Origin of the sequence: Micromonospora sp. NPDC047465 (assembly GCF_040643125.1) — a bacterium.
Taxonomy (GTDB): Bacteria; Actinomycetota; Actinomycetes; order Mycobacteriales; family Micromonosporaceae; genus Micromonospora.
The window spans coordinates 1-112,841 of record NZ_JBEYTP010000019.1 but is presented as its reverse complement, the minus strand read 5'-3'; the positions used below and the strand labels follow the sequence as shown (position 1 = coordinate 112,841).

The following is a 112,841-nucleotide window of genomic DNA, read 5'->3' as shown; positions in this document are numbered from 1 at the left end:
GAAGATCGAGGTGATGCCGACGATGTCGTGGTCCTTCACCACCTCGAGGATCCGCTCGTCGCTGACGCCGGTGCGGAGGAAACCGCTGGGCAGCGGCGTGGGGTTGGCGAAGATCTCGTCGAGCGGGTCGGCGCCCTCGCCGACGCAGGCGTCGAAGACGCGGACGTGCACGCCGTGCTCCCGCAGGGCTCCGCCCAGGTTCGGGTACGCGAGCGATCCGTTCGGCTTGCACACCGTGCCGGGGGCGGTCTGGTTCGGCGGGTACAGCAGCAGCACGCTGACGTCACGAAGACCCATGGCGAAATACTACCTAGTTTTGAAGTGGAAACAAGGACCATGGCGGCACAGACCGAATTCAGAATCGATATGTCAAGTGGATGGTCAGGGCGCGACCCGCTCCAGGTACGCCTCGACCTCGTCCGCCGCCCGGGCCGGTCCACCGGCCGAGAGGATGTCGCGCTGCATCTCGCGGACGCGCTCCCGGACGGCGGAGTCGGCCGCGAGCCGTTCCACGGCCTCGCGGATGCTGGCCGGCTCGAGCTGGTCCGGTCGCAGCACGGAGCCCAGGCCCAACTCGATGACGCGATCCGCGGACGGGGCGGCCTCGGTCGCGAAGTGCGGCACGAGCACCAGGGGGACGCCCGCGGCGAAGGCCTCCAGCACGGCTCCGGTGGTGCCGTGCGTCAGGCACGCCGTCGCGTGCGCGAGCACGGAGTGGAACGGGATCCACTGGTGCGCCTCGACGTTGGGCGGCAGGGGGCCCAGCACCGCCGGGTCGAGGAAGCCGCCGATCGCCATGACCACGTGCCAGGGGGTGCCGGCGAAGGCCTGCGCGCAGGCGCGGAAGAACTCCGGGTGCTCGTTGAACTGGTTGCCGAGCGAGACGAGCAGCACCGGCGCGTCCGGCCGCGGCGGCTGCCAGCCGGGCTGGCCGTCACGGCCGGTGAGGGTGGGCCCGACGAACGCGAACCGCTCGTCGAAGGTCTCGGCGAAGGGCTGGAACAACTTCGGCAGGAAGACGATGGTGAGGCCCTCGATCTCGTCCCAGTACTCCCTGACCGGGGTGTCGACGCCGTACTGCCCGAGCAGGTCGACCAGCACCGAGTGGACGGCCTCCACGTCGGCCGGGTGGCGTTGGCCGTTGCTCTTCCACAGCTCCTTGAACAGCGAGTAGTGCTCGTTCGCGGCGAAGCCGCCGGTGAGGCGTACGGCCGGCCGGTTCCACCGGGTGGCCAGGAGCCGCCCGGCGATGAACGGGAACACGTCGTAGACGACTAGGTCGGGCGGGTTGTCCCCCAGCGCCTCCTCGGCGGCCCGCAGGATGGCCACGTTCTCCCGGACGTACACCAGGTGCAGTTGCGTCTCGGCGTCCTCCTGCTTGACGACCTCGGGCACGTGGAAGGTGTCGAACTCGGACTTGTACAGCGCGACCTCGGCGCCGGCGGCCTTGACCTCGTCGGCGAACAGCGGGGTCGTCACGTACGTGATGCGGTGCCCCCGCCGGGCCAGCTCGCTGACGAGGCCGAGCGACGGGTAGACGTGACCGTGACCCTGGACGTTGGCGAAGAGGATGTGACGCTGGCGCATGGGCTCACTCCCGGCTGGTCGTCTCGGCGTTGGCAACGCGGCGCGTGCGCGCGGAGCGGTGGCTCCACTGGGGCCCGGCCGCGCCCGCCGACAAGGGCGACGACGGCACGACGAGGGGCCAAGGCTTTAAACATATATAGCACAATTGATCGAGGCATCGCTATGCCGGAAGATCCGGCGACGGCCGCGGCGGCGTGTCGTCGGCCCGTCTCTCGCTGCCGGGAAGGGCGCCGCCGGGTGGAGCGCCGGGGCGTCGGAGGTCGTCACGGCGGGCGGTGGAGCGCCGGGGCGTCGGAGGTGGGCAGGGCGGGCGGTGGAGCGCCGGATCCCGTCGGCGGTGGGCCGGCCGCCGTGGCGGCCGGCCCGGTGTTTCAGCCGAGGGCGGGCGCCCCGGACGGCTCCGGGAGCACGGCGAGCAGCTCCGCGACGGCGGCGGTCATGGCCTCCCGGCCGGCGCTCAGGTAGCGCCGGGGGTCGACCGAGCTGTCCGTCGCGAGCGCGGCCCGGACCGCGCCGGTGAACGCCACGTTGAGGGCGGTCCCGACGTTGACCTTGACGATGCCGTTGCCGACCCCGGCCCGCAGCTCCCCGAAGGGCACGCCGGACGACCCGTGCAGGACCAGCGGCACCGGCACGGCCTCGCGCAGCGCCACGATCAGCTCCTGGTCCAGCGTCGCCGTCCGGGTGGTCATCGTGTGCGAGCTGCCGACGGCGACGGCGAGCGCGTCGACGCCCGTCTCCGCCACGTAGCGGGCCGCTTCCTCCGGGTCGGTCCGGACTCCGGCGAGGTGGGCGCTGGCCGGCGCTCCCGGCTTGCCGCCGACGTGGCCCAGCTCCGCCTCCAGCCACAGGCCCTGCTCGCGGGCCCAGTCCGCCGCGGCGCGGGTGGCCGCGACGTTGTGGTCGTACGGCAGCGCGCCGGCGTCGAACATCACCGAGCTGAATCCGGCGTCCACCGCCTGGCGCAGCAGCGTGACGTCCTCCACGTGGTCGAGGTGCAGGCCGAGCGGGACCGGACAGAGGCGCGCGACCTCGGCCGCCGCGGCGGCGATCGGCAGCACGCCGGCGTGGTAGCGCACCGCGTTCTGGCTGATCTGGAGGATCGCCGGGCGGTCGGCGGCGGCGGCGCCGGCGGCGATCGCCTGGGCGTGTTCGAGCGTGATGACGTTGAAGGCCAGCACGGCGGTGCCGGCGGCGCGGGCGGCGGCGACCAGTTCAGCGGTGGCGGCGAGCGGCATCGGTGACCTCCTCGACGGTGACGTGGGTGAGCAGCCGGTTCGCCGTGGGGGCGTCGAAGTCCCCGGCGTACGGCGAGACGACGGCCGCGGCCGAGATCGCGGCGGCCCGGGCGAGGGTCCGCGGCCACGGCCGCCCGGTGGCGAGCCCCTGGGCGAGGACGGCGGCCAGGGCGTCACCCGCGCCGGTGGGGTTGCCGAGCACGGTCTCCGGCGCACGCACCTCGTACGCCGTTCCGCCGGCAACGGCGACGAAGCCCTGGGCGCCGCGGGAGACCACCGAGGCCCCGGCCCCCAGGTCGCCCAGCCGGTACGCGGCGGAGACCGCCTCCGCCCGGGTGCGGGGCGCGGCCCCGACGATGTCGGCGATCTCGTCCGCGTTGGGCTTGACCACGTCGGGGCGTGCGGTGAGCGCGTGGTGCAGCGTGGCCCCCGCCGCGTCGACCAGCACGACCGCCCCCGCCGAGTGGGCCGCGACGGTGAGGTCGCGGTACGCGGTGACCGGCACGCCGGGCGGGCAGCTGCCCGAGAGCACCACCACCGCCGCGGACGCGACGGCGTCGTCGAAGCGTTCGGTGAAGGCGCCCCACTCGGCCGCCGTGACGACGGGCCCCGGTTCGTTCAGGACGGTCGCCGCTTTCGGGGACACCACGGTGACGGTGCGCCGGGACTCGCCGCCGACGGTGGTGAGGTCGGCCGGGATGCCGGCGTCGCGCAGCTCCTCCCGGATGGTCTCGCCGGTCGTGCCGCCGGCCAGGCCCAGCAGTCGGGTCCGGGCGCCGAGCAGGGACAGCACGCGCGCCACGTTCACCCCCTTGCCCCCGGCCCGGTACCGCGTCGTGGTGACCCGGTGCGAGGTGCCGGGAACGAGATCGGGCACCGTGTAGGTGACGTCGATCGCCGGGTTGGGACAGACCGCGAGGATCACGGTCGGCTCGCGGTCGCCGGCAGCACGACGGACCGGGTGAGGTGGCGCGGCCGGTCCGGGTCGAGGCCCTTGCGGTCGGCGACCGCGACGGCGAGCCGCTGCGCGGCGACCAGCTGCGCCATCGGGTCCGCCGGGGACTGGACCACCATGGCGCCGGTGGCAGCCACGTCCTCCCGCAGGCCGTCCGGCGCCGGCCCGAGGATCCACACCGCCGACTGCGCGTCGGCGACGCTGATGGGGCCGTGCCGGTACTCCATCGCGGGGTACGACTCCGCCCACGCCTGCGCGGCCTCGCGCAGCTTCAGGGCCGCCTCGTGCGCCAGCCCGACCGACCAGCCGGTGCCGAGGAAGGTGAACTGCCGGCGGTCGAGCAGCGCCGGGTCGACGGGGGCGGCCAGGACCGCGCGGGCGTCGTCGACGGCGGTGCCCAGTCCGGCGCCGACGGCGCAGCGCCACAGCGCGAGCGCCGTCGTGGCGAACCGGGTCTGCACGACCGACCGCTCGTCGGCGAAGTCCAGCACCACGGACTGGTCGGCCAGCCGCGTGGCCGCCTCGTCGGGGACGGCGGTGACGACGGTGGACCGCTGGCCGGCGGGGAGGTCGGCGAGCAGGCGGAGCACCTCGGTGGTGGTCCCGGACCGGGTCAGGGCGACGACCCGGTCGTAGCGGCGGTGATGCGGGAACTGCGAAGCCGCGAAGGCGTCGGTCTCGCCGCCGGCGGACTCCCGCAGCGCGGCGAAGCACTGTGCCATGAACAGCGACGTGCCGCACCCGACGACGGCGACCCGCTCACCGGGTGCGGGCAGCGCCGCCGTCACGGCCGACGACCGGGCCAGGCTCTCGGCTCGCGACCACGACTCCGGCTGCGACGTGATCTCCTCGGTGATGTACGCCATCGACTGCCACCTCATGCAATAAACGTGCCGAAAATTTGCAACTTATTGCAGGACGCTACGGCGACGGGCGGCACCGGTCAAGGTGGGTCGGGCAGGGCGGGCGAGCCGATAGGGTTACCCGCCGGATGCGTCCAGGGACCGGAGTGCGCGACGATGAACCGCTACGAACGGTGGAACAAGCTGCTCGAGATGCTGGCCGAGCAGGGCCAGCTGGACATCGAGACGACCGCCGCAGCGCTGCGGGTCAGCGGCGCGACGGTGCGCCGCGACCTCGACGAGCTCGCCGCCCAGCGGCTGGTCACGCGGACCAGGGGCGGCGCCGCCGCGAGCAACGTCACCTACGACCTGCCGCTGCGCTACAAGGCGGGCCGGCACGCACCGGAGAAGCAGCGCATCGGCGAGGCCGCCGCGGCCATGATCGCCCCGCACTCCACCGTCGGCATCAACGGCGGCACCACCGCGACCGAGGTCGCCCGCGCCCTGGCGCTGCGCGCCGACCTGGCCGCCGACGGCCGCACAGCGGCGCTGACGGTGGTCACCAACGCACTCAACATCGCCAACGAGCTCATCGTCCGCCCGCACATCCGGGTGGTCCTCACGGGAGGGACGGCCCGGCCCCACTCGTACGAGCTGGTCGGTCCCATCGCCGCGACGATGCTCGACGGGGTGGCGTTGGACGTCGCGGTGATCGGGGTGGACGCGATCGACCACCGGCACGGGGCGAGCGCGCACCACGACGGCGAGGCGGCCGTCAACCACACCATGCTGGCCACCGCGGCCCGCGCGATCGTGGTGGCGGACGGCTCGAAGCTGGGCCGTCGCGCGTTCGCGCGCATCTGCACCGTCGGCGAGATCGACACGCTGGTCACCGACACCGGCGCGGACGACGAGCAGGCGGCGCTCCTGACCGAGGCCGGGGTGACCGTGGTGCGGGCCTGACCGGCCGCATCACCGGGGTCGGCCGACACCACGGCGCCCTCCGGCGGCCCGGCCGCGGTCTGTCGCCTCCCGGCGCGCACCCGGGGCTGGTGGCGCGGCCGAGGTGTCGCCGCACGGGCAGGGACGACGGCCGGGGCAGCCAGGTGCGCCGGCCCTGTTCACCCCCGCCCCGCGAGCGCCTCACCCAGCGGGGTGCGCCGGTAGAGCACCGTGCGGCCGGTGCGGGCACGGGCAACCAGCCCGGCGTCGCGCAGCACCGCCAGATGGCCGCCCACCCCGCCCAGGCTGGCCCCGAGCTGGGCGGCGAGCTGGCTGGTGGTAGCGGGCGCGGCCAGCGCCCGCAGCACCGCCGCCCGCCCCTGTCCGACCAGCCGGTCCAGCGCGTCCTCCGGCCGGGCCGGGTCGGGCGGCCCCAGCAGTTCCGCCACCCCCGAGGCTCGGTAGACGACGGCGAACGGCCACGGCGGGTCGACGTAGGTGATCATGGTGCCGAAGACCGTGGGGACGAAGAGCAGCCCCCGGCCGTCGAGTCGGCGGACGCCCGGGTCGCCGTCGGCGACCTCGATCGCCCCGACGGCCCCGCCGGGCGCCCACCGCAGCCGGGGGTCCAGGTCGGCGACGGCCGCCCCCCAGCCGTACGCGAGGAGCCGGCCGGCCCGGTGCAGCAGGTCCCGTTCGAGGACCGCGCGCAGGCGGGGCCAGTCCGGCTCGACCAGGGTCGCCCAGGCGGCCTCGATCGCGTCGGCGAGCAGGTCCACCACATGGGGCGAGTCGTAGATCCGGCGAGCGTACGCCGGTGGGGTGCCGCGTGGACCGGCGAGGTTGCGGGCCAGTTCGCCGCGGGCCTGCGCGAGCGGGGTCGCCCGCACCACGGCCAGTTCGTCGGCGAAGTCCCGCCCGGTGCCGTCCGGTGGCGGCTGGATGAAGTCCGCGTTGTAGCCGCCGCGGCGCAGCAACGCCAGCAGCGCGCCCACCGCCGGCAACTCCCGCCGCAGCCGCTGGTACCCCGGTCGCGCCCGGGCCACCCACGGCGCCAGCACGGAGGCCGGGTTCTGCCCGGCGCAGAGCCGCAGCGCCGCCACCGCCTCGCCCAGCGGGGAGATGGCGTAGCGGCTCGCCGCCACGTCGGCCAGGGTCACCTCGATCCGCACACCGCACCTTTCGTCCGACAACGAAAGGATAGGCCGGCCACCGGAACGGCCCGCACGATGCCCGGGTGACCACCACCTCCACCAGAACCGGTGCCGGGCGACCCGCCGCCTACCGCGACGCCTTCGCCGTCGCCGAGTTCCGGGTGCTCCTCGGCAGCTTCGGCGTGTTCATGATCGGCGAGACGGTGAAGATGCTCGCCCTGTCCGTGCTCGTCTACGAGCGCACCGGCTCGGGGCTGCTCGCCGCCCTGGCGTACGTGACCGGGTTCCTGCCCCACGCGCTGGGTGGGCTGTTCATGCTCGCGCTCGCCGACCGGTGGCCTCCGCGCGCGGCGATCGTCGGGTACGACCTGCTCCGGCTCGCCCTGGTGGTGGTCCTCGCCCTCGGCGCGCTCTCCCCGGCAGGCATGCTGGTCCTGGCCGCGGCCGTCGGCCTGCTGGCCCCGGTCGGCAGCGCCGCGCGCTCGGCGCTGCTGCCGGAGGTGCTGCCGGGCGACACGTACGTGCTCGGGCGGTCCCTGCTCACCGTCGCGGCGGGCGGCACCCAGGTGGCCGGGTTCGCCCTCGGCGGGCTCCTGCTCGGCTGGATCGGCCCGTACGGCGCGCTGTGGGTGGCCGCCGCGACGTGTGCCGTCTCGGCCCTGCTCGTCCGCGCCGGGCTCGCGGCGCGACCGCCCCGGGCGGGACGGGACGGTTCCGGGGCGGTCCGGGAGACCTGGCGGGTCAACCGGGCGCTGCTCGCCGACCGGCGGATCCGCGGGCTGCTGCTGGCGCAGTGGCTGCCCGGCTCGCTGCTGGTCGGGGCGGAGGGCGTCGCCGTGCCGTACGCCGCCGGTCTCGGGCCGGACGCCAGCGCGGGCGTGCTGTTGATGGCCGCCGCGTCCGGGATGCTCGTCGGGAACCTGCTGGTCGGGCGGTTCGTCGCCCCCGCCCGCCGGGAGGCGTGGACACCCTGGCTCTCGCTGCTGCTCGGCGTACCCATGCTGGTCTTCGTGGCCCGGCCGGGCCTGTGGCCGGCGGCGGCCCTCTTCGCGGTGGCCACCGCGGGCTTCGCCTACCAGCTCGGTCTGGCCCAGCGGTTCCTCGACGCCGTTCCGGAGGCCCGTCGCGGTCAGGCCTTCGGGCTGCTCGGCGCCGGCCTGATGGCGGCCCAGGGCCTGGCCGCCGCGGCCGGCGGCGCCCTGAGCGACGTGCTGCTTCCCGGCGCGGTGATGGCGCTGGCCGGTGGCGCGTCGCTCGCGGCGACGCTGGCGCTGTGGCGTGTCCTCTCGCCGCCACGGTGAAGGTCGATCATCGAGATTGGTCTCTGGCTATACCCGCCCGCGACTGGTAGAAATTTTGCAAGGCCGTTCACCTGCCGGCAAAATTCTTCCTCACAGTGAGGCTTCGATGACGATAAGAAGGATCATGGCGAGCCTCACGGTCGCCGTCGTCGGTTCGGTGGGGGCGGTGACCCCGACCTGGGCGGCCCCCACCGAGGACCGGACCGTCAGCTACCGCGGCTACCAGGTGGCGGTACCCGCCGGCTGGCAGGTCGTCGACCTGGCCGAGGACCCCCATGCCTGCGTCCGGTTCGACCGGCCCACCGTCTACCTGGGCCACCCCGGCGACGAGCCCTGGTGCCCCTCCGGTCTGGTCGGGCGCACGGCGGGACTCGTCATCGAACCGATCGACGCCGTCACCGCCGACCGCCTCACGGCGGACACCGCCGTCACGACGAGCGGCCGGGCGAGCGTGGACGCCCCGCTGTCGCGCGACGGCACCATCCAGGTCGCGGTACGCGACGCCGGCGTCCTCGTCACGGCCGCCCACACGCCGGACACCGAGGCGACGGTCCGCCGCATCCTCGCCTCCGCCAGCCTCGGTCGGGGCGCCACGCCGGCGCCCCTGGACCCCGCGCGCACGGCCGCCGGGCCGACCTCGGTGGCGCCGCTGGCGGCGGCCGGTCCCCAGCCGGGCACCTACACCGGCAAGGGCTTCGACACGTGCACCGCCCCGGCCCAGTCGACCATGGACGCGTGGCGCAACAGCTCGCCGTACCGTGCGGTCGGCATCTACATCAGCGGCGCCAGCCGGTCCTGCACCCAGGCCAACCTGACGGCGACCTGGGTGACCAACCAGACCAACAAGGGCTGGCACCTGATCCCCATCGAGCTGGACTACCAGGCCCCGTGCGGCACCCGCACTCCGAAGATGTCGTACGACCCGGCCACGGCCCGGTCGCAGGGCGCCACCCGGGCGGCCAGCGCGGTGAACGCGGCCAGCGCGCTGGGCATCCCCGCCGGAAGCGTGATCTACAACGACATCGAGCACTACCCGTCGAGCGAGTCGTGCAAGGCGGCGGTGCTCTCGTACCTGTCCGGCTGGACCGAACGGCTCCACGCGCTCGGCTACCTCTCGGGCATGTACTCCAGCGGCTCCTCCGGCGTCCGAGACCTCTGCGCCGCCTACGACGACCCCCGGTACACCCGCGTCGACCACCTCTTCTTCGCCTGGTGGAACGGCGTGGCGGACACCGACGCCGGCAGCTACTGCCCGGACGGGCACTACGCCAACCATCAGCGGATCCACCAGTACACCGGGGACAGCTACGAGACCTGGGGCGGGGTGCGGATCTACATCGACCGCGACTACCTCGACGTCTCGGCCGGAACCACGCCGCCGCAGGAGTTCAGCGTCACGGTCGACAACACCACCGCGGGTCGGTTCACGGCGAGCGCGAACTGGGGGACCTCGACCTATTCCAGCCAGCGGATCGGTCCCGACTACCGGTTCGCCGACCCGGTCTCCGCCAGTGACGTGGCCTGGTACAAGGCGAACCTCCCCGAGACCGGCGCGTACGAGGTCTCGGTCTGGTACCCCGCCTCCTCCGGCTACAACGACTCGACCCCGTACATCGTGGCGACCACCGGCGGCAACCAGTCGGTACGGGTCAACCAGCGCCTCAACGGCGGCCGGTGGGTGTCGCTCGGCGTGTTCACGCTGGCCGCCGGCGACGGCGACAAGGTCGGCGTGAGCCGGTGGACCAGCGGCACGGGCTACGTCGTCGCCGACGCGGTCCGCATCACCCGCGCCTGAGGCAGGCTCCCGGCGACCCGCCGGTCCACCGGCGCCGTGCGCTCGCGCGGGATCACAGTGAACGCCGCCGCTTCGGGGTTCGTGGACACTGATGCCAACGCCGGCTGGCTGCGCGGAAACCCTGAGGCCGAGGCGTACGCGGCCGGCCGGGCGGCGCTGGGGCGAGTCGGTCAGCCGGCGGGCATCGCCGACGTGGTCGCCTTCCTCGCTTCCGACGGTTTCCCGCTGGATCACCGGTCAGCTGGTGGACGCCACGGGCGTGGCCGACCTCTGACCGACCGTTCGCTGGTCAGCGGCCGGGGCGGGTGGCGACCATGGCGTCGTGCAGCTCCTCGGAAGTGGGGACGGGGGGCAGTGCGGATGCGAAGCCCTCCGGATGGCAGGCGTCGAGCAGTAGCGCCACCAGGCGCCGCCACGCCCCCGGCGCCGACTGCCGGGTGGAGCGCAGCACGCCGGCGTTGGCCATCAGGAACAGCATGACGTCGGCGCCCGTCACGTCGGAGCGCAGCTGGCCCTCCTGCTGGGCGCGCCGGATCAGGGCATCCAGTGCGCCCAGCGCCCGGGTCCGGGGTTCCTCCATGCCGGGCGAGTTGGGGAAACAGGCGGTGAAGCCTTCAGTCACCGCTCGGTCGGCGGCCTGCATCGCACACACCCGCTCGACGAAGTCGCGGAAGGCGGCCCCGGGGTCGGGTGCCCGAACGGCCTGCTCGGCGAGGTCGGCCAGCTCGTTCAGCCGATCGGTCAGTACCGCCTCGATCAGTGACTCCCGCTTCGGGAAGTGCCGGTAGAGGGTGGCGATGTTGACCTCGGCCCGCCGGGCCACGTCCTCGAGCGGTGCCTCCAGCCCGCGCTCGCCGAACACGGCACGGGCTGCCGCCACGACGCGTCCCCGGTTGAGTTCGGCGTCCCTCCGCAGCCCCTTACCAGATCTCATGACCCAATCCTACGAAGTGAAGGGTGCCCTGCGCTTCTGGTACGGTTGGCGCACCGCTTAACCGCAGGGTTCCCTTCGTTTTGTGGAGAGTTACGTTGAAGATCGTTCTCTGGGTCGCCCAGGGCCTCCTCGCCGTCCTGTTCGCCGGGGCGGGCGGCATGAAGGTCGTCATGGCCAAAGACTCGCTCGTCCCGTTGATGCCGTGGGTGGTCGACTTCTCTTCCGGAATGGTGAAGGTGATCGGCGTCCTGGAGGTGCTCGGCGCGGTCGGGCTGGTCCTTCCCGCCCTCACCTTGATCGCGCCTGTGCTCACTCCGATCGCCGCCACCGGTCTCGCCGTTGTCATGCTCGGCGGCGGGATCGTGCACATCGGCCGGGGAGAATACCCCCACAGCATCGGCAACCTGGTGGTGCTCGCGTTGGCGGTGTTGGTCGCCTGGGGCAGGTTCGGCCCCTACGCCCTCGCTGCCCGGAACTGGGGGTAGCCACCGGCCGGTAGGCGAGGCCCGGCCGCCGACACCCCACCTGGTGCCGGCCGGCAGGTCGGGCAGGTCGGACCGGGGCCAGGGCCGACAGCGCCGGTCACGGAGACCGGTACGCCACCCATCCTGGCCTAGTTGCTGCGATTGCTGGCGTCGAGGGCAGCCTGCTCCACTCGCTGGCGGTAGTCCAGCCACCATGACTCGTCGGCGGGGGGCAGGTTGTCGTTCCTGGGCAGCAGCCCGGCCGCGCCATCGATGAGTTCGCGCACGATGTCAGCGTGGCCGGCGTGCCGTTGTGTTTCCGCGATGACGTGGACCAGGACGCGGTGCAACGTGACCGCTGCATCGCCCCACCACGGCACGCGGCCTACCTCATCCAGCGCAACGGCTGCAATGGTGGTGTCGGCGTGGGCGATCGCGCGACGGTACAGTCCGACGATCTCCTCGCGGGTCTCATCCGCGGTCGCCCACATGTCGGCATTGGTCTCCGTTCCGTCGCCGACGTACGGCAGCTCCTGCTCGAACGGTCGGCCGAACACGACGCCGAAGTAGAGGATCTCCATGGCCGCCGAGTGCTTCACCAGACCGAGCAAGTTGGTGGCGGTCCGGGTCAACGGGCGGCGAATGTCGTATTCGCTGAGCCCGTCGAGCTTCCACAGCAGCGCGTCGCGGCCGCCCTTCAAGTAACTGTGCAGGTCTGCCTTCATCGCGGCACTATGGCATCCGGTTGGGTGTCGGCGCTGCCCGGACGATCCACGGAGCGCATGATCGGCAGGACACGCCCTAGCCCTCCGCAGCGCCGTTGAGTGGCTTGCGCCAGACCGACACGTGGCTCTCGCTGTCGGACGTGAAGGGAGCGCCGTTCCAGTCCGCCACCCGCTGCTCCAGCGTCAAGCCGGCCAGCCGCGCCATGAGGTCGCACTCGGCAGGCCAGATGTAGCGGAAGTTGCTGTAGCCGTAGCGCGTGCTCCCGTCGTCCAGCCGCCAGTAGTGGTGAGAGGTCCCCTGCTGCGTGACCATGTCGTAGGTGTCGAAGCCGACGTGCCGGTCGGTCACCTCGAACGGCACCGCCGCCTGCCCTGGCGGGAACCGCCGGATGCCTGGCACCCACAGTTCGACGACGAAGCGACCACCCGGCGACAGGTGCCGGGCTGCGTTGCGGAAGCACTGCACCTGCTCGTCCTGAGTGCGCAGGTTGCCGATGCTGTTCCACACCACGTACACGAGCGAGAACTGGCCGGGGACGGTCGTCGTGGCCATGTCACCGACGACGACCGGCAATTCCTCCGCGGGCACCTTGCGCCGCAGCTGGTCGGCCATCGGCTGCGACAGCTCGATCCCGGTCACCGGGATGCCTCGGGCGGCGAGCGGGATCGCCACCCGACCCGTACCGATCGCGAACTCGAGCGCGGGGCCGGAGCCCGCCAGCCGGGCGAGGAAATCCACGGCGGGGTCGAGCACCTGGGGGGCGAACATCTCGGCCGAGCTGTCGTCGTACCGCTCCGCGGTGTCCTCGTCCCACAGATCGCTGCTCGTCACGGGCGCGAGCCTGCCCGCTTTCCCGTGGTCTTGCCACCCATTTTCGAAGAGGCCACGACCACGACCGCCTCCCGGCGGCTGAAGCCGGCCACCACACCTCATCCCCGACCGACCCCCGCCGCCGCATCACCCACTGTGGACTGCCTCGTGTCCCGACGGTCGTCACACACCGCTTCCCGTGCAGATGCTGTTCGGATTCGCTGACCCGGTCCTCGCGATCGCGCGGTTTCTGCACAACGAATGAGGGCGGTGGGAGCGCCCGCGCCGACGGCCCGGTTGACGTCCGGCGCGGGCCCAGGCCCTGACGAAAGTCAGGGGTGGTTGCTGTCGATCGGATCCTGTGATGGCAGGGCGCGGATTCGTAGCGTGGCCGATGTCAATCGAGATGATCGGAGCACGCCGTGCGGGCGGATAGTTTCTGCTGGTGGCGGGGGATCGTTCTGGCGGCGGCCACGGGCTTGGCGGTTTCTGCGGGTTCCGGTCCCGCGCAGGCCGCCGATGCGGGCGACGACGCCGTGGATGCCGGGGCGGTGGAGCGGGTCGTGGAGGACTTCGCAAGCAGGGCCGGCTACCCGGGGATCGCCGTGGCGATCACCAGGGGAGATCAGGTGCTGCACGTCGGCGGTCATGGTCACGACGCGTCCGGCGCGGCGGTAACCGCGACGACGCCGATGCCGGTCGCGTCCGTCAGCAAGTCGTTCACGGCCCTGGCGGTGATGCAGCTGGTGGAGGCGGGGAAGGTGGAGCTGGACGCGCCCGTTCGCCGGTATCTACCGGACTTCCAGATCGACGACGCCCGCGGGGCACGAGTCACGGTGCGGGAGTTGCTGAATCAGACCTCCGGGATCACCGACCGCACGCTGCGGGAGAAGAGCCTGCGGCAGCCGGACTCGCTCGCGGCCGCGCAGCAGCGGGCGCGCGCGGCCACCTTGGCGGCCGATCCCGGCACCAGGTACGCGTACACGAACACGAACTATCACCTCGCGGCGCGGCTGGTCGAGGTGGTCTCCGGGGAGCCGTTCGCGGACTACCTGCGTGATCGGGTGTTCGAGCCGGTGGGAATGCGGTCCACCATCAGCATTGATCAGACCCCGGGCGATCTGCCGGAGCAGGTGCGTGAGGGTTACGTGTATGCGTTCGGGGCGACGGTCCCGGCGACCGAGCCGAAGCGGTTCGTGGCGGGCTCTGACGGGGTGATCGCCACCGCGGCGGACATGGCTCAGTGGCTGATCATGCAGAACAGCGGCGGCGTTGCGGCCAGCGGTGCGCGCGTGGTTTCCGCATCGAGCATCACCGCCATGCACACGCCGTCCGGCTCGGGTTCGACCTACGGCCTGGGCTGGGATCGCGACGACAACGGCTGGGTCCGCCACAACGGCGTGTGGTTCACCTTCACCGCCAGCCAGCTGCTGTTGCCGTCTGGCTATGGCATCGCGGTGCTGGGCAACAGCGGTATCGGCCTGGGCAACGAGGGCACCGATCAGCTGGCGGACGCCATCGCGGAGCTGGTGGCCGGCGGCAGCCCGCAGGCGCCTGCGGCCCTGCGGCTGATCATCGACCTCGTGCTGGCCGGCTTCACGTTGCTCAGCTTGGCGTTAGGCGTACGCAACCTTCGCCGCAGCGGCGAGTGGGCACGCCGGTTCGCCGTCAGGCCGTTCTGGCAGCCGGTCATGCGGCTGGTGCCACGGCTGGTGCCGTTGGCGTTGCTGGTGATGCTGCCCGACCTGCTCGGTCAGGTCGTGGGCGGCGGACGAGACGTCACATTCGTGCAGTTGGCGTACTACACGCTGCCGCTGGTCGTCTGGACGGCGGTCACTGCGATCACCAATGCGAGCGTCATGATGACTCGGGTCTGGGCTCTGGTTCGGGCCCCCCGTGCTGCGAGCGGGCATGCCGCGTCCGTTGGGGTCGTCCCGGCCGAGATGCTCGCCGGGTAACGCCGATGCTCGTGACGAGCACGGCGGGCGGGGAGCACCGTCACAGCCTCACTCTCCCGCGAGGCGGCAAGCGGCCTGAGTCGTCGCGCTCTGTCGGCGGCTCTGTCTACTGGTGGCACGGCCCCGTTCTGCTCGTGCAGTGCGGCATGATGGGCGCTCATGGGCACCGCCGATCCGTATGTGACCGTCACGGAGCCGACGTTCGTGGCACGGTTCTTACTCGATCTCGGCACGGAGACCGAGGAGTCGGTAGCCAACGTGGATGCCTTCGTCGATCTTCCTGACGGTTCCAGTTGGGCGCTGACGATCTTCACCGTCGACGAGGTCCGCCGCCTGCTCGAGAAATGGAAGAAGACCGGTGAAGCCGCGAACGGCAGTTACTTCTGGGCCGTTGACCAGCTGATCGTGCCCGAACCGGGAGTGCCGGCCATGACCACGGCTATCCGAGAACTCGTTCGCAGCGGGGAGATACAAACCGTCGGCGTGCGATGCGAGTATCCGGACTGAAGCCGCCGGTGTGTCCACGAGGGGTGACGGCTCCGACGGGCGCCGTGCACGGGTGGCGGAAATAGGATGACCAGGTCGGGCAGGCAGGCACGCCACCGCATCAACTGCTCCGACCGCGGCAACCGCGCTTTCAGCCGGGCCCGCCGCACGTCATCCCAGGGTCCCTGGGAGGTGTCGCACCACCCGGGTGCTGCCCTTGCAGTCGGCTGGACAGTTCTCGTGGTAGTTCGCGGACTGCTTGGCGCCGGCGAGGAGATACGACAGCCCTACCAGGTTGTCGTCCTTGAGCAGCAGTGCCTCGGCCTCGATTTCCTCGAAGCGCCGCTGCTCGGTCAACAGCCAGCCAAGCTGCCGGTACGAAGAGTTGTGGCCCGGCTCGGCCAGCGTGTCCCGGACGAGCTGAGTCGCCTCCTCCAGGCGGCCCTGTGCCGCCAGCAGCCGCACGCGAACGTGCCCCTCGCCCGCGTCAACGGCAGCCTGGTAGGCGGCTACCGCCTCGTCGGTGCGGCCCAGCTTCTCCAACAGCGCACCCAGCGGCCATCGACGAACACCCTCCCCGCCGATCGCTGACCGATAGGCACGGACCGCCTCGTCCAGCTGGCCCGCCCGGGCATACACCTTGGCCAGCCGGGCGCCCGCCGCCGCGTCACCAGCCGCGATTGCCATCTGGTACTCGCCGATGGCCTCGTCGATCCGGCCGGTCTTGGCGAGCAACGCGGCGAGACGGGTCCGGGCTTCCGGCTCACCCGCCTCCACCGCCGCCCGCCACCCGGCGATTGCCTCGTCGGTCCGGCCCGCATCCGCCAGCACGCTCGCGAGGCCGCCGTACGCCCGAGGCAGACCCGCCTCGATGGCCGCCCGCCAATGCGCCTCCGCCTCCTCGACTCGGCCGTCCTCCATCAGCAGGTCGGTCAGGCGTTCCACATCCAGCCGGCCCCCGCCGCTGGCCCGGGCTTCGAGAATCGAAATCGCCTCGTCCACCCGCCCCTGCTCGACCAGCCACTCGGGGCGATCGTCCGGGTCAATCGGCTCGTCGAACATGCCGGCACGATACGACAGTGGTGCTCTGCGAATCAGTCGATTTCCTCGGCGTCGCTCAGGTCTTCGAGCCGTATCGGCCGGTGCTGAGCAAATATCACCGCCAAGCCGTAAGGGTCGCAGACGGCAAAGCGTCCCTCCTGGAAGTGCAGGACCCATTCGCTGTCGGTGTAGAAGTTGAGCTGTGGGTTGTCCAGCGAAAGCTCCTCGGCAAGGACCTCCCGGTAGGGATCGAACTCCTCCTCGGCCAAGCCGAACCAGGCCGGATCGGTCAGCATCGTGGCGTGCACGAAGCGAAGCCCTGCCATCAGGTAGTGATCGACGTCGTCGAGCACGTGGGCGATCATTGGCAGATCGACGCGGTCGAGGTCGTCGACGCCGTTGAGCAGGATGTTGACCGCGATCGGAAGGCGGTAGGCCGAGCTCGTAGCCGGCTGTTGGAGGCTCCATATGGAGAGATCGCCGGGCCCGCGTTCGAGAGTCAGTAGGCCGATGCCAGGACGAGACACGGTCGTGGTCATGTCGACATCCTCCACCCGAGCCAGCCGTCGAACTGTGGGCTCGGCTGAGCGCTGGCGTGAAAACTGCAAAGGCAAGGAGGAGAACTCCTTGCCACTATTAACATATACCGCACCCCCGGGCTTGCGGCAAGACCCCGGTCGTGGCGCACAATCGTCGGCCGAGCGCAAGAATCGGCACATTATGGGGGAACGCATGTTTGATGTGATCATCGCCGGCGGCGGCCCGACCGGCATGATGCTGGCGAGCGAATTGCGTCTGCACGGCGTCAACGTGCTCGTGCTGGAGAAGGAGGCCGAGCTGCCGCCGTTCGTGAGGTCGCTCGGGCTGCACGTGCGCAGTATCGAGGTGATGGATCAGCGAGGGCTGTTGGAGCGGTTCCTCGAAGCCGGCAAGCAGTACCCGATCCGTCCCGGCGAGATCCGGGGATTCTTCGCGGGCATCGAAAAGCCCGCTCCCAGCGGGCTGGACACCGCGCACGGATACGTACTCGGTATTCCGCAGACGCTCACCGACCGGCTGCTCGCCGAGCACGCGGCCGAAGTCGGAGTTGAGATCCGGCGCGGCTGTGCAGTGGTCGGGCTGGAGCAGGACGACGACGGCGTGACCGTCCACCTGGGAAATGGAACTGCGACGCCGTTGCGGGCGCGGTTTGTCGTCGGCTGCGACGGTGGGCGCAGCACGGTTCGGAAACTGCTCGGGGTCGGATTCCCCGGCGAGCCGTCGAAAATCGACACGCTGCTGGGCGAGATGGAGGTGACGGCGTCCCCGGACGACATCACCGCAGTGATGACCGAGGTACGCAAGACCGAGAAGCGGTTCGGGATCGGGCCGTCGGGCAAACCGGGGGTGTTCCGGGCGGTCGTGCCGGCGGAGGGCGTGGTCGAAGACCGGTCGGTGCCGCCGACGCTCGCGGAGTTCAAGCAACAACTGCGCAGGTACGCCGGCACCGACTTCGGCGTCCACTCCCCCCGCTGGCTGTCGCGCTTCGGCGACGCGACCCGCCAGGCCGAGCGCTACCGGGTCGGACGGGTGTTTCTGGCCGGGGACGCCGCACACGTCCACCCGCCGATGGGTGGGCAGGGGCTCAATCTCGGGATCCAGGACTCGTTCAACCTGGGCTGGAAGCTGGCGGCGGCCATCAACGGCTGGGCGCCGGACGACCTGCTGGACAGCTACGAGTCCGAGCGGCATCCGGTGGCCGCCGACGTGCTGAACAACACCCGTGCACAGATGCACCTGACGACCAACGAGCCCGGACCGCAGGCCGTTCGGCAGTTGTTGACGCAGCTGATGGACTTCAACGACGTCAACCGGTTCCTGATCGAGAAGATCACGGCGATCAGCATCCGGTACGACTTCGGTGAGGGCCATGCCCTGCTCGGGCGGCGGCTGCGTGACGTCCAGCTGAAGCATGGGCGCCTGTTCGAGCTGTTGCGCACCGGCAGGGGGCTGCTGCTCGACCAGACGGGGCGGCTTTCGGTGGACGGCTGGGCCGACCGGGTCGACCACGTCGCCGACATCAGCGAGGAGTTGGACGTACCGGCGGTACTGCTCCGGCCGGACGGGCACGTCGCGTGGGTCGGCGAGGATCAGCAGACGCTCGAGGTCACGCTGGCCAAGTGGTTCGGCGCCGCAGGAACTCCTACGGCCGGTTGAGGGACGCTCTCGAGGATCGCGGCGCCAGATCCGCCTACAGCGTTCCTCGGCGATGGGGTCAGCATCGTGCGGCGGGGCCGTCCGGGTGGACGCAGCAGGCTGGGCATGCGCGGCCTGGGCGGTGGCAATCCCGACCGTGTCGATCAGCCGGCGCCGTTATCGGCTGGTGAGACTCGGTTGGCGCACGGTAGCTTGCCGCCCGTGACCGACTGGATCAAGATCTTCGACGACGACTGCCGCGTTCCACCAGGGCGTGAGCTGAACGAACTGACCGCGGAACTGGCGCAGTGCCTACGCGATCCGGACCCGGGCATTCGGGACGGCCATCCGTACGTCGTGCTGCGCACCTGGATCGAACGCGACGTCATCGCCGGTGACCGCCGTGAGCAACTCGGCGACGAGATGGCCGATCGGTTCACCGACCCGCGCACCGAGGCCCGTACCTTCGCGCCCCTGGTCCTGGACATGATCGTCAGTCGGGGAGACTTCCGTCCGCGCTGGCTCGACGCCTTCAGCCGCTGGTATCCGGCAGAGACGGACCTGCGGGGATACCACCCGCGGCTGGGCTGGCTGCACGCGGTGGCGCACGGCGCCGACCTGCTCGGCACCTTCGGCCGCCACCGTGACGTCGATCCCGCCGCCATGCTCGACCTGGCGGGCGCCCGGCTGCTCGCCCGCACCGACCACCTCTGGGCCGAGCGTGAGGACGACCGCCTCGCCCGCGCCGTCGCCCTGGCTCTGACCCGCCCGGAGCTCACCGCCGCAGCGTCAACGAGCTGGCTCGACCCGATCACCGCCGACTTCCGTGCCGTGTCCGCCTCGACCACACCCACGTACGTTTCCAACGCGCTGCGCACACTGCGGGCGCTCTACGTCTTCGTCGATTGCGGCATACGGGTCCGACCAGACGGTCCCCGGCAGCAGATCACCCACCGCCACGAGGTCAAGCAGCGGCTGGTCGACGTTCTGGAAAGCGACGCCAAGGCCATCGGCTGAACGCGTGGCGGACCAGGCGCACGTGACGGACTACGGGCTGCGAGGTCGTGGTCCTCGGCACCAGTCAACCGCGAGGTCCGCTCGTCCCTGAGGACCCGCTGGTGAGCTCCTCAGCTCAGGCTGATGACGGGCCGGGTCAGGATCTCGTGGGCGTACCGGTCGTCGGAGGCGAGCCACTGGCCGAAATCCTTGTCGCGGTAGGCAGTCGCGAGCGTGAGCCAGCCCAGGAAGAAGCCGCTGCCGCCACACGTGGCGCCGCCGCCGTCGCCTCCGCACACGATGGTCCGCTCGGTGGTCGCCTCATGCTTGTAGGGATCCTGCCCGATCGCCAACCCCCACAGGTTCGCCTCGCGGTGCGCGCCGGTCTTGTGGTCGTACGGGTAGCCGTCGTTGGGGCAGTCATCGCCCCAACGGAACAGGGTTGTCGCGCCGGCTCCACACGCCCACTCCCACTCATCCGCAGTGGTCGTCCGCAAGCCGATGTTCGCGAGCCCGGCCATGGCCTCGTCGTGGGAGACCTCCCGGGTCGCTCGGGCCCGCGCTACCTGCCCGGTCTGGTCGAACTCGACCGTCAGCCCGCCACCAGATCGGAATATCTTCACCCCGCCGCGCCGACTCCCGGTCGACGCGACGAGTTCGAGTACCCGAGGGTCGTCCGGCGCCAGCGGAATCTCGCACGGGTCGAACGCTTCCACCGCAATCAGCATCGCCGGCATCTCGGCGCTGCGTACCGGCGAGGTCATCGCGTCGACGTACTCGGCCAGCGGTGGAAGACCGTACTCGCCGGCGCTGTCGGCGTAGCTGGCAGCCTGCTCCGGAGCGGGCCGGAATCGGGCCGCGTCGTAGCCGAGAGTGGGCCGGCCGCCGGGTACGAGAGCGAATCGCATCCCGTCACGGTCGAACAGCGCCATCCGGTGCGACCGCCCCGCGTACGCCGTGTCCTTCAGGCCGACGACGGTCAGGTCGTGTCGGTCGGCGATGTCCTGGGCCATCCGACGGGCAGCGCCGTCAGACAGGTCGTTCCACTGCGCGAAACCGAGGTCGGCGTACGGCACCGCGCAAGAATAGAGCCGCAGGCGCCGATCGCACAGTGAGCCGGCCTCCACACCTGACCACCAGGCGCACGAGGCGGGGGCACCTGGAGGATCGGGCGGGCTCAGGCAACATGCGTGAGGTAGCCGGCGAGGGCCTCGTCGAGCACCTCCCGGCCGGGCCGTGCCCACACCTCCTCGGCAAAGACCTCCACCTCCACCGGTCCGTCGTACCCGGCCGCGTCCACGGCCTCCCGAAACCGGCGCAGCTCGACGCAGCCCGTGCCGGGCAGCCCCCGGCCGAGCAGCACCCCCGCCGGCAGCGGCGTCACCCAGTCGGCGATCTGGAAGCAGGCGATGCGTCCCTCCCGGCCGGCCCGCGCGATCTGCGCCCACACCTGGTCGTCCCACCAGAGGTGGTACGTGTCGACGACGACGCCCACCGCTTCCGCCGGATACGGCGCGACAAGGTCCAGGGCCTGACCGAGACTGGCGACCACGCACCGGTCCGAGCAGAACATCGGGTGCAGCGGCTCCACGGCGAGCCGGACCCCTGCGGCCCGGGCGTACGGCACCAACTCGCCGATCGCGTCGCGCACGTGCGCCCGGGCACCGTCGACGTCCCGGCTGCCGTCGGGCAGGCCGCCGGAGACCAGCACCAGCACCGGCGCGCCCACCGCCGCCGCCTCGTCGACGGCACGCCGGTTCTCGTCGAGCCAGCCGGGAGTGCTGAAGAACCCACCGCGGCACAGCGACGTGACGGTCAGGCCCGCGTCCCGCACCAGCGCCGCGGCCGGCTCGACCCCGTACGCGGCCAGATCCTCCCGCCACAGCCCCACCCCGGACACCCCGGCGTCGACGCACCCGGCGACGAGATCCGGCAGCGGCCACCGCTTCGTCGTCGCCGAGTTGAGCGCGAACCGCTTCACTGCGCCACCCCCGCCGTGGTCATGAACGCCCGCGCGCGGTACGCGGCCAGCTCGGCGTCGGGCAGCAGCCCGGCCGCGTCGGCCAGCCGCAGCAGCCGGCCCAGATGCACCGGCGACCGTCCCGACTGGAGACCACCGACCATCGTGAAGTGCTCCTGGTGACCGGCGAGCCAGGCCAGGAACACGATGCCGGTCTTGTAGTAGAAGGTCGGGGCGCCGAACAGGTGCCGGGCGAGCGGCAGCGTCGACGCCAGGATCCGGTCGTACGTCGCCAGGTCACCGGTGTCCAGCACGCGCAGCGCGGCGGCGGCCGGGGGCGCGATCGCGGCGAGGACGCCGAGCAGGGCGTCGGAGTGACCCTCGCCGTCGCCCCGGATCAGGGCCGGGTAGTTGAAGTCGTCGCCGGTGTAGAGCCGTACCCCCGCGGGCAGGCGCCGGCGCAGCGCGACCTCGAAGTCCTCGTCGAGCAGCGACAGCTTGACGCCGTCGACCTTGCCGGTGTGCGCGCCGATCAGCGCGAGCACGGTGTCCGCGGCCCGCGCGGGATCGGCGTCGCCCCAGTAGCCGGCGAGGGCCGGGTCGAACGCCGGGCCGAGCCAGTGCAGCACCACCGGGCCGTCGGCGTCGGCCAGCAGCCGGCCGTAGACGTCGAGGTAGTCGTCGGCGGACCGGGCCGCGGCGGCCAGGTGGCGGCTGCACATGAGTACCGGCCGGGCGCCGGCGTCCTGCACGTCGGCGAGCTGCTCGGCGTACGCCTTGCGGATCTCGTCGAGCGTGGCCGGGCCGGCCGGCAGCTGGTCGGTGGCGACGCCCGCGCAGATCGCGCCGCCCTCGGCCCGGGCTGCCGCCGCCGAGCGCCGCACCAGCTCGCGCGCGGCCGGATAGTCCATGCCCATGCCACGCTGGGCGGTGTCCATCGCCTCGGCGACGCCGAACCCGTACGACCACAGGTGCCGGCGGAACGCCAGGGTCGCGTCCCAGTCGACGGCGGCGGGCGTGCCCGGCACGTTCTCCGCGCGGGGGTCGGCGACGACGTGCGCGGCGGCGTACGCGACCCGGCTGGTGAAGCGGGCGCCGGGCGTGACGTGCTCGCGCCCGGCGCCGGAGAGGGTGAGCGGCCCGTCGGGCAGGTTGACGGTCCGGGTCACGGCCGCAGCTCCGTGACCTCGACGCGCCGGCCCTCCCGCGCCGACTGCAGGCCCAGCTCGGCCAGCTGCACACCCCGCGCGCCGGCCCACAGATCCCAGGTGTACGGGGCGTCCTCGGCGACGTGCCGCAGGAACATCTCCCACTGCGCCTTGAATCCGTTGTCGAACACCTCGTTGTCCGGCACCTCCTGCCACTGCGCGCGGAAGTCGTCGGTGGACGGCAGGTCCGGGTTCCAGACCGGCTTCGGGGTGGCGGCCCGGTGCTGGACGCGACAGCGACGCAGGCCGGCGACCGCGCTGCCCTCGGTGCCGTCGACCTGGAACTCGACCAGCTCGTCCCGGTTCACCCGGACGGCCCAGGAGGAGTTGACCTGCGCGACGATGCCGCCGTCCAACTCGAAGATCGCGTACGCGGCGTCGTCGGCGGTCGCGTCGTAGGGCTGACCGTCCTCGGCCCACCGGCGCGGGATGTGGGTGGTGACGTGCGCGGTGACCGCCCGGACCGGCGCGAAGATCTGCTCCAGGACGTAGTGCCAGTGCGGGAACATGTCGACGACGATGCCGCCGCCGTCGGCGGCCCGGTAGTTCCAGCTCGGCCGCTGGGCCTCCTGCCAGTCGCCCTCGAAGACCCAGTAGCCGAACTCGCCGCGCACCGACAGGATCCGGCCGAAGAACCCGCCCTTCACGAGCCGGTCGAGCTTGCGCAGGCCGGGCAGGAAGAGCTTGTCCTGCACGACGCCGTGCCGTACGCCGGCCGCGTCGGCGACGCGCGCCAGCTCGACCGCGCCGTGCAGGGTGGTGGCGACGGGCTTCTCCGTGTAGATGTGCTTGCCCGCCGCGACGGCGAGCCCGATCGCCTTCTCCCGTTCGCTGGTGACCTGCGCGTCGAAGTAGATCGAGACGTCCGGTCGCGCCAGCGCGGCGTCCAGGTCGGTCGTCCAGTCGGTCAACCCGTGCCGGGCCGCGACGTCGCGTAGTTTGGCCTCGTTCCGCCCGACCAGGACGGGTTCCGGCCAGAGCCGGCTCCCGTCACGCAGCGGTACGCCGCCCTGCTCTCGGATCGCCAGCAGTGACCGGACCAGGTGCTGCCGGTAGCCCATCCGCCCGGTCACGCCGTTCATCACGATGCCGATCGGGACACGTGCCGTCATCGTCCCACCTTCCTCAGGGGTCATCTCCGGCACCCGGGCCGGCCGGGTGCCGCACACTGCCCGTCCCCGGCGGGAACGACGGCCCTGCCGTCGTCCCCGCCGGACCGGTTCAGGCCGGGGTTCCGGTCACCGTCAGGTGACGCAGCCGGCCGATGTTGTCGAACGAGCCGAAGCCGACCCGTCCGGAGCCGAACGTGGTGTCCTTCGCGGTCATCAGCGGGTCCTTCCTCCCGTCCACGTAGACCGCGATCTCGCCGGTGGCCGGCAGGTGCACGACGCGCACCTTGTGCCAGTCGGCGTCGACGATCGCCGGGTTCGCGCCGCGCGACCGACCGTTCCACTGGTGGTCGATGCGCTGCCGGTCGGCGTTGTTGACCTTGAAGATGCCGTTGTGCGGCAGGATCGTGTTGTCCGTCGACAGGTGGGCGTAGTAGAACTCGGTGTCCGAGCGCCAGCCGAAGACGATGATCACGTCCCGGTTGCTCACCTCGACCGGCGTGTCGAGCCGGACGTCGGCCTCGATCTCCACGGACGACCACTGCGGCCCGTCGGTCACCACCGCGTACTCGAACGGACGGCGCGGGCCGGGCCGGCTCACGCCCGCCTCGGCGAGGATCACCTCGTCACGGTCGAACTGCCACTTCGACGGGGTCACCGGCGCCCAACTGTCCGGGCCCGAGGGCTTGTGCAGCTTGGTGCCGCCGACGTCGCCGCCCGCGAACTCCCGGGTTCCGGTCACCTTCCAGATCTTCCCGTTGGCCTTGGCGAGGAGGTAGAGCCCGCCGGCGGCGTCGGTGCCGAAGCGCAGGTCGACCCGCTCCGGGTTGCCCGGGGCGCCGGGGCCGGAGAGGTCCTGCATCCGCACCGGGTCGCCGGCGGCGTTGAAGAGCGCGAGGCGGTGGATCGTGGCCATCTCGTGGCCCTGCCGCATCTCGTTCGCCTCGGTGTAGAGGACCTGCCCGTCGACCAGGTCGCCGAAGACGTACTTGCCCTTCAGCGCGGGCAGTTCGTTGCCGCGGTAGACGAACCCGCCGGCCACCGCGACACCGACGTCGGAGGTGCAGTTCCAGCCGGGCGCCGGGTTGTGGTCGTACGCCGCGACCGGGTACGTGTAGCCGAAGTCGGCGTCGTCCGGCGGCAGCGGCAGGAGCTTGTCGCAGGCACTCCCCGCCTTGTTGAAGACGAACGCGCCCTCCCGCTCGCTCCAGCCGAAGTTGTCACCGGCGCGCACCTCGTAGATCGCCTCGATGGCGTGCTCGCCGATGTGGCCGAGGAACATCCGGCCGGTGGCCGGGTCCCAGCTGAACCGGTGCGGGTCGCGGAACCCGACCGCGTAGATCTCACCCAGGGCGTCGGTCCGGCCGACGAACGGGTTGTCCGCCGGGATGCCGTACTGCCCGTTGGCCGAGTCGGTGCCCTGCGGGTCGATGCGCAGCAGCTTGCCGTGCGCCATGCCCAGGTTCTGCGGCTCGGTGTTGCGTACGCCGGTGCCGCCGTCGCCGACGGCCAGGTACAGCAGCCCGTAGTCGCGCTGGCCGGGCCGCGCCGTGGGGTTGAAGTTGATCTCCTGGATGCCGTGGACCTGGCCGGCGAAGCCGATCCGCAGCATCTCGCGGCGGCTGCCGGCGAACGTGTCGGCAGCCGGGTCGGTCGCCGTCCACTCGGTGATCACGCCGTGGAAGATGCTGTTGGCCTGGGCGTGGTCCGGCGCCTTGGTGGCCAGCGACGCCTGTTCGGTGTGGATGGTGTAGAAGCGGCCGTTGGTGCCGAACTCGGGGTGGAACGCGACGTAGCCGAAGCCCTGGCCGAGCCCGCGGCCGGAGAAGAACTGCGGCGCGAACGTGTCGGCGACGTCCAGATAGACGTGCGGCACGCCGTCCCTGAGCAGGTAGAGATGGCCGTTGAGGTCCGGCACGGCACGCCGGCCGGAGCCGTCGGGCAGCTCCATGATGGTGTTGATGCGGGCGGTACGCATCAGCCGCTGGTCGGTCGGCGCCGGGATGGGGAACGACTGCGGGAAGCTGGCGTACTCGGTCAGGACCAGTCCGAGCCGGGACTGGCTGGGCATCTCGACGACCGGGTCGTAGACAGGGTCGGCGGCCCGGGCGGGGCCGACTACCAGGGTGGACAGGACGAGGGTGGCGGCGGTCAGCCCGGCCGTCAGCGCGGATCTGCGGGTCTTGCGGACACTGCGCACGCGGGTCTCCTTCCCGGTGAGGCGGTGCGGAGGGTGGTCAGCGGGCCATGTAGCGGTACTGCTTCTCGACGTCGGACGCCGAGACGACGGTGTCGAGGAACATCAGGGCGTCCATGCGGCAGTCGCACGGGTTCCGCTCCAGCGTGTCCTGCGGGAAGCTCCCACCGATCTTGATGCCTCGCGGGTCCGAGGCGGTGGTGACGTGCGGGCCGGGGCCGGACACGAGCCACGGGTCGTCGGTGCGGGTGTGGAAGCCGTCCACCGGCTGGCCGTTGCAGTAGAGCGCCAGCGCGCCGGTGTTGAAGTCGAAGGTGGCCGCGAGGTGGACCCACTCCCCCTTCGGCAGCAGCGTCCGCCAGTCCTCCCTCGCCGCGAAGGTCTGCGAGTTGCCCCCGTCGAGGCGCCGGCCGAGCGCGACCAGCCGCAGCTCGCCGTTGACGTCGATGAGCTCCAGCAGCGCCCGGACGCCGTGGCCGTCCGAGTCGCCGGTCAGCACACCGGCCAGTCCGATCGCGTTGAACCGGTCGGCCGGGTTGGCGGTGGTGGAGTTGGGCGCCGGGGCGTCCATCTCCATCTTGAACCAGCCCATCACGGTGGTGCCCTGGGTGCCGGCGAAGGGGCGCAGGGTGCGTACGCCGCTGGCCGACCAGATGCCCGCCTTCCAGTCGTCGTTGCCGGCCTGGGCGGGGTTCACCTGCCGGGTCTGCAACGCGTTGCCGCTGCCCGGGTAGGCGTGCTCGGCCACGCGCATGTCGGCGCCGCCGTTGACGAGTTCGATCTCGGTGCCGGAGCGGCCCAGGTCCCGCTCGAGCGCCGCGTCACCCTCCGCCGGGTGGTCGAAGTCGTAGAAGGCGACCAGGCTCGATCGCAGGTGGGGATGGACGTCGCGCGGGTTGCTCCGGTCCGCCTGGGCCGGTGGCGCCCCGGCGCCCGCCAGCACGCCGGTCGCCAGTACGGCGGCGGTGGCGACGGCGAGCCGTCTCGTTCTGGTCACCGCGATACACCTCGTTTCAGCTCCGGCGGAGCACGCAACCGCTTTCGGAAGCGCTTCCGTGCTCACGCTCCAACTCTGTGTGCCGCTCTCACGTCGGGGTCTGTTACCGCTTCGGCGGGGCCGTCGGCTCGGCGGGCCGTCCGCCGAGGTACAGCTCGCCGAGCTGCGGGTCGGCCAACAGTTGCGGCGCCGGCCCGGAGATGTGCACGCGCCCGAGATCGAGCACGCAGCCGAGGTCGGCCGTCTCCAGCGCCCGCCGGGCGTTCTGCTCCACGAGCAGCACCGCCGTACCGGCGTCGCGCATTCGCACGACCTGTTCGAACACGGTGGTCGTCGCCTTCGGGTCCAGACCCATGGACGGCTCGTCGAGGAGCACGACCTTGGGGTTGACCATGAGCGACCGGGCGAACTCCACCTGCTTCTGCTGCCCGCCGGAGAGCAGTCCGGCCAGCGAGTTCCAGCGCTGCGCGACGACCGGGAAGACCTCCTTGACGAAGGCCGTCCGTTCGGCGATCAACGCCTTGTCCTTCAACGTGTAGCCGCCCAGCAGGACGTTCTCCGCCACGGTCATCTCGCGGAAGACGCTGTGCCCCTGCAGGACGTGCGCGACGCCCGAGGCGAGCATTCGCTGCGGTCCCTGGCCGGTCACGTCCACGCCGCCGACGAGGATCCTCCCGGAGCGGGGCCTGAGCAGCCCGCTGGCGACCTTCAGGACGGTGGACTTGCCGGCGCCGTTGGGGCCGACCAAACAGACGATCTGGCCCGCGGGCACCGAGACGGTCAGGCCGCGCAGCACCGGCGCGGCGCGCCCGTAGCCGGCCTGGATGTCGACGAGTTCGATTTCAGACGCCAAGGTAGGCCCCCAGGACGCGTTCGTCGGAGCGGATGAGCGACGGCGGACCCTCGGCGATCGGGCGGCCGCGGTCGAACACCACGATGTGGTCGCTGACGCTCATCACGAGGTCCATGTTGTGCTCGACGATCACGAACGTGCGCCCCTCGGCGTTGAGTTCGCGGACCAGGGTGCCGATCCGGTCCAGCAGGGCCGGGTTGACGCCACCGGCCGGCTCGTCGAGCAGGACGGTTTCCGGGTCGCTCATCAGCACACCGGCGAGTTCCAGCAGCTTCTGCTGGCCCCAGGACATGCTGCGCGCCTCCACGTCGGCCAGGTGCTCGATGCCGAGGCGGGTGAGCCAGCCCCGGGCACGGTCGACCTCCGCGTGGCCGCGGGCGCCACGCAGCAGGCCGGTCAGGCCGGTCGGGCGTACGGCCGCGAGGACGTTGTCCAGCGCCGTCATCCGGGGAAAGACGCGGCACAGCTGGAACGTACGGCCGACGCCGGCGTGGACGATGCGGTGCGGGGCCGCGCCGGTGATATCCCGCCCGCGGTAGGTGACCTGCCCGCCGTCCGGCCTGATCATCCCGGTGACGCAGTTGAAGAAGGTCGTCTTGCCCGACCCGTTCGGCCCGATCAGCGCGTTGACCTTGCCGTGCTGGAACTCGACGGTCGCGCCGTCGAGCGCCACCACGCCACCGAACGCCTTGGTGAGCCCGGCGGTGGCCAACCCTCGTATCTCGCTCATGCCGGCACTCCGCTCCGCTCCGTGCCGTCATGAGGCACCACCGCCCTGAGCCCGATGATTCGCTCACTTCGCTCGCTCATGCCCGCTCCTCCGTCGACTGGGCCCGCGCACCGGCGGCGCCGGCGGCGGCGTCCACCGGCTCCCGGGCGGCCGGCGCGGCGGCGGCCTCGGCGCGCTGCTGGCGCAGCTGCGCGGCCGTGATCTCGCGGATCGAGTTCTGCGCCGGCCGCATCCGGCCGAGCAGGGAACCGATCGCCGGCAGCACGCCGTCGGGCATGAAGAGCACGACCAGCGCGAGCAGCAGGCCCGTCGCGACCAGGTGCAGCTGGGTGTCGCCGAACTCCACCTTGAAGTACTCCAGCCCGATGCCGACCACCAGCGCGCCGATCAGCGGGCCGAACAGGTTCCGGACGCCGCCGAGCAGCGCCATCAGCACCAGGTACGAGCCGGTGAGGATGGAGAACTGAAACACCGGGTCGAGGTCGCCGAACCAGAGCGCGTAGAGCCCGCCGCCCAGGGCGGTGAATCCCGCCGAGACCACGAACACCACCAGCTTGTACGCGAAGGTGGGGGTGCCCAGCGCCTCCGCCTTGTCCTCGTCCTCCCGGATGGCCTTCAGCCCGAGGCCGAACCGGGAGCGGTCGATGACCCACCAGGCCAGCAGGGCCAACGCGAGCAGGCCGGTGAACAGGTAGTAGAACGCCCGGTGGTGCTCCGGACGGAGCAGGCCCGGGAACGGGCGCGGCACGACCAGACCGCGTGACCCGCCGGTCAGCGACGCCCAGCTCTGGAAGACCAGCAGCAGGATCAGCACCAGCGCGATCGAGACGATGACGAACGACGCGCCGCGGACCCGCAGCGCGGCGAAGCCGATCGGCACGGCGAGGGCGGCCACCAGCAGGGCCGCCACCACGAGGGCCACGAAGCTCGGCAGGCCGGCCTTCGTGACCAGCAGGGCGGTCCCGTAGCCGCCGAGCCCGGCGAGGGCGCCGTGGCCGAGGGAGATGTACCCGGTGAACCCGCCGACGAAGTTCCACGACGTCGAGAGCACCGCGTAGTTGAGCACCACGACGCCCGCCGAGAGGATGTACGGGTTGGGTGCCAGGGACGGGAAGGCCAGCACCGCCGCGGCGAGCAGCACGATCGCCGCCACCTGGAGGACCCGGTCGAGGCCGCGCCGCGCGGTCACCGCCCCGGCCGGCGGGACGGCCATGGTCGTCGGGTCAGAAGCGCTGGGCAAGGCGACCTCCGAAGAAACCTTCTGGGCGGAACGCCAGCGTCGCGAACAGCGCCAGGTAGAAGATGGTCTGCGCCCAGGTCGTGCCGAGCGGGATCTGCAGCAGGCTCTGCAGCATGCCGAGCACCATCGCGGCCATCGCGGCACCGGGTACGCTGCCCAGCCCGCCCACCACGATGATGGCCATCAGCGGGCCGATCCAGTGCCAGTGCAGCGACGGATAGATGGTGGTGTCGAGGGCCAGGGCCGTGCCGCCGACGGCCGCGGTGGCGAGGCCGAGGCCGAAGCCGTACCCGGCCACCCGCTCGGTCTCGATGCCCACCAGCCGCGCCGCGTCGCGGTGCTGGATGGTCGCCCGCAGGGCCCAGCCGAAGGTGGTCTTCTTCATCAGCAGGTAGAGGGTGGCCAGGGCGACGGCGGCGAGACCGAACGCGATCAGCTTGACCACCGCGACCCGGGCGCCGAAGATCCCGAAGCTCGCCGAGCCGTAGCCGAGCTGGACCCGCCGCTGGGTGCCGTCGAACACGTAGCCGAGCAGACCCTCGATGACGACCGCGATCGCGAAGGTCAGCAGCACCGACATCATGGTCAGCGTGGCCGGGCGCAGCCGGGCCAGGAGCAGCCGCTGCAGCAGGACGCCACAGGCGAAGAAGAGCGGCACCGTGGCGATCATCGACAGCAGCGGATCGACGCCCAGCCGGGTGTGGGACCACCAGGCGAGGTACGCGGCGAGGATGAGGAACGCCGAGTGGGCGATCATCACGACCCGCATGATTCCGAAGTAGAGGGTGAGTCCCGCTGCCAGGAGGGCGTAGAGCCCTCCCAGCAGCAGACCCAGGATGACGCTCTGGAAGAGCAGGGCACCGGAGGGCATGTCGTCCTACCAGGCCGGCTTCGGGTAGACGAGGTCGGTCTCCCTGGCGTCGGCCGGCAGCACGATCTGGATCTTGCCGCCCACCCACTGCTGGATCATGTGGGCGCCCTTGGGCTTGCCCGTCTCGTCCCAGGAGAGCGGGCCGACCACCGTCTCCACGGTGTTGCCGCGGACCCACTCGACCAACTTCTTCTGGCACTCACCCTGCTCGGCGCAGCCCACGGCGGTGACCGCCGCCGCGACGACCTGCCCGGTCGTGTACGCGTTGGCCTCGTCCTCCTCCGGCGGCGAGCCGAACTGCGCGGTGTACTTCTCGACGAACTCCTTGTTGCTCGGGTACGGCGCGTCCTGCGTGTACCCGGTCGGCGAGACGATCCCCTCGGTCTTGTTGCCGATCGCCGCGGCGAACTCGGGGTTCGTCGGGGCGGTGGAGAAGGCGGCCAGCTTCGGCTGGTACCTGAGCTGCTGGAGGGCGACGATCAGGTTCACGCCGTCCTGGTACTGGGAGCCGCCCACCACGATGTCGGCCCTGGCCGACGCGATCTTCGCGGCGATGCTGCCGAAGTCGGTGGTGTTCGGCGGGTAGACCTCGTCGACGACGGTGCGGACGCCGCCCGCTTCGAGCTTTTCCTTCAGCCCGTACGCCGTGCCCTGCGCGAACGGGTCGTCCATGGCCGCGTACGCCGCGGTCTTCGGCCGCTGGTCGGGCGGCAGTGCCAGGATGTACTCGGCCAGGTGGTTGTAGTGGTCGTTCGCCACCGCCGGGGCGGCGTAGAACAGGTTCTTGAAGCCCTGCTCGAAGACCTCCTTCGCCGCGCCCGCCGGCTCGACGAAGAGCATGCCGTACTCCTCTGCGACCCGGGCCGCGGGCACGACGAGACGGGTCGAGAACGGCCCCACCACGAGGTCCACGTTGTCCTTGCCGATGAGCTGCTCGTAGTCGGCGACCACACGGTCCGCGTTGGACTGGTCGTCGAGGATCTTCAGCTCGACCTTGCGGCCCAGGAGACCGCCCTTGTCATTGGTGATCTTGGCCCATGCCTCGTAGCCGCGCTGGACACCCTTGCCCGGTTCGGAGAAGTCCCCGGTCAGGGGAAGGGAGATCCCCACGACGATCGGATCGTCGGCGTCGGAGGAGCCCCCGCCACCGCCGCCACCACAGGCCGCGAGCGCGAGGGTGAGGCTCGCGCCGAGTGCTGTCATCCACTGGATTCGCTTCACACGGGTTGTCATCCCGAGACGCTCCTTTGCCGGGACGGAAGCGCTTGCGAAAGCGCTTGCGTAGACTAGGCTGTGGTTTGCGTCACTGGCAATAGTCAGATGACATCGATGTTTCCAGGGAGTTGCCCATGCCCAGGCCGGGCCCGAGACTGCGGCTGATCGACGTGGCGGAACGCGCAGGTGTCTCTCTGGCGACCGCGTCCCGCGCCCTCGCCGGACGGGAGGGGGTCAGCGAGGAGGTCGCGGGGCGCGTCCGGCAGGTCGCCCAGGAGCTGGGGTACGTCGCCAACCCGTACGCCCGCACCCTCGCCGGCGGCGCGAGCTCGACGGTCGGGCTGGTCGTGCACCAGGTCGACGACCCCTACTTCTCGGAGATCGCCGGCGGGGTCATCCAGGTGGCCGCCGAGGAGGGGCTGCTGGTGCAGATCTGCCACTCCGGCCGGGACCCGGACGCGGAGCTACGGCAGCTGCGCCACCTCATCGCGCAGCGGGTCGGGATCATCCTGGTCGCCGGATCGGGCTACGACGACGCCCGGATCGAGGCCGAGGCCCGCGCGGAGCTCGCGGAGTTCCAGAGCCAGGGCGGCCGGGTCGCCGTCATCGGCCGGCACGCCCTCGGCGTCGACGCGGTCCTGCCCGACAACGAGGCCGGCGGCCGCGCCCTCGCCGAGCACCTGCTGGACCTCGGGCACCGCCACATCGCCGTCGCCGCCGGCACGGCCGGGCTCACCACCGTCGCCGACCGGCTCGCCGGCGTGGCGACCGCCCTGCGGCAGCGCGGGCTCTCCCTCGACGACCTTCCCGTCGTGCACTCGGACTTCACCCGCGACGGCGGCCGGGTCGCCGCCGAACGGATCCTGCGCGACCACCCCCGGGCCACCGCGATCATCGCGCTCAACGACGCGATGGCCATCGGCGTGCTGTCGACGCTACGGGCGCACCGCATTCCCGTGCCCGAGCGGATGTCGGTCGTCGGGTTCGACGACGTCTCCGTCGCCGCCGACCTCGCCCCCAGCCTCACCACCATCCGGCTGCCGATGACCGACATGGGGCGGATGGCGCTGTCGCTCGCGCTCAAGCCCCGGTCGACCCGTCCCCGCCGCCGGTCGACCGGCCACCACCTGGTGGTCCGCGACTCGACCGGACCCGCCCCCACGGTGCTGACGGCGAGCCGCGCCGACGGCGACCGCACCGGGGCCGGCGACCTGAGTGGAGCCGTCGGGCCGGTCGGCTGAGCGAATGTTGTCCGACGTCCCCGTCTCGTACGCCGGCTCCGGCAGCCGGTCCGCGATCCCGAGGTCGCCGGCCGTGCAGCGGTGACAGGATCGGGGCATGCCGTTGATCGAGGTCGTACTGGGTGACATCACGGACGAGGACGTCGACGCGATCGTCACCGCGGCGAACGAGTCGCTGCTCGGTGGCGGCGGCGTCGACGGGGCGATCCACCGCGCGGCCGGGCCACGGCTCGCCCAGGCGGGCGCCGCGCTGGCGCCGTGCGAGCCGGGCGACGCGGTGGCCACTCCGGCGTTCGACCTGGACCCACCGGTACGACACGTCATCCACACGGTCGGCCCGGTGTGGGAGGGCGGCGACCACGGGGAGACCGACGTCCTGGCGTCGTGCTACCGGCGCTGTCTCGAGGTTGCCGACGTCATCGGCGCGCGCCGCGTCGCGTTCCCGGCCATCGCCACCGGCGTCTACGGGTTCCCGGCCGACCGGGCGGCGGCGATCGCCGTGACCACGATCCAGGCCACGCCCACCGAGGTCGAGCAGGTACGCCTCGTCGCTTTCGACGAGGCCACGTACGCCCTGCTGACCGCGGTGCTGCACGCCTGACCGCCTCGTACGTGCCAATCCCGTGCCGCCTCGGCGGGACCCGGACCGAGGCCGGCCCGACGAGCGCCGCGATTTCCGGGTCGGGTCTGTCACGATGGGCGCTCGCCCGGACATGGAACAGACGTGGGTTCGGGGACTGAGCACGAGGACCGCTTCCGACGCGTCTACGCGGCGAACTTCGAGCCGCTGCTGGCGTACGCCATGCGGCGCGTCGAGCAGCCCGAGGACGCGGCGGACGTGGTCGCCGAGACGTTCCTCGTCGCCTGGCGGCGCAGCCGTGACATGCCGCCGGAGGCTGAGGTTCGGCTGTGGCTGTACGGCGTGGCCCGTCGGGTGCTGGCCAACCACCACCGCGGCGGAGTGCGCCGGGAACGGCTCGGTGAACGGTTGCGGCAACGACTCCGGGTCGCCGCCGCCGTCGACCCGGGCAGCGAGGTGCCGGCGCGGCTCACGGTCCAGGCCGCGCTGGCCCGTCTGGGTGAGTTGGATCGCGAGGTGTTGATGCTGACCTTCTGGGAGGGCCTGGAGCCGCGCGAGGCCGCTGCGGTCCTTCACGTGAGCCCGGCTGCGGTCCGTACCCGGCTGTCACGTGCCCGGGCCCGACTGCGAGATCTCGTCGGTGACGACCTCGGCCCGCCCGGACATGTACTCGACGTCATGGCAGCACGCGCCTCGGAGGAGGGCAGATGACCGACGAGCACCTCGGCCGGATGGTCCGAGACGCCGACCCGTACCGGCCCGATGTCATCAGGCACCTCGACGGGGCCGCGCAGAACCTGTTGGAGGAGATCATGTCCGTGCCGACCCTCGGACCCGTCGCCGAGCCGCCCGGCAAGCGCCCCCGGGCGCGCCGCGGCATGATGAGCGGGCTCGCCGGCGCAAGCGTCGCGGCCACCCTGCTCGCCGGCGTCCTGGCCGTCTCGATCCTGAAAGTCGATCAGCCGGAGGGGCGCCCGGCGACCCCGCCGATCACCCCCGAAGCGACGGGCCCGGCCGCGTATTCGGCGATGGTGCTCAAGGCGGCCGAGGAGAACCCGCGGCTGCTGATCGACCAGCCTGGCTGGAAGGCGACCACCGTCTACGGGTTCGCCGAGAAGGAGGGCACCATCGCGTTCAGCAACGGCGGACGGCAACTGGAGATGAACTGGTACCCGGCCGCCCAGTACGACGGCTACCACAAGGATCGACTCCGGGTCAGCGAGCCGGAACCGGTGAAGGTCGACGGCTGGCCGGCCGACCTGTTCCGGTACAGCGCGAGCGACTTCGCCGTCATGCTCCGTCCCCGCGACGGTTCCTTCGTCGAACTGCGTACCGGCGGCGCCTGGACGCGGAGCGAGTTCGATCGCGTTGTCGCCGACGTGGTCCGCGTCGACGCCCGCACCTGGCTGGCCGCGCTTCCGGCCGAGATCGTCACACCCGAGCGGGTGAACGAGCAGGCGGCCAAGGTGCTCGCCGACGTGCCGCTCCCTCCAGGCTTCGACACCGCCGCGCTGAACGGCCTCGGCACCAACGACGCCTACCAGTTCGGTGCCAAGGTGACCAGCCGGATCGGCTGCGGATGGATCGCCGAATGGCTGCGGGCGAAAGAGGCCGGCGACGCCGCCGCCCTCCGGCGGGCCGCGGACGCGCTGCGCAGTAGCCACAAGTGGAAGGTGCTACACCAGATGAACGACGAGGGTGACTGGCCGGAGGTGTTCTGGGAGACCGCCGACAAGGTGGCCGCCGGAGGCCCGCCCGTCGGGTACAAGGATGCCCTGGGCTGCGAGTAGCCGTCCCGGACCACCGAGCAGTTCTCGGGCTGGGCGCTGAGGATCAGCGGATCCTCAGCGCCCAGCGTCTGCTCCGCGTCTCATCGCGCCCTGGGGCGGCGCGCCGAATATGGTCTTGACGGCTGTGCGGCCCTGGAAGTCCTGCTCGCCCTCGCCCTACTCGGACTGGCTGGAAGGTCGGCCTCGTCGCCGGCACCGCAGGTGGTCACCGACGCGGTGCCCCTGGCCAACCGGGCCAAGACCCAGGGCATGATGGACGTGTCCATCGCTGTCGCCGACGCCACGGGCGGCCTGGCCTCCGGCCTGGTCGTCCCCGCCGCCGGCTGTCCGGTCCTGGCGCTCGTCGGCGGCCTCGTGTCCCTCGCCCTCCTGCCCGTCATCACCGCCACCACGAGGAGCCGATGAGCCCGCCCACCGACCCTGCCGTCCGCACCGTCGACGGCAGCGGCCTTCTCTGCGTCACTCTCCTGATCCGCCTGCGAGAGGAAATCGACGGTGTCCCGCCGGGCACCGTCGTGCACGTCGTCGCCACCGACCCCGCCGCGCCCATCGACCTGCCCGCCTGGTGCCACCTGACCGGCCACACCTGGCTCGGCCGCCAACCGTCCGGGTCCGGCACGGTCTACGCGATCCGCGTCACCGCAGCAGCCACGCCGGTCGACCGGCGGCGGCCCTGGATCACCTGCCGCTGACCGGCCTGCGGGGCGTTCACCCCCCACTTCACTGCGCCTAGCGTGAGCCGCTCCGATTCGGCGATCTCCGGCCCGGTCGGGGTCAGCATCGGCGGGGACGGCGGGTCATCTGCTCCCCCGGATGGCCCGTACGACGCTGTCGTCGGTTGCCGCGACGGCTAGTGGATCGAGTGCTGCGCTCTCCACCGGTCGATCAGGGCGGGCAGCTCCCGCCAGAGATAGTCGTAGAAGTCGCGCATTTCGACTAGGCGACGATGCGCCGCGCTGTCCTCACCCGTGACCGCGATGCCCTGCTCGGCAGCCTCGCGCATCACCTTCACCATCTGGTTCTGATCCGACATCAGGATGGCCCAGGCACCTTCACGGAAGCGGAAGTGCTCCCGACGACTGCCAGGGGCGGGCACCCGCTCGACCAGCCCGACCGAGGTGAGTGACTTCAGGGCCGTCGAGACGCTGCCGGAGCTGATGGTCAGCAACTCGGTGATCTCACCGGCCGTGAGTGTGTCCCGTTCGGTGAAGAGCAGCGCCGCGAGCACCCGCGCGGTCATCCGCTGCATGCCCCCCTGGGTGAGAGTCAAGGCAAGGCGCTCCGCGGGATCACTCAACGCTGACATCAGGGTCCTCTCGTCGCTCATCCTGACGAGATCTTAACACTTCGGAGCCTTCAGAGATTTCTGAAACTTCTGCTCTCGGCGTCATGGGAGACGTGATTCGGCTGGAGAAGCTGAGCAAGACGTACGGATCTCGCCGCGGGTTGGTCGACCTCGACCTGACGGTGACCGAGGGCGAGGTGTTCGGCTACCTCGGGCCGAACGGGGCAGGAAAGTCGACCACCATCCGGCTTCTGCTGGACCTGATCCGGCCCACCAGCGGCCGGGCACGGCTGTTCGACCGCGACCCGCGCGAGCACGCGGTCGGGCTGCACCACCGGATCGGCTACCTGGCCGGCGACTTCGTGGTCAACCCGCGCCAGCGGGTCGGGGAGTGCCTGACCTTCCTGGCCGACCTGCGGGGCGGGGTCCCCAAGACCCGCATAACGGACCTGGCCGCCCGCCTGGATCTGGACCTGTCTGCGCGGATCAAGACGCTGTCCAAGGGCAACCGGCAGAAGGTCGGCCTGGTGCAGGCCTTCATGCACGAGCCCGACCTGCTGATTCTCGACGAGCCGACCTCCGGGCTGGACCCACTGGTCCAGCAGACCTTCCTGGACCTCGTCCGCGAGGCCAAAGCCGCCGGACAGACCGTCTTCATGTCCTCGCACATCATGACCGAGGTCCAAGCGGTCGCCGACAGGGTCGGCATCATCCGCGAGGGCCGCCTCGTCGCCCTCGACACCGTCGCCCGGCTCCGCGACCACGCCGTGCACCGCTTCGAGATCACCTTCGCCGGACCGATCGACCGGGCGGCCCTCGCCGCACTGCCCGGGATCTCCGAGCTGACCGTCGACGGCCCGAGCGCCCGCTTTGCCCTGGCCACCGGCCCTGACGCGCTGATCCGGGTCCTCGCCCGGCACCAGGTCGCGAGCCTGCGCGCCAGCGAACCCGACCTCGAAGAACTCTTCTTCGCCTACTACCGACAGACCGACCCCGCCAAGACCGGCGCCAAGGAGACCAGCCATGCCTGACGTCCTGACCAAGACCCTCTGGGACTCCCGCCGCAGCCTCGCAGGCTTCGCCGTCGGCACCGCTCTGGTCGGCACCATGTACGCCGGCTTCTACCCCCAGGTCGCAGACGGCGCGATGGGCCAAGCCGTCGAGGGCTTCTCCCCCGTGCTGCGCGAGGCGCTCAACATGGAAGACATCGCCAGCGCCGCCGGCTACCTCGGCTCCAGCGTGTTCGGCATCATCGTCCCCCTGATCGCCGTCAGCTACGGCATCGCTGCCGGCACTCGGGCCATCGCCGGCGACGAGGAGGCCGGCTACCTCGACCTGCTCCTCGCCCACCCCGTCAGCCGTACCCGGCTCCTGCTGCACCGCTGCGGCGCGCTCGCCGTCGGCGCCTTCACCCTCGCCGGCCTCGTCCTGCTCGCCATGCTCGCCGTCCGCGGCAGCGCCCAACTCGAAACCATCAGCGTGGACCAGTTCGCCGCCCAATGCACAGCGCTGGCGCTGCTCGCCACCCTCTTCGGCACCATCGCCGTCACCATCGGCGCGGCCACCGGCAGCCGGGCCGCCGCGCTCGGCGGCAGCGCCGGCATCGGTGTCCTCGGGTACGTGGCGAACACCTTCGCCGGCCAGATCAGCGCCGACGCGATCCGCTACGCCTCCCCGTTCCACTACTACATCGGCAACGAACCGCTCCGAAACGGCTTCCAATGGGCCGACCTCGGCATCCTCTCCGCCACGATCGCCGTACTCGTGCTGGTCGCCGTCACCGCGTTCAACCAGCGCGACCTCACGAGCTGACCCCTGCCGCACCCGTCCCGCCGACCTGGCAATCCGGCGGCGGGACGGGTCGGCGCATGACCAGCAAGCGTCGATGATGTCCCACCGGTCGGGCGGAACATGTCGATCACGACGTCTGCGCTGCCCAGAGGACCCGAACCGCTAGCCTTCCGGCGCATAGGTCGGGTCGAGGGAGAAGAAGCCCTCCCCTTCCTGGGCCATGGTCTCGACCAACCGCCGGACACCCTTCCGGCGACCGAGGGGCCGCCGGCGTGGACACCACGCCGGCGGTCCTCCCCAGTCGATGAAATCCGTCCGTGTCTCGCGGCCTACGGCCTGGTCATTCCTCTTCTCGCACCCGCGTCCGTCGGGTGCGCCGACCTCGTCGACCCGGATGCCGGCGCGGTGGGCGGCGTCGTCACCAGGACGCCTTGCGGATCCCCGGCAGCTCGCCCCGCAGCGCCAACTCCCGGAACCGCACCCGCGACAACCCGAAGCGGGTCAGCACACCTCGCGGTCGGCCGTCGATGACGTCCCGGTTGCGCAGCCGCACCGGGCTGGAGTCACGGGGCAGTCGCGCCAGTTGGCGAACGGCGTCGTCCCGCACCGCCCGGTCGGTGTCCGGAGAGGCGATGGTCCGTTTCAGCTCGGCGCGGCACGGCGCGTGGCGAGCGACGAGGTCGGCGCGGCGGGCCTGTCGGTTGGCGAGGCTCTTGCGGGCCATGTCAGCCCGCCTCCCGGAACTCGACGTGCCGGCGGACGACCGGGTCGTACTTACGCAGCACCAGCCGGTCGGGGTCGTTGCGGCGGTTCTTGCGGGTGACGTACGTGTAGCCGGTGCCGACGGTGCTGCGCAGCCGGACAATCGGGCGGACGTCGGTCTGCCGAGCCATCAGACCGTCACCCCCCGGGTGCGCAGCTCCGCGACGACCTTCTCGATGCCCTTGCGGTCCACCGTCTTCAGCGCCTTGGCGGTCAGCGTCAGACGGACCCAGCGTCGCTCGGAGGGCAGCCAGTAGCGGTGGTTCTGCAGGTTGGGGTTCCATCGGCGGCGGGTGCGCCGGTGGGAGTGGGACACGGCGTTGCCGAAGCCTGGCTTCGCGCCGGTGACATCACAGCGACGGGACACAGATACTCCTTCAGGAACGAAACGTAGTAACGATAATCGTTTTCATTCTTACCGTGGCCGATCGGGCAGCCTCCACCCGGGGCCCGAACAACCTCGACCGGACCCGCACCGCGACCACACCACCGCCGTCGCCGGGCCACCCCGGCGCTTTCACGCGAGAAGACCTCGCCTGCCACTCGCCGTCGACCACGTGCCTATAATGACAATCGTTTTCAACTAAGTCGAGAGGACCGCGATGTCAACGTCCCCGCTCGCACCGGCCGACGCCGGAGTTCCGGCGTCCGACGCCCGACCGTCGTTGACCGTGCTCAGTGGCTTCTGGCCGTCCGCCACGTACGCCGTTGCCCGCAGCCTGCTCGCGGCGGACCCGTCGTTGCTGCTGGTCCGGCACGACCTCGCCGGCCTCGGCGCCGGCACCGTCCACCGGATCGTGCGCGACAGCGAGGGAATACTCGAGGACGAGCGCATCGCACTCGCCCACGGCTGTGTCTCCTGCACCCTGCGCGAGGACGTGCTGCCGACCCTCGCCCGGCTGGCGCGCGCCCACCCGCACCGGGATCTGGTGCTGATGCTGCCGGAGGTGGTCGAGCCGGAAGCCGTCGCCGCCGTCTGCGCGCACTGCCTGGTCGACGGCGCGCCGATCACCGACCTGCTGCACGTCGACTCGTACGTCACCATCGTCGACGCGGAGCACCTGCTCGACGGGCTGGCCAGCACCGACGAACTCAAGACTCTCGGCATCCACGCCGCCGACAACGACGACCGTGGGCTCGCCGACGTCATCGTCCGCCAGATCGAGTACGTCGACACCCTCGTCCTGTGGGGGCAGTCGCGGGAGGGTGCGTACGAGACCAGCCGGCTGTCGGTGCTGCTGGAGCGCATGGCGCCATGGGCGACGCAGATTCGCGTCGACGGCGACCAGATCGACGCCGCCGCCCTGACCCGCCAACTGCGTGGCACCCACCGACACCGCACCGAGACCCCCGGCGTCCTGACCCGTGGATTGGAGGGCTACCACCTCGGCCTGCACGATCCACACCCCGACTGCGGAGTGGTGTCCGCGGTCTTCCGCGCCCGCCGCCCCTTCCACCCCCGACGGCTGCACGACGCCCTCGAGGAGGTCAACGCCGAGGTGATCCGCTCCCGAGGGCACCTGTGGCTGGCCAGCCAACCGGACGCCGTCATCGCCTGGGACTTCGCCGGAGGCGGCCTCAGCCTCGGCTCCCTCGGCCGCTGGCTGGCCGCCCTCCCCGACCCGTACTGGGACGAGGCGTCCGACCACCGCCGGCTCGCCGCCGCCATCGACTGGGACCCCTACTACGGCGACCGGAACCAGCACCTCGTCTTCATCGGCCTCGACCTCGACCCCGCCGGCCTACACCGCACCCTCACCGGCTGCCTGCTCACCGACGCCGAACTCGCCGACGGCGAGGACGCCTGGCGCGGCTACGACGACCCGTTCACCGGCTGCTTCCCGCTCGCCGACCTCGACCCGGCCGACACCGACACCGACACCGACACCGACACCGACACCGAAGGAGAACCCGCATGAGATCCGGCATCCACCCCGACTACAACCCCGTCGTCTACCGCGACCGCGCCGCCGACTTCGCCTTCCTCACCCGCTCCACCGCCACCAGCGACCAGACGATCGTGTGGACCGACGGCAATACCTACCCCGTCATCGACGTGCAGATCTCCTCCGCCAGCCACCCCTTCTGGACCGGCAAGCGACGCCTGCTCGACACCGAGGGCCGGGTGGAGAAGTTCCGCGCCAAGTACGCCCGCCGCGATCGGCAGCAACCACGATGAGCACGGCACGCATCGACCGGGCGGCACCCGCCCCGCCTCAGGACGATCGATTCCGACGTCCTCCGAGCCGGACCGGGAGGAATTGGTCGAAGGACGACCACACCGCTACCAACGGCTGGCCGCGGGCAGGGATCCGAGCGCGACCCGTCAACGACACCGGCGGGCGTTGAGCCGGGCGGCCTGGCGCGTCAGGTGGTCGCGCTCGGCGAGGTTGGGGGCCTTCTGGGCCGCCTTGACGTACAGCCGTGCCGCCGTGGCCAGGTCGCCGTCGCGTTCGTGCAGGTACGCCGCCACCGCGGCGTGGCGCGGTAGTGAGTCGTCCAGCGCCGCGAGCGCCGCCAGCCCGGCGCGCGGTCCGTCGGCCTCGCCGACGGCCACCGCGCGGTTGAGCCGGACGACCGGGCTGTCGGTCAGGCGCGCGAGTTCGTCGTACCACTCGACGATCTGCACCCAGTCGGTCTCCTCGGCGGTGCGTGCGTCAGCGTGCAGTGCCGCGATGGCGGCCTGGGCCTGGAACTCGCCCAGCCGGTCACGGGCGAGGGCTGCCTGCAGGATCTCGACGCCCTCCGCGATCGACGTGGTGTCCCACCGGCCACGGTCCTGCTCGGCGAGTGGCATCAGACTGCCGTCGGGCGCGGTCCGGGTGGCGCGCCGGGCGTGGTGCAGCAGCATCAGGGCGAGCAGCCCCGCCACCTCGGGGTGCTCGATCGAGGTCGCGAGCTGCCGGGTGAGCCGGATGGCCTCGGCGGCGAGGTCCACGTCGCCGGAATAGCCCTCGTTGAAGACCAGGTAGAGCACGCGCAGCACGGTGGCGACGTCGCCGGGCTGGTTGAACCGCACGCCGGAGACGGTGCGCTTGGCCCGGCTGATGCGTTGCGCCATGGTCGCCTCGGGCACCAGGTATGCCTGGGCGATCTGGCGGGTGGTCAGCCCACCGACGGCGCGCAGCGTGAGCGCGACCGCGGACGACGGCGTCAGTGACGGATGGGCGCACAGGAAGTAGAGCTGGAGCGTGTCGTCGACCGCGGGCGCGGGCCCGGGCGCCGGCTCCTCGTCGACGAGGTCCTCACGCCGGCGACGGGCGACATCCGCCCGGGTCGCGTCGAGGAACCGGCGCCAGGCCACGGTGACCAGCCAGCCCTTAGGGTCCTGCGGCGGGTCGGCCGGCCAGACGCGGACCGCCTCGACCAGCGCGTCCTGCACGGCATCCTCGGCCGCCGCGAAGTCGGCTCCGCGGCGGACGAGGATCCCGAGCACGCGCGGCGTGAGGCTCCGGAGCAGAACCTCGTCCATCAGATCACTCCGTGATGGTGGGCGGCGCGGCCAGGAACGGGCGCACCTCGAGCCACTCGTGGATCGGCTTCCCGCCCGCCCCCGGGGCGGCCGACAGCTCACCAGCCAGCTCGATGGCGCGCTCGTAGCTGTCGACGTCGATCACCATCCACCCGGCGATGAGGTCCTTGGTCTCGGCGAACGGGCCGTCGGTGACCGGCGGGCGACCCTCACCGTCGTACCGGACGAACGTCCCCTCCGGGGCGAGCGCCTGACCGTCGACGAACTCGCCGGTCCTTTCGAGCCGGGCCGCGAAGTCGTGCATGTACTGCATGTGCGCCGAGATCTCCTCCGGCGTCCACTGGTCCATGGGCACGTCGTTGACCGCAGCCGGAGCGCCGCGGTAGTGCTTGAGCAGCAAGTACTTGGCCATCGTGTTCCCCTCGGTGCTGTGCGACCCATTCTGGTCACCTTCACCGCGGGGACGGAGCCAGCCACGGGTTCTCGACATCGCCGTCCGAAATTTTTCGGCTCTCCGCAGCGGTCGTCTCGGCCCCGGAACAGGTCTTGCACAGCAGCCCGTCGATCTCGACGACGACGGGCTGAGGTGCCCTAGAGCTCCTGGACAGGGCGTGACAGCAGGCAGAACTCGTTGCCTTCAGGATCAGCAAGCACGACCCAGCTCACGTCGGAGGGCTGTCCCACGTCGACGCGTCGCGCACCGAGGGCGAGCAACCGGTCAAGCTCCTCCGCGGTGGACACGCCGTCGGCCCGCAGGTCGAAATGCAACCGGTTCTTGATCACCTTGCCCTCGGGGACAGCCGCCACGTCGATCATCGGCCAGGAACGGTCGGAGGCCGCGATGGTGATCACCTCGCCATCCTCCTCAACAACCTGCCAGCCGAGAACCGAGCACCAGAAGTCGGCGATCAGTCGTGGTCGGATGGCGTCGATGGCGATGACGGTGAGACGGCTCGGCATGCCGTCATTCTCACCCACCCGCAACGGCGGGTGGAGGCTGAGCCGTGTCCGCTCCACCGCGCCACTATTCAATCGATGAATCTCCATATACTGTGCAGGCCGGAAGCGTCGTCGCCGTTCGCTGTCGAGCCTGGAGGAGCGGATGAGACTCATCTCGTGGCATGACCGGCCACGCGGCCGATCGATGCCGGCGGCCGTGGGCATCCTGGTGCTGGCGGCCGGACTGGCGGTTGCCGGTCCACCCACCGCTGCCCAGGCATCCGACTGCACGCGTACCCACACCGGTCGCACGCCGCTGCCGGACCTGCGTACCGGCACGTACCTCGGCGCGCAGGGCGGTCTCTACCCCGGTGGCGTCAACGTCCGCCCGGCCGCGCACGACTCGGCGGGGCGGTCCCTGGCGGCCACCCAGGTCGTCCCGCGCAACGCGGCGGGCGCCGCCGACCCGACCGACGGCCGGATCGTTTTCGCCTCGATCGGCATGTCGAACACCACCCAGGAGTTCCAGGCGTTCATGCAGGCGGCGGCAGGTGACACCACCATCAACCCCCGGTTGGTGATGGTCGACGGAGCCCAGGGCGGGCGTGCTGCGACCGACTGGGCTGACCCGAACAGCACCACCTGGCAGATCCTCAACGATCGGCTGAGGCAGGCCGGGGTCACCCCGGCCCAGGTGCAGACAGTCTGGCTGAAGCAGCAGTTCGCCGGGGACGGGCTGGGCGCGTTCCCCGGCGGGGCACAGAAGCTACGGGACTCCCTACGCAGCATCGTCACCATCGCCCGGAGCAAGTACCCGAACCTGCGAATCGTCCACCTGTCCAGCCGCACCTACGGTGACTACTCCACCCCGACCCGCGGCACCGGCGCCTACGAGCAGGCGTTTGCCGTCAAGTGGCTGATCGAGGACCAGATCGCCGGAGATCCTCGACTGGCGTACGCCGGCAGCGACGCCCCGGCTCCATGGCTGGCCTGGGCCCCGTATCTGTGGGCGGACGGGCTCGGCGCGGACGACGTGGTGGGCGGCGTGCCGGGGCGCAGCGACGGGCTGGAGTGGTCCTGCGCTGACTACCAGAGCGACGGCGTGCACCCCAGCACCTCCGGCCGGAGAAAGGTCGCCCAGGCGCTGATCAGCTTCTACAAGAACGACACCACCGCCGCCCCCTGGTTCCGTCGCAGCTGACCAGAGCCGGCCCGCGGCACGCCGAAACCGCTGTCCGGGTCACGGCCCAGGGCGGCCGGCCGCGCTGCGGCGGCATCGGGTGGAGACGCGCCTCAGCGTGCGCCGTAGTAGCGGCGGTGAAGGTCACGCACCGCCGCGGCGAGGTCAGGCACGGGCCCTTCCACCACGACGTGGGGAGCGATGTCCCGGATCGGCAGAGACCGCACGGGTGGCGGGGGCACGTTCATCTCGGTCAGCCAGCCCGCCAACTGCTCGGAAGAAGCCACGTACACGATCCGGCCGAGACCCACCCAGCCGTGCGCCGCAGCACACATGGGGCAGTGCTCGCCGGAGGTGAAGACGGTCGCCTGCGCTCGTTGTTCAGGGGACATGTTCGCCGCGGCCCAGCGGGCCAGCTCGAACTCCGGGTGGCGGGTCCGGTCGCCGCCCGCCACCCGGTTGCGGTCCTCGGCGAGGACGGTGCCGTCGGCGTCGACCAGCACCGAGCCGAACGGCTCGTCGCCCTCTTCCAGAGCCTCGACGGCCAACTCGATACAGCGGCGGAGATGCCGCAGTTCCATGTCGCGCACCATGGGTCTCCCGGGAGTCAACCGCCGCTGCCAAGGCACTGCTTCACGTGGCTTCGCTGCTGGCGATGGAGGTCAGCCGGTCGGCTGCCGCGACAGGATAGCGATGATTGCGTGTTGCCGCAGCCGCCACGCGTCCTTGAATGGTCCGGTTGTGTCGGGTTCGAGGGCGTCTCATTGATCGAACGTGAGCCGCTCCCATTCGAGGCCGCCGCGCCAGTCGGGCCGGCCGGCCGCCCAACCGGTGATGACCGACTGGAGCACGTCCAGTTCGTCGGCGTACGCCCGGAAGTGGCGGTCCGGCCCGCCGTCGCGGTACTCGACGACCAGACGCCACATCCCGTCGTCGTCCCTGATCTCGGCGCACTGGATGTAGGTCTGCCCGTCGGGGGCGTCAGTGCGATGGACGACCAAAAACTCCTCGCCCGTCGAGTGGACCCGCTCGGCGAGATCCAGCAGCAGTTCCTCGGCCGGGTCGTCGTACGTGGCACCCGACTCGACTTCGGCCCGGATGGTGGGTCTTGTCATGCGGCGAGTGTGCCAGCCAGGCTCAACCCGCGCCGCAGCGGCGCGGCAGCGTGGCCGTGACGGTAAGCGAAGCGACCGCGCGAAGCGCCCCTGAGACCGGACACCTCGTCTTCTAGGCTATCTGCTCCTTCTGTCGACTGCGGGTACAGCTCGCTCGAGCTGTACCCCGCCACCCCGGCCAGCCGGTGCCGCGCCACCACATGGGAACTCGTCGGCATTGTCGGCCGATGGCCAACTGGGGCGGCCCCGTCAGCGAAGGAAAATGGTCCCTCCCCATCCTGGGCCGTGTGCTGCCGCCGTCGGGAACATCAATCCGCTCGTGAAACGACCCGCATTGATGTTCGTGATGAGCCGGCCCTCACCGTTGATCGAGACCAGGTCGGCGCGGCCGTCCCCGCTCAGGTCGGTCGGGTAGGGCAGCATGTTGGCGTTCCAACCCTGGCCCACCGACACTCGGGGCCCGAAGCTGACCAGGCCGTTCGTCACACCCTGGTTGCGGAAGGCGGCAAGCGTCCCGTCCGCTAGCACGCCGAGCACATCCGCAGGTCCGTCACCGTCGAGGTCGACGACGTGCATGGCCAGGTGACCGGTCCAGCCCCCACCGACCCGTTGACCGGCGGCGAACATACCTCCGCTGAAGCTGCCCGTGTTCAGGAAGTGCCACAGCGATCCATCCGGCTTGATGGACATCAGGTCGGCTCTTCCGTCACCCGTGAGGTCACCGACGAAGGGAAGCTCCGCGGTGCTCCATCCCTGGCCGACCGAGACGGCCGGACCCCAGGTGACCGCACCGTTGTTCATGCCGGTGTTGCGGAATGCCTTGAGCGTGCCGTCCGGGAACACCCCCAGCAGGTCGGCGCGCCCGTCGTCATCGACGTCGGCCAGGTGCACCGCCAACGCCCCCTGCCAGCCAGCGCCGACCTGGACGCCTGCGGCGAACATGCCACCCGTGAAGGACCCGGTGTTCCTGAACTGCATCAAGGCTCCGGTGCTGGTCACCGTGAGCAGGTCCGCGAGCCGGTCACCGTCAAGATCGCCGATGATGGGCAGCTGCGAGGCCGACCATCCCTTCCCGACCGTCTGGGTAGCACCCAATTCCGGCCAGTTCACCGTGGTGCGCAGGTTCTCGTACGCGTTCAGTGTGCCGTTTCCCGTCACGGCCAGGACATCGGAGCGCCCGTCTCCGCTCAGATCCACCCGGTCGATGCCCCGGCGCAGCGCGAAGGTCACCAAGGGGTGGAGGACGCCGTGTGCCACCGACTCGGGGTGGGCGGCGATGGCGGGAAGGAGGTTACGGATCTCCTGGCGAAGGTCCTTCGCGACGGTGGCCTGTCCGGCGCGCTCGGCGGTCAGGAGATCCACGGCGCGGGTCGCCGCGTCCACGAGGCGCACCGTCTGCTGTAGCCATGGCTTCGCCTGGGTTGTCAGGCTGCTTTGCATGGTCTGCAGGTCCGTACTCGCCGTCTTGAGATCAGAGAGCCTCTGTTTGAGTGCGGCGGCGGCGCCGTCCACCCCGGTTCCGGTGCGGAGGGCGTCGCGGAAGCTTCTGATGGCGGCTGCCAGCGCCACCGAGTCGGTGTGGTCGATGACGGACGAGCGGTTGACTTCGGCGAAGGTTCGGAGCTGGCTGGCCTTCGGCCCACCGAGGGTGTTGATGGCGCGGGACCAGGAGTTCTCTGGCTGGTACTGCGCCGGATTCCAGGCGAAGTCGGCGGCGGTGAGCAGGGGCAGCTGAGAGGGGCCCTGCTGGGTCATCTCGTTGAACAGGATTCCTGGAGCAGCCGCGAGCGCGGGCTCGCGCCCGGCCAGCGGGCCCATCTGGAGCCGGTCCCAGACCTGGTCGTTGACCGGGAAGTTGTCCCAGATGGCGAGGCGGTGCCGGGGGAACGCCAACTGTGCGTCGTCGAGATCCTTCTTGGTGATACGCGGAGACAGCACCTCGGGTCCGGTCCAGTACACGCCCACCTCGGTGCCGAGCCGAGTGTCGAACTCGGTGCGGTAGCTGCTGACCGCCGTCCCGGCGTACTCGCTGCTGACGGTGTACAGCTGGCCCATGTCGGCGTGGGTGCTGATGAACTGCGCCTGGACGAAATTCGTGACGTCGGCCTGCGCCCGGGCCCACGCCGTGACCCCGGTTCCATATGTGCTGGTGTCGGTGGAGCAGGAGAACGGCCGTGTCGGGAAGACGTCGTCCCAGGCGATGACGAAGTGCCTGACTCCGATCTGGCGCAGCTGGTCGAGCCGGGAGAGCAGCGTTCTGCGCTCCGTGGCGGACGAGTGGCAGATGCCGTTGGCCTGGTCAAGTGGCATCTCGGGTGAGATCCGGTATACGAACGCGACGTGCAGGCTGTTGGCCTTGGTGACGACTTCCTGAAGGTCGCCAAGTTCGGCGTCCGTGTACGGGGTCCGCCAGTTGTTGCTGCCGCTGCCGCCCGTGCGCGGGTCCGCCGCGGGCCCGTAGAAGAAGCGGTTCATCTTGTTGCGGGCGAGGAGCTCCACCTGTTCCAGCCGGTCAGCTTTCGTCCACAAGGCCACCCCTGGTGGTGGCGGGTTGGCCGAGTCCATACCACCGCGGAACGAGAAGGTCGGCCAGTCCTTGATCGTGACCCGCGCAATCTCCGCGCCAGAGGAATCCGACGTCAGGAGCTGCCTCAGGGTCTGGGCGGCGTAGAAGGTGCCCACCTTGTCGCCGCCGGAGAGCACGACCCGCTGCCTACCGCCGGAGTCCGTTCCGGTGGCGAGCAGATAACCCTGATCCGGCAGGGTGCTCGGGGTGGGGACACCGATTGCGTTCAGGGCCGCCGCGCTAGCGGGCGTCTCCCGCGCTCCCCCGACGTAGACGGTTGTCCCGGCACCCGGATCGGTCTCGGTGAGGGTGACCCTGGTGTCGTACGCGGCGAAAGCGGCCACCACGGCGTCAACGGCCGGCTGGTCCGCGGCCGCGCCACGGACGATTGTCACAGCGACCGGCAGGTCAAGCGGGGTCCCGGTGACGGACAGCTCCCGTGGCTGTGGATTGAGAGTCGGGGTGGCTGCAGCGCCGCTGGCCGTGGACGGTGAGCCCAACAGCCCGACCGCGCCGATCAGCGAGGCGAGCACCCAGCCGGCCACTGTGCGTGGGAATCGCCAGCGTCCCCGAGGGTAGCCGTTTCGCATGGACGTACTCCTAGGAACTTGAGGATCGTGACTGGAGGCCGTGGCGCGGCAGGCACGCATCGGCTTGTGAGATACTGGCCTAGACCAGCGAGCTTCGTCAATGGCTCCAACCAAGCCGATAATCATGATTTTGAATTAATTTGGATCCGCGGTCACGCCGTCTCACCGAGTGGCGGGCCCGCTCACGTGCACGTCGGCACATCGGCTTGACAACCGTGGACCTGTCCCACCTGCTTCGCCCCTGTCGTGGCCGGGATGCCCGCCACGGCAGGGCCGGAAGGCGGTCCGGGGAAACCCACAGCGGCACCGCTGCAGGGCGCCCCGGACCGGCCTTACCGCTACCGCCCGTTGTTGTGCTTCCTGGACAACACCCGAGAGGCGCTGTCCGGACTGTTGCGCCGGGGTCGGGCCGGGTCGACCACCACCGCGGATCACATCACCGTCCTCGACGCCGCCTTCGCGCAGATCCCGGACGCGCACCAGTACGGCACCGAGATCCCCATCCAGTCGGACTCGGCCGGCTGCATGTACGGCCTCCTAACGCGCATCCGATCGTTGCCCAGCACGGCATGAACACCTTCTTCTCGGTGGGGGTGGCGACCACCGAACCGATCCGGGACGCGATCCGGGCCGCCATCGGCCGACCCGAAGGGTGGGTGCCGGCCCTGCGGGCCACCAGATCCGCCGCTAGGACAGTACGACCGAAGTCGGCTGATCAACAGGCTTCACCGTCTCACCACCGTCACACCCTTGACGTAGTGGGCCTTCACCTTGTCCGGGGTGAGCGCGCGATCATAGACGGCGACCTCGGACATCCATCCGCCGAAGCGGTTTGCCGCGTCATCCCCTCGTGCCCCGATCTTCAGCGAGGCAGCCCCGTCGGTCGGCACCCGGCCGATCGGCACAGACGCGCGCTCGGTGCCGTCGAGATAGACCTTGAGCGTCGAGCCGTCGAAGACGGACACCAGGTGGTGCCAGCCCCACTGCAGCACGGGGGCACCGACCGGACCGGTGGTGGACAGGGAGTCCGAGAGGTTCATCGCCGCCGGCCGGTTCTTCGCACCCAGGCGCAGGAGGTACCCGTTACGGGCGGGCGAGTCGTACTTCTCCAGCACGCCCTGGTCGCCGCCCTCCCGGACGTAGACCCATGCCTCCAGGGCATAGGGGCCGGTCAGGCTCAGGCTTGCCGAGTCGGGTACCTCGATGTAGCCGCCCTCAAGGCTCATCGACCGGCTGTTCCCATCGGCCAGCGGCCCCGGCTGGCCCTGGATCACGGATCCCCGGACGACGCCGTTGTTGCCGTGTCCGGAGCTGTCGAGCACTGTCGCCTCGCTGTCGTCGAGCCGCCAGTAACCGACGGCGCCGTCGGCCCGCACCATGTCGGCGTAGGTCCCTGGAGCCGGCCTGGCCACCGTCACGGTCGTGGTGAACGCCCTCGGCTCCCCGCCATCCGGGCGGGCGGTCATGACGATCCGGTAGTCACCCGGCGCCGCATTCTCCGGGACCGAGACACGCGTGCGGACCTGCTGCCAAGCGAGCCCGTTCTTGGCGTTGCGGGTGAACAGGATCTGCTCGGACGGTGGCGTCCATCCGTTCGGAAGGTCCACCGAGATCCGGCCCTGGACGACTGCGGTCCCGGACATTTCGACGAGCATCCCGAGATTAGTCGTCGTCCCCGGGGCAACCATGGTCGCCAGTTCGGTCGCAACGACCTGCGCCCGGGACAGTTGGCCCACCTGAACGCGCGACACCGTAGCTCGAACGGTCGTCGTCCCTGTGCCCGGTACCGTCACGGCGTCGCCCTCGACGGCGACTGCCGCGCCGTTGGCGGTCGCGGCCTCCAGCCGGTAGCCGGCCGGCAGTCGTAGGTGCAGCTTGACCTGCTGGAGCCCGGGGCGACCCGCCGCGGTGGGCGGGGGCGTCACCGTGGCTTCGATCGTGCCCCGGGCAACGGCCGAGGTGATGGAGTAGGTCACCGGGCCGAACAAGGTCGGCAGTTTGGTGACCCCGACCGTCTGGCCGTCGGACAGCCACGGCTTGGGCGTTGCCGGCGCTAGGTCGAGCTCGGTCGGCACACCCGCGGCGTCGAGGGTCTCGTTGACGAGCATCCCCCGCAGCGCCTTGAGGTACGTGGCGTTGTTCGGTGACAGGGGTGCCCGGAACTGGGAGCGGTAGTACTCCATCGGGCACGGCGCGACGGTTTCGCCCTCGCCCCCGATGAAGGTGTTGCGGGTGAAGCCCTGGGCGAGCATGCCGTAGAACGTCAGCCCGATCCGATCGGCATCACCGATCTGGTCGAGGTACTTGAGGTAGGACCAGCCGTACTGCTGGTCGACGCCGCTCGAGCGGTAACCGTCCGCTGCGGGCCACGGGCCAGCAGGGCGGGTCTGGCACGCCTCGACCGGCTCACCGCTGAGATTGAACCGGGTGAGCCCGAGGAATGTGGCGCCGTGCTTGTTGAGGAAGGTCGTCAACCCCTGCCCGATAGGGCTGTTGAGATCGATCAAGCCGCTGCCCAGGGCGTACGGCATGATGAGGTTCCAGTAGCTGCCCTGCGGTGAGTTCGTGATCATCCCGGCTGGGTCGAAGTCGTTCGGCTCGAGCAGCGCAACGGGCACGAAGACCGAGCCGTCGGGCAACTGGGTCTTGCTCCGGTCGATCGCGGCGAGGGTCGCGGCGCGTAGCCCGTCTGCCTGTGCGGTGAAGGCGGCCGCGTCGTCGGGGTGGCCGATGAGACGCAGGACGACACCCATGTCGCGCAGGCCGCGCCACACGTCTGCCTGGTGGTGGATGCCGTGAGCCCGTGCGCTGTTGTCGGAATAGAGGCTCGTCTTGGCGAGCAGCCCGTTGGGGTCGTTGCTCCGCTGGGCCGCGATGTCGTTGAGCCACGCCTTGAAGGTGGCCAGGTGGGCCGTGATGAGTCCGGAGTCCCCGGTCTGGAGGTGGTACCTCGCGGCCGCCTGGAGCTTGATGCCCCGCTCCCAGGTCGTGAATCCGTCAAGGTACTGCCCCCGGACGAGGAACTCCTCCATCGTCTGCCGGGTGCGCGGCGCGTAGCCGAAGTCGCCGAGCGACCCCACCGTGGCCACCACCTCGGGGATCCATGCGAACTTCGGGTCGTCGGGCAGCTCGTAGCCGTTGCCGATCGTGAGGTTGTAGCCCATGACGAGGTTGGCCAGCAGCATGGACCGCATGGCGTCGGCGGCGTACTTCTCCGGAATCTGCACCCCACTCCCGGTGTCGAGCTGGCCCTTCCAGTAGGCGATCATCTGTGCCCGCCTGGCGTCGTATCCGCTCTTGTCCATGACGACCGTCCCGAGGGCCTGGGGCTGGTTCATCATGAGCAGGTGGACCTCCGCCGGGCCCTTGCTGAGGTCGAGGGTGTAGGTCAGATCCGGTGCGCTCCACGCAGCCTGGCCGCTGTAGGCGAGCGCGAGCTTGTCGCCCACCTTGAGGTTGTTCTCGGCAGCCACGGCCCCGGCGACGTACATGCCGTTCAGGTTGACGCGGAGCGTGGCCGACGTCTGGCCGGAGTTCCCCGGCCGGACGATGAAGCGGATCATGCTCATGAGCCGAGCGGAACCGGAGAACCGGGTGACGTAGGACTCCCGTTCGTAGGTCCGCCCCTGGCGGTCGGTGTAGCGGTTCTGCAGCACCGGCTGGTAGCCATCGGCGAGCGTCGGCTCGTCAAGCCTGGTCTCGGCCGACCCGTAGAGCTCGGTCCCGTCGCCGACGTAGAACTTGACCCACTGCCGAGTCCGCCCGTCGGCGAAGTCCGAATTGATCTGGCTGCCGTCGGTGAAGTGGAAGCTGAAGTCCCGTTGCGCGCTGAAGTTCTTGAGGTCCGGCATCGGGTATGTCAATGGAAGGTTGTTCCACCGGGTGTCGTGCCAGAAGTCGTCGCCGTGGTTGGCCGGTACGAGAAGGTCCCGCATGTTTGCCATCGTCGGGCCGTCAGGCAGCGCCATGAGCTGCTCGCCCCACGTGTCGGCCCCTTGCCGCAGGGCCGCCTGGACGCGCTGGACGTATCCGTCGGGGAACGCCGGCTGGTCTGGACGACCGATTGGCCCGTCAGGCATGGCGTCTTCAGCTGACGGCCCGGACGCAGCCCGGGGTGAAGCCGGCGCCGCTGCCGTAACCGGCGCCAGGACGACTCCCCCGGCCGCGAGACAAGCCACCAGGAGTGCAGCCATGCATGTCCATCGGTTCGTACTTTGTCTAGCAGCCATCAGCCCTGCTCCTCATCGAGTCGGTAACCGCGACGCGGGCTGGCGGGCGTGCACTCAGTGCCCAGGGGCCACCCGCGCGTTCGGGCAGATGAGGCAGACGCTAATACTGGTATAGACCAGAGGTCAAGATGCGTGTGAAACCGTGCCGACGGCCAGTCCCAGGTCGGCCGCGAGCTGACGTAAGGGCGGTAGGCGATCGCCGGGAGCCGGCCCACACCGGCCGCTGGAACTGGATCCCTGTCCTGCACCCGACAACACCTGACGACAGCAACCGTGGAGAGCCCGCTGCGCGGAGACGCACACGGCGGGTTCGGCGAGCGGCCTGGAGAAACGGACCAGCGGCAACGCAGGCACCGCGCTCCAGGGCCGACTCAACTAGGACTTTCCGGTGATTTGGGCAGGCGAGGTAGCCATCGTCGGCCTGGAAGCCTTCGTCCGGGGCGGATCAGGGTTCGATCGGCCGGACCTGATCGCGGTACCGCTCATAGAGGCCGCGATTGTGCGCGTCGCCCTGAGCAAGATTCGCGGATACGTGGACGGGCGGGTCGATGTCGCGGGCCAACAGCCGGCGGCAGACCAGTTCGGTGAGGAGCTGCGCGATGAGGACTCCGGTGAACGACGAAACCGCCCCTGTCCGAACTCCTGGGGTGATCTCCAGTGCCGCGTCCCCTGCGGGCGCGTGGTTGTCGATCACCACATCCGCCAGGTCAGCGAGATGCGGTCCCTGGGTGGAACGTGCACCGGCCGAGCGCGTGTGTGCCAGTGAGGTGACCGCCACGATCGGATGGGAACGCTCGCGGGCCAGCGTCGCCATCTCGATGACGGCGGCGTTGATGCCGGAGTTGGAGACGATGAGGAAGGCATCGTGCTCGGAGGGTGCGGCGAGGCGGTAGATCCGCTCGGCGAGACCGGACTCGCGCTCGTACGTCGGGTCGAGGATCGGCCCCGGGTCGGCACCGCCGAACATCACGAGATCCTTGACCGCCAGCATGCTGACGGCGGCGAGCCCACCGGCACGTCCGGCGAGTTCGAGGGTGACGATCCGCGAGTGGCCGGTCCCGAACGCCTGTAGGACGCCATCGGCGGCGATGGCACCGGCGACGAGCCCGGCTGCGGCCTCGATGGCGTCGAGTTCCGTGGCCAGAACCTGTTCGAGTGCGTTCCGGGCGATGGTGGCATAGGCCGGCTCAGGCACTGATCCTCCTGGAGGGTTCACGGTCGCCGACGGCTTCGACGGCGGCTTCGACGGCAGCCTCGACGACGATCTCGCCGCTGCCCGAGGTGACCGGACTGACATAGGTTTCGTAGCAGGGTTGCGTGTCGCGGGCGGGTAGGTAGCCGAGGTAGCCGTTCGCATAGCCGAGGACCACTATGTCCCCCACCTGGTCGGGCGCTGCCGAACGAATCGTTTCGCCCAGCTCCAGGAACAGCTCGCCGGGAACGGCCACGACCGTGACCCCGTCGAGGTCCACCGCCTCCACGTCGATGACGTACGGTTCGGTGCGACGGCGGGCCGCCTGCTCCTCCGCGATCCGCCTTCCCTGTTGCAGGACCCAGCGGATGCGTTCGTCCTTGCCGACCGGCGGCGGCGACTGCCGCAGGGCTACGTCGAGTTCCGCCGGCTGTTTGGGGGCGAGCGTGACGGTTCGCGAGATCGGCGGCCGTACCGGCGTCGGGGTGCCCCCGCCGACGTGCGGCGGCACCGGTAGGACCCGGTCGGCCAACCAGGCCCCGAGCCGATCCACCTCGTCAAGCCCCCGCCCCTGACGGGTTTGCCGGGTACTGATGTCGCCGGCGGCACCGGTGGCGACGACCACCCACCTGCCTGGTGCGGTCAGCGCCCGGCGGATGCCGCCGTTCAGGTCCGCGCTCACATGGTTGTTGTCGGCGGGAAGGATGGTCGGGTGGACGGGAGAGATCACGACCAGCCCCACCACGTCAGCACCCGCGGTGACCGTGAGGGTGTCGACCGGAATGTCCAGCGGGCCCGCGTCGGCGACGTTACGGTGACCCGCCAGCTTGGGAACCAGTGTGCGGACACAGCCGAGTCTGGCGGCGCGCTCGGACTTCATGGCGGACCGTACGGCCGCCAGCGCTGCGGCTTCGAGCCGGTCGGCGAGGTGCCGTGGCGTGGCCTCGCCGCCGGGGCTGCAGCCCGCCTCGGGACTCGCGTGGGTGTGGGTGGCGGCGACCCAGCAGGACTGCACACCGACGTCCCGCATGGCGCTCCGGATCCGCTCGACGACATCGACGTTGACGCAGATCAGATCCGCGACCACCAGCGCGAACCGGTGGCCGTCGTCGGCGAACGTGACGGCATGAACCTCCAGCGGGTCGAGCACGTTCTGGACGCCGTCGGAGCGGTCGGCGTAGCCACCCATGGGTTCTCCGGGCACGACCTCGAGCCGCACCACCCCGTGTCCGACCCTCATGCGTCGCCACCGGTTCCGTGGCTCGCCAGCAGGCGTGCGTAGGGGGCGACACCGCTCAGCAGCGCCGGACCGCCATCGAGCGGCTCCGCTCTGGGTGTGACCAGGGACAGCTCCCTGGCCTCGAGTTCAGCCACCAGCGCCTGGTGGAGCGCGTTCCCCGGGGCTAGCAGCCGTCCGCTGAAGGACACCCGCCGGGCTGCCCCGCTGAGGCCGAGCCGGACGGCTGCCACCTGCGCCGCATCCGCGAGATCGGCTGCGGCCTGGGCGCAGATCCGCCCCGCCACCGGGTCGGCCTGCGCGGCCGCGTCGAGCACGTCGCGGGCGAAGGCCGCGGTACGGGCGACCATGGCGGGGTCCCGGTAGTAACGCTGCAGTGACGCCAGGTCGATGCCGCCGAGCGCGACGACGAGACGGTCGGCCAGTACCGTTGCCGGCCCGACCTGGTCGTGCGACGCGGTCGCGGCGCGCATTCCGGCCAGTCCGATGGCGTACGCGCTGCCCCGGTCGCCGAGGTGGGGACCCCATCCGTCGAGCCGGGCGTGGTCGCCGTCGGCGTCCACCGCGAGCACGGTCGTCCCGGTCCCGACACACAGCAGTACGCCGGGACGGCCGAGAGCGCCGGCGTGCGCGAGGACGCTGTCCTCCACGACCACGGCCCGGCCGCCGAACTGCCGCTCGAGGGCGAGTGCGAGACGCCGGCGTTCAGCGTGCTCCCCCGGCACGCCGGTCAGGCCGGCCACCACGCCGGCCACCTGTGCGGGAAGGGAGATCGTCGCCGCGGCGCCACGAACGGCGGCCAGGATCCGTTCGACGCCATCCTCGTGCGGCTGGTAGGAGAAGCCCGGGCCGACGCCGAGCCGGCGGCCCGCCGGGGTACGCAGCAGCAGCCGAAGTTCCGACTTGCCGCCGTCGATGGTGATCGTCGTGGTCATCGCGACATCCCTGCGGTCAGCCCTGCGACAATCTGCTTGGTCGCGAGTGCGAACACCACCGCCAGCGGCACCAGGGCGATCACGAGTCCGGCGAACAGGGTGCCGCGGTCGGCGGCGAACTCGCCGAAGAACCGGGTCAGCCCGACCGGAATGGTGTACTTGTCGCCGCTGCGCAGCAGTACCAACGGGTAGAAGAAATCGTTCCAGGTCGGCGCGAACTGGAAGACGGTTGCCACCGCGAGCGCCGGCCGCATCAGGGGCAGGACGACCGACACGAACAGCCGGCCCTCGTTCGCCCCGTCGATCCGCGCGGCCTCCTCCAGCTCACCGGGCAGTCCCCGCATGAAGCCCATGATCACGAAGACCGAGAACGGGATTCCGCTCGCCGCGTAGAGCAGCACCAGCCCGATCCGGCTGTCGATCAGACCCATCGACTGGAACATGTAGAACACCGGCAGCAGGCCGAGTTTCGCAGGAATCATCAACCCGGACAGGAAGAACGCCGCCAGCAGGGCGCGGCCCCGGAACTTCCACCTGGCCAGGGCGTAGGCGGCCATCGCCGACACGCTGACGCACAATGCCACCGAAGCACAGGTGACGCTGACGGAGTTGACGAAGTACGTCGAGATCGACGCGGTCTGCCACGCGCGGGTGTAGTTGCTCAGGTCGAACGAGCTGGGCAGGCCGACCGGCGCGCGGAGGATCTCCGCGTTGGGCCGGAGCGAGCCGATCAGCACCAGCAGCAGCGGGCCGAAGGCGATCGCGGCGTACGTCCACAGGAGGAGCTGGCTGCCTGCGCCGTGCAACAGCGAACGCTGACGGGTGCCGCGCGGACGTACGGTCTCGGCTCTGACCTTCCATGCCCGGCGGGGGGCGGCGCGAAGGGTGGTGGTACCCATCTAGTGGACCTCCCGACGGCGCAGCGCCCGCTCCAGGGCCAGGGAGACGCCGAAAATGAGCACGAAGATCAGCATGGCCAACGCCGACGACTCTCCGATCGCGTTGCTACCGCCCTGGAAGGCGGTCCGGTAGTAGAGAAGGCCCAGCACGTCCATGGCGCCGCCGGGTCCGCCGTCGGAACCGCCGAGCGCGTAGACGAGGTCGAAGATGTTGAAGCATCCGATGAACGTCAACACGGTGATCACTCCGACCGCCGGCATCAGAAGTGGGAACCGGATGCTCCAGAACGCCCGGGTCGCTGACGCGCCGTCCATCGCGGCCGCCTCCTCCAGCTCCTTGGGGATACCGGCCAGGGCGGCGCCGAAGATGAGCATCGGTCCGCCGATCCACTGCCAGGCGTTGACCAGGATCAGTACCGGCAGGGCGAGGTCCGGTTCGCCGAGCCACGGGCGCGCCCAGGCGTCCAGACCGACCGCACTGAGCGCGAAGTTGATCGGGCCGAAGGTGGGGCTCAGCAACAACGACCAGATGTACCCGACGATAAGCGGGCTGATCAGGTACGGGAGCGAGAAGAGCGTCTGGAACAGCCGCTTGCCCCAGGGGTTGCGGTGCAGGAGCACCGCCAGGCCGAGCCCGATGGTGTTCTGGATCGCCATTGTGCCGACGAAGAAGAGCACGTTGTGTCCGAGCGCGGCGGGGATCTCGTCGCTCAGCGGGTAGCGGGTGAGGATCTCCCGGTAGTTGCCGATCCCGACGAACTCCCCCTGGCGGATGCCGTCCCAGCGGAACAGCCCGTAGTAGAAGGCGGTGACGAGCGGCACCACGAGGAACAGCCCGTAGAGCGCGAACGCCGGCAGGCAGAACGACGTGATCCACCCTGCCGAGACCCGTCCTGCCCGGCGGCGTGACCGCCGGGCAGGACGGACCGTCAGTTCTTGGGCCGGAACCACTGATCGACCCCTCGTTGGATGTGTGCGGCCGCGTCGGCGGCGTTGCTTCGGCCCAGGACGTAGTCGGAGAACGCCTCGGAGGCGAGGTCCCAGGCGGTGGGTGTGCCGCCGGAGAAGTACGCGTAGGTGACGTACGGGCTGGGGTTCGCCTGGTACCCCTTGAGTGCCTGCGCCAGGAGTTCGTCCTGCGGCTCGACGCCCGGTACCGGGGAGATCTGCTGAAGCTCGTTGGACAGCGCCTTGCCGAACTCCTCCGTCGCCATCCACCGCACGAGGTCCAGCGCCGCGTCCCGGTGGCGGGATTTCGCCGAGACGCCGAACGACCCGTCGACGTAGCCGGGCACCAGCGTCTTGTCGATCGCCGCGCCGGGCGCCGGCGGCACGTTGAAGATGCCCATGTCGAGCTGGGGGTTGGCCTTCTTGAACCCGGCGAGCTCCCAGACGCCACCAGGGAACATGGCGGCCCGGCCGGAGGTGAAGAGGGCCTGCGCGTCGCTGTAGTTCACCCCGGACGCCTGCGCCGGCCAGTACTTCTGGGTGCTCTTCCAGGTCTCGAGCGACTTCACCCAGGGCGCGTCGGTGAACTTCGCCGAGCCGTTGAGCATCTTGGTGAGGTAGTCGGGGCCGCCGTACGTGGTGGCTCCGAAGATCTCCTGCTCGATCGGCAGCATCCACTTGTCGGTGACGGTGTTCGCCAGCGGGGTGACGCCGGCCTTGCTGAGCTTGTCGAAGCCCGCGATCATGTCCGCCCAGGTGGTGGGGGCGGCGATGCCGTTGTCGGCGAAGACCTTTTTGTTGTAGATGACGTGCAGCGTCTGGATCGCGAACGGAACGCCGTAGACGCGCCCGTCCTTCTCGCCCTTAGCGCCGTCGAGGATCGGCTTCGGGAATCCGCTCAGCTTGTCGACCTGGTCGTCGAGGGGCACCAGGCTGCCGGAGCCGACCAGCGGCTGGAGCAGTCCGTAGGAGCGCAACTGCGCGACGTCGGGGCCGTTGGCGTCGGTGAGCCCGGTCTTGAGGATCGTGTCGTACTCGGTGTTCTTGTAGGGGACGTACTCCACGGTCACGCCCGGGTGGGCCTTCTCGTAGATCTGGAAGATTTTCTTGTACGCGGCGACGTCCTCCTGCCGCCAGCCCCAGACCTTCAGGTTGACGGCGTCGCCACCACCGTCCCCGCTGTCGCCCGGCGCGCAGGCGGCAAGGGTGACGGCGAGTGTCGCCACCACCCCTATGACACCGAATCTTCTGGGCATCTCGTCTCCGATCGTCGTGGCCGCCACCCTCCAAACTTGGCGGACGCGCCGAGCGTAATACTGGTATAGACCGGAGGTCAACGGGTTGCGTCGATGTCAACGGCGGGACGGAAACTGCCCGTAGGATGGCTCCAACTGCGGGGAAAGGGGATCGGGTCCGGTGCCAAGGAGGCGACACGAGCCGAGCGACGGGGCGCTTGAATCGTTGCCGGCGGAGCACAACCGCGGCAAGGGTGAGCACATCAGAGACGTGCTCACGGCCATGGTCCTGAGCTCGCGGGACGGCGCGCTGCTTCCCTCGGAGCGGGTCCTCGCCGAACGGTTCGGCGTCGCCCGGATGACCGTCCGGGGCTCCATCGACGCGCTGGAGTCGAAGAGAATGGTCCGGCGGGTGCCCGGGCGCGGGACCTTCGTGCAGCACCCCACGCTGACCCACTCGGAGATCTTCCGCTCGTTCAGCGAGGACATGCGCATGCGCGGCATGGCACCGGGCGCCAAGTCGTACCGCGCCCGTACCCGCCCGGCCACTCGCGCCGTCGCCGCCAGCCTCGACATCGCCCCGGGCGAGCCGACCCATTACATCGAGCGGATCCGTACCGCGGACGGCATCCCGATGGCGCTGGAGCGGACCAACCTCGCCGCGACGCGGTTCCCCAACCTGCTGGCGGTGATGGGGCGCGACGACTCGCTGTACGAGGTGCTGGGCCGCGTCTTCGGGGTGCGGCTGGAATCGGCGCGGCAGACGGTCACCATCGCCCGGCTGACCGACGCCGAGGCGAAGCGGCTCGAAGTCGCGGAGGGCAGCCCGGCGTTCCTGATCGAGCGCATCTCGGTGGACAACATGGGAAAGGTCGTGGAGTTCGGTCGGTCGCTCTACCGCGGGGATCGTTACGCCATCCAGATGCACGTCAGCCCCCCGTCGCCGGAGGGCTGACGCACATCGGCGGAAGCCGGTCAGCCGAGACCGGTGAGGTGGTGCGCCTCGAGTTCGGCCGCGGTCAGGGCCCGGTCGTAGATCGCCGCCTCGTCGAGGTCGCCCTGGAGCCGCTGGTTCGCGTCGTCTCCGCGGCCACCGAGCTTGACGCTCGCCGTACCGCTGCCTGGCGACACCGACGTCGCGGCGCTGTTGTCCGCCACCCCGTCGAGGTACACGGTCAGTCGTGACCCGTCGAAGACGGCGGCGACGTGGTGCCACCTGTTCGGTGTCAGCCGGGTACGGCCGGTCACCAGACCGTACCCCTTTCCGGCAGCGCCCAGCGACCACGCCTGCAGGACGCCGTCCGTCACCCTCAGCGCATACCCGTTGACCGCCGGCCCGGTGTAACTCTCGATGATCGCCTGCCCCGGCGCCGGGGCGAGCGTGTCGAGCTTCACCCACGCCTCCAGGGTGAACGCGCCCCGGAGGTCGGTTCGCGGGCTTCGCGGCGCCTCGATGTACCCGGCGGAGAGGTCTCCCGCCCGGTCACCGGTGATCGCACCCTCCGCCCCCGGGCGGGCACCGGCCAGGTAGGTGCCGTTCTGCCGGCTGGCGGAGCCGTCCACGGCGGTGCCGGAGTCGGCCGCGTCGCCGAGCCGCCAGTAGCCGGCCGGGTTCGCCCCGGTCACGAGGTTCGGGTAGCTCTGCTCCCCGACCAGGATCGGGAGCGACACGTTCACCGGTGGCGCGCCGTCCTCGGCGAAGGACACCGTCACCTGGTGGCGTCCCGTGTCGGCATCGGCCGGGACGGTCACCTCCACCGGTACGCTCGCGACGACGGTTCGCCCACCCGGCTGGGCACGGAACACCTGCTTCGCCGGGTCGATGGTCCAGCCGGCCGGTCCGGTGGCGCTCACCTGGCCGCTGATCCGGTGATCCGCGAACACCTCGAAGGTGACGTGGAATTGCTTCGTCTTCCCGGGCGCGATGAGCGATCCCGGCGGATCGACCGAGACGGTGCCGCTGAACACGTCGGAGTAGTGCGGGACGATCTCGTAGATGCGCGGAGCCGCGCTGCCCGATGTCCACCGGATCCGTACCGCGCTGGCCGCGAGGTCTGCGGCCGGCACCTTGGTGAACCCGTCGGCGAGCGGTCCGAGATCCACCCAGGCGCCGTCGACCAGCGCCTGGATCATGCCGTCGGCGGGAGCGGTCGCGTCCTGTACCACGGTCACCGCCGACAGCCGGTGCGGCTTGGTGATCGGAACCGTGATCGCGTCGCCGTCCTGGGGCTTGCCGGCGGCGACGTACGCCGTGTCGTCGCGCCGGTCGGTCAGGTTGCCCAGCGTCGACCCCTGCGTGGCAGCCGGTAGGCCCGTCGGAGCCCCGAGGTCGCCGTACCAGCGGTCACCGATGTAGCCGTCGCTCTGCGAGGCCGCGAAGCTGAGCAGGTCGTCGACCGGGCCGGGACTGATCTGGTGCCACGTCCTGTCGAGGATGCCGCGGGCACGCGCCTGATCCCGTCGTGCCAGCCAGGCGGCTTCGCCGTCCCCCCGGTCCTGGGCCTGGAGGACGGCCACGGCCGCCCGGCCTGCCTGGCCGGTCATACCGACGCGGTCCAGCCAGGGCCCGATCTGCTTGAGCAGCGCGGGGTTGTCGAGCTGCGCCCGGAGCGCGGCGGGCAGTTCCGCCAGGCGGCGCATTTCACGGTCGAGCTGCTCGAGTTCGTCGCCCACCGGCCGGCCCGCCGAGTACTCGGCGATGAGCCGGTTGACGAGCGCGGCGAACTGCGGCCGTGCGGTGTTGTCGAGGACGCTGGCGCGGTTGTTCTCCGCGAACAGCCGCAGCTCCTGGTAGGCGTCGCCGCCGACGATCTGCAGCGTGCGCGTCCATGAGCGCTCCGGGTCGTAGGCCCCGGGGTTCCAGGCGTAGTCGGCCTGCGTGCCGAGTGAGATCAGCGAGGCCTCCTGGTGCTGGACGAGTTCGTTGAACGAGATGCCGATGACGTCGTCCGCCATGCTGGCGTCGCGGTTCACCAGTGGGCCCAACAGCAGCCGGTTGGGGCTGTAGTCGTTGACCGGGTAGTTGTCCCAGAGCATGATCCGGTGCCGCGGCCAGGCGGCCTGCGCGGCCCGGAGGTCGTCCCTGGTGATGCTCGGCGAGACCACTTCCGGCCCGGTCCAGTAGAGGTCGACGTCGGCGCTCACCAACTCGTCGAACCGGTTCTTGTACGGCGTACGGGTCATGCCCCAGTACTCGGTCGGCACGGTCACCAGCCGGGTGGCGCCAGGGTGCTTCTCGATGAACTCGCGTTGGACCAGGTTGGTGACCCCGGCTTGGGCGGCGGCGAGCGGCGACGAGTCGCCCTGGTAGGCGTCCCGGTCCTCCTGGCACGCGAAGTTGCCGGACACGTCGTCCCAGGCGATGACGTAACTGCGGACCCCGATCTCCCACAACTGCGCGAAGCGGGCCAGCAGCTTGGCCCGATCGGATTCGCGCACGTGGCAGATCCCCTGACCGGGCGCCAAGGGCGCCTCCGGCGAGACCCGGTACACGAAATCGACATGACGCGACCGCGCCAGGTCCACGATCTCCTTCAATCGGCCCAGTTCCGCCTCGTCGTACAGGGAGTCCCACTTCGAGCCGGTACGCAGGTCGTCCGCAGGCCCGTAGAAGAACTGGTTCATCTTGTGCCGGGCCAGGAACTCGATCTGCGAGCGCCGGTCCTCCTGCGACCACACCGGTCCGTAGAACGACTCCATGCCGCCACGAATTCGGTAACCCGGCCAGTCGCGCACCGCTACACCGTCAACCGTTACCCGGGAGCCTTTCGACACGAGCAGCTGACGTAGTGACTGAACGGCGTAGAAGGTGCCGGCGCCGTCCAGACCCGCGAGGACGATCCGCGGTCGCCCGAGACGATCGTGGCCGGCCGCCAGGACGTACCCCTCACCGGGCAGCCCCGCCGGCCCCTCGACCCCGAGGGCACTCAGCACCGCGGTGCTCGCCGACGTCTCGCCCGGTCCACCGAGGAGGATCAACGGGCGCGACGTCGACATGTCCGCGGTTCGGACGACCCTGGCGGTGACACCGTGCGCCCCGAGCAGATCCACGAGCGATTCCTCGGCCGCCGAATCCACGGCCGCGCCCGCGACGACATCGACATCGCCGGGCAGGACGACGGACCCCGGACGCGGCGCTACCTGCTGCGGCACCGGAAGAATGCGCGCCACATCCACCCGATCAGGAGCCTGGGCCTCGCCCCGAGCAGGAGGAGGGTTCACCAGCCCAATGGCGAGCCCGACCAATCCGGCGAATATTCCGACGCGGCGATAGCCACGAAACGAGCGCGACAGAAACATCACACCTCCACTCCTTCAAGTTGGCTGGTGCTTGGTGTCGACAGGTGTCCCGGCCTGGCGACCCCGAGCGGAGCGCCGCGAAGGCTGAGGCCCGAGGTCCGCCGCGCCGCATCCTCGACTCCCCACCGAGATCAGCTAAGCCACACCGGTCTATACCAGTAACAAGAATCCATGCCACGCCTGACCACGTCAACCCTGCCGACGAACCGCAGACGCGGGCGGCCGGCCATCAACCGCCGCGCGCAGCACTCAGGGGGAACCAGCTCGTGACCCGACACAACACCGAACCACCCGCCGGGGAGGTCGGCCGGGATGGGCGTGCGCCCGCTTGGCGGGGCCGACCCTCGTCGCGGCGGCGGTAGCTGTCAGGAGGGCGTCACCTCGAAGACGCCCCGGGCGCCGCGTTCCGCGTCGACCATGGCGTGGCTGACGAACGGATAGTGTCCGGGCTCGGGGAAGACCATCTCGACGAAGCCGCCTGCGGCCGGAGTCAGCGAGAGCACCTGAGCCCCGCCGGGGTCGGCCGGCCGGCTCTCCCACCGCCCCTCCCGGTAGACGGTGTCGAACTGGGCGCCGACGACGTGGAAGGAGCTGTCCCGGTTGGGGCCGGCGTCGAGCAGCCAGACGCGGACGCGCTCGCCGGCCGCGCGGGTAGCGGCCGGTGAGATGGTGGCGTTACTGGGAAGCCCGGGTTGGTGCGCGTCGTTGAGACTCAACCGCCGGCGCTGGGGCGCCCGAGCGTCTTCAGGTTGGGCAGCGAACGTTCCGCCATCACCACTCCGGCAGCGCTGTACCCGACCAAGACCGGCGGGTCGACGCTCTCGTTGGCGAGATACCAGAAGAAGAACAGCTCTTCGGCGCGGACGGCTGACCGTACAGTGCCGTCGGGCAGTCGCAGTTCCGCCCGTACCGCATTCCCGGCGGCCGTCCACATCGTGTGTATTCCCTGGCCGTCCGCCGACCCGCCCATGCTGCTGAATGACTCCTTGCCCTGGTCGCCGTCAGCACACTGCCCACCGGCAAGCGTGAAACTTGTCGGGGCTGGCCGGCCGAGGTCACCGGGTGGCTCGAACATCGGAGCGATGCAGGTGGTGCCGCCCTGGCCCTTGGCTGACCAGATGGTCAGTACAGTGCCGTCGGGGCCCGGTGCCTGGGCAACTCGTCGTGCTGTCTGGACGTCCACCACGCCGCCGGTTTCGGTAGCCCAGAACGACAACGGCTTGGTGAACGACTCAGGCAGCAGTCCTCCGGCGGCGGCGACGCTCGCACTCGACACGACAAGCCCGGCGGTCAACGCGGCAGTGAGCACGACTCGTCGCCTGCGCGACCGTTGAGATGCCTCCGGCGGTTCGGCGGCGGTGGCGATCAACAGACGTTCCAGCGCCGCTTTCCTCGCCGATGCGGGCCAATGGTCATCGACCGTGGTAACCGGCTTGAGTCTCTGAACGATGTTCATCGTGTCACGGTCCGTGGTCATTTGGTGCCTCCTGCGAGTGGCAGTGAACGTTGGGCGGCGTCGGCGTGGGGCGGCGCATCCGGCTCGCCATCAACGCGCAGTCGCCGCCGCGCCCTGAACAGACGCACGTGAAACGCCGGGAGTGAGCAGCCCGCCACTCGCGCCGCCTGCTCCGGGGTCAAGCCGTCCCAGGTGATCAGCAGTAGCGCCTCCCGCTCCTTGGGGGTCAGCGCCGCCAACTGGGTCAGTACGGTCGCGCGCTCCGTGGCGAGAACGTCGGCGGCGGCCGCCGGCTCCGCGACCTGCCGCAACCTTTCTAGTTCGACGGCCACCCGCGCCTGCCGACACCCTGACCGACGCAGGTTGGAGATGGTGTTGCGGGCGACCACGAGCAACCACGGCAAGGGTTCGTCCGGGACGCTGGCGAGCTTCCGCCATGCCACCAGGAACGTCTCCGACACCACATCCTGCGCTGAATCGGAGTCAACATGTCGCAACGCGTACGCCATCACCCGTGGTCCGTGTTCGGTCCACAGCGCCACGAACCGCTGTTCATACCGCTCAGACGTGTGGTCTTCTCTCACACCACGTAGTGTCCGGCCACACTCCGAAACTTACGGCGACAACTCCAAGAGGTTGAGCCGGTACAGGTCCCTCAGGACAGTGATCATGCAGCGTTCCCGGCGGCTCTGGCGCTGCATCAATCGATAAGCTATCAACGCACTCTTTTCGGCAGAAGCGGATACCGCATCGGTGTCGCAGAGCGGTCGGTAGCAACCCACGGTGGTACCGGTCAAGACGCGAGGGTCGGCGCGGCGACGCCTCGCCGTTTAGACATCTCGAAATCTCTGGAGAACCGCCCCACTTCGGCTCATGCACAAGGCCCGGGCCCTCGGGCACCACGTCGACCGGCGCCGCGAGCATCGGCGCGACCGGCCGACGCAGCACCGTTCCGCTCCGGCCCTGGCCCGTGGGCGGGCGGGAATCACCTCCAGTCCCCGCCACGCCGGCCGCACGCCCCGCTCATCCCCACCCACCCCCACGTCATGGTCGGAGAGACACGGGCCGCCTCGGGCCCAGATCCGCGACAACGAATGCCCAGCGGGCGGTCGTAGCGCGCCTGACGCTCGGCCGAGCGCCACGTGCAGGTGAAGCCTCGCCGCAGGTACCGGCGGGCGACCCATGGGCGATGCGGTCAGTTGGGGAGACTGGGCCGTGGCCCGCAACGCCGCCCGCTCGGGGGGCAGAGTTTCACACGCCGCGTCGCGCGCTCACCGGGCACGTACCGTCGAAGGGTGGACGTGCTGCTGCGCGGCGGGCCGGGTGACGGCCAGGTGCTGCCCGGCGGCGGGGAAACCGTCGTGTGGCGGGCCTGCCTGTACGAAATCACGACCGAGTACGGCCAGCGGCACGGCCGAGACCTGCGGGTCTACCGGCACCGCCCCGACTGCTGCGAGCCGTATGGCCGAGGCGCCGAAGACCGCTGCGAGTGACCCACCCCCGCTGGTTCGCTACCCCACCTCGCCACGCTATCGAACATGTGCACGATCGCCGGATCGACGAGGAGGTCCCCTGAAACAATCTCCTACTGAAGCATCTGGGCGGCTGGTCTCTAGGACGCCTGGCGGATGGGCATGTCGGCCAGCCAGACGTCGGCCAGGTCGCCGAGGGGGACGTCGAGGGCCTGGCTGAGGCAGACCACGGTGCCGAACGCCGGCGCGGGAAGGCGGCCCGCCTCGATCTTGCGCAGCGTCTCGGGGGAGATGCCGGCTGCCAGAGCCACCTCGACGAGGCTGCGGCCGGCCCGCGCGGCCCGAAGGGCGGCTCCGAGGCGCTGGCCCGCGGCGACCTGTTCGGCGGTGAGTGGTTGGCGAACCATGCCAGCAGGATATCCCTCCGGAGTACCCCGACCTGACGTGGTATAAAAATGCCGGTATAAAAATACCGAGTTCAGAGGGGGAGGCTGTCGTGATCGAGCTCAAGTCCGCCGAGGAGATCGGCCGGATGGCGGTGACCGGCCAGTTCGTCGGCGAGCTGCTCGCCGAGCTGAGCGACGTCGCCGCCGTCGGCGTCAACCTGATAGACCTCGAACACCATGCTCGCCGCCGGATCTCCGAACGCGGCGCCGAATCCTGCTACTGGGACTACGCCCCTTCGTTCGGCCGCGGCCCGTTCCGCAACGTGCTGTGCCTGTCGGTCAACGACGCGGTGCTGCACGGCCTGCCGCACGACTATGTTTTGCGGGACGGTGACCTGCTCAGCATCGACATGGCGGCCGGTATCGACGGCTGGGTCGCCGACTCCGCGCTCTCCGTCATCGTCGGCACCCCCGACCCGGCCGACCTGAAGCTGATCGAGGCCACCGAGGTCGCACTGGAGGCCGGCATCGCCGCCGCCCAGCCCGGCGGTCGCCTCGGCGACATCTCCGCCGCGATCGGCGAGGTCGCCCGCTCCTACGGCTACGGCGTCAACGCCGAGTTCGGCGGCCACGGCATCGGCCGCACCATGCACGAGGCCCCGCACGTCCCCAACAACGGCCGCGCCCGCCGCGGCCTGAAACTCGACCCCGGTCTCACCATCGCCATCGAGCCCTGGTTCTGCCGCTCCACCGACAAAATCAAGTTCGACAGGGACGGCTGGACGATCCGCTCCGCCGACGGCTCCCGCACCGCCCACTCCGAACACACAGTCGCCATCACGGCTTCCGGCCCCCAGGTCCTGACCCGCCGCCCCACCCCCGGCGCCACCTCGGCCGACCCCACCAAGAAGCCCGCCACAGCCTCCTGACCACTGCCCGCCCTAGCGTCTGTATCGAAGTGGGGCCGGAGCGGGTGCGCGGCTCTCCAGCCAGTCGGGCAGCTCGGTGAGCGGATTTCCGTCCAGGTACAGGTCGGTGAGCGCGGTCAGATTTCGCAGCGAGTCCGGCAGCACGGTGAGGTGGTTGTTGCTCAGCCAGAGCATGGTGAGTGCGGTGAGATTGCCCAATTAGTCCGGCAATGTCGTGAGGCCGATATCGGACAAGCCGAGGCGAGCGAGGCCGGTAAGGTTCCCCAGCCAGTCGGGCAGACCGGTGAGCGGGTTTCCTTCCAGGTACAAGGCGGTCAGGCCGGTGAGGTCCCGCACCGGGTCTGGCACCTCGGTGAACGCGTTGTCCTCCAGCCAGAGCGTGGTGAGGTTGGTGAGGCTGCGCAACGAATCCGGCAGCGCGGTCAGCCTGGTCTCTCCACCACGCCCGCGACGGGGCCGCCATCGTTGCCCGCCCCACCCCGTCCAGCAGTGTCAGGGATCTGAGCGCGGCAGAGCGCGTTCTGCCCGGGGTCGGGACGGAGTTGCCGACCTGGCGGTCTCATGTGTTCGGCCAGTCCACACGGATGGCCTGGCCGGGCCGGGCCGGCCGGCTGTGCCTGCGGCAGGAATCAGATGAGCGTTGTCCAGTGGTCCCAGATGCGGTGCAGGATGGCGGCCAGGATGATCGCGTACCAGGCGGTGAGAATGAGCTGCGGTAAGCGGCGACGGTGGTGGCGGGCACGAAGTCCCCGCTCGACAGGCCATGCGTGAACCTGCTCGGCGTGGCCGAGCCGTCCGAGGACGGCTCGGCCACGCTCTCGGTTCGTCAGGGGGTCACCCGGGTAGCCGGGCTGTCGCCCGGCAGGCCCGACATGTTGGCCTCGACCGGCGGCAACGGAGTGCTTCCGAGGACGCTGCCGTCCGTGGCGTACGCGGTAAGGGTGGCCGGCTGGTCCGGCGGAATCCGGGTGGTGCCGACGTTCGACGCGTCGAGGGTGACCGTGGCCGGGGGTGCGCCGCCGACCGTGACCGTGACGCGGGCCGCGTCCGGCGGGGCGATCACCCGCACCTGGTCCGTCGGCGTGCGGGTGCCGTTGTCGGCCCGGATCCGCCAGCCGATCGGCCGCTGGTCGGCGCCCTCGGCCGGCAACAGCAGCCGCAGGTCGGTCCACCAGCCGGTTCGGTCGTCGCCGTGCCTGGCGTACGCGATCACCCCGCCGCCGGCGGGCTGCACGGTGAGCAGCGCGGCGGCCTGGCCGTGCTCGCTGCCCGACCAGCGCACCCGCACCGTCGTGCCGACCGCAGGGAGGCGACTGTCGAGGAGTGCCTCCTCGACGAAGCTCCGCAGGGTGGCGTCGTCCAGCGGCGTGCCTCGGGCGCCCCGTCGCGCGGCGGTGAGCAGGACGTCCATCTCGGCCCCGGTCGGGTCGATCCCGGCGTACGGGCCGCCGCCCAGGCCGCCCTGGTAGAGCACGTGGTCGCCACGGCTGACCCGGACGACGGGTTCGTTCCGAAGCGGCACGGGGGGCAGGACGGCGAACCCGACCCCGCTGCCGTCCTCCCTGGCGAGATTCTCGTACTCCAGGGTTCCCTTCGGCGTGTAGCGAGGGTTGCCACTGATCATCACGGTGGATTCGGCCGGCCCGACGACGACCGCGAATCCGCCCCGGTCGGGACCGGCCTGCATCAGGGTCATCACCGGGTCGTCGACGCCCTCGCTGTGGCCGGCGTAGTGCATCTGTTCGGCGACGGCCCCGGCCGGACCCACGTACCAGACCAGCGCCTCCTTGGTCAGTAGGCCGAACCGCAGCGGCACCGCGACCAGCGCGACCCGGTGGCCCGACTGGTCACTGCCGTACAGCAGGCGGATCCGGTCGCGGTCGCCGACCTTCCAGACGCCACCCGGGTTCAAGACACCCGACGGAGTGTCGCTGCTGATCCGTGGGTCGGTGCTGATCCGCGCCCGCAGCGAGTCCAGCCAGTCCTGGTCGCCGGCCAGCGTGCCCCGGGGCGGCGCGTCGAGCAGCGCTGCCGGGGCGGCGGCGACCGCGATGCCGGGCGCCCACCCGGGCAGGGGCACCACGTTGGTCTGGATCCCGACGAGCGCGGCCCCGACCGCGACGGCGACCGCCGCCCGAATCAGCCGCGTCCGCCGGTGCCGTCGCTCGCGCCGGGCGAACCCCGGCCACGGGTCCTCGGGTACGTCGACACCGTGCGCGGCCTGCCGCAGCGCAGGACTGAGCGTCGAATTCGCGAAGCTCTCGGTCATGCCAGTTCCTCCTCGAGCCGTACCGGGGACTGAGGGACGGGTGGGGCGAAATCGACCCGCAGCCGGGCCAACCCGCGCGACGCCTGGCTCTTCACCGAGCCGACGGAGCAGCCGAGAACCTTGGCGGTGTCCGCCTCGCTGAGGTCCTCGAAGTAGCGCAGCACCAGAACCGCCTGGGTCCTGGGCGGCAACCGCCGCAGCGCGGTGAGGAGCAGTTGCCGCTCCTCCACCTGCGCATACGCGTCCGGCGTCGGCGCGCTGTCGGAGGTCAGCAGCGGCACCTCCAGCGGTCGCCGCCGACGCCGCCAGGAGATCGCCGTGTTGACCATCGCCCGGCGTACGTAGACCTCGGGCGCGTCCCTGCGCAGTACCCGCCCCCAGCGCCGATGGGTCTTCTCCAGCGCCGTCTGCGCCAGGTCCTCGGCTGTCCCCCGATCGCCGGTCAGCAGGTAGGCCGTTCGGAGCAACGGCCCCCACTGTCGTTGTACGAACAGCCGGAACTGTTCGTCGTCCTCGTGCCGACTCACGCCACCTCCAGGTCACATCCGCCTCGTGTCACGTGCGGATGCAGGGTGAGACGCGAGCGGCGGCGTCCGGGGTTGAGTGGGAACCGTACGTCGAGACGGATCCGGATCTGCCGGTGGCTACCCGCCACGGTCGTGATGGCGAACTGCACCAGTCGACTCGCGAAAGGTGCCACGTTCGCGGCCACTCAGTCGAGGCACGTAGCAATGCTCTTTCGGTCGGCGTCGGGTCACCACTGGCTGATGAGCGGCGGGTCCGGTTCGTGCTGCCGCCAGGCTTCGCTGAGGCGGGCGAGGCGGGTGGGGGCGGCGATGCCGCGCACGGTTGCGATCTGGCCGTTGGTGATGTCGAACGCCACTGCCCCGAGGACCTGGTCGCCGAGCACGAAGAGGATGGCGGGGGCGCCGTTGACGAGCGCGTAGTGGATGGCGGGCGTGCCGCCGGCGAGTCGCCGTTTCGCGGGCGTGGGTTTGAAGCCGGCCCGTACGACGGCGGCGACGCGCTGCGGAGTGTCGTACCGCAGCAGCGTCTCGGCCAGGCCGGCGCCGTCGGTGATCGCGGTCGCGTCGTCGGTGAGCAGTGCTACCAGCCGTTCGGTGCGGCCCGAGGAGGCAGCGGCGAGGAATTCCTCGACGATCCTGCGGGCGGATGCCGGGTCGACCTCGCCGCTGCCGCGTCGGCGCGCGGCGGCGATGTGGCGCCGCGCCCGGTGGAGGTGCTGCTGGCTCGCGGACTCGGTGATGTCGAGAATCTCGGCGATCTCGGCGTGGCTGTAGGAGAACGCTTCGCGCAGGACGTAGACGGCCCGCTCGAGGGGTGACAGGCGCTCCATGAGAGTCAGCACGGCCAGCGAGACCGATTCGCGCTGCTCGACGGTGTCGGCCGGGCCGAGCATCGGGTCGCCGGCGAGGAGCGGTTCGGGTAGCCAGGCGCCGACGGTGCGTTCGCGGCGGGCTTGTGCCGAGCGGAGCCGGTCGAGGCACAGGTTGGTGACGACCTTGGTCAGCCATGCTTCCGGCACCTTGATCCGCTGCCGGTCGACGGCCTGCCAGTGCAGAAACGCATCCTGCACGGCGTCTTCGGCGTCGGCGGCGGAGCCCAGCAGCCGGTACGCCAGCGAGGCCAGCCGGTTCCGGCTGGCCTCGAACCGACCGGTGTCGAAGCGATCAGTGGCGGTGCTGTCCACTCGGACCACCCTAGGCGGCTACGCCGACCGCCTTCTTGGTGGACGCATCCGGTGCGGCCGCCAGGCGGTGCTTGCGCTTGGGCAGGCCGAAGGTCGGGTGCGAGGTGGCCCACAGCGAGAGCTTGAGGATGCCCGACTTGATCCGCGCGGCCTTCCGGCCGCCCACGTACTTCGGCTTTGCTTGCGCTTCGTCGTCGACCAGCTGCAGGATCCCGTCGCGCCGCCCGAGGCTGATGTGGTTGCCCGGGTAGACCAGCTTGGTGTTCGCGATCCTGCGGCCGGTCAGGCGTCCCAGGATCGCCTCGATGGCCTGCTGGCCGGTGAAGCCGGCCGAAGCGCAGGACATCGGCAGCGGCCGGCCGTTGTCGCCGATGGCGTAGGCGCTGTCGCCGGCGGCGTAGACGTTCGGGTGCGAGACCGATCGCATGGTGCGGTCGACGACGATCCGACCGTTCTCGGTGACCACCAGCCCGCTGGCGGCGGCGATGGGGTTGACCGTGAATCCGGCCGTCCACACGGTCGCGTCGGACGCCAGGGCGGTGCCGTCGGCGCACAGCACCCGTGTCGCTTCGACGGCCTCGACGCTGGTGTGCTCCAGGACGGTGACGCCCAGCCGGGCGCAGGCGCGGCGCAGGTGGCTGCGGGCTCCGGCGGAGAGCCGGGCGCCCAACTCGCCGCGGGCGACCAGCGCCACCGACAGGCCGGGCCGGGCTTCGGCGATCTCGGTGGCGGTCTCGATACCGGTCAACCCGTCGCCGACGACCAGCACACGCCCGCCTTCGCCCCGCCTGCCCAGGCCGTCCAGGTGCTCGCGCAGGCGCAGCGCCGAGGGCCGGGCGGCGATGTCGAACGCGTGCTCGGCCACGCCGGGGACGCCGCGGTCGTCGCCGTGGCTGCCGAGCGCGTAGAGAAGCGTGTCGTAGCCGAGCTCGCCGCCGCCGTCGGCGTCGGCCAGGGCGACGACCTGGCGCTCGGGGTCGACGGCGGTGACACGGGCCAGGCGCAGCCGGATCCCCGTGCCCGCGAAGACGTCGGCGAGTTTCGGAGCCTTGATCTCGTGCCCGGCCGCGAGTTCGTGCAGCCGCAGCCGCTGGACGAAGTCCGGCTCGGCGCTGACCACGGTGATCTCGGTGTCCGCCGGGGACAGCCGGCGGGCCAGGTTCCCGGCCACGTGGGCCCCGGCATAGCCGGCGCCGAGGACGACGATGCGGTGCTTCATGTGTCGCTCCTGTCGGTTCGCTTGCCTCCGCGAGTTGAGCGGAACGGCGCCCCGATTGCTGACAGGAAATACATGTGGCATGGGTCACAGGACGGCAGGAGCGCCCCCGACGACGCGCGCGACGCCGAGGCGGCGCAGCTGCGGGCCGAGTTGAACGAGGTGACGATGACGTGGCATTGGTCCTGGCGGCGCGGCTGCGCAGTGGACCAATCACCGACTACCGCTCCTTGAGGCGGCGGGCGACCTCCTCGGCGACCCGCCGGTGCAGCTCGGCCAACCGCTCGTCGGTGTACTTCGTCAGGTCGCCCGGGTCCGTGCCGCCGTTCGCCGCCTGCTCCCGTTGCTTCTGCTGCTCCCGGCGTTGCAGCTCCTGCTCCTCAGGCGAGCCGGGGGCGGCGTACGCGCACCGGACGAGGGTGCCGTCGGCGTTCTTCAGGCAGGTTGCCTCCCGGCCGTTGATCTGACCCCGGCCCTCCACCCGGTACCGGATGCTCTGCTCACTGCCGAGTGTGGCGGTCCACGTGCTGCCGCCGGTCGGCACCACCTCGAACACCTGGTCGTCGTTCCAGCAGCAGACGTCCCGGTACTCCGCCTTGATCAGGGCGACGATCGCCTGAGGCGACGACCAGGTCGGGCTGAGCCGGTGCACGGTCAGCGGGGCGAGACCGCGGCCGGCGTGCCGGGTCGGCACGGTCGACACCGCCACCACCGAACTGGCCTCGCCCTGTGGGGTGAGCGGGGTGACGTACGCGCTGCGTCCACTGCCGTCGCGGTAGCGGAGGGTGAACTCCGACTCGTTGCCCTCGTTGGCGCCGTCCTCGGAGGCGTCCCAGCCGCTGCGCTCGAACCACCAGTCGGCGAAACCGCCGACGGCGGTGGTGCCCTCCCGCTGCCGGGCGGCCAGGCTGATCGGGTAGGACGGTCCGGGCACCTTCGTCGTGTCGTCAGTGATCGTGACCTTTCCGGTTCGGCCGTCGTACCGCGCCACACCGGCCGGCCGTTCGGTCACCACCAGGATTCCGGTCTGCCGTTTCAGCGGCACCACCACGATCGGGTTGTCGCCCTCGCAGTAGACGTACGCGTCGTCGGCGGAGAACCGGGCCCAGCGCCGTTCGGCGGAGATCTTCCGGCCCAGGTTGTGGCTGAACCAGCCGCCGATCCGCGCGTCGGCGGCTGACACGTCGAACTGGCACCGCTGCTGCGCCCGGCTGTTGCCGCCGAGCGGTACCTCCTGCATCAGACCGACCTCGTAACCGGCCAACCAGCCGCGCCGCTCGACCAGGACGGAGAACCGGTCGGAGTCGGGCAGGTAGCTGACGTCGGTGATCTCGCCGGTGACGTCGCCCAGGTTGGGCGCGGCCTGTGCCTCGCCGACCAGGTACGGCGCACGTGCGGCCAGCTCCGGGACCGGATCGCTCACCACCCGCATGGTGCTCCCGTACGCCCGATCCTGGAGGTATTCGCCGTAGACCAGCCAGCACGCCCCAAGGGCCAGTCCGACGGCGGCGCCCAGCCAACCGAGGACGATGGTCCCCCTGGTCAACTCGGGCGTGGTCGTGCGCCCGCGGAGCCGGTGGGTGAGCAGTCGCACCAGGGCCGGCGCCCCGGCGAGCAGGGCCAGCAGGGCCGGCGCCACCAGCCAGGGCACGAGTTTGCGCAGCTCCCATACGAGGACGGTGGTGGCGTACGAGGCGTACCAGCCGACCGCGCCGAGGAGGATGAGCAGGAAGATCGGCGTACCCGTCCGCAGCGCCCGACGCATCGACACCCTCCTACTGATAGGACGAGCCCTGATCGTATTGAGGACGTCAAGACGCCTTGGTGCCGTCAGAGCGGCGCGACGACGATCAGCGGATGCGCATCGTCGACCGTGACGAGCCGAGTGGTTTCGCGTCCATGACTCCAGCCAGCCGTGCCCGCCTCTCGACCGGGCGAAGCGCACGACCCCGGGCTGACGCGACCGCGACGATCCGCACCATGACCGCAAAGGAAGGCCGACGCGTCACGGGGACCGGTCGGCGAGAATGCGTAGCCCCACGCGCCTGTATCCGGCAGCCACGCTCCGCCGGCAGCGCCCGCACCCGAACCCGTGCTACGAGCCGGTCACGGTGACGAACCTGCCATCGCGGCGCCAGTTCAGCGACCGGCCCTCAATCACCTGCCGAGGCAACCCTGTCATCCGACGATTCATCACGATCGAAGCACCACCATGATTCGCGGCGATCATCGATGCCCGAGGGGCTCGCAACTGCGCACGAGGTCGTTAGCCGGGAATGCTCACGAAACAGATCCAAACGTGCGATGGGCCCAATCGGCGAAGCTGGTCCAACCAACCTCCGGGTGGGCGGCATGCAGCGCGGCGATGTCGACCTGGTAGCCCGGCCCGTTCAAGAACGCCCACATCGCGTGCATGTCCGGATCGCCGATCTCGGCCAGCGGCACCCTCTCATGGCGCACTTCCCGTCCCAGCGCCGCGCCCAGTGCGGCCGCCATCTGGGCGGGGGTGGGGGCATCGCCGGCCAGCTCGATGCGTCGCCCGACATAGGGGGCGGGGTCGAGAAGCACCTGCGCGGCGAAGACCCCGTGGTCGGTGCGGGCAAGCTGCTGCAGCGGCCGATCCGCCGGCAGCGGCAGATCGAGCACCCCACTGCGAATGCGGTCCGCCCCGCCGAGCGCGTTGTCGAAAAAGTACGTCGGCCCCAAGATCGTGTAGGGGACGTCACCAGCAGCCAGCTCGGTTTCGATGCGCGCCTTGCTGTCGAAGTGGGGCACACCGCTTCCCTGATCGGCGCCGGCCACCGAGCTGAACACCAGGTGCGGCACCCGCGCTTCGCCGGCGGCTGCCAAGATCGCCCGCCCCTGGGTCACTTCGGCATCCACGCCCGCCTCGAACGGAGTCGTGAGCGCGAAGGTGGACCCCGCGCCCGCCATCGCCGTGGCCAGCGAGCTGGGATCATCCAGCGAACCCGCGACCACCTCGACGCCCCGGTCGGCCAGCCGGCGAGCCGCCGCCCGCTTCGGGTCGCGCACCAGCGCCCGCACCCGGGCCCCGCGGCCCAACAACGCCTCGACAACGGCACTGCCCTGACCGCCGGTCGCCCCGAGCACCAAGATCGGCGCATCGGCCATCGAAGTCACCTCTTCTCAGCGAGCGAGCGCGGCGACCGGTCGTCGCCGCGCTCCACCGTATCCTCCCGCCTCGGACGTCATCCCATCCTCGCGAACGTTCGCGGTGGCCGTTCCCAGCCGGCACGGTCGGCGCCGGCTTGGTAGGCGCTCGGCAGGAAGGTGAGGACCGTCGCGCGCGGGTCGGCGGCGCGGGCGTCGTCGTACGTCAGCAGCGCGAGGTGTCCACCCCGGTTTTCGACCCAGCGTGCCTGCGCGGGTCGCAGCGGTTCCCCGGTGAGACCGTCAGGCTCGGGCGCGGTGTAGGAGTTGATGGCCGGTTCGGGAACGCACCTGGGTCACCGCACTAGATGATCTCCTCGCACACCCTGCCGCTCACACCGCCGCCGCGGCCCGCATGCGGGCGTACTCGACCTCCATGTCGGGTGGGCCGAAGCCGTGGTTGGCGTAGTCGGCACGCATGTCCTCGATCGCGGCATCGAGCTCGGCCGACGGGCCGCCCTCGGCGAGCAGCACCACCAGCGGCTCCCACATCGCGCCGCCGAGATCGGATATGCCGCGTAGCGCCTCGAGGTAACGGCCCGGCCGGAGCAGGTCGAGCGCGGTGTGGGCGAGCTGGTCGGCCGCACCGACCAGCAGCGCCGCAGCGCGGTCCAACTCCTCGGTCGTCGTCACGGTCGCCGGGTACCTGCCAGGGTCCAGGCGCAGGTGGTAGTAGCTGCCCTCCGGGCATTGGCGGGTCTCGACGAACCCGATCCGGTAGGACGTAGCGTTCCTGTCCAACAGAACCGGAGGCTGGCCCCAGCGGGCGGCACGCCAGTTCAGGTACTCCCACCAGGCAACCGGCACCACACCGATGCCCACGTTGACGAAGATCGTGCCGCCGCCGACGCTGCGCATCACACTCCGTCCGACATTGACCTGTGCGACGCCGTCGGTCGTGACGACCGACCATGTCCCGCGAGTACCCTGGAAGCCCAGCGGCCGCACAACGGCGCCGATGTCCTTGTTCAGCCGGCTCGTCGTCTGCGCGGGAGTGATCATCTGGTACACCGTAACCGCTCGACGCTCCCGTTGAGACGGCACGCGCCTGCACCACTCGCGATACGCCGGCCCGGATAAATCACCTTGTTGCCCTGCTGGCCGCTGCCTACTGTGAGGCGATGATCTCGCGACTGCTGACGGTGACCTATGACGCGCACAACGCGGCCGGCCTGGCGCAGTTCTGGGCCGGCATGCTCGGCCGCCAGGTCGTCGAGGACGCCGGTGGCGCGCTCCTGCCCGGCGAGGACGGCCAACTCAGCCTCGGGTTCGTCCCGAGCCGCGCAGAGCAGGTGGGGCCGAACCGCCGCATGCACCTCCACCTGACCAGCGCCAGCCGCGACGACCAGCAGCACACGGTGGCCACTGCGCTGAGGCTCGGCGGAAGCCACCTCGACGTCGGGCAGCGCCCCGAGGAGGGGCACATCGTCCTGGCCGACCCCGAGGGCAACGAGTTCTGCGTGATCGAGCCGGGCAACGCCTTCCTCGCCGGGTGCGGCCTGCTCGGGGAACTCGCCTGCGACGGCACCCGGGAGGTCGGCCTCTTCTGGAGCAAGGCGCTGGGCTGGCCGCTGGTGTGGAACCAGGACCAGGAGACCGCGATCCAGTCACCGCACGGCGGCACGAAAGTCGCGTGGGGAGGCCCACCCGTGGCCCCGAAAGAGGCAAGGAACCAGCAGCGCTTCGACCTCGCCCCGGCCGGCGGAGACCAGCAGGCGGAAGTCGACCGGCTGGTCTCCCTCGGGGCCACCCGGCTCGAGGTCGGTGCGGACGGCACCGTCGTGCTGGCCGATCCCGACGGCAACGAGTTCTGCGTGCGAGGAAACTGACCACAGCGCGGCCTCCTCGGCGCACTGCTCCGCGAGCCCTCAGTTCCTCTCCTACGCCGGCCGGTGGCCGCTCCCCCGTACCGGGAGCGGCCACCGGCGCCGGTCACGGCCGGCGGGGACGGCGGGTGAGAGCGAAGCCAGCGACGCCGGCTACGGCGGCGAGTACGCCGCCCACCGTGCTCCAGATCCAACGCGAGCCGAGGCCGGACACCCAGTCGAGGTACCCGCTCTCGTCCTCCTCGGCCGGTTGTGCCGCCGGTTCGGCGTTGAGTATCGTGCCGGCCTGTGTGGGCGGCACCAGCGGCGCCTTGAGCTCGCCGTCGTCGCGGGAGTCTTGCCGGTCCGCGCTGACCAGCAGTTCCACGTCGATCGGGAGCCCGAGGTCGGCCTCCGGCAGCTCGGCCACCGACAGCCGGACGTAGTACGTCCCGGGCAGCGGGTCGGCTGACCAGGGTTCGGACCAGGTCCGTACCTGTCGCAGGGTGCAACCGAGCGACACGCTGCCGGCAGAGGCCGCGACGGTGGGGGCCTGCGCGCCGGCCGTGCACGACTGGCGTCGCCGTAGCCCGTCGAAGACCTCCATCGTCCAGGTCGACGCGCCGCTGCGCGACTTCGGGAACGACACGGTCGCGGTGATCTCGTGCCGTTCACCGGCCGCGGCCGGGAATGACCAGTACAGGTAGTCGCCGGTGGAGGCGGCGACCCGGACCGGCTGTCCGCCGGCGATGCTGGCGGCGGTCAGAAACGAGGTCCCCGCCCGGGTGACCGGGGTGGCGCCCGGCGAGGGTGTGGGCGCGGCCTGGACCGGGGCGGGGACGGCCAGCAGGGCCAGGCCGGCGGCGGCCAGCGCCGCTCCGCTCCGGATCGTCCGGGTAATCATCAGTTCTCCCTCCAGGTGGCCACCCACCAGCGGGTGAGAAGGCCGGTGACCAGTCCGGTGAGCAGGCCGGCCACGGTCAGCAGCACCAGCAGCATCCAGCCCCGACCGAGGTCGGGGGCGGCCGGGGCGGGCGAGGACGCGACCACGTCCACGGTCAGCTCGACCGGCATTCCGGGCGTCGCCTGGGTGCCCGGCCGGGGCGCGAAGGCGTTGCTGACGACCAGGCAGACCGTGGTGGCCGGGACGGCGGTCGTGGCGTCCTGCGTCGGTGGCACCCCGTCCGCCTGCTTCTCGCTCGCTGACCAGCGCAGGCCGGCGGAGACCACGTCGGTGCGACCGCTGCCTGCGTCCACCCCGCGGACCAGTTCCCGGCCGTCGGTGGCCGTGGCCCGCAGCAGCACTCCGTAGTCGCGGTTCACCGGGCGGTCCAACGCCATGCTGACCGAGACCCGCAGCTCCTGCCCGGGGCGGACCGGCACCCGGTACCAACGATGTTCCGAGAACGCCTCCCGGTCGCTGTAAACGCCGGAGCCGAGCAGCGGCGCATCGTCGCACGCCGATTTCCCGGCGACCACGGCCGGGGCCGCCGTGTAGGTGTCCTTCGCCCGGTCGACCAGCTGCTTGATCCGGCTGGTCAGCTCGTCGGCGCTCTGTGCGGCGGTGTACGTGCCGCCGGTGGCGCCGGCGATGCAGAGCAGCTGCCGACGCACCTTCTCGTCCGGGGCCAGCCCGAGCGTGTCGACCACCAACTTCGTGCCCTGAGCGGCTAGCTCCCGGGCAACCTCGCAGGGGTCCGGCGGGGCGCAGGTGTCCTCGCCGTCGGTGATCAGCACGATCCGCCGGGCGGTCGTGCCGGTGCCGAGGTCCTGGGCGGCCGAGCGCAGAGCCAACCCGACCGGGGTGAACCCGGTCGGCCGCAGGGTCGCCACCGCGGCCTTGGCCTGCGCCCGATCGACCGGGCCGACCGGCACGATCTGCTGGGTGTCCAGGCAGCCCAGCTTCTTGTCCTTGCCCCGGTAGGTCGCGCCGAGCACTCGGATACCGAGCTGGGTCTCCTCGGGCAGCGCATCGACCACCTCGTTGAAGGCCTGCTGGGCGACGGAGATCCGGCTACGGCCGTCGATGTCCTTGGCCCGCATCGAGCCGCTGACGTCGAGCACCAGCTCGACCTTCGGCGGTTCGACCGGTGTCTCCTCGTCCGCGAGGGCTGGCGCCGGACCGGTCATCACGGTCGCCGCCAGCAGTCCGATGAGGACGGCCGCCGATCGTCTCTTGTTGATCACCGGCGGAGTGTAGGCCATATCCACTGTGGATGGTCACGAAGGCCGACGCCGGGGGAAGCGCCCACCGGGCCCGTCGCGGCGATCCCGGCCAACCCCCGCTGCACCGGCCGGCAGGTCTGGAACCGGCAGCACACCGACCACGACGACATCGAACCCGACGCAGCACCACCCGTCACCGCGAGATCCAACGCTGGACCACTGCCCCCACAGTGGGTCATCTCCCGCCAGGTCGTCCACCCGCCCGTACCGCACGAGGTCGCTGAGACCTTGCGGACTTCAGTGCGAGGGATCGACCCGGAAGCTCCCGCACGTCACGAGCGGAGCCTCGTCGGGGTCTCCTGCCGGGCGGCCTGGTCCGAGACGTTCCGCCGTCGGCGGAGCAGGACGGCTAGCGCGGCGGCGGCGACGAGCAGCAGTATCGCCTCGTCCGGCACGGACCCGAGGGTGCTGGTCACCCACTCCTGTGCCGCGCCCTCGACGTCGGTCAGGCCCAGGCCGCCGGCCAGGCCGGCGGTGCCGTCGAAGGCCAGGAACAACGCGCCGAGCGCGATGAACAGCAGCCCGGAGACGAGGGAGGTGCTGTGTACCTGGAACCTGCCCACCGTCAGGCCCCAGCCCCGTAGCCACCGCCGCTGCCCGATGCGCCACCGGTCCCAGACCAAGGCGAGCAGCAGCAACGGCGCGGTCATGCCGAGGGCGTAGACGGCGAGCAGCGCCCCACCGGAAGCGGGCTGACCGGATGTGGCGGCGACCGTGAGGATCGCGCCGAGGATCGGCCCGGAGCAGAAACCGGCGAGCCCGGAGACCCCGCCGAGGGCGAACACCGAAGCCGGGGAGTCTCCGGTCAGCCGGCCCAGCCAGCGCTGCGCGGGGCCGAAGGCGAAACCGCGTCCGGCCAGCTGTACGACACCCAACGCGATGATCGTCCAGCCGGCGACCAGGATCAGGGTGTCGCGGTGGCGGAAGAACACGCCCGCGATGGCGGAGGAACCGACGCCGAGGGGCACCAGGACAGCGGCGAGCCCGAGGTAGAACACGCCGGTGCGCGCCACGAGGCGGCCGGGGCTGCCGAACGCGTACGCGAAGAACGACGGCAACAGCATCGCGCTGCACGGGCTCAGCAAGGCGAGCGTCCCGCCGAGCAGCGCGGCCAGGTAGCCGACGTCGGTCATCGCGCCAGCTCCAGCTCCTTGTCGATGGCCTGCTTGAACGCCTCGAACGGCTGGGCGCCGATGATTGGGGTGCCGCCGACGATGAACGCGGGCGTGCCGGTGATGCCCATCGACGTGGCCTCCTGCTCGTCGCGGTCGATTGCGGCTGTGGTGACCGCGGAGGCACGGTCGGCGTCGAAGCGCGCCAGGTCCAGCCCGAGCTCGCGGGCGGCGGCGCGCAGCGCCTCGTCGTCCAGGGCCCCGCTGTTGACCCGCCGTTCCTCGGCGTACAGCGCGTGGTGGTACTCCCAGAACTTGCCTTGGGCGCCGGCGGCGCGGGCGGCGGCTGCGGCGTCCCGGGACTGACGTATTCGCGGATCAGCCGGGGTTCGACCTGCCGGGCGTGCCGTCGGCAGAACGGGCACTGGAAGTCGGAGTATTCCAGCATCACGACGGGCGCGTCCGGCTCACCCAGTGCCACCGGGTCTCCCGGTGTCCGTCGAGCCAGCCCGGCGAATGGGTTCGCCCGGTCTTCCCCGGGGCCTGCCGCCTGTCCGCCGGGCGCGGCCGGGTTTACGTCGGAGGACGGCCGGCCGAGCACGATCAGCACGGCGACCACGGCGATGACCAGCACCGGACCGAGCCATCCGGCGGTGCGCCGGATGGCGTGCGGCCCACTTGCGCGGCGTGCGGGCCGACGCGGAGCGGAACGGGCGGAGGGCTTCATGGCGGCTCCCTGGACACTTCTACTATGCGTCTTAGTACTATCCACCCTAGTACTATGATGGTTCGTACGAAGGTGAGGAGGAGCACCATGCGGAGCTGGACGCCGCGCCGGCTGGCCGCCGCGGTGGTCGGTGGCGTCGTCACCGCGGTGGTGATCGCCGTGCCGACCGACCTGCTCGACACGCCCCTGTTCGGCCGCAGCGTTCCGGTGCCCTGGTGGGCCTGGCCGGTCCTGGTCGTCACGGCGACGCTCTCGGGCCTGCTGCTGGCCACCTACGTCCGGCCTGCGGGCGCCACGCGGTCCCCCAGGGCGGAGCAACGGGTGGGCGCGGTGGGCGGTGTGCTGTCACTGCTGGCGGTGGGCTGCCCGGTCTGCAACAAGCTGGTACTGCTCGCGCTCGGCACCAGCGGCGCGATGACCTGGTTCGCGCCGGCCCAACCGCTACTGGCCGCCGCCTCGATCGGCCTGCTCGGCTGGGCGCTGCGGCGGCGGCTGCTCGGTGAACGGCAGTGCCCGGTGCCCGCGTCGGGCGGAAGGGTCGAGCGGTGACCAGGCCCGGGCGCCGTGACCGCGGTGCGGAACGCTCCCTCGGCCCCTTGGAGTCCGAGGTGATGAACCGGCTCTGGGCAGCGGATGCTCCGCTCACGGTCCGGCAGATGGTCGACTCGCTCGCCGACAAGGGCCTGGCCTACACGACGGTGATGACGGTCCTGGACAATCTTCACCGCAAGGGTTGGGCGGAGCGGGACCTCGTCGGCCGCGCCTACCGCTACCGGCCCCGCATCGGCCGAGAGGAACACATCAGCCAGGTGATGGCCGACGCGCTCTCCTCCGCCAGCGACCAGCACGCCGCCCTCGCCCGGTTCGTCGACACCATGAGCCCCGAGGAGGCGGCCCTGCTGCGCGCCATCCTGCACGACCGGCAGGAGTCGACATGATCAGTCTCCTCCTGCTCGTCTGGGCAGTTGCCGTCGCCGTGGCTGCGCCACGTGCCATCGCCGCCCGGTCCTGGAGTCGGGCCGCCCCACGGGTCGCAGTCGGCCTGTGGCTCGGCGCCCTGGCGTCGGCAACCGGAGCCGTGCTGAGCGCCGGTCTGCTCGTCGCCGTGCCGCCAGCCGCGCTCGCCGCCGGCCTCGACGGCGTCGTCGAGGCCTGCGCCCGCGCGCTGGCCCGTCTCGGCGCTCCCAACGAGACGCTCGCCGCGCTCGCCCTGGCCGCCACCGCCGTACTCGCCGCCCGCCTCGCGATCAGCGCGGTTGCCACCCTCCACGCGGCACGACGGTGGCGCCGGCACCACCTCGCGGCGCTGCCCCCCGTGGCCCGACCAGGACCGGCCGGCGGTTGCACCGTGGTGGAGCACGCCACGCCGATGGTCTACTGCCTGCCCGGCAGACCCGGACACGTTGTCGTCACCCGTGGCGCGCTCGACGTGTTGACCCCGCGGCAACTCGAGGCGGTGCTGCGGCACGAACGCGCCCATCTACGCGGTCGTCACCACCTGCTCGTGGCCGTCGCGGCGGCCTTTCACCGGGCCCTGCCCGGGCTGCCCCTGGCCCGCACCGCCGAGGACGAGATCCGCCGCCTCGTCGAGCACCTCGCCGACGACCGGGCCGGCGCGCAGCACGGCCGTCACACCGTGGCCGCCGCCATCGTCCGACTCGCCGACACCACCCCCGGTCACGCCCTCGGCGCTGGCGGCACCGCCGTGGACCGGGTGCGCCGACTACTCACCCCCGCCCCGCCCAGGTCGACCGCACGGGGTCTGCTCGGTGCCTCCGCCGTCGCCCTGCTCCTGATGTTCCCCCTGGTCACGGCCGCGACCGCTGCGGGGATCGCCGTGCACGAGACCACCTGCTCACACTCACAGACCTCCGCCCGCGGCTGAGCCTGGGGAAAGACCAACTCACACCTCACCTGCCGGCCGATGCTGGAAGCCGGAAGACGCCGCCAAACCGAAAGTAGGCCGAAACGTGGACAGTGCCGACTGGGATGCCCGCTACGCCGACGCCCCCGAGCTTGTCTGGACCGCCGAGCCGAACCGGTTCGTCGTCGAGGAGACCGCCGACCTGCCGCCGGGCCAGGCGCTCGACCTGGCCGCGGGCGAAGGTCGCAACGCGGTCTGGCTGGCCGAACGCGGATGGAGGGTCACCGCCGTCGACTTCTCCGCCGTGGCCGTGCGACGCGGCCAGGACCTTGCCCGCGAACGGGGCGTCGACATCGACTGGCAGGTCGCCGACGTCACCACCTACCGGCCCGAAGCCGACGCCTACGATCTGGTGCTCATCGCCTACCTGCACCTGCCCCGCCCCGACCTGGCCACCGTCCTGCGGCACGCCGCCACCGCCGTACGCCACGGCGGGTCGTTCGTCCTCGTCGCCCACGACCTGGCCAACCTCACCGCCGGCACCGGCGGCCCGCAGGATCCGGCGGTGTTGCCGACGCCAGAGATGGTGGTCGCCGAACTGCCCGGCATGCAGATCAGCCGGGCCGAGACGGCCCGGCGTCCGGTCCGGGTGCGGGATGAGACGGTCGACGCCCTGGACACCGTGGTGGCCGCGACCCGCCCGTGACCGCTGCCTACAGGCAGTTCACCCCGGCAGCGCCCTTTCCGGATTCATCAGCTCGCACGGATCGAACAACTGCTCCAGGCCCCGCATCAGATCTGGTGCCGCTGATACGGCTCGTGTTCGGGGAGGATCTGACACAGTTCACCGCACCCATGCTCACCATAGGTGCTCATGCCGTAATCCCGTAGCAGCCAGCGGGAACTGCGGAAATTCGCCGGCGGTCGGAGTGGGCATTGCCAACCAGAACATCAGATCGATGGTGCCGCTGGGCCGGTTCCTGGCGATCGACTGGAATGCAAATGGGGTTTGGGCGGCCGTGCCTGCCCTTGAGTTCAAGTGATGGGCTTCGCTCCCTGGCCGCTCCGCCATCAGCGTCTGCCAGCGGTGACCGCACCTACATGGATGGCAACTACGGGGATCAACCTTTGCGGGGCTGGCTCACGCCGAGGATGTTGCCTTCGCTGTCCTTGAACCAGGCGCCGCGCATCGTCGGAAACTCTGCGACGCCGTTGACTGTCTTGAGGCCAGGGAGATCGTACTCCTCGAACGTCACGCCGCGCCTCCGGAGGTCCGCCATCTCGGCGTCGAGGTCGGCGACCAGCCAGGCTGCCAACGTGTGGGGCGCCTGCCCGGCGTTCGATGTGGGATAGATGAAGAAACGCGTTCCGCCGGACTCGAAATGGACGGCGTCCTCGGCTTCCTGCGACATGGTCAGGCCCAGGGTGTCGCGATAGAAACGCTTGGCCCGCTCCATGTCGTTCGCGGGAATGGCCGCCTGCACCGATGCGTCTGTCAACATGATGGCTCACCTCCTACGCCAGCGTAGTCATCACCAGGCCGACAGACTTCCACTTTGTCCCACTTCGCCGTCATCGTGACCGCGCTGGGGCTCGCCGCGTGCCAGGTACGCCCGCCAGGTACCGGTGATCTACCTCCTGACCCGGCCGTCCGGCGAGAGGGCGTGCGATGGTGCCAGATCTACCCGGGCCTACCGCTCTCGGCTGGGTTGATAGCCGAGATGTCGGCTGTCAGTCTTGCCTCTAGGCGACGTGCAAGCGGGCGACCCGCGTACCGCTGGAGTGCCGCAGCCCGAGTCGGTTCCGGTCAGCACCGTGGACGACGCTCAAGCCGCGGCCGAGCGGCTCGGCTACCCGGTGGGGGGGTCAAGGCGCACGCCGGCTTGCCGGCAGTATCGGCGTCGTCCGCGTCGGCCTGACGCCAGGAGATCCAGCGCTGGAACGAAGCTTCTGGCCGGCCTGGTCTCCTGCGGCGTCTGCGACCGCCTCTTGGACCCCACTGGGTCCACGGCCGTCCCGGTTATCGCTGCTGCCACGGCTACACGAGCAGCCGCGTCAACACCTCTCCACGGCCGAAGATCCTCTACCTCCGGCAAGACGGCCTGCTGGACCGGGCCCAGCAGGCCGGGTGCTCCACCGACACCACCCCCGTTGCGCCGCCCCGACCCGGGACGCTCGGCCCAGGGCGGCGGCCTCCGCCCGGTCGTCACAGGTCGACGCCGGCTCGTGCCAGCTCGGTGAAACCGGCAGGTGGAAGCAGGCACGACCAGCGACGCCAGGATCCGACGAGCGCCCCGCCCCTTGAGGCCAGGCCGGTCCGCGATGCGGGGCGCCCGCTGTCCACCGCCGGCTCAGGTGCGGGCGCTGATCGGGAACACCCGGCAGAGCCAGCCACTGATCGGCTCGTCCGGGCGCGTAGAGGGTGGGCGATCGCGATCGACATGGCGTGCCCGGGCTCGGTGGGAGGCAGGTCATCGCCATCGTCGGCGAATTCGGCGACCTACGCTCCGCCGCGGCCGAACCCGGATCCCACCACGGCCACGGGCATCACCGGAGAACCGAGCAGCACCGGCGTGTCAGCGGACGTCGCCACTGACGTTCTGCCGACCCGGACGCCGGTAGCGGAGCCAGGCGTCCTCATCGAACGCCGGGACCGGACCGGCTTTGGGGATTTCCTTCATGTTGTCCATCCGGCGCGTCACCTCGAATCGCAGGCGTTCCTGGTAGTCGCGCCCGAAGCCAGTGAGCTCTTCGATCCTCCGCTGTAGAGCGTCGCGCTCGTTCTCCAACGAGAGGATGGCATCGTGGTAGCGCTGGAGGGCCGCCTCCTCCGCCTTTCCGGCGGTCGCCTGGGCCTCCTCCACCAGCGACTGCGCCTCGCCCAGGGCGCTGCCGATCAGCCGGTCCGCCTCGCGTCTAGCGTCCTCGATGTGGCCATCCGCGGTCTGCTGCGCCATTTCCAGCACGCGGGCCACCTGGCCGTCCTGCGCGCCCCCTTCGGCGCGCGCTCCGGCCTGTGCGCGGGCGCGCTCGAGGTCGGCGTGGAGCAGGTCGCGGACCCGTTCGGTGTCCGCCTTTTCACTGATCACCCGCTGGAGCCTCGACCGCAGTTCTGACAGCTCGGCGTAGCCGGCTGCGCCGAGCCCATCGGCCTCGTGGCTCGGCGGGCCCTGCACGACCCTCCGACGCAGTGATTCGTTTTCCTCGATCAGCCGGATGATTTCACGTTCGATTCCGTCGAGGAAGGCGTCGACTTCCTCCTCGTCATAGCCCCTCTTGCCGATCGGGGGCTTCTTGAACGCGACGTTGTGGATATCGGCCGGAGTTAGTGGCATCTTGGCTCCCTGGAGTTTGCCCGCGGTCACGGCGTCGCGCCGGACAGACTACCCCGGCCGGCGCAGACGGATGGCGGCGCATAGACAATGTCGTCGTCGTTACGAGTGACGCTCGCACAGAGCTACATCGGAGCGGACGACCCACGCCCCTGCCCGCCGCCGTCAGCTGGCGGACCGGCCGGAACAACCACCCGTGGTCGTGACGGTGCCTCAGATCTCGGGCCTGACCTGGGCCGGCAGCTCGACGACACCGCGGTCGTTGTCCCTGCTGCCGCCACCACCCACGTCGTTCATCAGGCTCGACAGATGCTCTTGGAGGCGCTGGCGGTAGTCCTGTGCAAAATGATTGAGAGTGATGATGTGCCGCTGTGCCTCCGCCAGCTTGACGTCGAGGCCCTCAATGGCCTCCTTGTGGCGGCCAACGGCCTGCATCTCCGTCTCCCGTGCCTCGGCCTGCGCTTCCTGAACCATTCGCTCGATTGTCGCTCGGGTCTCCGCCAGCAGTTCATCGGCTTCCGCACGCGCCTTGCTCAAATAATCGTCGGCGGTGCGTTGCGCCATCATGAGCACCGGCAGGCTTCTGCCCTCGTCATCAGGTGCATCCTCCCTGGCCTGAGCGCGCGCCGACTCCAACTGTCGCTGCGCGTCCTGCGCGGCCTGCTCGGCGATCACCCGCTCTCGTTGCAGCCGGTCCAACTGCGCGTGCAGCTGCTGCAACTCCAGGCCCAGCCGGCCGTGGCCGCCGGCGCCGGTCTCCACCTGCACCCGCAGGGCACTGTTGTCGTCCGCAAGCCGTTGGATCTCACGTTCGACCTCGTCGAGGAAGGCATCCACCTCTTCCTCGTCGTATCCCCGCTTGCCGAGCGAGGGCTTCTTGAAGGCCACGTTGTGAATGTCGGCCGGCGTCAGAGGCATCGGAACTCCTTGGATCGGTCGCTGAGCGACATCGCCGTCGAGTCAGGGACCGGCTACCGTGCGGCGGATGTAGCAGCCCGTCACCGCCGGATGCGCAACGAACGCGAGAGCCTACGCGCATCCTATAGCAGCGGTGGTCGGCCTCCGTGTCTCCAACCGCGGGTCGACGGCGGCGTCCGAGCCATTGTCGGTGTCGGCGTCCAGCCCTGCCTCCTTCAGGGACAGCGGCGGGCGTTGAGCCGGGCGGCCTGGCGCGTCGGGTGGTCACGCTCGGCGGTGTTGGGGGCGTTTTGGGCCGTCTTGGCCTACAGGCGTGCCGCCGTGGCCAGGTCGCCGTCGCGCTCGTGACCGTGTCCTGGTCGAGCAGCCGGGCCGACCGTAGCCACCGTCCTGTCCGATTTCGACGCCGCTGAGATCGCCGCGCCGGCGCCCGCACCGATCTACCAAGCGGTGCCGATGATCAGATGGTGGATGCCGTGCCACGACGTGTTCAGGTCCAGGTCCAGGTCAGGCTCGGGCATCTCGCCCCCATCACGTCGAGGTCGCCGAACAGCAGCGCGTCGACCATCGTCGGGTCGGCGCGTGGTCAGCTCCTCAACGGACAACCGGCGCCCGATCAATGCCGTGCCCACGCAGCGGCCCTCCTCGATCGCCGGCACGGTCACGCGGTCGGCGGCCTCCGCCAGGCGGCACCGTACCGCGAACTCGATCTGGCTTTGAAGATCAGTAGGCCGTTAGGAGCGGCAGATCCGGATGTCCGATCGCGGTGTATTCAGCCGGCACTGGCCTGCGAGCGGTAGGTCACGTGTGGGGATGGCTGGTGATGCCGTCCAGGATGGTGATCAGGTTGTGGTGGAAGGTTTCCTCGGCGTTGAGGTGGGCGCCGTCGATGACGAGCCGGGCGACGGTGGGGTAGCGGCCTGTTTCGAGCATGCGTGTCAGGTAGGGCCCGAGGGCGGCCTGCCAAGCGGACATGTCGGTGCCGGTTGAACGGGCGGTGCGTCGCTCGGTGATCTCCCTGCGGAGCGCTCCGACGATGAACGCGTTGAGGGCGCCCACGGCCCGCTGGAGATCGTCGATACCGCGCACGCCAGGAGCCTGGCTGAGCGCCGCCGCGGTCGATTCGCCCACGGCGAGCGCGTGAGGTCCTAAGTGTGGCCTTGCGCCGAGCAGGTCGACGAACCACTCATGATCAAGAGCGGCATCGCGGGTCCGGTGAACGATGGCCAGTACCGTGGCGCGCCACTCGGAGTGCTGGCCAGCCTCGGCGATCCGGGCATACACGGCGTCGACCATCAGGTCGAGAAGTTCGGATCTGTTGATCACGTAGTCGTAGAGCCGCATCGGACCGACACCGAGCTCTTTGGCGATCTTGCGTACCGACAGCCCCTCGAGGCCGTGTGCGTCGGCGATCCGGATAGCCGTGGCGGCGATCTTCGCGCGGCTCAGCGGCACCGGCGCCGCCCGCGGCTGAGGCTCGGGCCGCTCCCAGACGGGCAGCGGCGCGCTACCGTACGGCGTATCCATAAGATACAGCGTACGGTAACGGAGATGATGATGCGAATTGCGATCGCCGGTGGCGGCCTCGGCGGCCTGGCGCTGGCCCGAATCCTGCACCGGCACGGCATCGACGCGGTGGTGTACGAACGCGAGGCAAGCCGATCCGCGCGATCACAGGGCGGATCACTCGACCTGCACCCGGAGTCCGGGCAACGGGCCCTGGCCGCGGCGGGCCTCGCCGGCCGATTCCGGTCCGAGGCACGGCCGGAGGGCGAGGAACATCGCATCCTCGACCCGGCCGGACGCACCCTCGTGCACCACAAGCCACAACCCGGCTCGTTCTCCGGACGCCCCGAGATCGACCGCAGCGCACTGCGTGATCTTCTGCTCGACTCGCTCCCCGGCGACGCGGTGGCCTGGCAGCACCGGCTCGTCGCGGCGACGCCACGACCCGACGGAGGCTTCGGGCTGACGTTCGATGGCGGTCACAGTGCCGACTGCGACGTCCTCATCGGCGCGGACGGCGCACGCTCGGTCGTCCGGTCGCTGCTGACCGACGCCACACTGTCCTCCGTGGCCACTCTGGTCGAGCTCAGCATCAGCGACGTCGACCGGCGCCACCCGGCTCTCGCCGAGCTGGTCGGCCCCGGAAACCTCTGGTGCATCGGCGTGAACCAGATCCTGGCAGCACAACGCCTCGGCGACGACAGCATCCGAGTCGGCATCTCCCTGCCCGCGGACGATCGCCACCTGGACACCTACCGCAGCAAGCGCGCTCTGCTGGACATGTTCGATGGCTGGGACCCCAGCCTCACCGCACTCATCGAAGCCGGCGACAGCCCACCGACCCCACGCAGGATCGAGGCGATGCCCACCGGTACACGTTGGGCCCACCAACCGGGCATCACGCTCATCGGTGACGCCGCCCACCTCATGCCGCCGGTCGGCGAGGGCGCCAACCAAGCCATGCTCGACGCCGCCGAACTCGCCGCCGAACTCGCCACCACCCCCGCCGACCCCGACTCGGCGATCCAGACGTACGAGGAGTCGATGTTCACCAGAACCCGCCCGATCGCCGAAATGTCCGCACGAGTCCAAGCAATGATGCTGTCCCCCACCGCGGCCGACGACATCGTCCGCTTCTTCACGCCACGGCCCACCGAGCCGGCACCCGCAGATTGACACGCGCAACGCAGCCGGCCTCGCCCTAACAGACGCTCCTGCCCTGGAAGATCGGACGTCCGCTCACCGGCACGTCCGGATTTGTGCACCCGGGCATTCACCATCGTCGCCAGTATCGGGCCGGCCCTGAACTCCGTTCGCGCCGGGTCGTGCGCGACCGCGCGTGGACCGCTGCGTGATGCAGTCCGGGGCACGGCCACCGTGCCTCTCGCCCTGGCTCAGGCCCACGGCGGCGGCTCATAGCAGGACGACCGAGAAGTCCCTGCGAGTTCTGCGGTTCAGCCGAACGCCGATCTTGACGCGGCGAGCGATCTCCCCGCGGCTGATGCCCAGCCCCTTTGGCGATGAGCCGTTCGGGGCGAAGGGGCACGGGGTCGTCAGTGGTGGCCGAAACCTGGACGGGCCAGGGGCTCTCGGGAGAGGTCGGGGCGAGCAGTTCCCAGCATGAGTCCCACGTCAGGGCGAACCGGTTGCGCCGGGCGATCAGCGGGTCGAGAAGGACGCGGGCAACGAGGGCGGAGAAGATGCCGGGGTAGCCCCGAAGAAAGATCGGATCCAGGTACCGGACCGGGACGCGATCGTGAACGGTGAATTTGCTGGTGCGGTCGCAGGAAACGCAGGCGACCAGAAGCCAGATGTCGAGGAGTTTGCCGTTGGCATTGACGCGGACCCTCCCGTCGCCGGTGCTGGCAAAGCCGGAATGGCAGTGGACGCAGCGGAACCCGAGCAGGGGGAGGCACGTGCGCCGAACGGTCCAGGACAAAACGATATGAGGACGCGTAGACATGATCTCTCTAAGAGCCGACGGAGGGCATGGGAAAGAGCCGACGGCGACGTCGGCGACCGATGCGCAGGGATGGTGTCAGGTCTAAAGAGCAGGCGGCGTCACGCGGGGTAAGGTCCTCTCGTGAATGGGTCGGAGAAGAAGATCCAGTTACAAGGTAGGGCGGGACGGGCTGGCGAGGCCACCCATTTTGTCCTGGTGCGGCGCACCGAGGGCGGGGTCGGCGAGCGCAGCGTCGACCACGCGCCGATCGCTCCCGCGGCCCCTTTCTGCCGTATTCCGTCCGCTCCCGGTGGGACTTGTTCCTCCCGCTGGCCTTCGCCCTGTCCTTCGGCAGCCTCGCGAGGACGACGCCTACCTGCCGCGACGGACTGGTGAACAGAGAGGATAGGAACAGCCGCCTCGAAAGCCATGAGCCCGGACATCTGTCGTCGTCACGGCGGCGCTGGCATCGTCGGCAGATCCGGACGACGGTTCAGCCGACAATTCGCCCGATCCGCCCCGTACGACGCGCGAACGGTGCCACGATGCCGGCAGGGCGTGCCGGCGGTGGCCGCCCCCAGTCGAGAGGGGTCGACGTGAGCACCGTCCCGCCGGGCACGCCCTGCTGGGCCGACCTGGCCACCCCGGATCTCGCCGACGCGCGGCGCTTCTCCCCGGAGCTGTTCGGCTGGACCGGGCCGATCACGCCGGATCCCGAGGCGTCTTCCTCCTCGGTGGCAGGGCGGTGGCCGGGGCCGGCCTGCCGGCCGTCCCGGACCAGGTGCCGATCACGTCGACGCACGTCGCGACCGACGACGCAGACCGAGTGGCCGGCCGGGTCGAGCGGGCCGGAGGACAGATGGTCGTGCCCCCGTTCGAGGTCTTCGACCGGGGGCGGATGGCGGTCTTCGCCGACCCGGCCGGCGCGGCGGTCTTCTACGACCTGGTCTCCGGCTGGCACCCGGACGACCAGCCGATGGGAACGATCACCTACACCGGCTGACGGCTCGGCGCGCAGATCGTGGCGGGGATGATGCCGCCGCTCGGCGACGACCTCTCGGAAGACTCGTCCGCCTACTGGTCGGCGTACTTCTCCATGGTCGACACGGACACGCCGGCCGCCCGCGCCGGCGAGCTGGGTGGCCCCATCCTGGTCCCCCCTCGGGACATCCTGGCCGGCCGCTACGCCGGCCTCCGCGACCCGCAGGGCGCCCTCTTCAACGTCATCGCCCTCGCCCGCACCGGTGCCGGCTGACTGCCGTCGGCTGTCGGGCCCGCCCGCCGCCATCCCGCCGATAGTTGCCCGAGCAGAGGAAGCGAAGCCGAAGTCATGACAGATATTCCACCGGGGGCACCCGCCTGGGTCGACCTGGTCACCACCGACCTCTCCGGCGCGGCGCGCTTCTACGCGCCCTTGTTCGGCTGGGCCGTCGCCGAGGCGGACCGGCAACCCGCGGCTGACGGTCACCTCGTCTTCCACCAGCAGGGCAAACCGGTGGCCGGTGCCGGGCTGGGGGCCGGCCCGCAACGGCCGCCTGCCTGGATGCCCTACCTGGCGACCGACGACGCCGAGGGGGCCTGCCAGCGGGTGACGGCCGCCGGCGGCCGGATCCTGGCCGAGCCCTTCGACGTCCCCGGCTCCCGGCGGACGGCGCTCTTCGCCGACCCGGCCGGGGCGCCGTTCGGGGTGTGGCAGTCGCTCGGCATGCCGGGGGCCGAGGTGTTCGACGTACCCGGCTCGCTGACCTGGCCCGAGCTGACCACGCGGGAGTCGGACCGGGCGAAGGAGTTCTACGGATCGGTGTTCGGCTGGACGGCGGACGACCAACCGATGGGCCCGATCACCTACACCACCTGGCAGCTGGACGGTCGTCCCGTCGCCGGGATGATGCCCATGATCGGCGACGACTGGGGTGACCTTCCGTCCCACTGGATGCTCTACTTCGCGGTCACCGACACCGACAGGGTCGTCGCCGAGGCGCTACGGACGGGCGCGACGCTCGCCGTCCAGCCGACGGACCTGACGCGCGGCCGGTTCGCGGTGCTCACCGATCCACAGGGGGCGCTCTTCTCGATCATCGGAACTACACCACGCGCCGGTGCTGGCGTTGCGTGACCTGGACGATCAGGCGCGGGTGTCGGCGGCGAGCAGGCTCGGCTACACCGGCCGGGTTGACGCCGTCGCCCCACTCGTCACTCTCGCCGCCGATCGGGCACCGCGGACACGGTCCATGGCCGCGTATGCACGTGGGCGACTCGGCAGCAACGAAGCGGCCCCGGATCGGCATCGTCAAGCTTTGCGCAGGCAGGCACTCGCCTCGCCACCACTTGGTACTCCAACGTCACTTGATCTTTCGGCTCAGTTAACGGCCGAGTCTGCGCCGGTAGTGGGATCGTCGGGCTCGGGCTTGACATGTTGGTGGCCAGGTCGACCAGTGCAGGCTCGGCTTCCGAGTCGGTCGCTCTAGCCTCCTGGGCCTGCCGTGATTGTGCTTGTCCCCTACCAGGTCGCGGTGCACGGCCGCGTGGCTGAGGAAGAAGGAGGTGGTGCGGTGCCGACCAACCGGCTGGAGGCGTTCAGTGATGGCGTCCTGGCCATCATCATCACGATCATGGTGCTGGAGCTCAAAGTCCCGGCAGGTCACGACCTCTCTGACCTTGCCCGCACGACCGGCGTCGGGCTGCTGACGTATCTCCTCACCTTCGTCTATGTCGGCATTTACTGGAACAACCACCACCATATGTTCCATCTGGTACGGCAGGTCAGTGGCGGAGTACTGTGGGCGAACCTGGCGCTACTGTTCTGCCTGTCGCTGTTCCCGTTAACGACGGCCTGGGTCGACGACTCAAGGTTCGAGCCGATCCCAGTCGTCATCTACGGTCTGAACCTGCTCAGCGCGGCCATCGCTTATTCCGTGCTCCAGACGGTGATCATTCGGCAGCAGGGACCGGCGTCGGTGCTGAGGCGGGCCATCGGCACTGACGTCAAGGGCAAGGCCTCGCCCGTGTTCTACGTCGCGGGGATCCTCAGCGCTCTGCTGATCGACAGGAGCGGACATGTCGGAGTTGGGCTAGCCCTGGCGTGTTTCGTCGTCGTGGCGATCATGTGGGTCGTACCCGACCGCCGCATCGACCGGGTGGTCCGCCAGCAGGAGACCCCCGACTAGACAAGAAGATCATCAACCAAGCGCTGTTTCCGTGGTCAATCGCCGTGAACGGCGCATACCCGTACGATTCTGAACAGTGTCACCGGTGTTTCCTGTATTCATCTGGCGGCATCGAGACTCACCGCGGTGGCGATGCTGCAGGGTCCAACCACGACGATGGTTCGGTCCGTGTGCCGCATCGAGCAAAACCGTTCGGTCCTACCGAAGAGTCCTGGTCAGGGGCTACGCCCATTCGCAGCCTTTGATAGGTCAGGTGGAACCGTGCCCGTTCCGGGGAGGGTGAGAACTGCTGGTCGAAACCAAGTCCATGACCGACCGGACCTGTGCCGAGCCGGGCGACACCCGCTGACGATCGTGGTCGCTGCGACGCCGAACCTCGTCCGCCGGCCGCTACCGTTGCGGCACGAGTCAGGGAGGTCCATCAGTGCTCACGGTCGTCAGAACCGCGGACACACCGGCAGCCGAGCGGCGCGAACGGTGGCGGTCCATCGTCTGCGACACCCTCGGCCCGCTGGACATGCGGATCGACCCGGATGTGCCGTTGCACGGTGAAATCACGACCGGCCAGCTGGGCGACGTGGGCGTGGCGAATGTCCGTACCAGCACGCCCCATGGTGTCCACCGAACGCCCGGCCTGATTCGCAAGGGTGACGCGGACCTCTACCGTGTGGTACTGCCGATCAGCGGCCACCCGCGCCTGACCCAGGACGGCCGGGAGACGGTCCTCGCCCCCGATACGTTCGGCGTCTACGACTTCAGCCGCCCGTACGATCTGGTCTACACCGACGCGGTGGAGCTGGCGGTGTTCGGGTTTCCGCGCGGGCTGCTCCCGGTCCGGCCTGGCATGGTTGCCGGGCTCACCGCGATAGCGGTGCCCGCAACCGGGGTCGGCGGACTGCTCGCCCCGATGCTGGGTCGCGTCGCCCGGGAAATCGGCCAGTACGATCCGGCCACCGCGGCACGGCTGGCACCGATCCTGCTAGACCTGCTGGGCACCGCGCTCGCCGAGTACACCGGGTACCCCGACCCGGTCGAGTCGTCACAGCAGGCACTGCTGTTCCGGGTGAAGGCCTTCATCGAGCAGCACCTGGGGAACAGCGACCTCACGCCCGCGGTGATCGCCGCAGCACACCACGTCTCGCTGCGCCAACTGCACCGGTTGTTCGCTCCGGAGCAGACCTCGGTCGGTGCCTGGATCCGCCAGCGGCGCCTCGACCGTTGCCGCAAGGACCTCGCCGATCCGGCACAGAGCGGCGTGGCGGTCGGCGCCGTCGCGGCCCGGTGGGGTCTATCCGACGCTGCGCACTTCAGCCGGCTGTTCCGGGCCGCCTTCGGTGTGCCACCCAGCGACTACCGGCGCATGTCGCTCAATCCTGTCGCCGCCAGTCAAACTCTCGGCGCGGTGCGCGCTGCCGCACCGGCAACCGGCAGGTGCGCTCCTCGCGCCGCCGCGCGGCCGAACAGCGGTTCGGTGGACGCGTCGACTGAGGAAGGTGCCCGTCGACCACTACCGGACCGTCGGCCTGCGGGTGGTTCGCGTCCATGCGGGCATCGGAGCCAGCAGGTAGTCGGCCCGGAGCCGGCGGCAGGACGCCACACACAGGCGGTCGAAGGCGTTCGTGCCGCCGGATCATCCGTACACGTGGGTGACGCTCCGCCGCCCCGGGCCAAGCCGGCCGGCTCCGAACGTGGTGACGCATTCGCTGCGCCGGCGACGTCGTTCAGGCCGATGCCGCAGCCGCGTCCTGCTCGTTGACCGGTGCGTAGGTCAGCACCACGACGCCGGACTGGAAGGTGGTGGTATCCAGCAGCCGGAACGACGCCATCCCGTCACCGTCGGCGAACAGGCGCGTGCCGTCCCCGATCACGACCGGGTAGGTCACCAGGCGGATCTCGTCAATCAACCCGTGTGGCAGCAGCCGGGTGACGAGCGCGTTGCTGCCGAAGACGAGCAGATCCCCGTTCAGGTCGGTCTTCACCTTCCCGATCCGGGCGGCCGGGTCGTCGGCGATGACCGTCGTGTTGTTCCAGGTCGGCTCGTCCAGGGTGGTGGACACCACGTACTTGGGCATCGTGTTCATCTTGTCGGCGTAGCCCGCTTCGTCGGTCATGTTCGGCCAGGACGCGGCGAACCCTTCGTACGTGACGCGGCCGAGCAGCAACGCCTCGGCGTCGTGTAACTGGCGCAGGCCCTGCTCCATCGAGTCGGCACTTGCGAACTGGAACGCCCAGCGATCCGGTCGCTCGATGACGCCGTCCAGTGTCGTGAACATCGAGACGACGAGCTTACCCATAACGGTCCTCCGAGACAGTTGGCGCGTGTAGCGGGGTGACGGCACAAGTTTGCTCGCCGACACCGGTCGAGTCTTGGACGTGCGCGCCAACGACTTGACCGACCGCGCCACATCGTGACCGCCCTCGGGGCCGGCAGTCGACCTGGCACCACTCCCACCGGACGATCGACCTCGGCCCCGTCCGCGGAGGCTGTCGGTCCTTGTGATGCACGGCCAGGTGCTCCGCGACGGCAGTCGCCTGGGACGGCGCGGCACGGTTCCGCTGAGCACCTGTTCCCCGATGGCACAGTTCCCGCCGGAGACGGCACTCCCAGAGCCGTCACGGTCGGCGCGGGCGGCTAGCCGATGAAGAGTAGGCGGTTCGGTGAGTTCGTGCCGGGGTTCGTCACGACGTTCTGGGTGGCCGTGTTGACGAGGTAGTCGCGTACCTGTTGCGGGGTGAAGCTCGGGTTGAGCGCCTTGACCAGTGCTGCGGCGCCCGCGACGTGCGGAGACGCCATCGAGGTGCCGCTCTTGACGCTGGTCGCGGTGTCCGAGCCGATCCCCGCTGAGGTGATGTTGCTGCCGGGCGCGAAGATGTCCAGACACTTGCCGATGTTCGAGAAGCCCGACCGGGCATCGGTGTCGGTCGTGGAGCCGACGGTGATCGCGTTCGGTACGCGGCTGGGGGAGAAGCCGCAGGCGTCGGAGCCGTAGAGGTTGCCGGCGGCGACCACGTAGGTGACGCCGTCGGCGATGGAGTTGGTCACCGCGGCATCCATCGGTTTGCTGGTTGAGCCGCCCAGCGAGATGTTCGCCGCGGCTGCGCCCGTGGTGTGGTCGCTGGTGACCCAGTCGATGCCGGCGATGATGCCTGCCGTGGTGCCGCCGCCGGTGCAGCTCATGACACGTACGGCAACCAGGGTGACCGCTTTGGCGACGCCGTGGGCGGTGCCGCCGACGGTCCCTGCGACGTGGGTGCCGTGGCCGTGGCAGTCGGTGGCGTTGTTGTCGTTGTCGATGGTGTCGATGCCGGAGATCGCGCGGCCACCGAAGTCGACGTGGGTGAGGTTGATACCGGTGTCGATGATGTATGCCTTCACTCCCGCGCCGGCGTTGGTGGGGTAGGTGTAGGCGTTGGTCAGCGGGAGCGCTCGCTGGTCAATGCGGTCGAGGCCCCAGGAGGGGACGGGCGTCTGCGTGTCCGTGAGCGAGACCGTCTGGTTTTCCTCGATGTAGTCGACGTCGGGGTGGGCGGCGAGCTGGCGTGCCGCCCGTTCGGGCAGCTTGACCTCGAAGCCGCGCAGGGCCGCGGTGTAGATGTGGCCGACGGTTCCGCCGTATCGGCTCGCTAGGCCCCTGGCCCGGCTGGGAACCGCGCTGGGGGTGACCGCTGAATCGCGCAGCACGACGATGTACGAGCCGCGGACGGCGGTGCCGTTACCGGCGGACAGGATGGTGCCTTCGGCGGGAGCTGAGTGGGCGGGCGTGCCGAAGGCAATCGCTGCGGCAACCGTCGCGAAGGTGGCGGTGAGGCCGAGCCGGCGGCTTCGCGTACCGATAGGTCTCATGGGTTTCCTCTTCTCTGGCGTCCGCGTGGACGCTGGTGGCGTCGCGGCAGGGCACACCGCGATGGTCAGTAGAAAGAGAACTATCGATCCCGGCGAGTTTGAAGTGTTTGTGACCGCCGCGGTATTCAACGGTATTCAGGCGGCATATTCAGGCAGGTGACGCTGGTGGGGCGGCTCCACACCGGAGCCGCCCCACCATTGCGTGTTCAGCAGGTGGGGTCGTTCTTCTGGGCCGGGACGGTGACCGCGTTCCATGCTGCCTTCGTCGCGTTGTACAAGGCGCAGGTGGTGTCGAGGGCCTTGGCGGCCTTGAGGGTTCCGGTGCGGTAGGTCAGGTATGAGCTCTTCGAGTTCTTCAATAGCATCGCGGTGTAGAGGATCTTGATCGCGTTCTGGATGCCGACGCCGGTGGGGATGACGCTGCCGTTGCAGGTGGGGCTGACCGGTTGGCCGTTGGTGGGGTTGGAGCCTTCGGCGAGCAGGTAGAACCAGTGGTTGCCGACACCTGCGGCTTTGTGCTCCTCCGTGATCGGGATCGAGCTTGTGTAGCAGTTCGGGTGGTTGTTGACCAGCGACGGGTCGTACATGTTGCGGATGGGAAGGCCGGTGCCCCTGAGGTTGACGTCGCCTCCGACGAGGTAGTCGGTGCTGCCGCGCAGGAACGCTTCGGTTGCCGCGTCGAAGGCGTCGGTGACGAACTCCGACGTTCCGATGGTGGAGATGCTGCTGCCGCTGGTGTAGTCGACACCGTGGCCGAGTTCGTGGGCGATGACGTCGGTGTCGCCGATCCACTGGCCCGCGACGTTGTGCCCGATCTGGATCTGGACGCCGTGCTGGTAGAACGCGTTGACGGCGCCGTATCCGACGCGGATCGGCACGCCGGGTGACCGAGGAGTCCCCGGCTGGGGACGATCAAAGAGGTAACGGAAGGGATCCGGGTCGGCGCCTCGGCCGCCGGCCCTGGCATCCCCGCGAAGGCCGCCAGCGCACCGGCTCCCGCCACCGCCGCCTACCCCAACACATTCCGACGTCGCATCGCTCTCCCCTCACCTCGCCCAGCCCGATCGGTTCGCCGCCGAGGCTGGCCACACCTGGCGCTGCTGGGCCGCCCGCGGGCGGCCGGACCGATCAGCCGTGAATGAGACGAACCTGCCAGGAAACGCTGGCACAGCCGGCCTCGGCGTCGGTGACCTCGGCCACCCCGGACCCGTCGACCCGCTCAACGACGTAGTCGTCGAGCTGATGGAACCGGGCCAGTTCGTCGGCCGCGGTCCCATCGAGGCGGCCGGCGACGAAGATGTCTTCGGGATCGAGAGTGTCCAGCACCTCGGCGAGGGTGTCCACAACGTCATCCGGATGATCGTCCGGGCGCCGCCAGATCACGGGCGCCTCACCAGCCGTCCCGGCGGCTGTGGCGGCCACGGCCGCCAGCGCGCCGTCGAGTAGTGACACCCGCAGCTGCTCGGCGTCGGCACCGACCAGGGAACGGGGCAGGACGATCCGCGTGGTGTCCGGGCCTGCGACGTCCGTCAGCACGCGATCGCCGTCACCCGTCACTACCTCGAGGGTGAGGTCCCGCGACAGCGTCGCGCTGACGATGCTGCCCAGCACGGTGAACCAGTGCTCGACCGCCGCCACTGCTTCCCGCAGGTCCCCCGCCGCCGTCCGGTTCAGACCCTCCGACCCAATCCGCCAGCTCACCCGCCTTGTCTGACCACCCATACCCGTACCCCCTCCTTTCCGCCCGGCCGCACCTCGAACTCCTGCACCACCTCGCCGAGCGCCCGGACGACGACCTCCCGGTCGCGCCGTACCGCGAGCGTCGCCGGCACGGTCGCGGCGAGCACCAGCTGGTCCGGCTTCATCCGGTCCATCGCCTCTTGGACCCGGCCAGCGGTCACCGTGGCACCGGCGGGCCGGGCGGCGGACGGCACGAAGTGGTCCACCAGTTCCGGCCGCCCCGGGTCGGAACGCGGGGCGCGTACCGGGGGCGCTCCGAGGCGATGCTCCACGCCGACGGCCTCCAACGCGCCCAGCAGCGCCCGGAACAACCGGACCGCGAGTAGTCCGTCACCGGGCACGTCGAACCACGCCACCGGTACCCGCACCAGGTAGCCGATTTCCTTGACGCCGCCCTGGCCGCGCGTCCGCACGTGCTTGACGGACGGCTCCGCTTCGCTGTGCACGGTGACGTCGAGGCGAAGGTAGCTGCGGGCCGGGAAGGAACGCCGCAGCCAGCTCGCGCCGTCGACCACCCGTTGCAGCGCCGCCTCGACGAAGGCGGCGAGGTTGTGTACCCGGGCGTCGTACCCCGCGACGTCCACGCCGAAATCGCGTGGCGCGTCGCGGGGCTGAACGGACAACCAGAAGGTCATGGAGGCTGACCGTACCGGCAGGACCTGGCCATGCCCGGCGGGCGCACGTTGTAGCGACGCACGTAGCTCAGGCAGCTGCGGTACTCCCACATCCGGGCGTGGTAGCGGATGGGAACCTCTTGATCTTCCGGATCCGGCAGATCTGATAACCCCAGCTGCGGCCCCGGTACCTGTTGCTGTTGCTGTTGCGGTTGCTCGACAAGCCCTTGGAACGGGCCGGTGGCCGACCCGCGATCTTCTTGATCCGCTTGTTCCGGGCGGCCGTCCTGGCCGCGGCGCGCTGCGCCAGCCGTTTCGCCACGTATCGGGCTGCCAACCGACCGCCGATACCGACGAGGATGGGCACACACCGGGCAACGCTGTACCTGCCGAGAAGGGCATCCGTGCAGGTCGCCGGCCCTCTTGACGTCCAGGCCCGACCTTAGTCTGATCGGGGGCGCCGCCCGTACCCATCGTCACCGATGGCTGCGCGATGATGCCGACTCATGCTGCTGCGACTGCCTACCTGGGCATCACGAACGCGTTTACGTTGCTGCGACTGCTGCCTGGTGGCGACCGCGACAAGGACATCGAGATCCTGTCGTTGCGTCACCAGCTTGCGGTGTTGCAGCACCAACTCGGCGGGCAACGGGTCCGGTTCGAGCCGGTCGATCGGGCATGGCTGGCCGCGCCGGCGCGACCGCCTCGGTGGTGTCCTTCACGAATACGAGCACGCCGCCTGAGCTGCCCAGATGGGATTCTTGGCAGGTACAAGATCAGTGCGACCTGTTCGCTCGTGCACGTCCACACGGTGTCGACCCAGGCCGGGGCCGACCTGCGGGTGCCGAACCGAGCCTCACCGCGGCCGCCCCAGCACCCGCCAGTAATCGCCGGCCGGGTCCCGGGCGGCCAACCAACGCTCGGCGTCCGCCCGCGGCGGCAGCACGTCGAGCAGCAGCTCGTGCAGCCGGATCGCGCGCGGCGCCCGCTCCAGCACCCACGCGTCGACCGCCGCGACGGCGCCGACCTCGGCCGGCTCGCGGCGCAGCAGCGCGGTGTGGTCGAGGTCGGTGGCGATCCGCAGGCCGGCGCCCTCGGCGAACACCGAGAACACGACGGTGCGCTCCCCCGCACCGACGGCGAGCGTCACGTCGAACACCAGCACATCGTCGCCGTCCGGCACGGGCAGCAGACCGGCCGCCGGCACGAGGTAATGCACCGCGAACGTCACCTTCCCATGATCCCCCACCCCTGAAAGTGGTCAACCGTCTCCTCCCCGGCCCCGCCCGGAAGCACGATTCCTCGGCCCACATCGGCAGGCGACCGCGTACCGCTACTTCGCCGAAGGCATCGCGGTCCTGGCCGCGCAACGACCTGACCTACACGACGCCCTGCGCCGGGCCGCCGACGACGACTGGACGTTCGTCATTTTCGACGGGAACTGGTCGACAGCGACCGGCTGGCCGAGACGACCACCAGCGTCAAAGGCAGCACGATCGACGCCTGGCACAACGGAAGCACCGCGATTTCGGCGCCAACATCCAAGCGGTCATGATTCCGGACCGACTTCCGACGCGATACCCAGCCATCTGCACGACCTGAGCTGCGCCCGGGACCTCGGCGCGACCATCGCCCTGAGTTGGTCCGCCGCGCACCTCAGTGGCCCGGCACTGGCTGACGCCGGCTACGACGGTGCACGGCCAGAGTGATGTGCTGGCCCCGGGACACGTGACCACTGCGGCTGACGGTCCGGTCGACCTCGACCGCCTCGCCGGGTGGGGCCTGCGGCAGAGGTCGGCGAGGTTGGTCGCGAAGATCAGGTTCACGTGGTCAAGGGGCCTTGACCACCAGTACGTAAGAGACCTGCTCGCCGTCGGCGAGTAGCCGATTGGCGAGGTGTCGGCCGATGCCCTGGCAGCCCTCGATCGCCCAGACCCGGTGCGGCCATTGGCTGGCGTACTTCCTCATCGCCGTGTAGCCGTCACGGCCGGTGTCGAACCGGCCGCCGCCGACGACGGTTTCGTCGCGGGCCATGACCTCGATCGTCACCGAGCGTTTGTGCGGGTCCATGCCGATGACCACACGATCTGCTGGGCCCATCAGAGTCCTCCGATGCTCGATCCTGTCCAGGTTGTCGAGCCGGGAGGGCAACGCTACTTCGAGCCGAGCAACCCCTCTTGAGCCTCTCCCCGCCCTAGGCGACGCCCGGGACTGCGCAGGCCAAAACAGAGCCACACGACCAGCGTGGGCAGCCGATGAGAGAGCGACAGCCCGGGCGCCTAGACCGAGGCTCGCCAGACACCGGTCATAGGGCACGTGAACAAGTAGCCGATGAGCGGGAGCCTGGCCGGAACCACTCAGACGACATCCACGCGTACCTCCCCCCGATGACGATCACGTAAGGTCGAGCCATGATCGAATCCCAGCGCGAAGCCGTACCGCGGAACGACGGGGGCGAGCTCGACACCGCCCTCGCCTTCTTGTCCTTCGCTCGATCATGCGTGCTGAAGAAGGTCGCGGGCTTGAACGAGGAGCAGCTGCGGCGCCGCCTGGTCGTCTCCGACACCACACTGCTGGGCCTGGTCCAGCACTTGACCGACGCCGAACGGTACTGGTTCGGCTACACGGTCGCCGGCGACCCGCGCTACGCCGACGCGGACTTCGACATGGTGGTCGAGCCAGACCGGTCCCCAGATCAGATCATCGCCGGCTACCGGGCTGCGATCGCCGAGAGCGATGCCCACATCAGCGCAGCCGCTGGCCCGGACGTCCTCACCGCGCAGCCGGTCGGTGACGCGCCTCGTACGCTTCGCTGGGTGCTCGCCCACATGACGAGCGAGACCATCCGGCATGCCGGTCACGCCGACATCCTGCGGGAGCTTATCGACGGCGCCACCGGTCGGTAAGAGATCGCGACTCGGGGCCGCATCCCATCCGGTGCTACACAGCATCGTCGAGCGCTCGGAGACCGCGGCCCGACGGGTCGGCCAAATGACGGTGAGGAACGCACTGATCTGCCGCTGTCAAGGCGCGCGGTCGCTGGCGGGCTCGTCACCGTCTGTGTCGGCGAAAGGGTGCTGGTCTCCGAACCGCGGCGCACCAACATGCCGATGTGAGTGCGTCTGGGGCGTCGAAGCCTGTTGACCTCCGGTCGCGTTGTCAAGCCCCGGTGCCCTGGTGTCCCCCGTATGGTGGGCGCTGCCAGGTTCCGTGTTTCGCGCCCGCGTGCGCCGGAGGACTCCATGACCGTCGCTCGTCTTGTCACCACTGTGGCCGCACCGCTGAACCCGGCGTCCGCAGACTCTCCGCAGGTGCTGCACTGGCCCGGGCGCAGGCTGCTCGTGCAGCGCGGGGACACCGAGCTGGCCGTCCGCGACCTGGGCGGGGAGGGGCCGGAGTTTCACTTCCCCGCGCCCTGGCCTCGCGGGTACGGCTCGGTTGCGGTCGCTCCGGCAGGTGATGTTGCTGTGTTCGCCGGCGTGCACGCGTTGCGTGCCGTGGATTCGGCCGGCGCCGTGCGGTGGGAGCTTCGGCACGGTTGTTGGTCCGCCGCCGAGTGCACCGAGGCCCATGCCTCGTTCTCCGAGTACGCCGACGACTACCACCACGGGCACGCGGACAGCGGCTCGGCGGCCTTTTCCTCGGACGGCAAGCTCCTGTGGGCCCACGTCCGCAACCATGCAGGGAGCGACGTCGAGGAGGAGTGGCTGATCCTCGACCCGGCCGACGGCACGGTGCTGACCCGGGTCGAGACGATGACCGTGGGATCGGGCTCCTATCACTTCCCCCATCCGAACCCGGCGTACATGGGGCTGACGGTCGTCGAGGGCGAGGAGAACTCGCCCGTGCTGTGGGGGCACTGGGATGGCACGAAGCTCAATGTCCAACGGTTCGTCGAGGAGGTCTTCCTCGCCGTGAGCCCGTCCGGTGAGCACTTCCTGACCACGGATACGGGGCAGTGGTCCCTCTACCTGCACCGGGCAAAGGATGGCATGGAGCTGCGGAGCCTGGACGCCGAGGAAGCCGTGCCGCCTCACCCAAGCGAGGACGACCGCGTCCGGTGGGACTACGAGGCGGCGTTCCCGTACGACGACACCGCCGTGGTCGGCACCGAATACCACGCGGCGGTCCCCCGCCACTGGCTTGTCGACCCACACACGATGGCGGTGCGCGGCCGGATCGCCTACCCCTTCCCGGTCGCGGGATCTCCCCGATCAGCGGGGCAGGCCGCCTGGTACACGGTCTCCAAGGACCAGACGGCCCTGCACCTGTGGCAACTAGCCGACGAGGACTGAATCGATACGATGCGGTCCGCTAGTGGGGACTGGCGGGCAGCGTTCGCGCATAGTCGTTCAGCCCGTGTTGCCTACGACGAGGCCAGGCTCCGCGCTTCACCCGCCATCGCCCGAGGCGCCAGCAACCGAGACAACGGCATGCCGCCGCGATTCCACCGATGCACTCTCATGCTTGCCGCGATGAGCGCGGTCCTGGCGGCTGGACGCGCTGCCGCGCCGAATTGAGAGTACTGATGCGAGTCGATGACTATCGCTTGCTCCGTACGAGAATCGGCGAGAGGGGTCCCTATGCTGTCGGTACCCGGTCCGGGGCCGATCGTGAGGAGACTGGTGGCCGTCTCGGTATCCGGATCTGCCGCGAGTCGCACGTTGATCTGAACGCCAATCGGCGCGCGTTCTGCCGGTGAGCGCTGGCAGCCGGCGACCAAATTCTTCGAGCCGCCAGGGGCGGCGGTGATCCGGAACCGATCGAGGGCCGCGCGGGTCGAGTCGCGCGGTCCTCGATCCGGCCGTGTTCACGCCACCGGCATGTCCCTTCGGCGCAGCCCCGCGAGCCCGGCCGCTGCCCAACTGCCGGTCGAGAGTGGTGACCTCCTCAGTCAGGACGGTGACCCGTCGGGCGAGTCCGGCCAACGCGGCAGCGGTGGCGTGCGTTGAGCCGGGTCGGGTCGGTGTGAGCGCGGCGCAGCGGTTGACCAGGACGGCAGCGCTGAGCTTGGTCAACTGTGCCCGCAGACCTTCCGGTGCGGCGGCGACCAGGCCGCGCATTTGGTTGATCGCCGCCGTTCGGTCAACTCACCACGACGCACCACCCGCACATCGTTGACGATCAACGGCATCTGGCGTACCCCGGTCCAGTGGGCCAACCAGGTCGCCGGCGGCCTGGCCGGCGCGGCCCTGGCACTGCGCCTTTACCCGGACGCCGCGCTGGCCGCCCGGCTCATCGAGCGGATCGGCTTCCTGGCCGAACACGGACAGAGTCCGGCCGGCTTCTTCTACGGCCCGAACGGCATGGACATCAACTACAACTTCGAGGTGATGCTGCCGGAGCTGGCGGAGATCTATCTGCTCACCGGCAACCGGGACGTGCTGGGGATGGCCCGCCGGTTCACCGAGTGGTTCGGCTACCACCCTGCTCCGCGAGCCGGACGGCTCGGGCTGGCTCACCTACCACGCCATGTCCGCCCGGACCAGCGTCGCCTACTACGACAACGTGATTCCCGACCCGGACCGCAGCAACCCTGGCTCGATCTTCATCCCCGACCTGCCGAAACTCGGCGCGTTCTTCACCTCCAGTGAGGACCGGGCCGCCGCCCGCGCCGCCTGGGCCGCCGAACCGGGTCCCGCCCCTGGACCGGCCAAGCAGGACACCTCGCCCCGGGATCATCGCGCACGTGCCGTACGGGAAAAGCTGCCGAGCAACGCCGAGAAGGCACGCTGCGGGTGCCGCACGACGGCCGGACCGAGGTACGCATCACCCTGTCCTGACTGTAACGGTCTGGTATCGACCAGCTGCCGGACCGGCTGTCGACAGGTCCGGCGGTCAGCCGTCAGCGTGCTGGCGCAGCAGGTCGGCGTGGGCGGTGTGCAGCCGGGCGCTCCGCCGGTGCGTCTCGTCGAGACGGCGGGCCCAGCCGGCGGTGACCCTGCCGAACCGGTCGGGTCGGCCCTGGTCTGCGCCGCGATCGTGCCGCCTGGGACGGCACGATCGCGGCGACCGGATCACGAGTACATCAGGTGCAGCGTCATCCCGGCGTCGGCGTGTGCCAGGTTGTGGCAGTGGTTGGCCCACATTCCGGGGTTGTCGGCCCGGAACGCCACCTCCCAGACGTCGCCGGGGCGTACGTCGAAAGAGTCCAGCCACAAGGGACTCCCGGTCGCCGGTCTTCCGTTGCGGCTCAACACCAGGACGTGGTGCCCGTGCAGGTGCCACGGGTGCACGATCTGGGACCGGTTCACGATCGTGAACTTGACGATGTCGCCGAGGCGTACAACCTGAGACGGGATGTCCGGATCGGCCGCGCCGTTGACGGTGTGGGCGTATCGCGGTAGCAGTCCGTGCAGGTCGAGGCCGCGGTCGAGAACGAGGGTGAACTTCCGGTCGTTCCGGGACCACGGCGCCGGAGAACTGACGCCGTAGGTGAGCGGATCCAGGACCGGCCACCCGCCGGTCGCCGCCGACACCGGTCCGGTCGAGTAGACCTCGCGTCCGTCGACGAACAGCGCCACCGGCGTGGCGGGCGCGGTGAACACCAGGTCGTAGCGTCCCCCGGCCGGGATCAGCACGGCGGCGTCGACGAGCGGCGTCGGGCCCTGCAGGTCAGATCCGTCGATCGCGGCGACCCGGAACGGGGTCCCGGCCAGGGCGTATCGGTGTGTCGTGCTGTCGGTGTTGATCAGCCGCAGCCGCACGGGCACCCCCGCCTCGACCGGCTCCGTTCTCGGTACCGGCAGTGGAAGGCCAGAAAGGGTGTGCACCGGCACGGTGACGTCGACGCCGGTCACCGGCGCCGGGCGCACCACCAGGACGCCGTAGAGCCCCTTCCGCACACCGATGTCGGATACCGCGTGCGTGTGGTACCAGTACGTCCCGACCTGGTCGGCGCGGAACCGGTAGACGAACTCCTGTCCGGGCAGCACCGCCGCCTGCGTCACCCCGGGCACCCCGTCCTGACTGTTTGGCACGTCGTACCCGTGCCAGTGCAGCGTGACCCCCCGCGCGATGTCCCGGTTGCGCAGCGTCACTTCCAGGACGTCGCCGACGGTGGCGGTCAGCTCCGGCCCGGGAACCTGCCCGTTGAACGCCCACGCCTCGACGTCCCGGCCGCTCACGTTCACCGTGGCGGCCCCGGCCGTCAGGGTGAACCGTCTGGTCGGTTCGCCGGCGGTCTGCGCATCCCGGTATCCATGATCATGTGGCATACCGGGAGCGGCGTCCGGAGTGACGGCCAGCCCGGTTCCGGTCACCAGCGCCGCGACCGCCACCGCGAGGGCCGCCCGGGACACCGTCGGCGACGGGCGTGCGCCGAGAACGCGCCACGTGATCGCGGTCGCCGCGACGACCCCGGCGACCGCCAGCAGTCCGACTCCCGCCGATGCCGGATAGCCGTGCAGGACCGTCACGAGCAGGCCGGCGCTTCCGGCGTACCCGGCGAAGAGAAGCGGGACCGCGACGGAGCGGATGTCGCCCGGGGCCCGCAGCAGCCGGGGCCCGGCGACGGCCACCGCCGCGAGGGACAGTGGGGCGGCGATGAGGACCTTCTCCGCCGCGAACCACCAGCCGGCGCGGGCGAGCGCGGTGATCGTGATCGCCCGGGCGAGCGTGGCGAGCAGCGCGAAGGCGGCCAGTCCCAGTGCGAGCGGCCGGCGCCGGGCGGCCGACGCGGCGCCGCCGCCCAGCCACCCGGCGGCCGCGAGGACCGCGATCACCAGGTCGGCCGCGAGCAGCGAGCCGGTGGTCATGCGGGCTCCCCTTCCCGGACGGCCACCGGGGCGGCGCCGGCCGGTGCCGGGTTGGCCAGCTTTCGAGCCGCCTGGTGGACGCTGACCACGACGTGCACGGCGATGATGCCGTTGAGCGCGTGCAGGCCGGCGATGGTCAGGCCGAACGGGGTGCTGACGCCCGCGGCGTCGGTCGACCCGTTCGCGAGCGCGGCGATGAGCGCCTGCAGGACGACGAGGCCGAGCGGCAGGACCGCCAGTCCGACGGTCCGGCCCGGCGCCTTCGCCAGCACGGCGAACAGGATGGTGAGCAGGGTGAGAACGGGGATGACCGCCGTTCCGGTGACGCTGTGCAGCGCGAATGCGTCGTCGCCCGCGGGTTTCGTGAACGCGCCCACGGCGGCGAAGATGAACTGCAGGGCGAACGCGGCGAGCGACAGAGCGCTGACGATGACGAATGCCTTGCGCATGGTGAGCTCCTAGCGGTGAGCCGGGGACAGTGCCTGGGCGACGTGATCGGTGGCCGTGATCGCGCCGTACGCGACCAGCCGCACGAGGTCGGCGTCGTCCGGATGGGAGAGCCGCCAGAGGGCGACGTCGCCCGGGCTGATCGCGCTGGGCGCGAACGCCGCCAGCAGCGCGATCCGCGTCCCGATGCGGTCCGTGCCGGGCACGTCCCGGACCAGGTCGACGGCCCAGTCCGCGGGCCGGGCCGGGTATCGTCCGTCCTCCCACCGCACGGTGGCCGTGACGGTCTGGCGCGCCACGTCGCCCAGGAGGTCTCCGCCTCGCGTGGCGGCGTTCTTCAGCGACGCGTACGCGACGCCGACCGGGCTGTCCCCGGCCCAGGCCGGTGGCGTCGTCGTGCCGGCGTCGAGTAGCGGCAGGCTGCGGCCGGGCTCCTTCGGCTCCCGGGCCGCCCTGGCGTAGAGCCGGCCCCCGACCGACCGCACCAGCGGGGAGCGCTGCAGTCCGCCGGGCAGCAGGTCCGGTTCGAGCAGCGCCGAGACGATCCGGTTGATGAACTGGAAGGCGAGCAGGGTGCCGGTGACCTCCGGGCGGTACGGGCTGGTCCAGCCGGTGGCCCGAGGGCTCCGGCTGGCCTCGGCCCAGCCGACGAGCTCGACGTGCCTCGGTTCCGGTGGCGTCCCGCCCCGGGCGATGACCTCGGCCAGCTCGTGCTCACCCAGGGCGTGCAGCAGCAGCACGTGGGCGTCGACGCAGAACCGGCAGCGGTTGGCCCGGGACACCGCCGACGCGACGAGCTCGCGGTCGACCCGGGACGCGTCCCCGGCGAGCAGGGCCTCGCGCATCAGCGCCCACGTCGCGGCCTGCACCTCCGGCACGGCCGAGAGCGCCTGGAAGGTGGGCACCGGCCCGAGGAACTCGTCCCGCAGCTGCCGGTAGACCTCCGCGGTGAGACCGGTCGCCGCCGACGCTTTCGCGGGGGTGAAGAAGCGGTATGTCATGGGTTCGATGCTTGCCGCGGCGGGCCGGGAAGACATCGTGCCGCCGCAGACACTTGCCCGGCCGCCGATACCGCGTCCGCGGTACGCCTCATCTACCGCGGGTGGGGGATGCTCCCTGATGACGGCCGCTCTACAGTTCGATCATGCGCCGCGATCTGCCGTACGCCCTCAGCGGCCTCGCCCTCGGCGGCCTCCTGCTCGGCAACGCCGCGCTCGCGCCGGACGCCGCACCGGTGCGGGCGATCGACGTCGCCCTGGTCCTGGTCATGGCGGCGGCCCTGGCGGTGTGCCGGCGCTACCCGGTGGTGGCGTTGGGCGTGGTGACCGCCGCCATGCTGGCCCTCCACGTCCGGGTGCACGCCGGGGTGTCCGCCGCGTTCCCCGTCCTCGGCACGGTCTACCTGGCCGCCTGGCGAGGCCACCGGGCGGCCGCCGCCCTGGCCAGCCTCGTCTTCCTCGGCGGCTTCCTTTCCCGCGACGTCTCGGTCGCACCCACCGACCGGCCCAGCCAGCAGATCGCCGAGCGGACCGCCCTGCTGCTGGGCTGGTTCTTCGCGGCCAACGTCGCCGGACTCGTCGCGCGGCAGCGCCGGGCCTACCTGGAACAGGTCGAGCAGCGGGCGATCGAGGCCGAACGCACCCGCGAGGAGATGGCGTTGCGCCGCGCCGGGGAGGAGCGCCTGCGCATCGCCCGGGACCTGCACGACTCGCTGACCCACAGCATCTCCGTGATCAAGGTGCAGGCCGGGATCGCCGTGCACCTGGCCCGCAAGCACAACGAGGAACCGTCAGCCGCGCTGCTGGCGATCCAGGAGGCCAGCGGCGCCGCGATGCGGGAACTTCGGGCGACGCTGGACGTGCTGCGCTCACCCTCCGACGGGGACCGCGTCGGACTGGCCTGGGTGGGCGAGCTCGCCGAACGGACCCGGGCGGCCGGCGTACCGGTGCAGGTGACCGTCACCGGTCAGCCGCGGGATCTGCCCGTCGAGGTCGACCAGGCCGGGTATCGCGTGGTCCAGGAGGCGCTGACCAATGTGGCCCGCCACGCCGGCCCCGCCACCGCCCAGATCCACATCGAGTACACCCCGGCACAGCTGACCGTCTCGGTGGACGACGACGGCCGGGCGTCGCCGGTCCGGCCGGTGACACCGGGGGTGGGGCTGCGCGGCATGCGGGAAAGGGTCGCCGGACTGGGCGGCGCGCTGCACACCGCCGCCCGCGACGGCGGCGGGTTCGCGGTACGGGCCATGTTCCCGCTGGACGGTCCGGCATGACCGAGCGCTTGCGCGAGGTCCAATCAACTCAGTCCGCCACGGATCGTGGCGGCTCCCGACCGGAGGGAGGAGCCGGCATGATCCGTGTCCTGCTCGCCGACGACCAGGCGCTGATGCGGGCCGGATTCCGGGCACTGCTCGATGCCGAGGACGACCTGGAGGTCGTCGGCGAGGCCGTCGACGGCGCTTCGGCTGTCCAGTTGTCGCGACGCCTGCGGCCGGACGTCATCCTGATGGACGTGCAGATGCCGGGACTCGACGGCATCGAAGCCACCCGGCGTATCGCCGCCGATCCCGACCTCGCCGCCGTCCGCGTCCTCATCCTCACCAACTACGGGCTCGACTCGTACGTCTTCGCCGCGCTCCGCGCGGGCGCCAGCGGGTTCCTCCTCAAGGACGCCGACCCTGCCGACCTGCTGCAGGCCGTCGCCGTCGTGGCTCGCGGCGACGCGCTGCTCGCCCCGGCGGTCACGCGTACCCTCATCAGCGAGTTCGTCGCCAGCCCACCGCCGGCTGACCCGGCGGTCGGACGCGACGTGCTGACCGCCCGCGAACAGGAGATCGTAGAGCTCGTCGCCCGGGGGCTGAGCAACGACGAGATCGCCGAGCGCATGGTGATCAGTCCGTTGACCGCTAAGACACACGTCAACCGGGCGATGACGAAGCTGCACTGCCGCGACCGTGCCCAGCTGGTCGTATGGGCGTACGAGTCGGGGCTGATCACGCCGCGTCGCCGATGACGGTGGGTCGGCGGCATGCCAGGAAGGTGGGCACACGTTCAGGTGCCGCGTAGCTGGATCTCGCGTCCGTGCCACCTGGAGCGCAACCACCGGTCGTGGCTGGCGACCACGACGGCGCCGGGGCTGCCGCCGAGGGCGTCCTCCAG

The 112,841-nt window shown here is 70.5% G+C and carries 108 protein-coding genes and 6 pseudogenes (1 of these 114 running past the window's edge); 40 read left to right on the top strand and 74 right to left on the bottom strand.

Going from position 1 to position 112,841, the window contains the following annotated elements:
- From ABZ793_RS18995 to ABZ793_RS18975, 5 genes are all read right to left on the bottom strand, one after another.
- Positions 1-297 carry the 5' end (the start) of a radical SAM protein gene (locus ABZ793_RS18995; RefSeq protein ID WP_357458771.1) on the bottom strand. It extends 1,206 nt beyond the left edge of the window, so 297 of the gene's 1,503 nt are visible here — the first part of the coding sequence; it begins with the start codon at positions 295-297; its stop codon lies beyond the left edge, outside the window.
- 84 nt (positions 298-381) lie between these two features.
- Positions 382-1,587, bottom strand: a complete 1,206-nt coding sequence (locus tag ABZ793_RS18990) for a macrolide family glycosyltransferase (RefSeq protein ID WP_357458768.1) — start codon at positions 1,585-1,587, stop codon at positions 382-384.
- Positions 1,588-1,958: 371 nt separating this feature from the next.
- A complete protein-coding gene (locus tag ABZ793_RS18985) occupies positions 1,959-2,825 on the bottom strand; it encodes a class II fructose-bisphosphate aldolase (RefSeq protein WP_357458765.1) in 867 nt (288 codons plus the stop codon).
- Complete coding sequence (locus tag ABZ793_RS18980; RefSeq protein WP_357458762.1) at positions 2,803-3,750, bottom strand: hexose kinase; 948 nt, start codon at positions 3,748-3,750, stop codon at positions 2,803-2,805. Before ABZ793_RS18980 ends, ABZ793_RS18985 begins: the two co-directional genes overlap by 23 nt.
- A complete protein-coding gene (locus ABZ793_RS18975) occupies positions 3,747-4,646 on the bottom strand; it encodes a sugar isomerase (RefSeq protein WP_357458760.1) in 900 nt (299 codons plus the stop codon). The genes ABZ793_RS18980 and ABZ793_RS18975 overlap by 4 nt, the downstream gene beginning before the upstream one ends.
- A 153-nt stretch (positions 4,647-4,799) precedes the next feature.
- Between ABZ793_RS18975 and ABZ793_RS18970 the strand changes: the two genes are divergently transcribed.
- A complete protein-coding gene (locus tag ABZ793_RS18970; protein WP_357458757.1) occupies positions 4,800-5,585 on the top strand; it encodes a DeoR/GlpR family DNA-binding transcription regulator in 786 nt (261 codons plus the stop codon).
- A gap of 158 nt (positions 5,586-5,743) precedes the next feature.
- Here ABZ793_RS18970 and ABZ793_RS18965 read toward each other — a convergent pair whose 3' ends face one another.
- Entirely contained in the window at positions 5,744-6,736 is a 993-nt protein-coding gene (locus ABZ793_RS18965) for a helix-turn-helix domain-containing protein (RefSeq protein WP_350710674.1), read from the bottom strand.
- A 65-nt stretch (positions 6,737-6,801) separates the two neighbouring features.
- On the opposite strand from ABZ793_RS18965, the gene ABZ793_RS18960 reads away from it, so the two are divergent.
- From ABZ793_RS18960 to ABZ793_RS18950, 3 genes and pseudogenes are all read left to right on the top strand, one after another.
- Positions 6,802-8,019 carry an MFS transporter gene (locus ABZ793_RS18960; RefSeq protein WP_357458754.1) on the top strand — a complete coding sequence of 406 codons (1,218 nt, stop codon included), beginning with the start codon at positions 6,802-6,804 and terminating at the stop codon, positions 8,017-8,019.
- A gap of 649 nt (positions 8,020-8,668) precedes the next feature.
- Positions 8,669-9,814: pseudogene (locus ABZ793_RS18955) on the top strand (glycoside hydrolase domain-containing protein); the annotation flags it as partial.
- Between the two features lie 36 nt (positions 9,815-9,850).
- Positions 9,851-10,021: pseudogene (locus tag ABZ793_RS18950) on the top strand (SDR family oxidoreductase); the annotation flags it as partial.
- 82 nt (positions 10,022-10,103) lie between these two features.
- On the opposite strand, the gene ABZ793_RS18945 reads toward ABZ793_RS18950, so the two are convergent.
- Positions 10,104-10,748, bottom strand: coding sequence for a helix-turn-helix domain-containing protein (locus ABZ793_RS18945; RefSeq protein ID WP_350703359.1), 645 nt, complete (start codon positions 10,746-10,748; stop codon positions 10,104-10,106).
- 95 nt (positions 10,749-10,843) lie between these two features.
- Between ABZ793_RS18945 and ABZ793_RS18940 the strand changes: the two genes are divergently transcribed.
- Positions 10,844-11,233 (top strand): DoxX family protein, encoded by a 390-nt coding sequence (locus tag ABZ793_RS18940; RefSeq protein WP_357458751.1) that lies wholly within the window; start codon positions 10,844-10,846, stop codon positions 11,231-11,233.
- 128 nt (positions 11,234-11,361) lie between these two features.
- On the opposite strand, the gene ABZ793_RS18935 is transcribed toward ABZ793_RS18940, so the two are convergent.
- Positions 11,362-11,937, bottom strand: coding sequence for a DinB family protein (locus ABZ793_RS18935; protein ID WP_357458748.1), 576 nt, complete (start codon positions 11,935-11,937; stop codon positions 11,362-11,364).
- Positions 11,938-12,013: 76 nt separating this feature from the next.
- Entirely contained in the window at positions 12,014-12,769 is a 756-nt protein-coding gene (locus ABZ793_RS18930; RefSeq protein WP_357458746.1) for a class I SAM-dependent methyltransferase, read from the bottom strand.
- Positions 12,770-13,170: 401 nt separating this feature from the next.
- Between ABZ793_RS18930 and ABZ793_RS18925 the strand changes: the two genes are divergently transcribed.
- Together ABZ793_RS18925 and ABZ793_RS18920 are read left to right on the top strand one after the other, a co-directional pair.
- Positions 13,171-14,706: a serine hydrolase domain-containing protein gene (locus tag ABZ793_RS18925; protein WP_357458744.1), complete on the top strand. Its 1,536-nt coding sequence runs from the start codon at positions 13,171-13,173 to the stop codon at positions 14,704-14,706.
- Between the two features lie 159 nt (positions 14,707-14,865).
- The gene (locus ABZ793_RS18920) at positions 14,866-15,213 is read left to right on the top strand and encodes a hypothetical protein (protein WP_357458741.1); all 348 of its coding nucleotides are present in this window, start codon (positions 14,866-14,868) and stop codon (positions 15,211-15,213) included.
- A 150-nt stretch (positions 15,214-15,363) separates the two neighbouring features.
- Here ABZ793_RS18920 and ABZ793_RS18915 read toward each other — a convergent pair whose 3' ends face one another.
- Together ABZ793_RS18915 and ABZ793_RS18910 are read right to left on the bottom strand one after the other, a co-directional pair.
- The gene (locus ABZ793_RS18915) at positions 15,364-16,254 is read right to left on the bottom strand and encodes a tetratricopeptide repeat protein (protein WP_357458738.1); all 891 of its coding nucleotides are present in this window, start codon (positions 16,252-16,254) and stop codon (positions 15,364-15,366) included.
- A 32-nt stretch (positions 16,255-16,286) separates the two neighbouring features.
- Positions 16,287-16,772, bottom strand: coding sequence for a hypothetical protein (locus tag ABZ793_RS18910; protein ID WP_357458736.1), 486 nt, complete (start codon positions 16,770-16,772; stop codon positions 16,287-16,289).
- Between the two features lie 193 nt (positions 16,773-16,965).
- On the opposite strand from ABZ793_RS18910, the gene rox reads away from it, so the two are divergent.
- Positions 16,966-18,429 (top strand): rifampin monooxygenase, encoded by a 1,464-nt coding sequence (gene rox, locus ABZ793_RS18905; protein ID WP_357458805.1) that lies wholly within the window; start codon positions 16,966-16,968, stop codon positions 18,427-18,429.
- 105 nt (positions 18,430-18,534) lie between these two features.
- Positions 18,535-19,425: a DUF2785 domain-containing protein gene (locus ABZ793_RS18900; RefSeq protein WP_357458734.1), complete on the top strand. Its 891-nt coding sequence runs from the start codon at positions 18,535-18,537 to the stop codon at positions 19,423-19,425.
- Between the two features lie 110 nt (positions 19,426-19,535).
- Here the strand turns inward: ABZ793_RS18900 and ABZ793_RS18895 are convergent, their stop codons facing one another.
- From ABZ793_RS18895 to ABZ793_RS18845, 11 genes are all read right to left on the bottom strand, one after another.
- Positions 19,536-20,531 carry a hypothetical protein gene (locus tag ABZ793_RS18895; RefSeq protein ID WP_357458732.1) on the bottom strand — a complete coding sequence of 332 codons (996 nt, stop codon included), beginning with the start codon at positions 20,529-20,531 and terminating at the stop codon, positions 19,536-19,538.
- A 50-nt stretch (positions 20,532-20,581) separates the two neighbouring features.
- Positions 20,582-21,385 (bottom strand): sugar phosphate isomerase/epimerase family protein, encoded by an 804-nt coding sequence (locus tag ABZ793_RS18890; RefSeq protein ID WP_357458729.1) that lies wholly within the window; start codon positions 21,383-21,385, stop codon positions 20,582-20,584.
- Positions 21,382-22,533: a DUF993 family protein gene (locus ABZ793_RS18885; RefSeq protein WP_357458727.1), complete on the bottom strand. Its 1,152-nt coding sequence runs from the start codon at positions 22,531-22,533 to the stop codon at positions 21,382-21,384. Before ABZ793_RS18885 ends, ABZ793_RS18890 begins: the two co-directional genes overlap by 4 nt.
- A complete protein-coding gene (locus ABZ793_RS18880) occupies positions 22,530-23,684 on the bottom strand; it encodes a Gfo/Idh/MocA family oxidoreductase (protein WP_357458724.1) in 1,155 nt (384 codons plus the stop codon). The genes ABZ793_RS18885 and ABZ793_RS18880 overlap by 4 nt, the downstream gene beginning before the upstream one ends.
- A gap of 109 nt (positions 23,685-23,793) precedes the next feature.
- Positions 23,794-25,881 (bottom strand): PQQ-dependent sugar dehydrogenase, encoded by a 2,088-nt coding sequence (locus ABZ793_RS18875; protein WP_357458721.1) that lies wholly within the window; start codon positions 25,879-25,881, stop codon positions 23,794-23,796.
- Positions 25,882-25,918: 37 nt separating this feature from the next.
- Positions 25,919-26,875: a LamG-like jellyroll fold domain-containing protein gene (locus tag ABZ793_RS18870; RefSeq protein WP_357458719.1), complete on the bottom strand. Its 957-nt coding sequence runs from the start codon at positions 26,873-26,875 to the stop codon at positions 25,919-25,921.
- A gap of 103 nt (positions 26,876-26,978) precedes the next feature.
- Positions 26,979-27,728 (bottom strand): ABC transporter ATP-binding protein, encoded by a 750-nt coding sequence (locus ABZ793_RS18865; RefSeq protein ID WP_350682651.1) that lies wholly within the window; start codon positions 27,726-27,728, stop codon positions 26,979-26,981.
- A complete protein-coding gene (locus ABZ793_RS18860; RefSeq protein WP_357458716.1) occupies positions 27,718-28,458 on the bottom strand; it encodes an ABC transporter ATP-binding protein in 741 nt (246 codons plus the stop codon). The genes ABZ793_RS18865 and ABZ793_RS18860 overlap by 11 nt, the downstream gene beginning before the upstream one ends.
- A 76-nt stretch (positions 28,459-28,534) precedes the next feature.
- Entirely contained in the window at positions 28,535-29,698 is a 1,164-nt protein-coding gene (locus ABZ793_RS18855; protein WP_357458713.1) for a branched-chain amino acid ABC transporter permease, read from the bottom strand.
- Entirely contained in the window at positions 29,682-30,569 is an 888-nt protein-coding gene (locus ABZ793_RS18850) for a branched-chain amino acid ABC transporter permease (protein ID WP_357458710.1), read from the bottom strand. The genes ABZ793_RS18855 and ABZ793_RS18850 overlap by 17 nt, the downstream gene beginning before the upstream one ends.
- A 6-nt stretch (positions 30,570-30,575) precedes the next feature.
- Positions 30,576-31,802 carry an amino acid ABC transporter substrate-binding protein gene (locus ABZ793_RS18845; protein ID WP_357458708.1) on the bottom strand — a complete coding sequence of 409 codons (1,227 nt, stop codon included), beginning with the start codon at positions 31,800-31,802 and terminating at the stop codon, positions 30,576-30,578.
- Positions 31,803-31,918: 116 nt separating this feature from the next.
- Between ABZ793_RS18845 and ABZ793_RS18840 the strand changes: the two genes are divergently transcribed.
- The 6 genes from ABZ793_RS18840 to ABZ793_RS18815 all read left to right on the top strand — a co-directional run bounded on the left by ABZ793_RS18840 (position 31,919) and on the right by ABZ793_RS18815 (position 36,087).
- Positions 31,919-33,025: a LacI family DNA-binding transcriptional regulator gene (locus ABZ793_RS18840; protein WP_357458706.1), complete on the top strand. Its 1,107-nt coding sequence runs from the start codon at positions 31,919-31,921 to the stop codon at positions 33,023-33,025.
- A gap of 97 nt (positions 33,026-33,122) precedes the next feature.
- The gene (locus tag ABZ793_RS18835) at positions 33,123-33,626 is read left to right on the top strand and encodes an O-acetyl-ADP-ribose deacetylase (RefSeq protein ID WP_357458704.1); all 504 of its coding nucleotides are present in this window, start codon (positions 33,123-33,125) and stop codon (positions 33,624-33,626) included.
- Positions 33,627-33,749: 123 nt separating this feature from the next.
- A complete protein-coding gene (locus tag ABZ793_RS18830; protein ID WP_357458701.1) occupies positions 33,750-34,316 on the top strand; it encodes an RNA polymerase sigma factor in 567 nt (188 codons plus the stop codon).
- Complete coding sequence (locus ABZ793_RS18825) at positions 34,313-35,395, top strand: hypothetical protein (RefSeq protein WP_357458699.1); 1,083 nt, start codon at positions 34,313-34,315, stop codon at positions 35,393-35,395. Before ABZ793_RS18830 ends, ABZ793_RS18825 begins: the two co-directional genes overlap by 4 nt.
- A gap of 201 nt (positions 35,396-35,596) precedes the next feature.
- On the top strand, positions 35,597-35,800 hold the full coding sequence (locus ABZ793_RS18820; RefSeq protein ID WP_357458697.1) for a hypothetical protein: 204 nt from the start codon (positions 35,597-35,599) through the stop codon (positions 35,798-35,800).
- Positions 35,797-36,087: a sulfurtransferase TusA family protein gene (locus tag ABZ793_RS18815; protein ID WP_357458695.1), complete on the top strand. Its 291-nt coding sequence runs from the start codon at positions 35,797-35,799 to the stop codon at positions 36,085-36,087. Before ABZ793_RS18820 ends, ABZ793_RS18815 begins: the two co-directional genes overlap by 4 nt.
- A gap of 158 nt (positions 36,088-36,245) precedes the next feature.
- Here ABZ793_RS18815 and ABZ793_RS18810 read toward each other — a convergent pair whose 3' ends face one another.
- Positions 36,246-36,722 (bottom strand): MarR family transcriptional regulator, encoded by a 477-nt coding sequence (locus ABZ793_RS18810; protein ID WP_357458693.1) that lies wholly within the window; start codon positions 36,720-36,722, stop codon positions 36,246-36,248.
- Positions 36,723-36,784: 62 nt separating this feature from the next.
- Between ABZ793_RS18810 and ABZ793_RS18805 the strand changes: the two genes are divergently transcribed.
- Together ABZ793_RS18805 and ABZ793_RS18800 are read left to right on the top strand one after the other, a co-directional pair.
- The gene (locus tag ABZ793_RS18805) at positions 36,785-37,711 is read left to right on the top strand and encodes an ABC transporter ATP-binding protein (RefSeq protein WP_357458690.1); all 927 of its coding nucleotides are present in this window, start codon (positions 36,785-36,787) and stop codon (positions 37,709-37,711) included.
- The gene (locus tag ABZ793_RS18800) at positions 37,704-38,492 is read left to right on the top strand and encodes an ABC transporter permease subunit (RefSeq protein ID WP_357458687.1); all 789 of its coding nucleotides are present in this window, start codon (positions 37,704-37,706) and stop codon (positions 38,490-38,492) included. Before ABZ793_RS18805 ends, ABZ793_RS18800 begins: the two co-directional genes overlap by 8 nt.
- Before the next feature lie 397 nt (positions 38,493-38,889).
- Here the strand turns inward: ABZ793_RS18800 and rpsN are convergent, their stop codons facing one another.
- From rpsN to rpmB, 3 genes are read right to left on the bottom strand one after another with little or no spacing between them, the layout of a single operon-like run.
- A complete protein-coding gene (gene rpsN, locus ABZ793_RS18795) occupies positions 38,890-39,195 on the bottom strand; it encodes a 30S ribosomal protein S14 (protein WP_357458684.1) in 306 nt (101 codons plus the stop codon).
- A gap of 1 nt (position 39,196) precedes the next feature.
- The gene (gene rpmG / locus ABZ793_RS18790) at positions 39,197-39,364 is read right to left on the bottom strand and encodes a 50S ribosomal protein L33 (RefSeq protein WP_357458682.1); all 168 of its coding nucleotides are present in this window, start codon (positions 39,362-39,364) and stop codon (positions 39,197-39,199) included.
- Positions 39,364-39,600 (bottom strand): 50S ribosomal protein L28, encoded by a 237-nt coding sequence (rpmB, locus tag ABZ793_RS18785; RefSeq protein WP_357458679.1) that lies wholly within the window; start codon positions 39,598-39,600, stop codon positions 39,364-39,366. Before rpmB ends, rpmG begins: the two co-directional genes overlap by 1 nt.
- Before the next feature lie 235 nt (positions 39,601-39,835).
- Between rpmB and ABZ793_RS18780 the strand changes: the two genes are divergently transcribed.
- Positions 39,836-41,152 (top strand): GTP-binding protein, encoded by a 1,317-nt coding sequence (locus ABZ793_RS18780; RefSeq protein WP_357458676.1) that lies wholly within the window; start codon positions 39,836-39,838, stop codon positions 41,150-41,152.
- Complete coding sequence (locus ABZ793_RS18775) at positions 41,149-41,412, top strand: type B 50S ribosomal protein L31 (RefSeq protein ID WP_357458673.1); 264 nt, start codon at positions 41,149-41,151, stop codon at positions 41,410-41,412. The genes ABZ793_RS18780 and ABZ793_RS18775 overlap by 4 nt, the downstream gene beginning before the upstream one ends.
- A 147-nt stretch (positions 41,413-41,559) precedes the next feature.
- Here the strand turns inward: ABZ793_RS18775 and ABZ793_RS18770 are convergent, their stop codons facing one another.
- From ABZ793_RS18770 to ABZ793_RS18760, 3 genes are all read right to left on the bottom strand, one after another.
- On the bottom strand, positions 41,560-42,705 hold the full coding sequence (locus ABZ793_RS18770; RefSeq protein ID WP_357458670.1) for a DUF6596 domain-containing protein: 1,146 nt from the start codon (positions 42,703-42,705) through the stop codon (positions 41,560-41,562).
- Positions 42,706-42,709: 4 nt separating this feature from the next.
- Entirely contained in the window at positions 42,710-43,117 is a 408-nt protein-coding gene (locus tag ABZ793_RS18765) for a YciI family protein (RefSeq protein WP_357458667.1), read from the bottom strand.
- A 179-nt stretch (positions 43,118-43,296) separates the two neighbouring features.
- The gene (locus ABZ793_RS18760) at positions 43,297-43,722 is read right to left on the bottom strand and encodes a VOC family protein (protein ID WP_357458664.1); all 426 of its coding nucleotides are present in this window, start codon (positions 43,720-43,722) and stop codon (positions 43,297-43,299) included.
- 85 nt (positions 43,723-43,807) lie between these two features.
- On the opposite strand from ABZ793_RS18760, the gene ABZ793_RS18755 reads away from it, so the two are divergent.
- Positions 43,808-44,845, top strand: coding sequence for a hypothetical protein (locus ABZ793_RS18755; RefSeq protein ID WP_357458662.1), 1,038 nt, complete (start codon positions 43,808-43,810; stop codon positions 44,843-44,845).
- 92 nt (positions 44,846-44,937) lie between these two features.
- Here the strand turns inward: ABZ793_RS18755 and ABZ793_RS18750 are convergent, their stop codons facing one another.
- The 3 genes from ABZ793_RS18750 to ABZ793_RS18740 all read right to left on the bottom strand — a co-directional run bounded on the left by ABZ793_RS18750 (position 44,938) and on the right by ABZ793_RS18740 (position 49,038).
- Entirely contained in the window at positions 44,938-45,405 is a 468-nt protein-coding gene (locus tag ABZ793_RS18750) for a nucleoside deaminase (protein WP_357458660.1), read from the bottom strand.
- Positions 45,406-45,585: 180 nt separating this feature from the next.
- Complete coding sequence (locus ABZ793_RS18745; RefSeq protein ID WP_357458657.1) at positions 45,586-45,939, bottom strand: hypothetical protein; 354 nt, start codon at positions 45,937-45,939, stop codon at positions 45,586-45,588.
- A 249-nt stretch (positions 45,940-46,188) separates the two neighbouring features.
- Positions 46,189-49,038: a beta-N-acetylglucosaminidase domain-containing protein gene (locus tag ABZ793_RS18740; protein ID WP_357458655.1), complete on the bottom strand. Its 2,850-nt coding sequence runs from the start codon at positions 49,036-49,038 to the stop codon at positions 46,189-46,191.
- Positions 49,039-49,350: 312 nt separating this feature from the next.
- Here ABZ793_RS18740 and ABZ793_RS18735 point away from each other — a divergent pair, with 312 nt between their 5' ends.
- Complete coding sequence (locus ABZ793_RS18735; RefSeq protein ID WP_357458807.1) at positions 49,351-49,668, top strand: hypothetical protein; 318 nt, start codon at positions 49,351-49,353, stop codon at positions 49,666-49,668.
- A gap of 152 nt (positions 49,669-49,820) precedes the next feature.
- On the opposite strand, the gene ABZ793_RS18730 is transcribed toward ABZ793_RS18735, so the two are convergent.
- From ABZ793_RS18730 to ABZ793_RS18700, 7 genes are all read right to left on the bottom strand, one after another.
- Complete coding sequence (locus ABZ793_RS18730; RefSeq protein ID WP_357458653.1) at positions 49,821-53,288, bottom strand: LamG-like jellyroll fold domain-containing protein; 3,468 nt, start codon at positions 53,286-53,288, stop codon at positions 49,821-49,823.
- Positions 53,289-53,769: 481 nt separating this feature from the next.
- Positions 53,770-54,519: an SIS domain-containing protein gene (locus tag ABZ793_RS18725; protein WP_357458650.1), complete on the bottom strand. Its 750-nt coding sequence runs from the start codon at positions 54,517-54,519 to the stop codon at positions 53,770-53,772.
- The gene (locus tag ABZ793_RS18720; RefSeq protein ID WP_357458648.1) at positions 54,512-55,738 is read right to left on the bottom strand and encodes a hypothetical protein; all 1,227 of its coding nucleotides are present in this window, start codon (positions 55,736-55,738) and stop codon (positions 54,512-54,514) included. The genes ABZ793_RS18725 and ABZ793_RS18720 overlap by 8 nt, the downstream gene beginning before the upstream one ends.
- Positions 55,739-55,752: 14 nt before the next feature.
- Positions 55,753-56,688, bottom strand: a complete 936-nt coding sequence (locus ABZ793_RS18715; protein WP_357458645.1) for a BadF/BadG/BcrA/BcrD ATPase family protein — start codon at positions 56,686-56,688, stop codon at positions 55,753-55,755.
- On the bottom strand, positions 56,685-57,587 hold the full coding sequence (locus tag ABZ793_RS18710; protein ID WP_357458642.1) for a carbohydrate ABC transporter permease: 903 nt from the start codon (positions 57,585-57,587) through the stop codon (positions 56,685-56,687). The genes ABZ793_RS18715 and ABZ793_RS18710 overlap by 4 nt, the downstream gene beginning before the upstream one ends.
- Entirely contained in the window at positions 57,588-58,538 is a 951-nt protein-coding gene (locus tag ABZ793_RS18705) for a sugar ABC transporter permease (RefSeq protein WP_357458640.1), read from the bottom strand.
- Complete coding sequence (locus tag ABZ793_RS18700; RefSeq protein ID WP_357458638.1) at positions 58,517-59,761, bottom strand: extracellular solute-binding protein; 1,245 nt, start codon at positions 59,759-59,761, stop codon at positions 58,517-58,519. Before ABZ793_RS18700 ends, ABZ793_RS18705 begins: the two co-directional genes overlap by 22 nt.
- 190 nt (positions 59,762-59,951) lie before the next feature.
- Here ABZ793_RS18700 and ABZ793_RS18695 point away from each other — a divergent pair, with 190 nt between their 5' ends.
- On the top strand, positions 59,952-60,725 hold the full coding sequence (locus ABZ793_RS18695; RefSeq protein WP_357458636.1) for a GntR family transcriptional regulator: 774 nt from the start codon (positions 59,952-59,954) through the stop codon (positions 60,723-60,725).
- 20 nt (positions 60,726-60,745) lie between these two features.
- Here ABZ793_RS18695 and ABZ793_RS18690 read toward each other — a convergent pair whose 3' ends face one another.
- From ABZ793_RS18690 to ABZ793_RS18675, 4 genes are all read right to left on the bottom strand, one after another.
- A complete protein-coding gene (locus ABZ793_RS18690; RefSeq protein WP_357458633.1) occupies positions 60,746-64,069 on the bottom strand; it encodes a beta-N-acetylglucosaminidase domain-containing protein in 3,324 nt (1,107 codons plus the stop codon).
- Between the two features lie 365 nt (positions 64,070-64,434).
- On the bottom strand, positions 64,435-64,785 hold the full coding sequence (locus ABZ793_RS18685; RefSeq protein ID WP_357458631.1) for a hypothetical protein: 351 nt from the start codon (positions 64,783-64,785) through the stop codon (positions 64,435-64,437).
- Entirely contained in the window at positions 64,782-65,546 is a 765-nt protein-coding gene (locus ABZ793_RS18680) for a hypothetical protein (protein ID WP_357458629.1), read from the bottom strand. The genes ABZ793_RS18685 and ABZ793_RS18680 overlap by 4 nt, the downstream gene beginning before the upstream one ends.
- Positions 65,543-66,067 carry an RNA polymerase sigma factor gene (locus tag ABZ793_RS18675; protein ID WP_357458627.1) on the bottom strand — a complete coding sequence of 175 codons (525 nt, stop codon included), beginning with the start codon at positions 66,065-66,067 and terminating at the stop codon, positions 65,543-65,545. Before ABZ793_RS18675 ends, ABZ793_RS18680 begins: the two co-directional genes overlap by 4 nt.
- 753 nt (positions 66,068-66,820) lie before the next feature.
- On the opposite strand from ABZ793_RS18675, the gene ABZ793_RS18670 reads away from it, so the two are divergent.
- Positions 66,821-67,018, top strand: a complete 198-nt coding sequence (locus ABZ793_RS18670) for a hypothetical protein (protein ID WP_357458624.1) — start codon at positions 66,821-66,823, stop codon at positions 67,016-67,018.
- A 119-nt stretch (positions 67,019-67,137) separates the two neighbouring features.
- Here ABZ793_RS18670 and ABZ793_RS18665 read toward each other — a convergent pair whose 3' ends face one another.
- On the bottom strand, positions 67,138-67,404 hold the full coding sequence (locus tag ABZ793_RS18665) for a helix-turn-helix transcriptional regulator (protein ID WP_357458621.1): 267 nt from the start codon (positions 67,402-67,404) through the stop codon (positions 67,138-67,140).
- 89 nt (positions 67,405-67,493) lie between these two features.
- Between ABZ793_RS18665 and map the strand changes: the two genes are divergently transcribed.
- Positions 67,494-68,312 carry a type I methionyl aminopeptidase gene (gene map, locus ABZ793_RS18660; RefSeq protein ID WP_357458618.1) on the top strand — a complete coding sequence of 273 codons (819 nt, stop codon included), beginning with the start codon at positions 67,494-67,496 and terminating at the stop codon, positions 68,310-68,312.
- 12 nt (positions 68,313-68,324) lie between these two features.
- Here map and ABZ793_RS18655 read toward each other — a convergent pair whose 3' ends face one another.
- From ABZ793_RS18655 to ABZ793_RS18610, 10 genes and pseudogenes are all read right to left on the bottom strand, one after another.
- Entirely contained in the window at positions 68,325-68,510 is a 186-nt protein-coding gene (locus ABZ793_RS18655; protein ID WP_357458615.1) for a leucine-rich repeat domain-containing protein, read from the bottom strand.
- The gene (locus ABZ793_RS18650) at positions 68,511-68,717 is read right to left on the bottom strand and encodes a leucine-rich repeat domain-containing protein (RefSeq protein WP_357458612.1); all 207 of its coding nucleotides are present in this window, start codon (positions 68,715-68,717) and stop codon (positions 68,511-68,513) included. It lies immediately after the preceding gene.
- 421 nt (positions 68,718-69,138) lie between these two features.
- Positions 69,139-70,581, bottom strand: coding sequence for a hypothetical protein (locus ABZ793_RS18645; protein WP_357458609.1), 1,443 nt, complete (start codon positions 70,579-70,581; stop codon positions 69,139-69,141).
- Entirely contained in the window at positions 70,578-71,108 is a 531-nt protein-coding gene (locus ABZ793_RS18640; protein WP_357458606.1) for a SigE family RNA polymerase sigma factor, read from the bottom strand. Before ABZ793_RS18640 ends, ABZ793_RS18645 begins: the two co-directional genes overlap by 4 nt.
- Before the next feature lie 227 nt (positions 71,109-71,335).
- On the bottom strand, positions 71,336-72,292 hold the full coding sequence (locus tag ABZ793_RS18635; RefSeq protein ID WP_357458603.1) for a sigma-70 family RNA polymerase sigma factor: 957 nt from the start codon (positions 72,290-72,292) through the stop codon (positions 71,336-71,338).
- Between the two features lie 10 nt (positions 72,293-72,302).
- Positions 72,303-73,511, bottom strand: coding sequence for an FAD-dependent oxidoreductase (locus ABZ793_RS18630; protein WP_357458600.1), 1,209 nt, complete (start codon positions 73,509-73,511; stop codon positions 72,303-72,305).
- Between the two features lie 217 nt (positions 73,512-73,728).
- On the bottom strand, positions 73,729-75,273 hold the full coding sequence (locus ABZ793_RS18625) for a hypothetical protein (protein WP_357458597.1): 1,545 nt from the start codon (positions 75,271-75,273) through the stop codon (positions 73,729-73,731).
- Positions 75,274-75,788: 515 nt separating this feature from the next.
- Positions 75,789-76,640, bottom strand: a complete 852-nt coding sequence (locus ABZ793_RS18620) for an NmrA/HSCARG family protein (protein WP_357458595.1) — start codon at positions 76,638-76,640, stop codon at positions 75,789-75,791.
- 77 nt (positions 76,641-76,717) lie between these two features.
- Positions 76,718-76,954 (bottom strand): annotated as a pseudogene (locus tag ABZ793_RS18615) (DUF5996 family protein); the annotation flags it as partial.
- Positions 76,955-77,012: 58 nt separating this feature from the next.
- Positions 77,013-77,681 carry a hypothetical protein gene (locus ABZ793_RS18610; protein ID WP_357458592.1) on the bottom strand — a complete coding sequence of 223 codons (669 nt, stop codon included), beginning with the start codon at positions 77,679-77,681 and terminating at the stop codon, positions 77,013-77,015.
- Between the two features lie 119 nt (positions 77,682-77,800).
- Between ABZ793_RS18610 and ABZ793_RS18605 the strand changes: the two genes are divergently transcribed.
- Complete coding sequence (locus ABZ793_RS18605) at positions 77,801-78,508, top strand: VOC family protein (protein WP_357458590.1); 708 nt, start codon at positions 77,801-77,803, stop codon at positions 78,506-78,508.
- A 103-nt stretch (positions 78,509-78,611) separates the two neighbouring features.
- Here ABZ793_RS18605 and ABZ793_RS18600 read toward each other — a convergent pair whose 3' ends face one another.
- From ABZ793_RS18600 to ABZ793_RS18585, 4 genes and pseudogenes are all read right to left on the bottom strand, one after another.
- Entirely contained in the window at positions 78,612-79,388 is a 777-nt protein-coding gene (locus tag ABZ793_RS18600) for a peptidase (RefSeq protein WP_357458587.1), read from the bottom strand.
- The gene (locus tag ABZ793_RS18595) at positions 79,388-80,671 is read right to left on the bottom strand and encodes a VWA domain-containing protein (RefSeq protein ID WP_357458584.1); all 1,284 of its coding nucleotides are present in this window, start codon (positions 80,669-80,671) and stop codon (positions 79,388-79,390) included. The genes ABZ793_RS18600 and ABZ793_RS18595 overlap by 1 nt, the downstream gene beginning before the upstream one ends.
- A 311-nt stretch (positions 80,672-80,982) precedes the next feature.
- Positions 80,983-81,843 carry a cytochrome c biogenesis CcdA family protein gene (locus tag ABZ793_RS18590; RefSeq protein ID WP_357458581.1) on the bottom strand — a complete coding sequence of 287 codons (861 nt, stop codon included), beginning with the start codon at positions 81,841-81,843 and terminating at the stop codon, positions 80,983-80,985.
- Positions 81,840-82,270, bottom strand: a pseudogene (locus ABZ793_RS18585) (DsbA family protein). Before ABZ793_RS18585 ends, ABZ793_RS18590 begins: the two are co-directional and overlap by 4 nt.
- A 366-nt stretch (positions 82,271-82,636) precedes the next feature.
- On the opposite strand from ABZ793_RS18585, the gene ABZ793_RS18580 reads away from it, so the two are divergent.
- The 4 genes from ABZ793_RS18580 (at position 82,637) to ABZ793_RS18565 (ending at position 85,119) form a co-directional block, all read left to right on the top strand.
- Positions 82,637-83,098, top strand: coding sequence for a hypothetical protein (locus tag ABZ793_RS18580; RefSeq protein WP_357458579.1), 462 nt, complete (start codon positions 82,637-82,639; stop codon positions 83,096-83,098).
- A gap of 47 nt (positions 83,099-83,145) precedes the next feature.
- Positions 83,146-83,487 (top strand): BlaI/MecI/CopY family transcriptional regulator, encoded by a 342-nt coding sequence (locus ABZ793_RS18575; RefSeq protein ID WP_357458576.1) that lies wholly within the window; start codon positions 83,146-83,148, stop codon positions 83,485-83,487.
- A complete protein-coding gene (locus ABZ793_RS18570; protein ID WP_357458573.1) occupies positions 83,484-84,434 on the top strand; it encodes a M56 family metallopeptidase in 951 nt (316 codons plus the stop codon). The genes ABZ793_RS18575 and ABZ793_RS18570 overlap by 4 nt, the downstream gene beginning before the upstream one ends.
- 85 nt (positions 84,435-84,519) lie before the next feature.
- Complete coding sequence (locus tag ABZ793_RS18565) at positions 84,520-85,119, top strand: class I SAM-dependent methyltransferase (RefSeq protein ID WP_357458570.1); 600 nt, start codon at positions 84,520-84,522, stop codon at positions 85,117-85,119.
- 415 nt (positions 85,120-85,534) lie between these two features.
- On the opposite strand, the gene ABZ793_RS18560 is transcribed toward ABZ793_RS18565, so the two are convergent.
- From ABZ793_RS18560 to ABZ793_RS18540, 5 genes and pseudogenes are all read right to left on the bottom strand, one after another.
- Complete coding sequence (locus ABZ793_RS18560) at positions 85,535-85,915, bottom strand: VOC family protein (protein WP_357458568.1); 381 nt, start codon at positions 85,913-85,915, stop codon at positions 85,535-85,537.
- A 1,074-nt stretch (positions 85,916-86,989) separates the two neighbouring features.
- Positions 86,990-87,748, bottom strand: a complete 759-nt coding sequence (locus ABZ793_RS18555) for a DivIVA domain-containing protein (RefSeq protein WP_357458566.1) — start codon at positions 87,746-87,748, stop codon at positions 86,990-86,992.
- Positions 87,749-87,958: 210 nt separating this feature from the next.
- The gene (locus ABZ793_RS18550; protein WP_357458563.1) at positions 87,959-88,663 is read right to left on the bottom strand and encodes a DivIVA domain-containing protein; all 705 of its coding nucleotides are present in this window, start codon (positions 88,661-88,663) and stop codon (positions 87,959-87,961) included.
- A gap of 215 nt (positions 88,664-88,878) precedes the next feature.
- Positions 88,879-89,016: pseudogene (locus tag ABZ793_RS18545) on the bottom strand (RNA polymerase subunit sigma-24); the annotation flags it as partial.
- A 448-nt stretch (positions 89,017-89,464) separates the two neighbouring features.
- A complete protein-coding gene (locus tag ABZ793_RS18540) occupies positions 89,465-90,190 on the bottom strand; it encodes a TetR/AcrR family transcriptional regulator (protein ID WP_357458561.1) in 726 nt (241 codons plus the stop codon).
- A gap of 24 nt (positions 90,191-90,214) precedes the next feature.
- Between ABZ793_RS18540 and ABZ793_RS18535 the strand changes: the two genes are divergently transcribed.
- Complete coding sequence (locus ABZ793_RS18535) at positions 90,215-91,345, top strand: FAD-dependent monooxygenase (protein ID WP_357458559.1); 1,131 nt, start codon at positions 90,215-90,217, stop codon at positions 91,343-91,345.
- A 97-nt stretch (positions 91,346-91,442) separates the two neighbouring features.
- Here the strand turns inward: ABZ793_RS18535 and ABZ793_RS18530 are convergent, their stop codons facing one another.
- Positions 91,443-92,132 (bottom strand): DUF1062 domain-containing protein, encoded by a 690-nt coding sequence (locus ABZ793_RS18530; protein WP_357458557.1) that lies wholly within the window; start codon positions 92,130-92,132, stop codon positions 91,443-91,445.
- Between the two features lie 575 nt (positions 92,133-92,707).
- Between ABZ793_RS18530 and ABZ793_RS18525 the strand changes: the two are divergent.
- From ABZ793_RS18525 to ABZ793_RS18505, 5 genes and pseudogenes are all read left to right on the top strand, one after another.
- A pseudogene (locus ABZ793_RS18525) lies at positions 92,708-93,366 on the top strand (VOC family protein).
- Positions 93,367-93,441: 75 nt separating this feature from the next.
- Entirely contained in the window at positions 93,442-94,227 is a 786-nt protein-coding gene (locus ABZ793_RS18520; RefSeq protein ID WP_357458555.1) for a VOC family protein, read from the top strand.
- On the top strand, positions 94,211-94,579 hold the full coding sequence (locus ABZ793_RS18515) for a HEAT repeat domain-containing protein (protein WP_357458552.1): 369 nt from the start codon (positions 94,211-94,213) through the stop codon (positions 94,577-94,579). The genes ABZ793_RS18520 and ABZ793_RS18515 overlap by 17 nt, the downstream gene beginning before the upstream one ends.
- A 15-nt stretch (positions 94,580-94,594) precedes the next feature.
- On the top strand, positions 94,595-95,278 hold the full coding sequence (locus ABZ793_RS18510; RefSeq protein WP_357458549.1) for a TMEM175 family protein: 684 nt from the start codon (positions 94,595-94,597) through the stop codon (positions 95,276-95,278).
- A gap of 424 nt (positions 95,279-95,702) precedes the next feature.
- Entirely contained in the window at positions 95,703-97,034 is a 1,332-nt protein-coding gene (locus tag ABZ793_RS18505) for a helix-turn-helix domain-containing protein (protein ID WP_357458546.1), read from the top strand.
- On the opposite strand, the gene ABZ793_RS18500 is transcribed toward ABZ793_RS18505, so the two are convergent.
- The 7 genes from ABZ793_RS18500 to ABZ793_RS18470 form a co-directional block, all read right to left on the bottom strand.
- On the bottom strand, positions 97,000-97,635 hold the full coding sequence (locus ABZ793_RS18500; RefSeq protein WP_357458543.1) for a dihydrofolate reductase family protein: 636 nt from the start codon (positions 97,633-97,635) through the stop codon (positions 97,000-97,002). The genes ABZ793_RS18505 and ABZ793_RS18500 overlap by 35 nt on opposite strands.
- A gap of 275 nt (positions 97,636-97,910) precedes the next feature.
- On the bottom strand, positions 97,911-99,251 hold the full coding sequence (locus ABZ793_RS18495) for a S8 family peptidase (RefSeq protein ID WP_357458541.1): 1,341 nt from the start codon (positions 99,249-99,251) through the stop codon (positions 97,911-97,913).
- A gap of 77 nt (positions 99,252-99,328) precedes the next feature.
- Complete coding sequence (locus ABZ793_RS18490) at positions 99,329-100,000, bottom strand: M4 family metallopeptidase (protein WP_357458539.1); 672 nt, start codon at positions 99,998-100,000, stop codon at positions 99,329-99,331.
- Between the two features lie 250 nt (positions 100,001-100,250).
- Positions 100,251-100,760: a hypothetical protein gene (locus ABZ793_RS18485; RefSeq protein ID WP_357458537.1), complete on the bottom strand. Its 510-nt coding sequence runs from the start codon at positions 100,758-100,760 to the stop codon at positions 100,251-100,253.
- Positions 100,761-100,819: 59 nt separating this feature from the next.
- Entirely contained in the window at positions 100,820-101,497 is a 678-nt protein-coding gene (locus tag ABZ793_RS18480; RefSeq protein ID WP_357458534.1) for a hypothetical protein, read from the bottom strand.
- Positions 101,498-102,332: 835 nt separating this feature from the next.
- On the bottom strand, positions 102,333-102,707 hold the full coding sequence (locus ABZ793_RS18475) for a hypothetical protein (protein WP_350709652.1): 375 nt from the start codon (positions 102,705-102,707) through the stop codon (positions 102,333-102,335).
- A 599-nt stretch (positions 102,708-103,306) separates the two neighbouring features.
- Positions 103,307-103,558, bottom strand: a complete 252-nt coding sequence (locus tag ABZ793_RS18470; protein ID WP_357458531.1) for a hypothetical protein — start codon at positions 103,556-103,558, stop codon at positions 103,307-103,309.
- A 329-nt stretch (positions 103,559-103,887) separates the two neighbouring features.
- Here ABZ793_RS18470 and ABZ793_RS18465 point away from each other — a divergent pair, with 329 nt between their 5' ends.
- The 3 genes from ABZ793_RS18465 (at position 103,888) to ABZ793_RS18455 (ending at position 107,070) form a co-directional block, all read left to right on the top strand.
- A complete protein-coding gene (locus ABZ793_RS18465; protein WP_357458529.1) occupies positions 103,888-104,382 on the top strand; it encodes a DinB family protein in 495 nt (164 codons plus the stop codon).
- Positions 104,383-104,718: 336 nt separating this feature from the next.
- Positions 104,719-105,771, top strand: a complete 1,053-nt coding sequence (locus tag ABZ793_RS18460) for a hypothetical protein (protein WP_357458526.1) — start codon at positions 104,719-104,721, stop codon at positions 105,769-105,771.
- Between the two features lie 822 nt (positions 105,772-106,593).
- Entirely contained in the window at positions 106,594-107,070 is a 477-nt protein-coding gene (locus ABZ793_RS18455; RefSeq protein WP_357458524.1) for a hypothetical protein, read from the top strand.
- Between the two features lie 423 nt (positions 107,071-107,493).
- Here ABZ793_RS18455 and ABZ793_RS18450 read toward each other — a convergent pair whose 3' ends face one another.
- From ABZ793_RS18450 to ABZ793_RS18440, 3 genes are read right to left on the bottom strand one after another with little or no spacing between them, the layout of a single operon-like run.
- Entirely contained in the window at positions 107,494-109,233 is a 1,740-nt protein-coding gene (locus ABZ793_RS18450) for a multicopper oxidase family protein (protein ID WP_357458521.1), read from the bottom strand.
- Positions 109,230-109,682 (bottom strand): DUF6220 domain-containing protein, encoded by a 453-nt coding sequence (locus ABZ793_RS18445; protein WP_357458518.1) that lies wholly within the window; start codon positions 109,680-109,682, stop codon positions 109,230-109,232. Before ABZ793_RS18445 ends, ABZ793_RS18450 begins: the two co-directional genes overlap by 4 nt.
- A 9-nt stretch (positions 109,683-109,691) precedes the next feature.
- The gene (locus ABZ793_RS18440) at positions 109,692-110,681 is read right to left on the bottom strand and encodes a carboxymuconolactone decarboxylase family protein (RefSeq protein WP_357458516.1); all 990 of its coding nucleotides are present in this window, start codon (positions 110,679-110,681) and stop codon (positions 109,692-109,694) included.
- A 143-nt stretch (positions 110,682-110,824) separates the two neighbouring features.
- Here ABZ793_RS18440 and ABZ793_RS18435 point away from each other — a divergent pair, with 143 nt between their 5' ends.
- Positions 110,825-111,955: a sensor histidine kinase gene (locus ABZ793_RS18435; RefSeq protein WP_357458512.1), complete on the top strand. Its 1,131-nt coding sequence runs from the start codon at positions 110,825-110,827 to the stop codon at positions 111,953-111,955.
- A 77-nt stretch (positions 111,956-112,032) separates the two neighbouring features.
- Complete coding sequence (locus tag ABZ793_RS18430) at positions 112,033-112,695, top strand: response regulator transcription factor (protein WP_357458509.1); 663 nt, start codon at positions 112,033-112,035, stop codon at positions 112,693-112,695.
- The last annotated feature ends 146 nt before the right edge of the window (positions 112,696-112,841 follow it).

Excerpts from the sequence above, each read along its gene's own strand:
- ABZ793_RS18990 (WP_357458768.1), bottom strand. The coding sequence starts at position 1,587 with ATGCGCCAGCGTCACATCCTCTTCGCCAACGTCCAGGGTCACGGTCAC.
- ABZ793_RS18985 (WP_357458765.1), bottom strand. The coding sequence starts at position 2,825 with ATGCCGCTCGCCGCCACCGCTGAACTGGTCGCCGCCGCCCGCGCCGCC.
- ABZ793_RS18975 (WP_357458760.1), bottom strand. The coding sequence starts at position 4,646 with ATGGCGTACATCACCGAGGAGATCACGTCGCAGCCGGAGTCGTGGTCG.
- ABZ793_RS18970 (WP_357458757.1), top strand. The coding sequence starts at position 4,800 with ATGAACCGCTACGAACGGTGGAACAAGCTGCTCGAGATGCTGGCCGAG.
- ABZ793_RS18945 (WP_350703359.1), bottom strand. The coding sequence starts at position 10,748 with ATGAGATCTGGTAAGGGGCTGCGGAGGGACGCCGAACTCAACCGGGGA.
- ABZ793_RS18935 (WP_357458748.1), bottom strand. The coding sequence starts at position 11,937 with ATGAAGGCAGACCTGCACAGTTACTTGAAGGGCGGCCGCGACGCGCTG.
- ABZ793_RS18920 (WP_357458741.1), top strand. The coding sequence starts at position 14,866 with ATGGGCACCGCCGATCCGTATGTGACCGTCACGGAGCCGACGTTCGTG.
- ABZ793_RS18915 (WP_357458738.1), bottom strand. The coding sequence starts at position 16,254 with ATGTTCGACGAGCCGATTGACCCGGACGATCGCCCCGAGTGGCTGGTC.
- ABZ793_RS18910 (WP_357458736.1), bottom strand. The coding sequence starts at position 16,772 with ATGACCACGACCGTGTCTCGTCCTGGCATCGGCCTACTGACTCTCGAA.
- rox (WP_357458805.1), top strand. The coding sequence starts at position 16,966 with ATGTTTGATGTGATCATCGCCGGCGGCGGCCCGACCGGCATGATGCTG.
- ABZ793_RS18900 (WP_357458734.1), top strand. The coding sequence starts at position 18,535 with ATGCGCGGCCTGGGCGGTGGCAATCCCGACCGTGTCGATCAGCCGGCG.
- ABZ793_RS18880 (WP_357458724.1), bottom strand. The coding sequence starts at position 23,684 with ATGACGGCACGTGTCCCGATCGGCATCGTGATGAACGGCGTGACCGGG.
- ABZ793_RS18860 (WP_357458716.1), bottom strand. The coding sequence starts at position 28,458 with ATGAGCGAGATACGAGGGTTGGCCACCGCCGGGCTCACCAAGGCGTTC.
- ABZ793_RS18850 (WP_357458710.1), bottom strand. The coding sequence starts at position 30,569 with ATGCCCTCCGGTGCCCTGCTCTTCCAGAGCGTCATCCTGGGTCTGCTG.
- ABZ793_RS18845 (WP_357458708.1), bottom strand. The coding sequence starts at position 31,802 with ATGACAACCCGTGTGAAGCGAATCCAGTGGATGACAGCACTCGGCGCG.
- ABZ793_RS18840 (WP_357458706.1), top strand. The coding sequence starts at position 31,919 with ATGCCCAGGCCGGGCCCGAGACTGCGGCTGATCGACGTGGCGGAACGC.
- ABZ793_RS18835 (WP_357458704.1), top strand. The coding sequence starts at position 33,123 with ATGCCGTTGATCGAGGTCGTACTGGGTGACATCACGGACGAGGACGTC.
- ABZ793_RS18825 (WP_357458699.1), top strand. The coding sequence starts at position 34,313 with ATGACCGACGAGCACCTCGGCCGGATGGTCCGAGACGCCGACCCGTAC.
- ABZ793_RS18815 (WP_357458695.1), top strand. The coding sequence starts at position 35,797 with ATGAGCCCGCCCACCGACCCTGCCGTCCGCACCGTCGACGGCAGCGGC.
- ABZ793_RS18810 (WP_357458693.1), bottom strand. The coding sequence starts at position 36,722 with ATGAGCGACGAGAGGACCCTGATGTCAGCGTTGAGTGATCCCGCGGAG.
- ABZ793_RS18805 (WP_357458690.1), top strand. The coding sequence starts at position 36,785 with ATGGGAGACGTGATTCGGCTGGAGAAGCTGAGCAAGACGTACGGATCT.
- ABZ793_RS18800 (WP_357458687.1), top strand. The coding sequence starts at position 37,704 with ATGCCTGACGTCCTGACCAAGACCCTCTGGGACTCCCGCCGCAGCCTC.
- rpsN (WP_357458684.1), bottom strand. The coding sequence starts at position 39,195 with ATGGCCCGCAAGAGCCTCGCCAACCGACAGGCCCGCCGCGCCGACCTC.
- rpmG (WP_357458682.1), bottom strand. The coding sequence starts at position 39,364 with ATGGCTCGGCAGACCGACGTCCGCCCGATTGTCCGGCTGCGCAGCACC.
- ABZ793_RS18780 (WP_357458676.1), top strand. The coding sequence starts at position 39,836 with ATGTCAACGTCCCCGCTCGCACCGGCCGACGCCGGAGTTCCGGCGTCC.
- ABZ793_RS18775 (WP_357458673.1), top strand. The coding sequence starts at position 41,149 with ATGAGATCCGGCATCCACCCCGACTACAACCCCGTCGTCTACCGCGAC.
- ABZ793_RS18770 (WP_357458670.1), bottom strand. The coding sequence starts at position 42,705 with ATGGACGAGGTTCTGCTCCGGAGCCTCACGCCGCGCGTGCTCGGGATC.
- ABZ793_RS18765 (WP_357458667.1), bottom strand. The coding sequence starts at position 43,117 with ATGGCCAAGTACTTGCTGCTCAAGCACTACCGCGGCGCTCCGGCTGCG.
- ABZ793_RS18755 (WP_357458662.1), top strand. The coding sequence starts at position 43,808 with ATGAGACTCATCTCGTGGCATGACCGGCCACGCGGCCGATCGATGCCG.
- ABZ793_RS18750 (WP_357458660.1), bottom strand. The coding sequence starts at position 45,405 with ATGGAACTGCGGCATCTCCGCCGCTGTATCGAGTTGGCCGTCGAGGCT.
- ABZ793_RS18745 (WP_357458657.1), bottom strand. The coding sequence starts at position 45,939 with ATGACAAGACCCACCATCCGGGCCGAAGTCGAGTCGGGTGCCACGTAC.
- ABZ793_RS18735 (WP_357458807.1), top strand. The coding sequence starts at position 49,351 with ATGCCCGCCACGGCAGGGCCGGAAGGCGGTCCGGGGAAACCCACAGCG.
- ABZ793_RS18730 (WP_357458653.1), bottom strand. The coding sequence starts at position 53,288 with ATGGCTGCACTCCTGGTGGCTTGTCTCGCGGCCGGGGGAGTCGTCCTG.
- ABZ793_RS18715 (WP_357458645.1), bottom strand. The coding sequence starts at position 56,688 with ATGACCACGACGATCACCATCGACGGCGGCAAGTCGGAACTTCGGCTG.
- ABZ793_RS18710 (WP_357458642.1), bottom strand. The coding sequence starts at position 57,587 with ATGGGTACCACCACCCTTCGCGCCGCCCCCCGCCGGGCATGGAAGGTC.
- ABZ793_RS18690 (WP_357458633.1), bottom strand. The coding sequence starts at position 64,069 with ATGTTTCTGTCGCGCTCGTTTCGTGGCTATCGCCGCGTCGGAATATTC.
- ABZ793_RS18680 (WP_357458629.1), bottom strand. The coding sequence starts at position 65,546 with ATGACCACGGACCGTGACACGATGAACATCGTTCAGAGACTCAAGCCG.
- ABZ793_RS18665 (WP_357458621.1), bottom strand. The coding sequence starts at position 67,404 with ATGGTTCGCCAACCACTCACCGCCGAACAGGTCGCCGCGGGCCAGCGC.
- ABZ793_RS18645 (WP_357458609.1), bottom strand. The coding sequence starts at position 70,581 with ATGACCGAGAGCTTCGCGAATTCGACGCTCAGTCCTGCGCTGCGGCAG.
- ABZ793_RS18630 (WP_357458600.1), bottom strand. The coding sequence starts at position 73,511 with ATGAAGCACCGCATCGTCGTCCTCGGCGCCGGCTATGCCGGGGCCCAC.
- ABZ793_RS18625 (WP_357458597.1), bottom strand. The coding sequence starts at position 75,273 with ATGCGTCGGGCGCTGCGGACGGGTACGCCGATCTTCCTGCTCATCCTC.
- ABZ793_RS18620 (WP_357458595.1), bottom strand. The coding sequence starts at position 76,640 with ATGGCCGATGCGCCGATCTTGGTGCTCGGGGCGACCGGCGGTCAGGGC.
- ABZ793_RS18610 (WP_357458592.1), bottom strand. The coding sequence starts at position 77,681 with ATGATCACTCCCGCGCAGACGACGAGCCGGCTGAACAAGGACATCGGC.
- ABZ793_RS18605 (WP_357458590.1), top strand. The coding sequence starts at position 77,801 with ATGATCTCGCGACTGCTGACGGTGACCTATGACGCGCACAACGCGGCC.
- ABZ793_RS18600 (WP_357458587.1), bottom strand. The coding sequence starts at position 79,388 with ATGATTACCCGGACGATCCGGAGCGGAGCGGCGCTGGCCGCCGCCGGC.
- ABZ793_RS18590 (WP_357458581.1), bottom strand. The coding sequence starts at position 81,843 with ATGACCGACGTCGGCTACCTGGCCGCGCTGCTCGGCGGGACGCTCGCC.
- ABZ793_RS18580 (WP_357458579.1), top strand. The coding sequence starts at position 82,637 with ATGCGGAGCTGGACGCCGCGCCGGCTGGCCGCCGCGGTGGTCGGTGGC.
- ABZ793_RS18570 (WP_357458573.1), top strand. The coding sequence starts at position 83,484 with ATGATCAGTCTCCTCCTGCTCGTCTGGGCAGTTGCCGTCGCCGTGGCT.
- ABZ793_RS18560 (WP_357458568.1), bottom strand. The coding sequence starts at position 85,915 with ATGTTGACAGACGCATCGGTGCAGGCGGCCATTCCCGCGAACGACATG.
- ABZ793_RS18555 (WP_357458566.1), bottom strand. The coding sequence starts at position 87,748 with ATGCCACTAACTCCGGCCGATATCCACAACGTCGCGTTCAAGAAGCCC.
- ABZ793_RS18550 (WP_357458563.1), bottom strand. The coding sequence starts at position 88,663 with ATGCCTCTGACGCCGGCCGACATTCACAACGTGGCCTTCAAGAAGCCC.
- ABZ793_RS18540 (WP_357458561.1), bottom strand. The coding sequence starts at position 90,190 with ATGGATACGCCGTACGGTAGCGCGCCGCTGCCCGTCTGGGAGCGGCCC.
- ABZ793_RS18535 (WP_357458559.1), top strand. The coding sequence starts at position 90,215 with ATGATGATGCGAATTGCGATCGCCGGTGGCGGCCTCGGCGGCCTGGCG.
- ABZ793_RS18530 (WP_357458557.1), bottom strand. The coding sequence starts at position 92,132 with ATGTCTACGCGTCCTCATATCGTTTTGTCCTGGACCGTTCGGCGCACG.
- ABZ793_RS18520 (WP_357458555.1), top strand. The coding sequence starts at position 93,442 with ATGACAGATATTCCACCGGGGGCACCCGCCTGGGTCGACCTGGTCACC.
- ABZ793_RS18480 (WP_357458534.1), bottom strand. The coding sequence starts at position 101,497 with ATGACCTTCTGGTTGTCCGTTCAGCCCCGCGACGCGCCACGCGATTTC.
- ABZ793_RS18465 (WP_357458529.1), top strand. The coding sequence starts at position 103,888 with ATGATCGAATCCCAGCGCGAAGCCGTACCGCGGAACGACGGGGGCGAG.
- ABZ793_RS18460 (WP_357458526.1), top strand. The coding sequence starts at position 104,719 with ATGACCGTCGCTCGTCTTGTCACCACTGTGGCCGCACCGCTGAACCCG.
- ABZ793_RS18450 (WP_357458521.1), bottom strand. The coding sequence starts at position 109,233 with ATGACCACCGGCTCGCTGCTCGCGGCCGACCTGGTGATCGCGGTCCTC.
- ABZ793_RS18445 (WP_357458518.1), bottom strand. The coding sequence starts at position 109,682 with ATGCGCAAGGCATTCGTCATCGTCAGCGCTCTGTCGCTCGCCGCGTTC.
- ABZ793_RS18440 (WP_357458516.1), bottom strand. The coding sequence starts at position 110,681 with ATGACATACCGCTTCTTCACCCCCGCGAAAGCGTCGGCGGCGACCGGT.
- ABZ793_RS18435 (WP_357458512.1), top strand. The coding sequence starts at position 110,825 with ATGCGCCGCGATCTGCCGTACGCCCTCAGCGGCCTCGCCCTCGGCGGC.
- ABZ793_RS18430 (WP_357458509.1), top strand. The coding sequence starts at position 112,033 with ATGATCCGTGTCCTGCTCGCCGACGACCAGGCGCTGATGCGGGCCGGA.